This is a genomic window from Pseudomonas sp. ZL2, from assembly GCF_054788455.1.
This window is the reverse complement of sequence record NZ_JBGOGX010000017.1, coordinates 1-113,677: the sequence shown is the minus strand read 5'-3', so window position 1 is coordinate 113,677 and position 113,677 is coordinate 1. Positions and strand designations below refer to the sequence as shown.

Sequence of the window (113,677 nt, the reverse complement as noted above, 5' to 3'; positions counted from 1 at the left end):
CATCGCCGTGGTGGTCAGCGAACTGAAGTTTCGCCGCCGTAGTGAAGAGCAGACGTCGCTGGAGGTTGACGCCGAAGAACGTGAAGCGGGCCTCTGATCGGCAAATGCCGTCTATTCTTTGAAAAAAACTGTTATAAAAAAAAGGATTTATACAGCGCTCTTGTAGGATTCTGCGACAGCTTGCGGGTTGGTGATCGACCAGTCGCCACGTATGATCCCTTACAAACTCCTGCAGATTAGAAATCTATGTCCTTGATAGTGCTACTGCTTCTGCCGTTTGTCGGCAGCTGCCTGGCGGCTGTCTTGCCGCACAACGCACGCAACAGCGAATCGCTGCTGGCCGGACTGGTCGCCCTGGTGGGCACCGTTCAGGTCGCTTTGATGTACCCGCAGATCGCCCATGGCGGCGTGATCCGTGAAGAATTCCTGTGGCTGCCGAGCCTGGGCCTGAACCTGGTCCTGCGCATGGACGGCTTCGCCTGGCTGTTCTCTTTATTGGTGCTGGGCATCGGCACCCTGGTGTCGCTGTATGCGCGCTACTACATGTCCCCGCAAGACCCGGTGCCGCGCTTCTTTGCCTTCTTCCTGGCGTTCATGGGCGCCATGCTCGGCCTGGTGATCTCCGGCAACCTGATCCAGATAGTGTTCTTCTGGGAACTGACCAGCCTGTTCTCGTTCCTGCTGATCGGCTACTGGCACCACCGCGCCGATGCCCGACGCGGTGCCTACATGGCCCTGATGGTTACCGGAGCGGGTGGGCTATGCCTGCTGGCGGGGGTATTGCTGCTCGGCCATGTGGTCGGCAGCTACGACCTGGACAAGGTCCTCGCTGCCGGTGAGCAGATTCGCAACCATGCCCTGTATCCCGTCCTGTTACCCCTGATCCTGCTTGGCGCGTTGAGCAAAAGCGCGCAGTTCCCTTTCCACTTCTGGCTGCCCCATGCAATGGCGGCGCCTACTCCGGTTTCGGCTTACCTGCACTCGGCGACCATGGTCAAGGCCGGGGTGTTCCTGCTGGCGCGACTATGGCCATCGCTCTCCGGCACCGAAGAATGGTTCTGGATCGTCAGCGGCGCCGGCGCCGCCACCCTGGTGCTCGGTGCCTTCGCGGCGATGTTCCAGAACGACCTCAAGGGCCTGCTGGCCTACTCGACCATCAGCCACCTGGGCCTGATTACCCTGCTGCTGGGCCTGAACAGCCCGCTGGCAGCGGTCGCGGCGGTCTTTCACATCCTCAACCACGCCACCTTCAAGGCCTCGCTGTTCATGGCCGCGGGGATCATCGACCACGAAAGCGGCACCCGTGACATTCGCCGTCTCAGCGGTCTGTTCCGGCTCATACCCTTCACCGCAACCCTGGCCATGGTGGCCAGCGCCTCGATGGCCGGGGTACCGTTGATGAACGGCTTCCTGTCCAAAGAGATGTTCTTCGCCGAAACCGTGTTCATCAGCTCCACCGCCTGGGTCGAAGCGGCCTTGCCGGTCATTGCCACCCTTGCCGGTACCTTCAGCGTCGCCTATGCGTTGCGCTTTACCGTCGATGTGTTCTTCGGCCCGCCGGCCACCGACCTGCCGCATACGCCTCACGAACCGCCGCGCTGGATGCGCGCACCGGTCGAGTTGCTGGTAATGACCTGCCTGGTGGTCGGCATCTTCCCGGCGCAATCGGTCGGCCCGCTGCTGGCCGCCGCCGCATTGCCGGTGGTGGGCGGCACCCTGCCCGAGTACAGCCTGGCGATCTGGCACGGCTGGAACGCCCCGCTGATCATGAGCCTGATCGCCATGAGCGGTGGCATCGTGCTCTATCTGCTGTTGCGCAATCAGCTCAAGCTCGGGCGTTTCCCGTCGCCGCCGCTGATCGAGCGATTCAATGGCAAGCGCCTGTTCGAGCACGGCCAGGTGCTGATCATGCGCACCGCCCGGCGCGTCGAGCGGATATTCACCACCCGCCGCCTGCAGAAGCAGTTGTTCATGCTGGTGCTGATCGCCCTGCTGGCCGGCCTGCTGCCGATGCTGCACAGTGGCCTGACCTGGGGTGACCGGCCGAAGATTCCCGGTTCCGGGGTGTTCGTCATGCTCTGGCTGATCGCCATTGCCTGCGCCCTGGGCGCTGCCTGGCAGGCCAAGTATCACCGGCTGGCGGCCCTGACCATGGTCAGTGTTTGCGGCCTGATGACCTGCATCACCTTCGTCTGGTTCTCGGCGCCGGACCTGGCCCTGACCCAACTGGTGGTCGAGGTGGTCACTACGGTACTGATTTTGCTCGGTCTGCGTTGGCTGCCACGGCGGATCGAGGGCGTCTCGCCGCTGCCGGGCACCCAGGAACGCGCCCGCCTGCGCCGCCTGCGCGACCTGCTGCTGGCGGTCGGCGTGGGTGGCGGCATGGCGCTGCTGTCCTATGCCATGCTGACCCGCCCGACCCCCAACGACATCTCCTCGTTCTACCTGAGCCGGGCCTTGCCTGAAGGTGGCGGCAGCAACGTGGTCAACGTCATGCTGGTGGACTTCCGCGGCTTCGATACCCTGGGCGAGATCACCGTGCTGGTGGCCGTGGCCCTGGCGGTGTTTGCCCTGCTGCGGCGCTTCCGTCCGCCCAAGGAGAGCATGCAGCTGCCGGCCCAGCAGCGCCTGCTGGCACCTGACGTAGTCACCGACCTGGTCAACCCGCGCCACGCGGCTGATACCGCGCTGGGCTTCATGATGGTGCCGGCGGCACTGGTGCGCCTGCTGCTGCCGATCGCCCTGGTGGTGTCGATGTACCTGTTCATGCGCGGCCACAACCAGCCAGGCGGCGGCTTCGTTGCCGGGCTGGTGATGTCGGTGGCGTTCATCCTTCAGTACATGGTGGCCGGCACCCAGTGGGTCGAGGCACAGATGAGCCTGCGGCCTCTGCGCTGGATGGGCACCGGCCTGCTCTGCGCCACCCTGACCGGGGTCGGGGCGATGCTGCTGGGCTACCCGTTCCTGACCACCCATACCGCGCACCTGCACTTGCCGTTGCTGGGTGACACCCACCTGGCCAGTGCGCTGTTCTTCGATATCGGCGTGTTCACCGTGGTGGTCGGCTCGACCCTGCTGATCCTCACCGCGCTGGCCCACCAGTCGGTGCGCGGTCATCGCCCGGGCAGCCAACAGAAACCCACTCAAGCAGGAGCCGCCTGATGGAAGAAGTCATTGCAATCGCCATTGGTGTGCTCGCCGCCTCCGGGGTCTGGCTGATCCTGCGGCCACGGACCTTCCAGGTGGTGATGGGCCTGTGCCTGCTGTCGTACGGGGTCAACCTGTTCATCTTCAGCATGGGCAGCCTGTTCATCGGCAAGGAGCCGATCATCAAGGACGGTGTGCCCCAGGACCTGCTCAACTACACCGATCCGCTGCCTCAGGCCCTGGTTCTCACCGCGATCGTCATCAGCTTCGCCATGACCGCGCTGTTCCTGGTGGTGCTGCTGGCCTCCCGCGGCCTGACCGGAACCGACCATGTCGATGGCCGGGAGCCTAACGAATGAGTTCGATGAACCAACTGATCGTCGCACCCATCCTGCTGCCGCTGCTGACCGCAGCGCTGATGCTGCTGCTCGGGGAAAAACGCCGGCCGCTCAAGGCGCGTATCAACCTGATCTCCAGCCTGCTCGGGCTGGGCATCGCCATCACCCTGCTGCTATGGGTGCAGTGCCAAGGGCAAGCCAGCTCGATTGGCGTGTACCTGCCCGGCAACTGGCCGGCGCCATTCGGTATCGTGCTGGTGGTCGACCGCCTTTCAGCCTTGATGCTGGTGCTGACCGGCATCGTCGGGGTCAGCGCCCTGGTGTTCGCCATGGCCCGTTGGGACCGCGCCGGCGCCAGCTTCCACGCCCTGTTCCAGATCCAGTTGATGGGCCTGTATGGCGCGTTTCTCACCGCCGACCTGTTCAACCTGTTCGTGTTCTTTGAAGTGCTGCTGGCTGCCTCCTACGGCCTGATCCTGCATGGCTCGGGGCGCGCACGGGTCAAGGCCGGCTTGCACTACATCGCCATCAACCTGCTGGCCTCGTCATTGTTCCTGATTGGCGCGGCGATGCTCTACGGCGTGACCGGCACCCTGAACATGGCTGACCTGGCCCTGAAAATCCCGTTGGTACCGGAGGCCGATCGCGGCCTGCTGCACGCCGGCGCGGCGATCCTGGCCACGGCATTCCTGGCCAAGGCCGGGATCTGGCCATTGAACTTCTGGCTGGTGCCGGCCTACTCCTCGGCCAGCGCACCGGTGGCCGCGCTGTTCGCGATCATGACCAAGGTCGGCTTCTACACCGTGCTGCGCCTGTGGACGTTGCTGTTCTCCGGCCAGGCCGGTGCTTCGGCGTTCTTTGGAGGCGATTGGTTGATCTATGGCGGCCTGGCCACCCTGGGTTGCGCAGCGGTGTCGATACTGGCGGCGCAGCGCCTGGAGCGCATGGCCAGCCTGAGCATCCTGGTCTCGGCCGGCACCCTGCTGGCGGCGATCGGCTTCGGCCAGGCAGCCCTGACCGCCGCGGCGCTGTTCTACCTGGTCAGCTCGACCCTGGCACTGTGTGCGCTGTTCCTGCTGGCCGAACTGATCGAACGTTCGCGCTCGGCCAACGAGATCCCCCTGGACGATGACGGCGACGGCCTGCCTTCGCCGGTAGAAACGCTGCACCCCCCCAAAGGCATCAACCTCGATGACGAGCAAAAGGCAGTGATCGGCCAGGTGATCCCCTGGACCATGGCCTTCCTGGGCTTGAGCTTCATCGCCTGCGCCCTGCTGATCATCGGCATGCCGCCGCTGTCGGGCTTTATCGGTAAACTCAGCCTGATCAGTGCGCTGTTCAACCCACAAGGCCTGGGCGTAACGCCGGAGCAGCCGCTGAGCGTCGAGGGCTGGATATTGGTGGCGTTGCTGGTGTTGTCCGGCATGGCCTCGCTGATTGCCCTGACCCGCGTTGGCATCCAGCGCTTCTGGACACCACAGGAACGCCCATCGCCGCTGCTGCGCCGTTATGAATGCATACCCATCGTGGCACTGTTGGGCTTGTGCGTCGTGCTCAGCCTGCGTGCCGAGCCATTGCTGCGTTACACCCAGGACACCGCTGCCAGCCTGCAGGACCCTGAGCAATACGTCAGCGCCGTGCTCGGCACCCGCCCCATCCCTGGACCAACCACCCTGGCTGCGAGTACCGAGGTGCAGCCATGAAGCGCTTGTTCCCCGCCCCACTACTGTCTCTGTCGCTGTGGTTGCTGTGGCTGGTGCTGAACCTGTCGGTCAGCCCCGGCAATCTGCTGCTGGGCGCCCTGCTGGGCTTCGTTGCGCCGCTGCTGATGGCGCCGCTGCGCCCCCTTCCGATCCGCATCCGCCGCCCGGGCACCATCGCGCGCCTGATCCTGCGGGTCGGCGCCGACGTGCTGGTGTCCAACCTGCAAGTTGCCCGCGGCGTATGGTCGGCCAAGCGCCGTCCGCCGCGCTCGCAGTTCGTGCATATCCCCCTGGAACTGCGCGATGCCCACGGCCTGGCCGCACTGTCGATGATCACCACGGTGATCCCTGGCACCATCTGGTCGGAATTGGCCCTGGACCGCAGCATCCTCTTGCTGCACGTGTTCGATCTGGACGATGAGACCCGGTTCATCGAGCACTTCAAGCACACCTATGAACGCCCGCTGATGGAGATCTTCGAATGACTGGCCTGCTTGCCAATGCCATTCTCGCCAGCCTGTTCATCTTCGCCCTGGCCATGGCCCTGACCCTGGTACGTCTGTTCCGTGGCCCTTCGGCCCAGGACCGGGTATTGGCGCTGGACTACCTGTATATCCTGGCCATGCTGATGATGCTGGTACTGGGCATCCGCTATGCCAGTGACACCTACTTCGAGGGGGCGCTACTGATCGCGCTGTTCGGCTTTGTCGGCTCCTTCGCCCTGGCCAAATTCCTCCTGCGTGGCGAGGTAATCGAATGATCAATGCCAATGAACTGCCGTTCTGGGTAGAGGTGCTGGTCGCCGTGTTGCTGCTGCTGAGCAGCCTGTTCGCCCTGAGCGGCGCCGTCGGCCTGATTCGCCTGAAGGACTTTTTTCAGCGCATGCATCCGCCAGCACTGGCCTCGACCCTGGGCGCCTGGTGCGTGGCACTGGCCTCGATCCTGTACTTCTCGATACTCAAGGAGTCACCGGTACTGCACGCCTGGCTGATTCCGATCCTGCTGTCGATCACCGTACCGGTCACCACCCTGCTGCTGGCCCGCGCGGCGCTGTTTCGCAAGCGCATGGCCGGTGATGAAGTACCTGAAGAAGTCAGCAGCGGGCGCGATCGCGGCAACTGAGATCAACCCGTGAGTTGTTGCAGCTCACGGCGGACCATGGCCGCATACTCGGGCGGGCTCAATTGATAAAGCTGGGTTGCGACCCAGTCGAACCAGGCGGCCTGCATCTGTGGGCGTTGCAATAGCCACTGCTCGGCCAGGGCCCGTGCTTGCGCCTGGTGCCGAACATGAAAGTCGGCACGACTGGAGCGTTCGACGGGCTCACTCACTCGCTGGCCTTGAAGGTGGTCAGCTCACCCTTCTGCCACTTGGCAACCTTGCGAGTCACGGCTTTGAGAGTCTTGCTCAGGCCTTCCTGCAGCTGCTCTTTCGCGGCAAACACCAGCACCACGCTCTGCCCTTCTTTAAAGACGATACCTTCGCCTTCAGGAACAGAAACAAAGGCATAGTCACCCAGGCCATACACGGTCAGCTTGATCTCACGAAAGCGGATTTCCAGCTTGCCACCTTCACGGCTGGGCAATACGGCGGCACGAAAATGATCGCCGACCTTGAGCTCCAGTCGCTGTTTGTCATCCACCACCAATGCGGTTTCAGTATCGATCTCGGCCATGTACAGGCCTTCCGCGCTCTGTTCAGTGACATAAACAAAACGCGTTTGAAACTGTTTGACCAGTTTCGCCCTGAGGTCGCCCAGCACAAACAGGGCATGTGTATCCAGATTGCTGACTGCCAATGAAGAATTCCTCAAATACCGATTACACGCCGCTCCCCCGGCAGGCAACAAGGCGCCCGCAAGGCAACGGTACTTCAATTCGAAGTCTGAAAGACTAGTGGATTGGTGCTTGAAAAGTCTGTGCAGACTGGCAAAGCAACGCGCAGGAATGGTTACCCATTACTGCAGGCTTAAGCCAGTTTGCCAATTTTCAGCTAATTTCCTTAAACGGAGACGCTTTTTCTGACAGCACTATCGCAACAAAAGTGCGATAGATGAGATCAAGCCCTTCAGCAGGACGGGCTCCTGGAAATCATCCACAACACACAGGGAAGCGAATATGCACGAAAACACCGAATTCCGTCGAGAGCCTAAGGGCGTTTCCTACATAGAATATGCTGCTCAATCGTTCAACAGGCCACCGCGCTTTGTCGTAATACCGGCCGGTATCGGGTTCTTTCATATCACCGAACAGGCCACCGGGCGGGTCAGGGGCTTTCGCCGTGAGCATACCGAAGCCTGTGCCCTGGCCCGTCACCTGGAAAACTGACTCAGGCCCAGGTTCAACCGGCCTGACGCGCAGCGCCGGGCCGGTCGGTGTCCCGCAACTGCTCCAGCCAGGCTGCACGACACTCCTGGGCCTCAGTGCGGCTGGCAAAAGCAGTGCCACGTCGCTCGCCATTAACCAGCACTACCCAGCACACGCGCTTGCCCAATGCCTGAAGCGACGCAGGCACGCCGCTGCCGATCATCACCGCAACATCGACTTGGCTATTCATCATTCCCTCCGGAATTTATTAGCAACCTAACGATGTGAGCATGATAGAACCTGCGTGCCTGCAGAAAAAGCTATCCCCGGCATAGCTGTTTTACATCGGCGGTAACAAAGCCCCGTTAATCCGCTTGCGGCCGATAGCCCAGGCGCAAACCACCCCAATGCCGTCCCTGCACCTGGATCGGCACCGACAAGTCGTGCATCAGCTCGCCGGTGTCGCGGGTATAGGTTTGCAACAAGACCGCCTGTTGATGACTACCGCAACGAATGCCGGTGCGATCATCAAACTTGCGCTTGCTGCGGTTGTGCGCGGTGTCCACCACCGGGTCCCCGGTCAACGGCTGATTGAAGGCATTGTTGTGAGTAGGCACATAGCCTTGCTGGGTGCAGGCAATGGCGAACACCAGGCCTTCATGAGGCTTGAGCAGCGGCTCCTGGATCGCTGGCAGGACCTGGTCGGTGTACTGGTCGAAGCGCGTGCGGAAACGTACCGGTGAAGTGCCTGGCAGTTGCTGGTAATGGCGGTCGAACAAGTCTTCAAGGCTGATACGGCCTTGGGCGATATCGTGCTCGAACTGTTCGGCGATCTGCTGTGCGCCTTGGCGGGCCAGGTCATAAACGCGCTGGTGATAGTCATCCAGGCCGACCTCGGCCAGGCGCTCGCTGATGCTTTCGGCCTGCCCTTCCAGCTGCACGGCTGCCTGGGCCAGGCGCTGGGTTTGCTGGTCGCTGACCTGCAGGTCGCTGCGCATCCGGGCCACCGCCTCGAACAGGCTGTCCAGTTGCACCCGATTGGTTTCGGTGCCCTCGGCAATCTCGCCAATCTGCTGCTCGACCCCGGCGGCCAGCCCGGCAATGCTGTCCAGTTGTTCCCCGGTATGCTCGACCTGATCCACGCCGCTGTGCAGGTCATCCGACAGCTCGCGGATCTGCTCGACCACCTGCGCCGTACGGTGCTGGATGTCGGCAACCATCTGGCCGACCTCCTCAGTGGCGCTGGCGGTGCGCCCGGCAAGGCCACGCACCTCATCGGCAACCACGGCAAAACCTCGACCGTGATCACCGGCCCTGGCTGCCTCGATCGCAGCGTTGAGGGCCAGCAGGTTGGTCTGGCTGGCGATGGTCTGGATTACCAGAGTGACCCGGGCAATATCCTCGCTGCGCTGGTGCAGAGCCTCGATCAATTCGCGACTGGCCGTAGCCCGCGAACTCAGGTGGTGCATGCGCTGGATCGACTCCGCCAGCACCGTACGGCCGGCGGCGCTGCTTTCATGGGCGCTGCGGGCAGCCACCAGGGCTTGCTGGCTCAACTGCGAGGTAGCCTTCTCGGTGCCGATCATTACTTCGGCGCTGCTGACGATCTGTGCTGCCGCGCTCAGTTGCGATTGCAGCTTGTCTGCCAGTTGCTGCACCGAAAACGCCACGCCGGCTGCCGACAAGGCGTTGTGGCTGGTGGTTCGTGACAGGTCGCGAGTCAGCTCGGCCAGCGGATCACTGGTCACCTGCGGGGCAACCGTGGCCTTGCGCAGGCGTGGTAACCACAGCGCCAGCAAGGCCAGAGGCAGGCCGATGTAAAACGAAAGCCCGGCAAAAGCCATGGCCGCCAGCAACCCCGCCAGTACCAGGCTCTGCAACACCGTGTCTGACCAGGGCGCGACGCTGGACGACGCAGTTTGCCCTTCAATCACGGCGCCAGGCAGAGATCCTTCTCGCATCATGTTTTGGCTCCATCGCAGCACGTCTTGTTGTGCAGCCATTAAACGCCACTATCTTGCCATTAGCCATGCTTCCTTGGATGTAAGACCGCCGCCCTTGATACAGGGCAAGAAAAACAAAACCCCCGGAGATCGCTCCCCGGGGGTTTTGTCTGAGACCTGCGCAGGTCAGGCCTGGCGCTGGTGCTTGTCGATCTGCTCTTGACGCTCTTGCGCCTCGATGCAGTACTTGGTGGTCGGGCTGATCAGCAGGCGCTTGAGGCCGATCGGCTCGCCGCTGTCGTCACACCAGCCGAAGCTCTCGTCGGCGATCCGGCCCAGGGCCATTTCCAGTTGCGGCAGCAGGCGCTGGTCACGGTCGATGGTGTTGACCAGCCACTGGCGCTCTTCTTCGACCGAGGCGGCGTCGGCAGGATCGGCAGGCGTGTCCAGGCTTTCGATGGTTACACGACTTTGTTCGATGCGCTCATGGATCTCGACCTTCATCGTCTGCAACAGCTCGGTGAAGAAAGCCAATTGCTCAGCGTTCATGTAGTCATCGGCCGGCATGGCCAGCAACTTTTCCTTTGTCATTGATTTCTCTATAAAAAATACGTGCATTAAGGCGAATCGGGTGCTCCTGGCGAATAGCTCGCCAGGAGCGGAATTCTTCAAGCACCATCCGGCACTCAATTTACAGGGGGCGGCAGTCTAAGGCCGAGATTCACACTGGGCAACAGAAATGACAGTGGTTTTGACCGAAAAGGTGCTAAAGGCTCTCCCCCGGCGCTGGTTTATAACAAAAAAACCGCAGCGCAGGCGCTTTCCCAGGGACAAACGGTCATTCTCCGACAAAAACCTTGTAACAAAGATCCCCTTAACCGAGCAATTGACTCAGCACCGCACGCAACTTGCCCGGTTTCACTGGCTTGTTCAGCAATGGTGTACCCAGGCGTTGCATGGCCCGGCGGCTTTGCTCACTGCGATCGGCGGTAATCATCACGGCATGGATGGGCTGGCCGAAATGTTTGCGCAAGTCACGCACCACCTCGCACCCGGTCACCCCGTGATCCAGGTGGAAGTCGGCCAGGATCAGTTCCGGTGCCCGCCCCTTGAGCACCGCCAGGGCCTCGGCGTAATCACTGGCCGTGCGCACTTCGCACCCCCACTGCTCAAGCAAGGCTGCCATGCTGTGCTGAATGCTGAGTTCATTGTCCAACACCAGCAACCGCCGCCCAGGCAGCGGATCCCCCACACTGGGCTGCGAAAGCGTCGACGCTGGCAGCTCATTCGGCAGTTCTCCCGACAGCGGCACATCGATGCTGAACACCGAGCCGCGCCCCGGCCATGAGCGCACCTTGACCGGGTAATCGAGTATGCGCGCGATCCGCTCGACAATTGCCAGCCCCAGCCCTACCCCTTTGCGCTCGGCAGCACGGCCGACATCCAGTTGGTTGAACTCGAGAAAGATCGAGTCCAGACGGTCGGCGGCGATGCCACGCCCACTGTCCCAGACTTCCAGGCGCAGGTAATCGCCACGCCGCCGCGCGCCGAGCAGGATGCGCCCATGCTCGGTGTAGCGGCAGGCATTGCTGAGAAAGTTGCGCAGGATTCGCGTGACCAGGCGCAAGTCGGTACGCACGGCGAGCCGACCACCGCGCACACGCAAACTGAGCCCGGCCGCTTCAGCCACCGGTTGAAACTCGGAAGCCAGTGGCGCCAGCACCTCGTCCAGGCGGTACAGGTCCAGGTCCGGCTTGATCGCCGCCTGGTCGAGCCGGGAGATATCCAGCAGGTCGGTGAGCAGGTCCTCGGCGCCCTCCAGGGCCTGGTGTGCACGCTCCACCAGTTGCTGTTCACCCGCGGGCATCTGGCGCTCGCGCAGGGTGGAGATCAATAGCCGCGCCGCGTTGAGCGGCTGCAGCAGGTCGTGGCTGGCCGCTGCCAGGTACTTGTCCTTGCTACGATTGGCGGCCTGGGCGGCGTCACGGGCTTCGATCAGTTCGTTGGTGCGCTCGGCGACCCGCTGCTCAAGCTGGTCATTGAGTTGCTGCAGGCGCTCCTGGGCCAGCTTGCGCTCGGTGATATCGGCGACAAAACCTTCGACCACGCCGTCTTCGTCCGGACGCAGCAACAGGTTCATCAGCACGTCGATATGGCTGCCGTCACGCCGGCGCAGCCGGGTTTCATAGCCGATCAGTGCCTGCTCGCGCTGCAGCACCTGGGCGATGGCCAGCAATTCATCCTGGCCGCCAGCGAACAAGTGGCTGGCCAGGTCGTTGCGCGACAACACCAGTGCCTGTGCATCGGCATAACCCAGCATGCGCGCCAGCGCCGGATTGGCCGCACGCATGCCATCTTCAAGACTGGCCTGGAAGATGCCGTGCACCGCATGCTCGAACAGCCACTTGTAGCGATTGCGCTCGGCCTCCAGCTCTTCAAGGCGCACCGCCAGTTCCGGGTAGTGGCTCTTGCGTACGGTGTGGTTGCTCAGCCCCAGCAGCCCGGCCAGAGCATCGCCCGCCGGTTCAGAGGGCCTCGCCATACACCACCTCGACATCACGCTGGCTGGAGCTGCGCGGGTTGGTCAGGATGCACGGATCATCCATGGCGTGCTGGGACAAAAACGGGATGTCGGTCATACCGACGCCATGCAGGCCAAGGGTTTCGTGAAAGCCCACGGCATGCTTGAGCGCAATCAGGTGCTCGACCAGGCGCTGGCTGACCTGCTTGTGACTCAGGCCTCGGCAATCGATACCGAGGGTTTGCGCGATGACCTTGAAGCGCTCCGGTGCGGCGCTGTAGTTGAACGCCACCACATGCTCGACCAGCACCGCATTACACAGCCCGTGAGGCAAATCGAGAAAGCCGCCCAGGCTATGGGACATGGCATGCACCGCACCAAGAATCGCGTTGGAGAACGCCAGCCCGGCCTGCATGCTGCCGAGCATGATCTTCTCGCGCAGGGCGATGTCGGCGGGGTTGGCGATCATCTGCACCAGGTTGCCGTTGATCAGGCGCATGGCTTCCAGCGCGTGGGGGTCGGTCAGCGGCCCGTGGCCGGTCGAGACGAACGCCTCGATGGCATGCACCAGCGCGTCGATGCCGGTACAGGCGGAGAGGAACGGGTCCATGCTCAGGGTAGTTTCCGGGTCGATCAGCGACACATCCGGCACCACCGCCTTGCTGACGATGGAAAACTTCATGCGTTCCTGTTGGTTGGAGATGATCACGAACTGGGAAACGTCGGCGGAGGTACCAGCAGTGGTCGGGATCAGGATCAACGGCGGGCTCGGCACGCGGATGGTGTCGACCCCTTCGAACTCGAGAATGTGCCGACCATGGGCAACCACGATGCCGATACCCTTGGCGCAATCCATGGGGCTGCCGCCACCGACCGCGACGATCACATCGCACTGTTCGCTACGGTATCGCTCGGCGCCGGCCATGACCTCTTCAACCCGAGGGTTGGGCGAAACCTCGGTGTACAGGCAGTAATCAATGGCCTGTTCTTGCAGGCTGGCTTCGATATCAGCCACCCAGCCGGCGGCGATCACCCCTGGGTCGCTGACCAGCAGGACCTTGCGCGCGCCAAAGGTCTTGGCGTAATTGGCGACATGGTGACGACAACCGGCGCCGAAGATGATTTCCGGGGAGACGAACTTGCGCAACTGGCTCAGTTTCGGGCTCATGGGACGCTTCTATTCTTGTTGTAGTAATAGCGCCAGCCTAAAGCATCCCCCTTCGATTGCAATCAGACCATCGGCGGGCAGAAACAGAAGCGCCGACCGCTGCAAGCAGCGACCGGCGCAAGAGGGATCAGCGATTGGCGAAGTACATGGTCACTTCAAAACCGATACGCAGATCAGTGAACGCAGGCTTTTTCCACATAGGTCCATCCTCTTCTGGCACCACAGGATTGCGGTGCTTCTATTAATACACCGTTGCCGGTGCCGGTCGAATGCTACTTTGGAACCGTTTCTTTCAGGTTATCCGGGCCTTCAGAAGAACCCCAGCGGATTGACGTCGTAACTCACCAGCAGGTTCTTGGTCTGCTGGTAGTGGTCGAGCATCATCTTGTGGGTCTCGCGGCCGACCCCGGATTTTTTGTAGCCACCGAACGCGGCGTGGGCCGGGTATAGGTGGTAGCAGTTGGTCCACACCCGCCCGGCCTGAATGCCGCGGCCCATGCGGTAGGCGCGGTTGATGTCGCGGGTCCAGACCCCGGCGCCAAGCCCGAACTCGGTATCGTTGGCAATCGCCAGGGCTTCGGCTTCGTCCTTGAACGTGGTCACGCCGACCACCGGGCCGAAGATTTCTTCCTGGAACACGCGCATCTGGTTGTGGCCCTTGAGCAGGGTCGGCTGGATGTAATAGCCACCGGCAAGATCACCGCTCAAGCGTTCGCAATCGCCGCCAGTGAGTACCTGGGCGCCCTCTTCGCGGGCGATCTGCAGGTAGGAAAGGATCTTGTCGTATTGCTGCTCGGAGGCCTGGGCACCGACCATGGTTTCGGTGTCCAGCGGGTTACCGCGTTTAATCTGCTGGATCTTCTTCATGACCTGGGCCATGAACGGCTCGTAGATCGACTCCTGGATCAATGCCCGCGATGGGCAGGTGCACACTTCGCCCTGATTGAAGAACGCCAGCACCAGGCCTTCGGCGGCTTTTTCGATGAATGCGGGCTCGGCCTGCATGATGTCTTCGAAGAAGATGTTCGGCGACTTGCCGCCCAGTTCCACCGTCGAGGGGATGATGTTCTCGGCAGCGCATTTCATGATGTGCGAGCCCACCGGGGTAGAGCCGGTAAAGGCAATCTTGGCGATACGCTTGCTGGTGGCCAGGGCTTCACCGGCTTCGCGGCCAAAGCCGTGGACGATGTTGAGCACGCCAGCGGGCAACAGATCACCGATCAGTTCAGCAAACACGGTAATCGACAGCGGCGTCTGCTCGGCCGGCTTGAGCACCACGCAGTTGCCCGCGGCCAGGGCCGGGGCGAGTTTCCAGGCGGCCATCAGCAACGGGAAGTTCCAGGGGATGATCTGCCCGACCACGCCGAGCGGCTCATGGAAGTGATAAGCGGCGGTGTGCTCGTTGATCTCGGCGGCACTGCCTTCCTGGGCGCGGATGCAGCCGGCGAAGTAACGAAAGTGATCGGCAGCCAGTGGCACGTCGGCATTCAGGGTTTCGCGGATGGCCTTGCCGTTGTCCCAGGTTTCACTCAGGGCCAGCACTTCAAGGTGCTGTTCGATGCGATCGGCGATCTTCAACAGGATTCGCGAGCGCTCCTGCACGGACGTGCGCCCCCAGGCATCGGCTACGCCATGGGCGGCATCCAGCGCCAGGTCGATGTCGGCCGCGCCGGAGCGCGGGAACTCGGCAATCGCCTGGCCATTGACCGGCGAGCTGTTGCTGAAGTACTGGCCTGTCAGCGGGGCCACGAATTCGCCGCCGATGTAGTTGCCGTAAACGGCCTTGAAGCTGATCAGGGCATCAGCTGTGCCAGGGGGTGCGTAGATCATGGGGGCCTCATGTGCGCTGCGGGCCTGTCGGCATGACAGGCAGCTGGCTCGATGGTAAGCAGCCGCACGGCAGGCGCGAATCGGCCCTTGGCAGGTGCCGTCTCGTCAATTGGTAGTACGCCTGGGTGGTAACCGGCTACCGCCTGCTCAGGCGCGTGCGGGCGTCATATGGCGCTTCCCCCTGTTTTGGAAGCCTCGCCAGATGACCGCCCCTTCGCCCCATCAGTCCATTGCCGAACAGGCGACCTTGAGCTGCGCGGTCGCCAAGCGCTTCGTCAAGCGTCCCGCCCTGCTCGAAATCGCCGGCCAGATCCTGCTTGAGCACTGGGGCCAACGACGACTGCCACTGCAACACAATCCGCTGACGCTCTATCTGATCAGCCACACCGAAGCTCAAGTTCATATCCGCCAGTTGCCTCAAGTCCTGATCGAGCGATACTGCCTGGGCAGCACCTTGAACCTGAATGACGGCGAGGACTATCTCAGCCGCTACCCGCAACAGGGCCAGGATGTACAACTCAATGTCGACCTGCATACCCTTGAACTGCTGATCAACGATTGTGGCCCCTTGATCGTTGAAGCCTTCCTGCAGGCGCTGGTTGATTTCTGGAGCTTGAGTGACGAGCGCGGTGAAACGCCCTGGAGCTGGTACGCCAGCTACCTGCAAAGGCTGATGAAGAATGCGATCGATGTCAGTGTCAACGCCGGCAAGCTAACCCTGGCTCAAGCGGCCACCGCCGGCATCGTTGCGGCCTTTCCGACACCGTGGCAACGCAGCCGGTTCGCCAATCTGCAAGGCTTGAGCGTCCGGCAGGTGACGGTTGACCTGACGCCAGCACAGGTTATCGATGCCGACCTGTCCAGTGCCTTGCTGATCGAAGATTTTCCCGATCCACCAAAAGCCCAAGTGGCCATCCTGTTTACCCTGGTGGGTGCGCTGGCACCCTTCGAGTCAACCCAGGGTTTTCTCGACATGCTAGCTATGAACTGGCCCAGGTCGTTGCTATCCACGGCTCCACAAGCTCAGTTCAGCCAACCGGCAACATCGGCCTTCGAAGCCCAGGCCGCCGGCTTTCTCAAACAACATTTGCGCTTGATCGAAGTCATCGCCTTGGCATCGAGAACGCCTGAGCAGGCGGCAGCGCTCAACGCCATCATTGATCGCTCGACCTCGATGCTGGACCTGTGTACCGCCCAGGAGCTTGAGCGACAGAACCAGATCGCCTTCCTGCTGCCGGCATGGCTACTCGACAGCGAGCTGGCCATCCGCTACAGCACCTTGTTGATCAATCAGGCGCAATCACATCGAGAGGCCGCCGGCAAAACCTGGCGTGATGACATCGACACCGCCGAGGTCTTCGCCTGCAAGGCCCTGGACGCGAGGATCGAGCACGATCACCCCGGTGCGGGATTCAATGCCAGCGACGTAATGATCAGCAATCATCAAGTCATCGCCAGCGCCATCCCCGGGCAAGGCAGCCTGATCACCGATGGCGTCGTCAAGGTCGTCAATTTTTCCCTCGCACAGCTGGCCATCGACAACCTCGGTGTGCTGGCCGCAGGCACTGTGAGCCTGCAGTTACTCAGCGGTGCCCACCTGCCCGACTGGATGAATGAAGCCTATGTGCGCACCCTGGTGAGTGAACTGGACATCGGCGGACAGTATCCACAGACCTTGCAACGGCAATTGCTCGACGACCCCGACCAGGTGCAGGCGCGGCGGACACTGTTCGGTACGCAGCTGAAGACGCAGTTGCCGCTGCTGGCGCTGGAGCTGCATCTGCGCGACAAGCGCATCAGCCTGCCGGCCTGCCAGGCGGTGGACGCGCTGTTCGCCCACGCCTTGCCCGGGGCCTTCGTACTCAGGCCCCTGACCCTGCTGCGCGCAAGCGGCGCTGCTGCCGATACGCTACTCAATGCCTGGCTGATCGAACCTGGCGATGTCAGGCAAGGCCCTTGCGTGCTGTATCGCCCATTGCATACTGACCCGCTGTTGGAGTTTCACGACCGGATCGCCCTGTTCGACGCGTTCGCCAGCACCGGTCCGTTGCAGGATGACTTGCTCGACCGTCTGCCTGAACATACGCGTCCGATTTATGCCAAGGGCGGCCTGCGTGAGCCGCACATTCACCGCTTCGTCCCTGGCGCCGAGTTCGAACCGCTGCAGACGCCTGCGCCTGCCCGCCTGGGTGTGGCCCTGGCCAAAGGTGCCGTGCACGACCTGATCTACCAGGCCAGCGCCCAGGAGCTGGTCGACCGGGCCAAGCGCCACTCGACCAGCACCACACAATCGCGCTGGGACGCCTGGAAGCAACTGGGTTGGCTGATGTTCAACACCTTGCTGCCCTTGTTCGAGGGCAGTGTGGCCAAGGTCGCCTGGATGATTCAGGTCCTCGACAGCGCCAAGCGCCTGCTGGTGAGCGATGTACAAAACAGTCCCGGTGAACATCGCCAGGCGTTCGCCGACCTGCTGATCAACATCGCCATGGTCCTGTTCGTGCACGCCACCCGCCGGCTGGGCATCAGGCCAGCGGTGCGCAGGCGGCCCAGCCACGCACTTGTGCCGGCAAAACCGCCAGTCACCCCGGCGCTAGCCGAACCGCAGGCCGAGCTGACCTTCAGTTGGGCGCGCCCGGACCACCGCCTCACAGCCCAGCAAAGCACCCACCTGGAAAGCCTGGCCAGCCCGCTGTCACCCTCCATGCTCGGCTCCCCCATCCAGGACGGGGCGCTGCAGGGCTTGTACCTGCACAACGAACAACTCTATTTCGCCCAGGGCGCCCGCGCCTACCCAGTGCAATTCGATGCCGCCATCGACCAACCGCGCATTATCGCCGGGCCCTGGCTGAGAAGAGATGAGGCCCTGCGCTGGACACTCGATCTGCGCTTGCGCCTGCGCGGCGGGCAGCCTCTGCGCAATCGCCTCAAGCCTGCTGACCTGGAGCAGTCGATCGACAACCTGGATCAGACATTACGCACGCAGCAAGCCGAGGCACTGGCCAGCCAACAACGTCTGCAGGCATTTGCCCGGCAGCTCACCGACGACACCGACCCGCGCATTCTGCAAGGCTATCTGGCCAAGATGGAAACGTTGTCCCAGGACTTCGAGCGACACCGAGAGACGCTGCGTGAACGCAATGAAAAACGCCCCCTCAACCAGTACAAGACACTGCAGGCAAAAGCCCTGTTTGAACGAGCACGTTGCCAGCTGTCCATGCTTTCGACCCTGGGCAAACTGTACAAACCGTTGCGCCAGCGCTTTGTCCAGTCGGTCAGGGAAACCGACGGAGTCTTGCCTGAGCCAGGCTCAAGCGAACATTCAATGCAGGTCGATCTGCTCGACCAGATCGAGCTTTTGCTCGGCAAACTGATCAGCCATAGCGAAACCCTGAGCGCTACCCGCGAGCAACTGCACAAGCTGTCCAGCATCCGTCAACCCACTATCCAGATGATGGAACTGAGCCTCAACGAACCTGCCACCCGCCCCGCATCGCGGTTGTACTGGTACACCCTGCGCAGCGAGGTGATGAGCAACCGCTTGAGGCTGGTGGAGGCAAGCGAGGATGCCAGCGAAAGCGATTACTGGCTGGAACACAGCTGGCGCAACCTCGAGCAGGGCATGCTGCAGCGCATGAACCTGCAGGCCTTGAGCCGTGAGCAGGCAGAGGTTCATGCCCGCGTACTGGACAACATCCAGCGCCATTTCAGCACGGCGCTGCGCCAACTGGGCAATCTGAAAAACCTGCTGCCCGGTCAGCAGGCCGCCGACAGCCTGGTGTCCAGGCTCGAAACCGACCTGGCGTTGATGCTCAAGGAGACCCGCGCCGACCTTGACGAGTACCCGCAACCGCTGCTTGAGCGCAGCAGCCTGCGTCAGTTGCACCGGCAAGTGCCAGGGCTGATCGAAACCCGCGATGAGGGCGTGCTGCTAGGACAGCAGCGACGCGACAGTGAAGGTATCGTCGACATCCACAACCCACAGGACGACAGTATCCGTGCGTCCTACCGTGAAGATCCGCTTACCGGTACCTGGGAGCCCCTATCCCTCGAGCAAGCGCTACCTCCACAGGTCGCAGACGCCGAGCTGGGTGCCCTGCTGCGTGAAGGCATGCGTCTTACCGCTCTGGCCAGGCAAGATATCCAGCGCCTGAAAAACCAGGGCAGAAGCACCTACCTGCCAATCGAAATCGAGGAAATAGCCGATCGCCGACGGCTTGCACTGACCGCGCAGCGCCAGGCCATCGAACGGGCGCTGACGCGGAACAACCAGACCGATCAGGCGGCGGGCAATACGGACGCAGCCCTGCAGATCAAGCGGCTGGATGAAGTCGCTGACGAACTGTTGCATACCGGCGAGCAACTGAGGATAGAGGCTGCCCTGGCGCAAGCACCGAGCATGCGCGAGCTGGAGTACTTGCTGGGCAAGGGCCAGGTGAAACTCAAACGCCTGGTCAAGCGCAAGCCGCTGGCCAGTACCCGGGATTGGGCGCAGGAGGACCTGGATGAGTACGTGGTGCTGCACGCCAACAAACCCTTGTGGTATGCGCACTTTCACTACGCGGCCGAGAACACCCCGGTCGACGACTTCAAGGCCGCACACCTGAAGCTTGCCAGTCAGCGCTATGACCGCGGGCAGTTCGTCGAAGGCAACAAGGTGGTGCACCGCGGGCCGATAAGCCTGGCGGCGGCTCGGCAATGGTTTTTCAAGGAGTGACGGGAGAAAATCGGGCGCTGGCAGCAGCGCCCGATCCATTTCAACGATCCTTGAACTGCGCCTCACGCTTGGCGATAAAGGCGGCCATTCCTTCCTTCTGGTCTTCGGTGGCGAAGGCCGCATGGAACACCCGGCGCTCGAAGCGTACGCCCTCGGCCAGGTTGACCTCAAACGCGCGGTTGACGCTTTCCTTGACCATCATGGTCATCGGGATCGACTTGCTGGCGATGGTCGCCGCCACCTTCAGCGCCTCTTCCAGCAGCTCGGCTTGCGGTACCACGCGCGCCACCAGGCCAGCGCGCTCGGCTTCCTCGGCGCCCATCAGGCGGCCGCTCAGGCACAGTTCCATGGCCTTGGCCTTGCCCACCGCACGGGTCAGGCGCTGGGTGCCGCCCATGCCCGGCAGCACACCGAGGTTGATTTCCGGCTGGCCAAACTTGGCGTTATCGGCAGCAAGGATGAAGTCGCACATCATCGCCAGCTCACAACCGCCGCCCAGGGCAAAGCCGGACACCGCAGCGATGATCGGCTTGCGCCGGTTGGCGATGCGATCAGCGTCGCTGAACAGGTCATCGACGTAGATCTGCGGGTAGCGCAGGTCGGCCATTTCCTTGATGTCGGCGCCAGCCGCGAACGCCTTGGCGGAGCCGGTCAGCACCACGCAACCGATGTTCGGGTCGGCTTCGAGCTGGTCCAGGGCCTGGTTGATCTCGCCGACAATCTGCGCGTTCAGGGCATTGAGCGCCTGGGGGCGGTTGAGGGTGACCAGGCCGACCTTGCCGTGGATGTCCAACAGAATGGTTTCAAATGACATGCAAGCTGCTCCCTTCAAAGATTGCGCGCAATGACCATGCGCTGAATATCGCTGGTGCCTTCATAGATCTGGCAGACCCGCACATCGCGGTAGATGCGCTCCAGCGGAAAGTCGCTCAGATAGCCATAACCGCCGAGGGTCTGCAAGGCGTCCGAACAGACCTTTTCGGCCATTTCCGAGGCGAACAGCTTGGCCATTGACGCTTCGACCAGGGCCGGACGCCCGGCATCGCGCAGCGCCGCAGCATGCAGGACCATCTGCCGGGCCACGGCAACACGGGTAGCCATGTCGGCCAGGCGGAAGGCCACGGCCTGATGTTCGATCAACGGCTTGCCGAAGCTTTCGCGCTCGCGGGCATAGTCACGGGCCACCTCGAAGGCGGCGCGGGCCATGCCCACCGATTGCGAGGCAATACCGATCCGGCCGCCTTCGAGGTTGGCCAGGGCAATCTTGTAGCCTTCGCCCTCCTCGCCCAGGCGGTTGGCTACCGGCACGCGCACGTCGTCAAAGACGATCTGGCAGGTATCGGAGGCGTGCTGGCCGAGTTTGTCTTCAACCCGCGCCACCTGGTAACCCGCTGAATCGGTGGGCACGATGAAGGCGCTGATGCCGCGCTTGCCGGCCTCGGGGTCGGTGACTGCAAACACGATGACCACGCCAGCGTTCTGCCCGGAGGTGATGAACTGCTTGCAGCCGTTCAGCACGTAATGATCGCCGTCACGCCGGGCGCGGGTCTTCAGGCTGCTGGCATCGGAACCGGCTTGCGGCTCGGTCAGGGCAAAAGCGCCGAGCATGGCGCCGCTGGCCAGCGGTGTGAGGAACTGCTGCTTCTGCTGGTCGTTGCCAAACTTGAGGATGGGCACGCAGCCCACCGAGTTGTGCACGCTCATGATGGTCGAGCAGGCACCATCGCCGGCGGCGATTTCTTCCAGAGCCATGGCGTAGGCCACGTAACCGGTGTCGCTACCGCCCCACTGCTCCGGCACCAGCATGCCGAACAGGCCCAGCCCGGCCATCTCCTCGATTGCCTCTTTAGGGAAGCGATGTTCGCGGTCCCATTGTTCGGCAAAGGGCCGTAGGCGCTCCTGGGCGAACTGGCGGACGGCGTCGCTGATTTGCTGTTGTTCGTCATTGATTAGCATGGTGCACCTCAGTACAGACACTCGACGGCCATGGCCGTGGCTTCACCGCCGCCGATGCAGATCGCTGCAATGCCACGATGCAGGCCTTTCTGGCGCAGGGCCGCCAGCAGGGTGACGAGGATGCGCGCGCCCGACGCGCCGATCGGATGGCCCAGGGCGCAAGCGCCACCATGGACGTTGACCTTGTCGTGCGGCAGGTCCAGGTGCTTCATCGCCGCCAGGGTGACCACGGCAAAGGCTTCGTTGATTTCGAACAGATCGACCTCGGCCAGGCTCCAGCCAGTGCGCTTGATCAGCTTGTCGATGGCGCCGATCGGTGCGGTGGGGAACAGCGCCGGGGCATCGGCGAACGCCGCGTGCCCATGGATCACCGCCAACGGCTTCAAACCTTGCTGCTCGGCCTGGGAACGGCGCATCAGCACCAGCGCTGCAGCACCATCGGAGATCGAGCTGGAGTTGGCCGCGGTCACCGTGCCGCCGTCGCGGAAGGCCGGCTTGAGCTGAGGGATCTTGTCCAGGCGAGCCTTGGGCGGCTGCTCGTCGTCGCTGACCAGGCGCTGGGTCTTGCCCTCGGTCACTTCGACCGGGACGATCTCGCTGGCAAAACTGCCATCCTTGATCGCCTGCTGCGCGCGGGTCAGCGAGGCAATGGCGAAGTCATCCTGCTGCTCACGGGTAAAACCATTGTTCTCGGCGCAGTCCTCGGCAAAGGTGCCCATCAGGCGGCCCTTGTCGTAGGCGTCTTCGAGGCCGTCGAAGAACATGTGGTCGATGATCCTGCCGTGGCCCATGCGGTAGCCGCTACGGGCCTTGTCCAGCAGGTACGGGGCGTTGGACATGCTTTCCATGCCGCCAGCCACAACCACATCAGCGCTGCCGGCCAGCAGCAGGTCGTGGGCCATGATCGCCGCCTGCATGCCCGAGCCGCACATCTTGTTCAGGGTGGTGCAGGTGGTGCCCTTGTTCAAACCGGCGCCCAGGGCCGCCTGGCGCGCTGGCGCCTGGCCCAGGCCTGCCGGCAGTACGCAGCCGAACAGCACCTGTTCGACGCTGTCAGGCGCTACCCCGGCACGCTCGACAGCGGCGCGGATGGCCGCAGCACCCAGTTGCGGCGCGGTCAGGCTTTTCAGGTCGCCCTGCAGGCCGCCCATGGGCGTGCGCACGGCGCTGACGATTACGATCGGATCATTGGCGAGTGTCATGATTGTCTACTCCGAAAATTACTTGGCAGCCATGCGCAAGGCGCCGTCAAGACGGATCACCTCACCGTTGAGCATGCTGTTTTCAATGATGTGGCGGGCCAGCGCAGCGTATTCCTGCGGGCGGCCCAGGCGTGGCGGGAACGGTACTCCGGCCGCCAGCGAATCGCGCACTTCCTGGGTCATGCCGGCCATCATCGGGGTTTCGAAAATGCCCGGTGCGATGGTCATCACACGGATGCCGAAGCGCGCCAGTTCACGGGCCGCAGGCAAGGTCAGGCTGGCGATCGCGCCCTTGGAGGCGGCGTAGGCGGCCTGACCGATCTGGCCGTCGTAGGCGGCAATCGAGGCGGTGTTGATGATCACCCCACGCTCACCCTCAGTGCCCGCTTCGCCTTCGGCCATGGCTGCAGCGGCCAGGCGCAGCAGGTTGAAGCTGCCGATCAGGTTGACGTTGATCACCCGGCTGAAGCTGTCCAGGCCATGGGGGCCATTCTTGCCCAGGACCTTTTCGGCGCCGACTATACCGGCGCAGTTGATCAGGCCATGGAGACTGCCGAAGGCGGCAACGGCGGCATCGACCGCGGCCTTGGCGGCGCTCTCCTGACTGATATCGGCAACCGCAAAGTGCGCCTTGCTACCCAGCGCCTGGGCCTTGGCAGCGACCGCCTCGGCATTGAGGTCGACCAGCATCACCTGGGCTCCAGCCTCGATGAGCATCTGTGCGGTAGCGGCGCCCAGCCCGGAAGCTGCGCCGCTGACGATGAAGTTCTTGTTGGCAATCTGCATGATGGTCGTTCCTCAGGCGCTGGCAGTCGAAGCCAGCGCGGCTTGTTGTTTGGCTATTTCCTGGTTGCGCAGGATGAAACGCTGCAGCTTGCCGCTCGGGGTCTTGGGCAGCTCGCTGACGAATTCGATTTCCCGTGGATAGGCGTGGGCATACAGGCGCTGGCGGACGTGCTGCTTTAGTGCCTCGGCCAGTTCTTCGCTGGGTTGCTGAGCGCTTGCCAGCACCACGAACGCCTTGATCAGTTCGGTACGCTCCGGGTCCGGTTTGCCAACCACGGCGGCCTCGATCACCGCCGGGTGTTCGATCAGCGCGCTCTCGACATCGAACGGCCCGACCCGGTAGCCGGAGGTGGTGATCACATCATCACTGCGGCCAACGAAGCTGATACTGCCATCGGGGTTGAGCTCCACGGTGTCACCGCTCAGGTAGTACCTGCCGACGAAGGCTTTGGTCGGCAAACCGTGGTAGCCAGCAAACCAGCACAGCGGCGACTGCTCGCGGTCCACGGCGAGAATGCCCGGCTGCCCGGCTGGCAGTTCATTGTGCTGCTCATCCAGCACCACGATACGGTGGCCGGGAATGGCAAAGCCGGCCGCCCCCAGGTGCACCGGGTGCTCCAGGCCGTGGTGGTTGCACAGCACCATGCCCAGTTCGGTCTGCCCGTAATGGTCGTGGATGGTCACTCCCAGCTCGTCGGCAAACCAGCGGATCACTTCCGGGTTGAGCGGCTCGCCGGCACTGCTGACCACCCGCAGGCGGCCCTTGATCGGCGCGCTGAATTCGCTGCCGGCAGCGATCAACAGGCGATAGGCGGTGGGCGAGCCCGCCAGGTTGCTGATCGCGTACTTGTTGATGACCCGACAGGTACTTTCGACGCTGAACGGTCCATCGAAAAAGGTAGTGGCATGGCCCAGGGCCAGCGGCCCGGTCACGGCGTAGTAAAGCCCGTAGGCCCAGCCAGGATCAGCAAGGTTCCAGAAGTTGTCTTCAGGGCGCAGGTCGATGGCATCGCGCATGTAGCCCTGAAAGGCGACGATGGCCCGCAGCGGCACTTCCAGCGGCTTGGCCGGGCCGGTAGTGCCGGAAGTGAACATCAGCAGGAACGGTGCATCGCCCCCCAGCAGCACCGGCTCGCAATGATCATCGGCTGCTGCCAGCGCCATGTGAAAGTCGATATCGCTGGCGTCGTTGGCGGCACCAACACAGATGATTGTCGGGCAGTCATGGACCTCGTCGAGCTTGCTGCGATTGAGCGGCTCGGTGACCACCACCTTGGCCCCGGACTGTTCCAGCCGGTGTTCGATAGCCTTGGGGCCAAAAGCGGTGAACAGCGGCTGGTAGACTGCGCCCAGGCGCCAGGTGGCCAACACGGTGATCAGCAACTCGACCGTACGCGGCATCAAGCCGGCAACCCGGTCGCCGGCGCCTACACCCTGAGCCCTGAGCACATTGGCCAGGCGCGCGGCAGATTGCTGCAGTTGCTCGAAGCTGTACTGGGCGCTGCTACCCTCACGGCCTTCGCAGTTCAGTGCAATACGATTGCCGCCGACATGCCGGTCGCAGCACTCGACGCAGGCGTTGAGCGCTTCAAGGCTGCCTTGCAGGGCAGCCGCAGCGGTATGCGGGTAGTTGAATCCTTGCGCCGCGGCACGGTAATCACGCATCGCCAGACTCCTCGTTTTTTATTGTTGGAATAAAACGATTGATCTGAAGATAGTCGCGCCAGAGCCGTTACGGGACAATGGTCAAAGCTGTCAATCTGGATGACTGGTTTGGCCAGTCAGACGTCGTGGGGCAGGATCAGGCTGCGGTAATGACCAGGGTTGGAGCCGGTCCACTTTCGAAAGGCTTTGTAGAACGAGCTGGTGTCGGCGAAACCCAAGCGCGCGGCAATCTCGGCGAAACCGACCTCGGCTTCTGCCAGCCAGGTGATCGCCAGCTCTTTGCGCACGCTGTCCTTGAGGGCTTGGTAGGTCGTGCCCTCTTCGGCCAGGCGCCGGCGCAGGGTCGAGGCCGATATGCATAGTTGCTGGGCCAGCGCTTCGGTTTCCGGCCACTCCCCGGCTGGCAACCGACGCAGCGTTGCCTTGATACGTCGGGCCAGGCTGTCCGGGTCGCGGTACTTGACCAGAATGTTGGCCGGCGCCTCGGCCAGAAAGCGTTGCAGCTCTTCCGGCGTGCGCTTGAGTGGCAGGTCCAGGCAATCGGCGGCGAAGATCATCCGCGTGCGTGGACGGCCGAACTGCAGGTTTTCCGAGAACATCACCCGGTAGTCGTCGCAGAACGGCGGCTCGGCACAGCGCAGCTCGATGGCCAGGATCGGAATGCGCCGCCCGGCCAGCCAGCAGGCCACGCCATGCACGATCATCCAGAAGGTGAAGTAGGTAAAGGGCCTGCGCGGCGCATCCTGCGGCTCGCCGATGACAATTTCCGCGAGGCTCTGCTGGCGCACCAGCACCGGCTGCAGATGCTCGAGCATCAGCCCGAGAAAAGTCAGGGCGGTCTCGAGCCCTGCACCCAGGGTCGGCTGAGCCATAGATGAGCGACAGAGAAAGGCCAGGCTGCCCGTGCGCAGGCCGCGTGGGTCCATGCAAAAAAATTCATCGTGGCAACGCCGGGCCAGCAAACGCCAAAGCTGCGCATAGGCGCTGGCCGGTACCCGCGCCTGGGCCTGGTCCAACTGCGCCGGGTCGATACCGACGCGATTGAGCAAGGCCTGGCTCGGCGCACCCGGCGCGCAACTTTCCAGCAGCGCTTCACGCACCAGTTGCATGGAGATGGTGTCTTTCTCCGCCATCAGCAGTCTTTCGCCTTGCCCGTCTTGTTTGACCGCCATCTTAGAGGCCCGCCCGGAAAATGCCAGCACCTCCTCATACCACCGGCGCCAGGCTGAGAAACGCCTGGATCAGACGCAGTTCGCGACGCCGTTCCAGGCAGCCGATCATGTGCTGGTTGACCAGCCCCGCTCCGGCAATGGGCCGCGCCACCACCCGCGGGTCATGGCTGATTTCCATCGAAGATACGATGCCAATGCCAAGCTCGGCCGCCACTGCTTCGGTCACTGCTTCACGGCTGTCGAGCTCCAGCAGGACCCGCGGCTGAACACCGGCCTCACTGCAGGCCTGATCGAACGTGCGGCGGGTGATCGAGCTGGGTTCGCGCAGCACCATGATCTGTGCGTCCAGCGCCCTCAACTGCAGCTCACCTGTACTGCCCGCCCAAACGTGCCCGGCCGGTAGCAAAGCGCAGATCCGTGAATCACCGAGGCTTTGCAGGTACAGGCCCTTGCGCGGTTCGACTTCGGTCAGGACCGCCACATCGGCATGCTCGCAGAGCAGCGCCGCCAGGGTTTCCTGGGCGTTGCCCAGGCGCAGGTTGACGGTGATGCCCGGGTAAGCCGCACGCAGTTGCGCCAGCATCGGCATGACCCGGTGCGGGCCGTCAGCGGCCACTTCCAGACGCCCGGTGAGCAACTGCCGGTTGGCCTCAAGCATCACCTGCGCTTCTTCGACCAGACCGAACATGGCGCGGGTGATGGCCGCCAGGCGTATGCCCTCCTCGGTCAGTTCTACCCGCCGGGCGGTGCGGCGCAGCAGGGTGATCTGGTAATGCTCCTCCAACGCCTTGATATGCCCGGTCACCGCCGGCTGGCTGATGAACAGGCGGTTGGCGGCGCGGGTAAAGCTGCCCTCACGGGCCACCGCATCGAAGGCGCGGAGCTGGAACAGGTTCATATCTATCGGCCTGACTTATGGCTGGCATAACAACAAACAATTTGATTGATAGCGCACGGAATTGCAACTTAAGCCCCGTAGATTCAGCCCACCGCTTGTGAGGATTACCGGAATGAGTAACGCCCCTATCCTGCTGACCCCCGGCCCCCTGACCACCTCGGCCCGTACCCGCCAAGCGATGATGGTCGACTGGGGCTCCTGGGACCGCGATTTCAACCAGCTGACCGCAAGCCTCTGCGAGCAACTGCTGGCCATCGTCAACGGTGCCGACAGCCACCACTGCGTGCCCCTGCAAGGCAGCGGCACCTTTGCCGTTGAAGCCGCCATCGGCACCCTGGTGCCTCGCGACGGCAAGGTCCTGGTGCTGATCAATGGCGCCTATGGCCAGCGCCTGGCGAAGATCTGCAAGGTGCTGGGGCGCGCCTACAGCACTTTCGAAACCGCCGAAGACGAGCCCACTACCGCTGCTGACGTCGATCGCCTGCTGGCCGCCGATAGCAGCATCACCCACGTGGCGTTGATTCATTGCGAAACCAGTACCGGCATTCTCAACCCGCTGCCTGAGATCGCCCGGGTTATCGCCGGCCACGGCAAGCGCCTGATCATCGATGCCATGAGTTCGTTCGGCGCCTTGCCGATCGATGCCCGCCAAGTGCCGTTCGATGCCCTGATCGCCGCCTCCGGCAAATGCCTGGAAGGCGTACCCGGCATGGGCTTCGTGTTTGCCAACAAACAGTCGCTGGCCACCGCCGCAGGCAACTCACCGTCGCTGGCCATGGACCTGCAGGACCAACATGCCTACATGGCCAAAACCGGCCAATGGCGCTTCACCCCGCCGACCCACGTGGTGGCGGCGCTGCACGAAGCCTTGCTGCAATACAACGAAGAAGGCGGCCTGCCCGCGCGTCATCGGCGTTACGCCAGCAACTGCAAGACCCTGCTCGACGGCATGGCCGCCATCGGTTTGCGCAGCTTCCTGCCAGCCGAGATCCAGGCGCCGATCATCGTCACCTTTCATGCCCCGAACGATCCGCGCTACCAGTTCAAGGACTTTTACGAGCGGGTCAAGGCCAAGGGCTTCATCCTCTACCCGGGCAAGTTGACCCAGGTCGAAACCTTCCGCGTCGGCTGCATCGGTTGCGTTGGCCCGGACGGCATGCAGGCTGCGGTCAACGCCATCGCCGAGGTCCTGCGGGAAATGGAAGTGCTGGACATCTGACACCTCGAATTCTTTCTACCTGATCAGCGAAACCACCCGCTCAAGGAACCCTGAACATGAACTACAGCAACCCGACGCACCTGCAAGCCGCGATCCTCGACTGGGCCGGCACCGTGGTCGACTTTGGCTCCTTCGCCCCGACCCAGATCTTCGTCGAGGCCTTCGCCGAATTCGATGTCGAGGTGTCCATCGAAGAAGCCCGCGGCCCGATGGGCATGGGCAAGTGGGACCACATCCGCACCCTGTGCGACCAGCCACAGATCGCCGAGCGCTACCGCAAGGTGTTCGGCCGCACGCCGACCGATGCTGACGTCACCGCCCTCTACGAACGCTTCATGCCCCTGCAGATCGAGAAGATTGCCGTGCACTCGGCGCTGATCCCAGGCGCCCTCGAGACCCTGACCGGGCTGCGCAAAGATGGCCTGAAGATCGGCTCGTGCTCGGGCTACCCGAAAGTGGTGATGGACAAGGTAGTGGAGCTGGCCGCGCAGAACGGCTACGTGGCCGATCATGTGGTGGCTACCGACGAAACTCCGAACGGCCGCCCATGGCCGGCCCAGGCCCTGGCCAATGTGATTGCCCTGGGGATCGATGATGTCGCCGCCTGCGTCAAGGTCGATGACACTGTGCCGGGCATCCTCGAAGGCCGTCGTGCCGGCATGTGGACGGTGGCGCTGGTGTGTTCGGGCAACGCCCTGGGCCTGACCTACGAAGGTTACCGCGCCCTGGCCTTGGAGACGCTCGACAGCGAGCGCAAGCGCATTCATGCGCTGTTCGAAGGCTCGCGCCCGCACTACCTGATCGACACCATCAACGAGTTGCCGCAAGTGATTGCCGACATCAACAAGCGCCTGGCGCGAGGCGAGATGCCGCAGGCGGTGTAACCCCACCATCGCGGGGCAAGCCCGCTCCTACAGGTAGGAGCGGGCTTGCCCCGCGATTAGCTGCCTCACTTCTGGTGACGCTCGACCCACACGGCAAACTTGTCGATAAAGGTCTGCAGGAATGGCCGGGTCTTCTCCGACAGCTTGCCGTGCTCATCGAACAGCGTCCCTGCCCCGCTGATGTACGCTTCCGGCTGCTGCATGCACGGCACATCGAGGAACACCAGCGACTGGCGCAGGTGATGGTTGGCGCCAAAGCCGCCCACCGCCCCCGGCGACACGCTGATCACCGCCCCCGGCTTGCCACTCCAGGCGCTCTGGCCATAAGGCCGCGAGCCCACATCAATCGCATTTTTCAATACCCCCGGCACCGAGCGGTTGTACTCCGGGGTCACGAACAGCACCGCATCACTGCTGCGAATCTGCTCGCGGAAGGTCTTGTAGGCCTGTGGCGGATTGGCGTCGATATCTTCGTTGTACAAGGCCAGCTCGCCGATTTCGACGTTGTGCAGCTTGAGGTTGGACGGCGCGAGCTCCGCCAGCGCACGGGCGACCTTGCGGTTGAGGGATTCCTTGCGCAAGCTGCCGACGACGACGGCGACTGAGTACACCTGGCTCATGGCAATTTCCTGACGTGGAGAACAAAGGGAGTTGTAGGTATAGATGATCCCGTGCGGCCCTGAAGTTTTTTTCCAGGCGGGCAAAACTTACCAGGCAAAACAGTGGTCTATGCCTGACAGATCCTTATTTCTTCAGAGGTTGCACGGTAAATGACAGCAGTACTGGTCGGACAGTTTCATGCACGGGACGCAGAGGGCCGCATCTATCCCGTTCATGAGTTCCAGGAAGCCACCCTGCAGGCCGACGGTAGTGGCGCACCCCTGCCGATTACTACCTATAGGCTGGCAATCGGCGACCGGGTCAACCACCTGGGTGAAGATCGCTTCGAGCTGGTACAGAGTGGCGTGGAAATCATCCGTATTCCCTGACCCTGCTCACACCTTGATGCAATCGACGGTATAGACCCGCCCCTGCGCTGTGGTTTCATGCTGCAGCCCATGCACATCCGCGACAAACCCGGGAAAACCGCTGTCAAAGGCGGCGGCAAAAGCCAGGTAGTCGATGATAGAACGCGTCGCCTCGGTAAAGCGCTCCCCCGGCATGATCAACGGAATTCCCGGCGGATAGGGCACCAGCATCACGGCAGCGATTCGCCCGAGCAACTGCTCGATCGGTACCGCTTCGACCTCCCCGCGCACCATCCGGTCATAGGCATCGGCGGGTTTCATCACCACTTCAGGCAAGCGCGTGAACAGCCGTTTGAGCTGCTTGGCAGTGGCATTACTGCGGTAACAGGCATGCAGTTGGTCACACAAATCCCGCAGCCCCAACCCTTGGTAGCGCACAGGATCGAGACCGGCGACACAGGACAGGCTTTCGAGTAAATCGGTATTGGCATCGTAGTTACGCTTGAACTCGAGCAGCTCGGTCAGCAGCGTGCTCCATTTGCCCTTGGTGATGCCCATCGAGAACAGCACCAGGAAGGTGTAAAGCCCGGTCTTCTCCACCACCAGGCCGTGCTCCCAGAGAAACTTGCTGACCACCGCGGCCGGAATCCCGTGCTCGCTCAAGGCACCGCCGGCGCTGAGGCCCGGCATCACCAGGGTGACCTTGATCGGGTCGAGCAGCACGTAGTCGTCACTGACATCGCCAAAACCATGCCAGTCGGCCTGGGGCTGCAGCAGCCAGTCTTCGGTCTTGACCTGCCTTGCACCCTCACCCAGCGGTGGCTGCCAGATGCTGAACCACCAGTCATCCGCAGCCATGTGCTCACGCAGGTTGGCCATGGCCCGGCGAAAGCTCAGCGCCTCATCGAACATTTCCTGCAGCAAGGAGCGCCCGGCCGGGCCTTCCATCATCGCCGACGACACATCCAGCGAGGCGAGGATGCTGTACTGCGGCGACGTGGAAATGTGCATCATGAAGGCTTCGTTGAAGCGATCGCGGTCCAGCTGCCGGGCACCGCCGTCCTGCACATGGATCATCGAAGCCTGGCTGAAGGCCGCCAGCAGCTTGTGGGTCGAATGCGTGCTGAACACCAGCGGGCTGTCGGCGCTGCGCGAAGTGCCCATGGCGTAGCGCCCGCGGAAGAACTCGTGAAACGCCGCATAGGCATACCAGGCCTCATCGAAGTGCAACACCTCGACACTGTTGCCCAGTTCCTGCTTGATCAGCTCGGCGTTGTAGCACAGCCCGTCGTAGGTGGAATTGGTTACCACCGCCAGCTTGACCTTGGGCGGGCGACCCCGGGCCAAAGGATTGGCCTGGATCTTGGCCTGGATCGATACCGGGCTGAACTCACTCAGCGGGATCGGCCCGATGATGCCCAGCTCGTTGCGTTCGGGGCACAGGTACAAGGGGATGGCCCCGGTCATGATGATCGCGTGGACCACCGACTTGTGGCAGTTGCGGTCCACCAGCACCAGGTCATCACGGCCGACCATCGAGTGCCAGACGATCTTGTTGGCGGTCGAAGTGCCGTTGATCACGAAGAAAGTATGGTCGGCGCCGAAGTTCTTTGCCGCCCGCGCCTCGGCAGCTGCCAGGGGCCCGGTGTGGTCGAGCAGCGAGCCCAACTCAGGGACCGACACCGACAGGTCCGAGCGCAGGGTGTTCTCCCCGAAGAACTGGTGAAAGGCCTGGCCGACCGGGCTTTTGCGATAGGCCACGCCACCGCCATGGCCGGGAGTGTGCCATGAGTAGTTCGATTGCGCGGTGTGCTGCACCAGCGCTTTGAAAAACGGCGGCAGCAGGCCATCCAGATAACTGTGCGCAGCCCGCGCCACCTGGCGGGCGAGAAACGGCACGGTGTCTTCAAACAGGTAGAGGATGCCGCGCAGCTGGTTAAGCTCACTGATGACATCGGCGGGAGCATTCTCCAGGGTCACCTGCTCGCCCAGGGCGAAGATCGGCAGGTGCGGTGCGCGCACCCTGGCCAGGCGAATCAGCTCGACCATGTTCTGTAAAAGGTGGGTATTTTCGCCAGCACCTTCGGCAGCAATCAGCATGCACGCCAGGCCATGATGGGTCGCGGCGACCAGGCGGCCTTCGGCGTAATCGACGGCCGGCAGGATGGTGAAGCCGTCCTGGGCCAGCTCCTGGGCAATACCGCGAACACGCTCGCCTGCGACCGTATCGGCCTTGATATCGCGATGCACGATCAGGACGGGGAACTTGAGGTCCTTGTACATGGGCGGGCGCTTCCTCCGGGTAACAGCTTTGTCACCTCAGGGTAGAAGGTCGCCAGCGCCCCTGCGCGGCAAATTGCCTCAGTTTGCTTCGGACAGCTGCTGCCACAGCGCCGGGCCACCGGCTGACTTGGCAATGGCCTCCAGACGCGCCATGTGCAGTTCAAGCTCCTGCTCGGTGGCGCGAATGATCCGCCCTGGCTGGCGGCTGGCGGGCAGGCGGCGGATCTCGCTGCCGCGGTTGTCGTCACCCTCTTCCTCACCATCGGCACCATGCCCGGCAAGCGACAGGCTGGTCTGGCCACCGGTCATGCTCAGGTAGACGTCGGCCAACAGTTCGGAGTCGAGCAGTGCGCCGTGCAGCTCACGGCCGGAGTTGTCGACGCCATAACGTTTGCACAGCGCGTCGAGGCTGTTGCGCTGTCCCGGATGGCGCGAGCGGGCCATCATCAGGGTGTCGAGGATGGTGCAGTGCTGGGAGATGTCGGCGCGGTCGTGCTGGCCGAGCAAGGCGAATTCGTTGTTGATGAAGCCAACGTCGAACGCCGCGTTGTGGATGATCAGCTGGGCGCCCTGGATGAACTCGAAGAACTCATCGGCGACTTCGGCGAATCGCGGCTTGTCGAGCAGGAAGGAGTCGGTGATACCGTGGACGCCGATGGCCCCCTCGTCACTTTCGCGGTCCGGCTGCAAATAGACGTGGAAGTGCCGTCCGGTCAGGCGCCGCCCCATCAGCTCGACACACCCGATCTCGATGACCCGGTGTCCGTCAGTCACCGGCATACCGGTGGTTTCGGTGTCGAGGACGACCGACCTGTTGTTCTGAATCTCCACGCCGATGGTCTCCTGCCGCGTACAGTCTGGTGAAAAGCCGGCCATTCTACCTCAGCTCAAGGAGGAGTGGCGGCCGGTGTGCTCAGCGCAGGCCACGGACCTCGTCAACACCACGGTTGGCCAACTGGTCGGCGCGCTCGTTGCCATGGTGGCCAATGTGCCCGCGTACCCATTTCCAGGTCACCTTGTGACGGCCAACCTGCTCATCGAGCAACTGCCAGAGGTCGGCATTCTTTACCGGTTCCTTGGCGGCTGTTTTCCAGCCGCGCTTCTTCCAGTTGACCATCCATTCGTTGATGCCTTTCATCACGTACTGGGAGTCGGTGACCAGCAGCACTTCGCACTCGCGCTTGAGTGCTTCCAGGCCCTTGATCGCCGCCATCAGTTCCATGCGGTTGTTGGTGGTCTCGCGTTCGCCGCCCCACAGTTCCTTTTCGACGCCCTTGCATACCATCAGCACGCCCCAGCCGCCCGGGCCAGGGTTACCCTTGCAGGCACCATCGGTGAAGATCTCGACGCTATCGCTCATTTACAGCCTTTTCATCAATGATTTGACCCCGTGCCCTTGGGGCCCGGAGCTCAGGGTTCGGAATGGCGCCGGTTGACCTTGGCCATCGGCAGCGGCAGCAGCTTGCCCATCGGCTCACGGCGCTCCAGGCGCAGGGGCCGCAAGCCGACCACCATCTTGCGCGCCACCAGCAGGTAGACACCGCCACCGGCACTCTGCCAGCCACCGGCGATCCGCTCCCAACCGGCCAGGCGCTGTTGCCAGGCGGGGGATGCGAGCGGCGGACGATAGCACCCGAAGCGGCGTTTCTCCAGCGCGAAGCCCAGCAGGTTGAGCCAGTCGCCAACCCGCGACGGGGAAATGCAGCGCGCCTTGCGCAGGGCATCATGGGCAAACACCCGGCGCACGCCCCAACTGCTCCAGGGGTTGATACCGACGATCAGCAGATGGCCGCCCGGGCGCACGCTGCTCGCGGCTTCACGCAGCAGGCCATGGGGCGACAGGCTGAAGTCCAGGCCATGCTGCAGTACCACGACATCGGCGGCATGCTCGCTCAGTGGCCAGGCCTGTTCTTCGCAGACAATCTCGACCCCGGGCAGCGGCGCGCCCAAGCGCACGTTGCGCTGCACCTGCGGGGCCTTGGGCGGCGCTTCGGCGCAGGGGCCGTAGTGCACCAGGTAACCACCGAAGTAACGCCCCAGTTCTTCCTCGAGCAGGCGTTGTTCCTCCTTGAGCATAAGTTGCCCGAGGGGGCCGGCGAACCAGTCGCGGGCCAGGCTGATCAGCTCCAGCCACTGCGGATCGGCCTGGGCGAAGGCTTGATCGGTCATTGCAGTCTCCCTTGAAGGTTCTCGACAGCGCGCATAGCTACTAAGATGCACCCATGTCCACCGTTTGGCGAATCGCACCATGATACAGATCGATGCCCTGCCCGCTTTCAACGATAACTACATCTGGTTGTTACAAGATTCTGCCAACCAGCGTTGCGCGGTGGTCGATCCGGGCGATGCAGCACCGGTACTGGCCTGGCTTGAACGCCATCCCGGCTGGCAACTGAGCGACATCCTCGTTACCCATCACCATCACGACCATGTCGGTGGCGTCGAGCAGCTCAAGGCGCAAACCGGCGCCACCGTGTACGGCCCTGCCCACGAGCGCATCCCCGGCCGCGACCAGGCCCTCGACGACAACGCCAGCGTGCGCGTTCTGGGTCTGGATTTCCAGATCATCGCCGTGCCTGGACACACCCTGGGACACATTGCCTATTATTGCCAGCAGACGGCCACGCCCGTGCTGTTCTGTGGCGATACCCTGTTCGCCGCCGGTTGCGGGCGCCTCTTCGAAGGCACGCCGGAGCAGATGCACCACTCCCTGCAACGCCTGGCCGCCCTGCCTGGCGAGACCCTGGTGTATTGCACTCACGAGTACACCCTCAGCAACCTGCGCTTTGCCCAGGCCGTGGAGCCTGGCAACCCGCACATTGCCCAACGCTTTGCCGACGTTACCCAGTTAAGGGCGCAGGATCGCATCACGTTGCCGTCAACCCTGGACCTGGAAAAGCTGACAAACCCTTTCCTGCGGACCACCGAAACATCCGTTAAAGAAAAACTAGACGAACGGAATGGCCCGATAAACCCCACGCCAAGTGCTGTTTTTGCTGGGTTACGTGCTTGGAAAGATAGGTTCTAAACAGCCCCTGCTGGTGACGGAAAGTTCTGAAAGGTTGACCGTTGGGGGGCCGCTTTCTAGAATCGCCCGACATTTTTGCCCGGAACTTCGTCCCAGCCAATGTCGTCCAATAGCCGCAGAACCTTCAATTCCGTCGCCCTGACGCGCCTGGCCCAAGCCAGTGCGCTAGCCCTGGCCGCCACTCTCGTGGGCTGCCAGAGCACCCGTCAAGTCGACGAATCCGACAGCGTTCGCGCGCACAACTACCAGGCACGGGCCAAGCAGAAACCGCTGATCGTACCGGTCAAGCCGGTCGAGCAGGCGCCTCAGGACGTCTGGGAACGCATGCGCCAGGGCTTTGTGCTGCAGGACGGCGTTGCGGTCAACCCGCGTATCGAACAGCAGCGCCTGTGGTTCGCCAGCAACCCCTCGTTCCTCGAGAACGCCGGCGACCGTGGCAGCCTGTACATCCACTACATCGTCGAACGCCTCGAAGAGCGCAACATGCCGCTGGAGCTGGCCCTGCTGCCGGCGATCGAGAGCGCCTACAACCCCATGGCCTATTCGCGGGCCCATGCGGTAGGCCTGTGGCAGTTCATCCCCTCCACCGGGCGTTACTTCAACCTGCGCCAGACCCGCTTCTACGATGGCCGTCGCGACATCACCGCCTCGACCAACGCCGCGCTGGACTACCTGAACCGTCTGCACGACATGTTCAACGGTGACTGGCTGCTGGCCCTGGCGGCCTACAACGCCGGTGAAGGCACGGTCAGCCGCGCCATCGAGCGCAATGAGAAGCTCGGCCTGCCAACCGACTACTGGAACCTGCCGCTGCCGAAGGAAACCCGCGACTACGTACCCAAGCTGCTGGCCCTGTCGCAGGTGGTGATGACACCGCAGGCCTATGGCGTCAACCTCAACCCGATTGCCAACGAACCCTACTTCGAGGCCGTGGCGATCAAGGATCGCCTCGACCTGTCGCGAGTCGCCGCCCTGGCCGAGATCGACGAAGACGAACTGTTCCAGCTCAACCCGGCGTTCAAGAAGCGCATGACCGTCGACGGCCCGCAGCAGCTGCTGGTGCCGACCGCCAAGGCGCAACTGCTGACCGCCTCGCTGTCGAACATGAAGCCTGAAGAGCTGCTCAGCCTGCAGCCGAAAAAAGCCGTATTCGAAGCCGCCCTGGCCGAGGCTGCGCCGCGCACCACCACGATCCGCAACAGCCGTTACCGGGTCAAGCGTGGCGACAACCTGGCCAGCATCGCCAAGGCCAACAAGGTCAGCGTCAAGGACCTGCAACGCTGGAACAAGCTCTCCGGCAAAAACCTCAAGGCCGGCCAGACCCTGGTGATGCAGAGCACCCAGCCGGTTGGCGCGAAGAACCAGAAGAAATCCACCCAGTACAAGGTGCGCAAAGGCGACTCGCTGTACCTGGTGGCCAAGCGCTTCAACGTCGAGATGCAGCACCTCAAGCGCTGGAATCCACGCAGCGGCCACGCCCTCAAGCCGGGCCAGACCCTGACCGTCTACCTCAACCATTGAGGTCCGCGCTCCGGTCAGTGACCGGAGCCGCCTGGCCCGCCCCACGCGGCACTCTTTTTCCAGTCGATACAAGCTGTTACTGTATCTGGAATAAAGCCCAAGCCGCCTGGATCGGATCTCGACTTGATACGTCCCCTCCTGTTGCTGTCACTCAGCCTGGCCTTGAGCTTTCCCGCGGGCGCGACAATCAGCGAAAGCCACGGTTACGCCCAGTTCGGCACGCTCAAGTATCCAGCCAAATTCACCCACTTCGACTGGGTCAATCCGCAAGCGCCCAAGGGCGGCACCTTGCGGGCCATGGCATTTGGCACCTTCGACACCCTCAACCCCTATACCTTCAAGGGCTCAAGCCCGGTCACCACGCCGAACTTCCTGCAGTACGGGGTGAGCGAGCTGAACGAAACCCTGATGGTCGGCACCGGCCAGTACGACCCGTCCGGCGATGAGGCCACGTCCAGCTATGGCCTGATCGCAGGCTCCGTCGAATACAGCGACGACCGTAGCTGGGTGGTGTTCAACCTGCGCCCCGAGGCGCATTTTCACGATGGCAAGCCGATCACCGCCGCCGACGTGGCGTTCTCCTATCGCACCCTGCTCAAGGAAGGTCACCCGATCTACCGGACCAACCTGCAGGAAGTACAGCGCGTCGACATCCTCAACCCGAGACGCATCCGCTTCGTCTTCAAGCGCGCCGGCAATCCGCTGCTGATCCTGCGCCTGGGCGAGATGCCGGTGCTGCCGGCGCATTACTGGAAAGGCCGCGACTTCAAGGCCACCACCTTCGAGCCGCCGCTGGGCAGCGGCCCGTACCGCATCACCCAGGTGCAGCCGGGGCGGCGCCTGGTGTTCGAGCGGGTAAAGAACTACTGGGGCAAGGACCTGGCGGTCAACCGCGGCAAGTACAACGTCGACCGCGTCGAGTACGAGTTCTATCGCGACAGCGCGGTGGCCTTCGAAGCCTTCAAGGCCGGCGAGTTCGACATTTACATCGAGCACCAGGCGAAGAACTGGGCCAACGGCTACAACTTCCCGGCGGTACGTCGCGGCGATGTGATCAAGGCGCAGATCCCGCACAAGATCCCGACCCAGACCCAGGGCCTGTTCATGAACAGCCGCCGGGCGACCTTCAGCGATGCGCGGGTGCGTCAGGCACTGGGGTTGATGCTCGACTTCGAATGGACCAACCGCGCCCTGTTCAGCAGCGCCTACCAACGCGCCAGCAGCTACTACCCCAACAGCGAGTTCGCTGCCAGCGGCCTGCCGGTGGGCAAGGAGTGGCTGCTGCTGGCCCCTTACCGCAAGCAACTGCCCACGGCGCTGTTCACCGAGCCGTACAAGGTCAGCCACACCGACGGGCGTGGCATCAACCGCCAGACCCTGCGCCAGGCCCTCGACTTGCTCGGCCAGGCCGGCTGGAAGCTCACAGGGCCGCGCCTGCTCAACAGTGCCGGGCAACCCTTGAAGCTGGAGCTGTTGCTGGTCAATCCGAACCTTGAACGGATCCTGCAACCTTATGTCGAAAATCTCGCCAGTATCGGCATCGAAGCGCGCTTGCGCACCGTAGACCGGGCCCAGTACAAACAACGCCTGGACCAGTTCGATTTCGACATGATTCTGATGACCCTGAACCAGACCCTGAGCCCAGGCCTTGAACAATGGCTGTACTTTCACTCAAGCCAGGCCTCGACCAAGGGCAGCAAGAACTATGCTGGCGTGAAAGACCCGGTGGTCGATCACCTGCTCGACACCCTGCTGGCCGCCCAGAGCCGCGAAGACCAAGTGGCTGCGGCGCGCGCCCTGGACCGGGTGCTGCTGTGGCAGTACTACATGATTCCCAACTGGTATCTCGACAACCACCGCCTGGCCTACCGCAATCGCTTTGCCTTTGTGGCCACGCCGCCCTACACCCTGGGGCTCAACAGCTGGTGGATCAAGCCTTCGGAGAAAGCCCAATGATGCCAATGTCCCGCCTGCGCCTGAAGGCCTGCGCACTGCTGCTGGCCTGCCTTGGCGGCCAGGCACTGGCTGCACCGCAACACGCCTTGACCCTCTACGACGAAGCGCCGAAATACCCGGCCAGCTTCAAGCACTTCGACTACGTCAACCCCGACGCGCCCAAGGGCGGCACCTTTCGCCAGGCCGGCTTCGGCGGTTTCGACAGCCTCAACCCGTTCATCAACAAGGGCGTAGCCGCCGACGACATCGGCCTGATCTACGACACCCTGATGACCCAGAGCCTGGATGAACCTTTCACCGAGTACGGCCTGGTCGCCGGCAAGATCGAAAAAGCCCCGGACAACAGCTGGGTGCGCTTCTACCTGCGCCCCGAAGCGCGTTTTCATGACGGCCACCCGATGCACGCCGAAGACGTGGTGTTCACCTTCAACACCCTGATCAAGCACGGCGCACCGCTGTACCGCGGCTACTACGCCGATGTCGCCGAAGTGATCGCCGAAGACCCGCAGCGGGTGTTGTTCAAGTTCAAGCACAGCAACAACCGCGAACTGCCGCTGATCCTCGGCCAGTTGCCGGTATTGCCCAAGCACTTCTGGGAAAGCCGCGAGTTCACCAAGGGCAACCTGGAAATCCCCCTGGGCAGCGGCCCGTACAAGGTCGCCGAGGTCAAGCCGGGGCGCTCGATCCGCTACGAGCGGGTCAAGGACTACTGGGGCAAGGACCTGGCGGTCAACCGTGGTTTCTACAACTTCGACGAGATGACCACCGACTACTACCGCGACAGCGCAGTCACCCTCGAAGCGCTCAAGGCCGGCCAGTTCGACTACCGCCTGGAAACCGCAGCGAAGAGCTGGGCCACCGCCTATGACGTGCCGGCAGTGCGGCAGAAGCGCCTGATCCTCGAAGAGTTGCCCAACGGCAACCCGACCGGCATGCAGGGCTTTATCTACAACATTCGCCGCCCGCTGTTCCAGGATGTGCGGGTACGTGAAGCACTGAGCCTGCTGCTGGACTTCGAATGGACCAACAAGCAGCTGTTCAACGGTGCCTACACCCGCACCCGCAGCTACTTCGAGAACTCCGACATGGCCGCCCGCGACCTGCCCGACGCCGCCGAGCTGAAGATTCTCGAACCGCTGCGCGGCAAGATCCCCGACCTGGTGTTCACCCAGGCCTTTGCCAACCCGGTTACCGATGGCAGCGGCATGATCCGCGAACAGCAGCGCAAGGCCTACAAGCTGCTGCAGGAGGCTGGCTGGCGCATTGTCGACGACAAGATGGTCGACGCCCAGGGCAAGCCGGTGTCCATTGAATTTCTCCTGGCGCAGACCGAATTCGAGCGCATCCTGCTGCCGTTCAAGCGCAACCTGGCGGACCTGGGTATCGACCTGGTGATTCGCCGGGTCGATGTCTCGCAATACATCAACCGCCTGCGCTCGCGGGATTTCGACATGATCGTCGGCGGCTACCCGCAGTCCAACTCCCCGGGTAACGAGCAACGCGAGTTCTGGCAGAGCGCCGCCGCCGACAATCCCGGCAGCCGCAACTTCATCGGCCTGAAAGACCCGGCCATCGACACCCTGGTGGAGCAACTGATCAACGCCGATTCGCGACAGAGCCTGATCGAGCACTCGCGCGCCCTGGACCGGGTGCTGCAATGGGGCTACTACGTGATCCCCAACTGGCACATCAAGACCTGGCGCGTGGCCTACTGGAACCACATCGGCCACCCCAAGGTTTCGCCCAAGTACGACATCGGTATCAACACCTGGTGGATCAAGCCCGATGTCGAGCCGGTAGTGCCGCTGAACCCGGCGCCCGAAGCGCAAGCGGCCGAAGGGGCGAAATAGCATGCTGGCCTATATCTTTCGCCGTTTGCTGCTGATCATCCCGACCCTGCTGGGCATCCTGATCATCAACTTCATCATCATCCAGGCCGCCCCCGGCGGCCCGGTGGAACAGATGATCGCCAAGCTCGAAGGCTTCGAGGGCGCCACCAGTCGTATCGCCGGTGGCGGCGCCGAAGTCTCCGTGGCCGGCTCCAACTACCGCGGCGCCCAGGGCCTGGACCCGGCACTGATCAAGGAAATCGAGCAGATGTACGGCTTCGACAAGTCGGCGCCGGAACGCTTGTGGATCATGATCAAGAACTACGCCCGGCTGGATTTTGGCGACAGCTTCTTTCGCGATGCCAAGGTCATCGACCTGATCATCGAAAAGATGCCGGTGTCGATCTCCCTGGGGCTATGGAGCACGCTGATCATGTACCTGGTGTCGATCCCCCTGGGAATCGCCAAGGCCACCCGTCACGGCAGCCACTTCGATGTCTGGACCAGCTCGGCGATCATCATCGGCTACGCCATCCCCGCTTTCCTGTTCGCCATCCTGCTGATCGTGCTGTTCGCCGGCGGCAGCTACCTGGACTGGTTCCCGTTGCGCGGCCTGACCTCGAACAACTTCGACGAGCTGAGCACCACCGGCAAGTTGCTCGACTACTTCTGGCACCTGGTGCTGCCGGTAACCGCGCTGGTGATCGGCAACTTCGCAACCATGACCCTGCTGACCAAGAACAGCTTCCTCGACGAAATCAACAAGCAGTACGTAGTCACCGCCAAGGCCAAGGGCCTGAGCCCCAACCGCGTGCTCTACGGTCATGTCTTCCGCAATGCCATGCTGCTGGTGATCGCCGGCTTTCCCTCGGCGTTCATCGGCATCTTCTTCACCGGCTCCTTGCTGATCGAGGTGATCTTCTCCCTCGACGGCCTGGGCCTGATGAGTTTCGAGGCGGCGATCAACCGCGACTACCCGGTGGTCTTCGGCACCCTGTTCATCTTCACCCTGCTCGGGCTGGTGGTGAAGCTGATCGGCGACCTGACCTACACCCTGGTCGACCCACGCATCGACTTCGACAGCCGGGAGCACTGAGATGAACCTGTCACCTCTGAATCGCCGGCGCTTCGAGCGCTTCAAGGCCAACCGCCGCGGTTGGTGGTCGCTGTGGCTGTTCCTGATCCTGTTCGGCCTGAGCCTGGGCGCCGAACTGATCGCCAACGACAAGCCCCTGGCCGTGCGCTACGACGGCGAATGGTATTTCCCGGCGCTCAAGCGCTACCCGGAAACCACGTTCGGCGGCGAGTTCCCGCTGGAAGCCAACTACAAGAGCCCGTACATCCGCGAGCTGCTCGCCGCCAAGGACAGCTTCGTGCTGTGGGCGCCGATCCCGTTCGGCTACCAGAGCATCAACTACGACCTCAAGGTCCCGGCCCCTGCCCCGCCGTCGGCGCAGAACTGGCTGGGCACCGACGACCAGGGCCGCGACGTGCTGGCACGGGTCATCTATGGTTTCCGTATCTCGGTGCTGTTTGCCCTGACCCTGACCATCCTCAGCTCGATCATCGGCGTGATCGCCGGCGCCCTGCAGGGCTTTTACGGCGGCTGGGTGGACCTGGTCGGGCAGCGCTTCCTGGAAATCTGGTCGGGACTGCCGGTGCTGTACCTGTTGATCATCCTCGCCAGTTTCGTGCAACCGAACTTCTGGTGGCTGCTGGGGATCATGTTGCTGTTCTCGTGGATGAGCCTGGTGGATGTGGTACGCGCCGAGTTCCTGCGCGGACGCAACCTTGAATACGTGCGTGCGGCGCGGGCACTGGGCATGCAGAACGGCGCGATCATGTACCGGCATATCCTGCCCAACGCGATGATCTCGACCATGACCTTCATGCCGTTCATTCTCACTGGCGCCATCGGCACCCTGACCGCCCTGGACTTCCTCGGCTTCGGCCTGCCGCCCGGTGCGCCATCGCTGGGTGAGCTGGTAGCCCAGGGCAAGTCCAACCTGCAAGCGCCCTGGCTAGGCATGAGCGCATTTGCCGTGCTGGCGCTGATGCTCAGCCTGCTGGTGTTCATCGGCGAGTCCGCCCGCGATGCCTTCGACCCGAGGAAATGAGATGAGCAAGGAAACCTTGATCGAAGTCCGCGACCTGGCCGTCGAGTTCGTCACCGGCGATCAATGCCAGCGGGTGGTCGAAGGCGTCAGCTTCGACATCCGCCGCGGCGAAACCCTGGCCCTGGTCGGCGAAAGCGGTTCGGGCAAGTCGGTGACAGCGCACTCGATCCTGCGCCTGCTGCCCTACCCCCTGGCCCGGCACCCGAGCGGCAGCATCCTGTTCGAGGGTAACGACCTGCTGACCCTCGACGAGAAAAAGATGCGGCGCATTCGCGGCAACCGCGTGGCGATGATCTTCCAGGAGCCGATGACTTCGCTCAACCCGCTGCACAACATCGAAAAGCAGATCAACGAGATCCTCCTGCTGCACAAGGGCCTGCGCGGCAAGGCGGCCACTGAGCGCACCCTGGAGCTGCTGGCGATGGTCGGCATACCCGAGCCCCACAAACGTCTCAAAGCGCTGCCACACGAGCTCTCAGGCGGTCAGAGACAGCGTGTGATGATCGCCATGGCCCTGGCCAACGAGCCCGACCTGCTGATCGCCGACGAACCGACCACGGCGCTGGACGTCACCGTGCAGTTGAAGATCCTCGAACTGCTCAAATCGCTGCAGGCCCGCCTGGGCATGGCCCTGCTACTGATCAGCCACGACCTCAACCTGGTCAAGCGCATCGCCCACCGGGTCTGCGTGATGCAAAAGGGCCAGATCGTCGAACAGGCCGATTGCGAAGAACTGTTCCGCAACCCCAAACACCCCTACACGCAGATGCTTCTCGGAGCCGAGCCCAGCGGCGGCCCGGCCGGCAACCCGCCTGGCGCACCGATGCTGCAGGTCGAGGACCTGCGCGTCTGGTTCCCGATCAAGAAGGGCCTGCTGCGGCGCACCGTCGATTACGTCAAGGCGGTCGACGGCATCAACTTCGATCTGCCCCAGGGCCAGACCCTGGGCATCGTTGGCGAGAGCGGCTCGGGCAAGTCGACCCTGGGCCTGGCGATCCTGCGCCTGCTCGGCAGCCAGGGCAGCATCCGCTTCCAGGGTACGGCCCTGGAAAACCTGACCCAGCAACAGATACGCCCCCTGCGCCGGCAGATGCAGGTGGTTTTCCAGGACCCGTTCGGCAGCCTCAGCCCGCGCATGTGCGTCAGCGATATTGTCGGCGAAGGCCTGCGCATCCACCGCATGGGCAGCGCCGCCGAGCAGGAACAGGCGATCATTGCCGCCTTGCAGGAAGTAGGGCTCGACCCGCAGGCGCGGCATCGTTATCCGCACGAGTTCTCCGGCGGTCAACGTCAGCGGATTGCCATCGCCCGGGCATTGGTGCTCAAGCCTGCGCTGATCCTGCTTGATGAGCCCACCTCGGCATTGGACCGTACCGTGCAGCGCCAGGTGGTGGAACTGCTGCGCTCATTGCAGAGCAAATACAACCTCACCTACCTGTTCATCAGCCACGACCTCGCGGTGGTCAAGGCGCTCAGTCATCAGCTGATGGTGGTCAAGCAAGGTCAGGTGGTGGAGCAAGGGGTGGCGGCGGATATCTTTGCCGATCCGCAGCATGCGTATACACGGCAGTTGCTGGAGGCAGCGTTTCTGGCGCCAACACCGGCCTAGTCGCGTCGCCTGGATTGCGCCCGCTTCGCGCTCGATCGCTGGCAAGCCAGCTCCCACAGGGGCCAGTACATTCCTAGACCCTGAAAACAAAAAAGGCCGCATCAGCGGCCTTTTCTGTTTCAAGCATCAAGCACTCAGTAGCGAGTGATATCCGCCTTGGCTTCCAACTGCTTGCGGTACGCCGCGAAGTCCTGCTGGCCAGCACGCGAAGCGAGGAAGCGGCGGTAGGTCGCCTTCTCTTCTTCAGTGGCCGCAGCGCCTTCGTTGACGCCGTTCAGGCGCAGTACCACCAGGCTACCGTCCGCCAGGGTGACGCTGGTGTACACCGGCTTGTCCTTGGCTTCTGGCTTGCTCATGCGGAACACCGCCTGCAGCTCGACCGGGTCGATACCTTCCTGGCTGCGCGACACCGCTTCCTGGACCTTCCAGGCTTGACCCTCCTGGCTGGCCGCCAGGGCAATCTTGCCATCGCGCAGACCGGCGATCAGGGCATCGGCCTTGGTCTTCAGAGCGGCAGTCGCCTGCTCTTTGGCCAGGTGCTTGCGGATGCTCTCGGAGACGACTTCAAGGCCCAGTTGCTCAGGCTTGCGGTGTTCCTTGACGCGCAGCACCACGATGGTTTCCGGATCCAGCTCGATCGCCGTGCTGTTGGAACCCTCTTCCAGCACTTCGGTGCTGAACGCGGCCTGGATCACGGCACGGTTGGCAGTGATGCCTTCGCCGCCTTCGCGACCGAACGCTGGCGAGGTGTGCACGTTGAGGCCCAGTTCCTGAGCCGGCTGGGCCAGGTCGGAGGCTTCGAATGCCGAGTCTTCCAGTTGCTTGGTCACTTCGACGAAGCGCTGTTCGACCTGCTGGGTCTTGAGCTCACGGGTCAGCTTGTCTTTCAGGCTGTCGAAGCTTGGCACTTCAGGCGCCTGCACATCGAGCAGCTTGATCAGGTGGAAACCGTATTCGGTACGCACCGGCCCCGAGACCTGGTCCTTGTTCAGCGCATACAGCGCATCTTCGAAGGCCGGATCATAGACGCCCTGCCCGGCATAGCCGAGGTCACCGCCGTTGCTGGCCGAGCCCGGGTCCTGGGAGAATTCCTTGGCCAGGGTGGCAAAGCTTTCGCCCTTGGCCAGACGCGCCTGGATCTCTTCGATCTTGGCCTTGGCCTGGCCCTCGTTCACCTTGTCGTTGATTTCGACAAGGATATGCGCGGCATGACGCTGCTCGGCGAGGTTGGCGATTTCTTTCTCATACAGTGCCTTGAGCTCGTCCTGGTTGACTTCAACCTGGTCGAAGAACGCGGATTTCTTCAGCTCGATGTAGTCGATGACGACCTGATCGGGGCTCATGAATTCCTTGGCGTGCTCGTCGTAGTGAGCCTTGATCTGCTCGTCGGTGACCTTGACCGCGGCCGGGTCGGCCTTGAACGTCAGCGAGGCGAAATCACGGGTCTGCTTTTCCAGGCGGGCAAAGGCGTCGACCTGGTCATCGGTGACAAAACCGCTGCCGGCAAGGCCGGTGCGCAGTTGGCCGATGAGCATTTCCTGGGCCAGCATTTCGCGGAATTGCAGACGGCCGTAGCCCATCTGGCGAATGACCTGGTCGAAACGCTCGGCGCTGAACTTGCCATCTTCCTGGAACTCAGGCGTTTGCAGGATCAGTTGGTCGAGGGCCGCCTCGGAGAAAGCGAACTTGGCGTCTTCGGCGCCCTGGAGCAGCAACTTGCGATCGATCAGCCCCTTGAGCGCGGCTTCACGCAGCATTTGCTCGTTGAGCATGGCCGGATCGAAATCCTTGCCCAGCTGTTGCATCAGCTGCCGACGTTGCATGTCGACGGCCTGGCTCAGCTCGTTCTGGCTGATCGTGTCGCCATTGACCTTGGCAGCGTCCTGGCTGTTGGTGGTGGCCTGGAAGATGGCATCGAAGCCGGTCAGTGCCATCAAGGCTACGATGACACCGATGATGGTCTTGGCAATCCAACCTTGTGAATTGTCCCTGATATTCTGCAGCATGCGTCCCCCAGAAACGGTTGTACTGAATGAACCAACCGTGGAGCGTGGGTAGAGTCCTGATAGAAGAAAGGCGCATCCGAGGATGCGCCTTCTCGTAACTGGCCGAGCGCCGGGAACCTGATATCAGGCCTCCCGGCGCTCGGCAGCCGGCCCAGGCGTGAGCCTGGCTCGGTTAGGCGTGAGCCTGAAGGAAGCGACTTAGTTGACGGCTTCTTTCAGTGCCTTGCCAGCCTTGAAGCCAGGCTTCTTGGCGGCAGGGATTTCCAGGGTCTTGCCGGTTTGCGGGTTGCGGCCGGTGCGAGCTGGACGGTCGGTGACGGAGAAGGTACCGAAACCTACCAGTACCACGGAGTCACCTGCCTTCAGGGCGCCGGTGACGGAATCAATTACTGCGTCCAGCGCTTTGCCAGCGGCAGCTTTCGAAATATCAGCAGATGCGGCGATAGCGTCAATCAGTTCCGACTTGTTCACTCTAAGTCCCCTTATATCTCTATTGAGTTTGTTTCTAAGTATGTAATGAAAAGCTAAACGAGCGCTGGGTGGCCTGTTGACACTTAAGTGCCGCTTTATAACAAGGGCCTGAAAATACTGTCAAGAAAGCCCCCCAGCCAAATACGTACTAATGTGTGCTGATTCTTTCCTTGGAATCGCTGTCGCGCTTTTCATCCTTGGCGACAATCTCCGGAGCCACATCGGGCAAGGGCTCCGGGGCGTATTGCAGCGCAATTTGGAGGACTTCGTCAATCCATTTGACCGGTTTAATCTGCAGATCCTGCTTAATATTCTCAGGAATTTCCTTCAGATCACGCACATTCTCTTCCGGAATGATCACCGTCTTGATTCCACCACGGTGCGCGGCCAGCAGTTTTTCCTTCAAACCGCCAATCGCCAGCACTTGACCACGCAGGGTAATCTCGCCAGTCATCGCCACATCGGCACGCACCGGGATCTGGGTCAGGGCCGAGACCAGAGCGGTGCACATGCCGATACCGGCACTTGGACCATCCTTGGGCGTGGCACCTTCGGGCATGTGGATGTGGGTGTCGCGCTTCTCGTGGAAGTCAGCAGGAATCCCCAGGCTCCTGGCCCGGCTGCGCACCACGGTTTGCGCGGCAGTGATGGACTCGACCATCACATCACCGAGCGAACCGGTCTTGATCAGCTGGCCCTTGCCCGGAATGACCGCGGCCTCGATGGTCAACAGCTCACCGCCCACCTGGGTCCAGGCAAGGCCAGTGACCTGACCGACCTGATCCTGCTGCTCGGCCAGACCGTAGCGGTATTTGCGCACGCCAAGGTAGTGCTCGAGCTGCTCGCCCGTGACCTTCACCGCCACTTGCTTGAGCCCGGAGTGCTCCTTGACCACCTTGCGGCAGATCTTCGCAATCTGGCGCTCCAGGCCCCGCACACCGGCTTCGCGGGTGTAATAGCGGATGATGTCGCGGATTGCCGAGACGTCTACCTCCAGCTCGCCCTTCTTCAGGCCGTTGGCCTTGATCTGCTTGGGCGACAGGTACTTGACCGCGATGTTGATCTTCTCGTCCTCGGTGTAACCCGGCAGACGGATGACCTCCATCCGGTCCAGCAACGCTGGCGGGATGTTCATCGAGTTGGAGGTGCAGAGGAACATCACGTCCGAGAGGTCGTAGTCGACTTCCAGGTAGTGATCGTTGAAGTTGTGGTTCTGCTCGGGGTCGAGTACCTCCAGCAGCGCCGAGGCAGGATCGCCACGCATGTCGCTGCCCATCTTGTCGATTTCGTCGAGCAGGAACAGCGGGTTGCGCACGCCAACCTTGGTCATTTTCTGAATCAGACGACCGGGCATCGAACCGATGTAGGTACGGCGGTGGCCGCGAATCTCGGCTTCATCACGCACGCCACCGAGGGCCATGCGCACGAACTTGCGGTTGGTGGCACTGGCGATCGACTCGGCCAGCGAGGTTTTACCCACGCCAGGCGGCCCTACCAGGCACAGTACCGGGCCACGGATCTTTTTCACCCGCTTCTGCACGGCGAGGTACTCAAGGATGCGCTCCTTGACCTCTTCCAGCCCGTAGTGGTCGGCGTCGAGGATTTCCTCGGCCTTGGCCAGGTCCAGGCGCACCTTGCTCTGAGCCTTCCACGGCACCTGCACCAGCCAGTCGAGGTAGGAACGCACCACGGTGGCTTCGGCCGACATCGGCGACATCTGCTTGAGCTTGTTCAGCTCGGCCTGGGCCTTGGCATAGGCATCCTTTGGCAGGCCAGCGGCGTCGAGGCGCTTTTTCAGCTCTTCGACTTCGTTGTGACCTTCTTCGCTGTCGCCGAGCTCTTTCTGAATGGCCTTCATCTGCTCATTCAGGTAGTACTCGCGCTGGCTGCGCTCCATCTGTTTCTTGACCCGGCCACGGATACGCTTCTCGACCTGCAGCAGGTCGATTTCGGCATCCAGCAGCGCCAGCACGTGTTCGACACGGGCAGACAGGTCGAGGATTTCGAGGATTTCCTGCTTCTGTTCGATCTTCAGCGCCATGTGCGCTGCCATGGTGTCGACCAGACGACCGGGTTCGTCGATGCTGTTGAGCGACGAAAGGACTTCAGCCGGGACTTTCTTGCCCAGCTGAACATATTGTTCAAATTGTGACAGCAAGCTACGGACGAAGACTTCAGACTCGCGCTCGGCAGCCTGGGACTCGTCGATCAGCGAGACTTCGGCACGAATGTGCCCGTCAACTTCGTTGAAACGCTCGACCGCACCGCGCTGTTCGCCTTCGACCAGCACCTTGACGGTGCCATCGGGCAGTTTCAGCAGTTGCAGGACGGTGGCGATGGTACCGACGCGGTACAGGGCATCTTCGCCTGGATCGTCGTCAGCGGGGTTCTTCTGGGCCAGCAGAAGGATCTGCTTCTCGCCCGTCATCGCGGCCTCAAGGGCCTCGATGGACTTCTCGCGCCCCACGAACAGTGGGATGACCATGTGCGGATAGACGACGACATCGCGCAATGGCAGGAGAGGCAAGTCGAGGGTGGTCTTCATGATTTCGCCTCTACAGCGGCCTTATGGCCGGAAACCGATGGAATTTGAGCGTGGAGTTAATGTGGGGGCAGGCCCGCAAAAAAACAAGCTCTGCGACAGGAAAAGCAAAGGGGCCCGAAGGCCCCTTGCTTGAATCGAGCCGCATGGCGACTCAGACGTCGGGTGCAGCCTTGGCTTGCGGCTCGCTGTTCTCGTAGATCAACAGCGGCTGCGAAGAGCCATCAATGACGCTCTCGTCGATCACCACCTTGCTGACATCCTTCTGCGAAGGAATCTCGTACATGGTGTCGAGCAGAATGCCTTCGAGGATCGAACGCAGGCCACGGGCCCCGGTCTTGCGCTCCAGGGCCTTGCGGGCCACTGATTTGAGCGCATCGCTGCGGAACTCCAGGTCCACGCCTTCCATTTCGAACAGCTTGGCGTACTGCTTGGTCAGGGCGTTCTTCGGCTCGGTCAGAATCTGCATCAATGCCGCTTCGTCCAGCTCGTCGAGTGTAGCCAGAACCGGCAGACGACCGACAAACTCCGGAATCAGACCGAACTTGACCAGATCGTCAGGCTCGACTTCACGCAGCGACTCGCCAACCTTCTTGCCTTCCTGCTTGCTGCGCACTTCGGCACCAAAGCCGATGCCGCCGCGGGTGGAGCGTGCCTGGATGACCTTTTCGAGGCCTGAGAACGCACCGCCACAGATAAACAGGATGTTACGCGTATCGACCTGCAGGAATTCCTGCTGCGGGTGCTTGCGGCCACCTTGCGGCGGAACCGAAGCGACCGTGCCTTCGATCAGCTTGAGCAGCGCCTGCTGCACGCCCTCGCCCGAAACGTCACGGGTGATCGAGGGGTTGTCCGACTTGCGCGAGATCTTGTCGATCTCGTCGATGTAGACAATGCCCATCTGGGCCTTTTCCACGTCGTAGTCGCACTTCTGCAGCAGTTTCTGAATGATGTTCTCGACGTCTTCACCCACGTAACCGGCTTCGGTCAGGGTGGTGGCGTCGGCGATGGTGAACGGTACATTCAACAGACGCGCGAGGGTTTCGGCGAGCAGGGTCTTACCCGAGCCCGTCGGACCGATCAGCAGGATGTTACTCTTGCCGAGCTCGACATCGTCGTTCTTCTTGTCGCGTTGATTCAGGCGCTTGTAGTGGTTGTATACCGCTACCGCCAGTACCTTTTTCGCACGCTCCTGACCAATGACGTACTGGTCCAGGATGGTGCTGATTTCTTTCGGCGAAGGCAGTTTATGCGCGCTGCTTTCGGCCTGGGCTTCCTGCACCTCCTCACGGATGATGTCATTGCACAGGTCGACGCACTCGTCGCAGATAAATACCGAGGGGCCGGCAATCAACTTGCGCACTTCGTGCTGGCTTTTGCCGCAGAAGGAGCAATAGAGCAATTTGCCGTTGTCCTCGCCGTTACGGGTGTCAGTCATTCGATCGATCCAATCCGGTAGGCTTGCAACACAAGATGAAGGCAATTGCGGGCTTTTTCAAGTCCGCAGGTAGGCGCAATGCGCGCCCGCCTGCTCTGGCACCCGGATTCAGGAGGCCAGTTGCCGCTTGTCGTAGACCGAGTCGATCAAGCCGTATTCGGCTGCGCGCTCGGCGCTCATGAAATTGTCGCGCTCGGTGTCACGCTTGATGGTCTCCAGGTCTTGACCTGTGTGGTAGGCCAGCAATTCGTTCAGACGCGACTTGATGGAAAGGATTTCCTTGGCGTGGATCTCGATATCCGTCGCCTGACCCTGGAAACCGCCCAGTGGCTGGTGAATCATCACCCGCGAGTTCGGCAGGCAATGACGCTTGCCTTTGGCACCCGCAGCCAGCAGGAAGGCGCCCATGCTGCAGGCCTGGCCGATGCAGATGGTCGAGACGTCCGGCTTGATGAACTGCATGGTGTCGTAGATCGACATACCGGCAGTCACCGAACCGCCCGGCGAGTTGATGTAGAGATGGATATCCTTGTCCGGGTTTTCCGCTTCAAGGAACAGCATCTGCGCCGCAACCAGGTTGGCCATGTAGTCCTCTACCGGGCCGACCAGGAAGATCACCCGCTCCTTAAGAAGGCGCGAGTAGATGTCATAGGCGCGTTCGCCACGAGCGGATTGCTCGATAACCATCGGGACCAGGCCGCCTGCGGCCTGGATGTCAGAGCTCTGCTGATAATAAGAATTGCGGGACATGTCCTGCACTCACTCCCAAATAGTCATGTCTTGAATACGCACAAGCCAGCTCGAAGGCTGGCTTGTGGTGTTTTCCTACGAAGCTGGCGTATTACTCAGCGGCGGCAGGGGCCTGGGCTGGTTTTACGGCGTCTTCGTACGAGACCGATTTGTCGGTCACAGTCGCTTTCTGCAGAACAGTATCCACAACTTGTTCTTCCAGCACAACCGAACGGACTTCGTTCAGTTGCTGGTCGTTCTTGTAGTACCAAGCCACGACCTGCTCAGGCTCCTGGTAGGCCGAGGCCATTTCCTGGATCATCTCGCGAACGCGGGCGTCGTCTGGCTTGAGGTCGAATTGCTTGACCACTTCGGCGACGATCAGGCCCAGCACGACGCGGCGCTTGGCTTGCTCTTCGAACAGTTCAGCCGGCAGTTGCTCAGGCTTGATGTTGCCACCGAACTGCTGAACGGCTTGAACGCGCAGGCGGTTCACTTCGTTTTCCAGCAGGGCTTTTGGCACTTCGATCGGGTTGGCAGCCAGCAGGCCGTCCATTACCTGGTTCTTGACCTTGGTCTTGATCGCCTGACGCAGTTCACGCTCCATGTTCTTGCGAACTTCGGTGCGGAAACCTTCCAGGGTTGCTTCCTTGATGCCGAACTGGGCGAAGAACTCTTCGGTCAGCTCAGGCAGCTTTGGCTCGGCAACGCTATTGACGGTCACGGTGAACTCGGCGGTCTTGCCAGCCAGGTCGAGGTTCTGATAATCCTCTGGGAAGGTCAGGTTCAGAACGCGCTCTTCACCGGCCTTGGCGCCAACCAGGCCTTCTTCGAAGCCCGGGATCATGCGGCCGGAACCCAGCACCAGCTGGGTGCCCTTGGCCGAACCACCGGCGAACACTTCACCGTCGACCTTGCCGACGAAATCGATGTTCAGCTGGTCTTCGTTCTGGGCAGCGCGGTCGGCGGCTTCGAAACGAACGTTCTGCTTGCGCAGCACTTCCAGCATGTTGTCCAGATCGGCGTCAGCCACTTCGGCGCTCAGGCGCTCGACGGCGATCGACTCGAAACCGGCAACGGTGAACTCAGGGAACACTTCGAAAATGGCGACGTATTCCAGGTCCTTGCCTTTTTCGAACGATTTTGGCTCGACGGCAGGGGCGCCAGCCGGGTTCAGCTTCTGCTCGACCACGGCTTCGTAGAAGGAAGCCTGTACCAGGTCGCCGAAGGCTTCCTGACGGGCGGCGTCTTCGTAGCGCTGACGGATCACGCTCATCGGCACTTTGCCAGGACGGAAGCCTGGGACCTTGGCACGACGGGCAGTCTGTTGCAGACGCTTGTTGACTTCGGTCTCGACGCGCTCGGCCGGAACGGCGATGGTCATGCGGCGCTCGAGAGCAGAAGTATTTTCAACAGAAACTTGCATGGATATTCCTCGTTGCACAGACGTTAGCCGGCGATACCCGACTCCAGAATCAAGGGCAAGCATTCTAGTGGCTCAAAGGCCAGAAGTCACCCCGTTCAGGACGACGGAAAAGCACGCCGGTCCATTTCATTTACAGGCCTCGGCAAAAACCCTGCCTGAAGCCCCTCAACACAAGCAGGCCAAGGCCTGGACAGCACACTTGCAGTCGTGACCGCCCCGCCTGCGGGCCCGCTGATAATTCTTGTCAAAACACTACAAAACCGAGCGACGGCGTTATGGCTTCAGCTCGATTTCGTTGATCACGCAATACCCTTCCCAGTCCATCCCCAAGGCTTCGGCAGCTTCGCGGTGCACCTCAAGGCGCATGACCTCAAGCTCCTCAGGGGATTCGGCGATCAGTTGCAGGGTCAACTCCCAAGGTTCAACCCCCTGCTCCTGCGCGGCATCCTCGAAGGCCCAAAGGACCTGCTGAGCCTGCTCGTGCTCGCTAAGCCCGGCGATTTCCTCACGCATCTGCGGATTGGCATCGAGATAGCGCTGCAGGGCGATGGCCTGGCGTTCAAGTGAAATCATCTTGCTCTTCCTTCCTGCGACCGGACGCCCGATCACTGTTTCAACCGGCTGAAATCTATCAGCTTTTGGTCGATTGTCACCAGAGCGTAAAAAGATGTCAGAATAATCCATTCCGGCTGTCGGAAATACCCGAGGCCGACGCCTCGACCAATTGTCCAGGCCCCGACAGCCCGATAAGCTAGCAATACGCCATATCGGTAATACTTTTCATTCCTACCTACCAACTCAATGGAATGACCAGCACCACTGCAAGGATGACCCCCGTGCCGAACAAACTGCTCGCCGCCAGCTGCCTGGCACTCACCTGCCTAACTGCCAACGCCACTTTGCTGGAGGCGTCATTCGACCCTGATGCACGCTATTCGATCGTGAGCATGACCGGGGATGCGGCCGAGCGCACAGTCATCACCCAGCGCGTCGGCTTGAGCGGCACCAGCTACAGCGCTCGCCAGATCGATTGCACAAACCGCACCGTACGCTTCCTGGGCTCGGGTACTTCGCTGGAGGACCTGAAAAGCGCAGTCGCCGACAAGGAATCCACCCCTATCTTCAAGGGATCGCTGGCCAGGGCCATCAGCGAGGAAGCCTGCGGTGAAACGAGCGGGCCAGACACTGTCGTGAGCAGCACCGTGACCTCTGGCACTGAACCTGCTGTCGAAGCCCAATAACGCAGCACCCACCCCAGGTTGCGATCAACACCCGCCCGAACCGTATGGCGCCCGTCGCCCCTGGCAGCACTCAATGACCTTCGTTAATTGCACCGAGGCATGAACCCCAGAAACGAAAAAAGCCGCACAAGGCGGCTTTTTCGAGGCGTTCACGCACTTCAACGAAGAGCGGTGAAAGCTTGGATGGTGCGGACGAAGAGACTCGAACTCTTACAGCTTGCGCCGCTGGAACCTAAATCCAGTGTGTCTACCAATTTCACCACGTCCGCATGAAACGCTTAAAACAAAGGCGCCGGATTTTCATCGGGCGCCTTTGGGAATATGGGGTGGACGATGGGAATCGAACCCACGACCACAGGAATCACAATCCTGCGCTCTACCAACTGAGCTACGTCCACCATATTGCATTGGCCGCTTTGCTTGTGTCAAAGCCGCCTGTTGGTACATTCACGCACTTCAGCGAAGGGCGGTGAAGTTTGGATGGTGCGGACGAAGAGACTCGAACTCTTACAGCTTGCGCCGCTGGAACCTAAATCCAGTGTGTCTACCAATTTCACCACGTCCGCATGAAACGCTTAAAACAAAGGCGCCGGATTTTCATCGGGCGCCTTTGGGAATATGGGGTGGACGATGGGAATCGAACCCACGACCACAGGAATCACAATCCTGCGCTCTACCAACTGAGCTACGTCCACCATATTGCAGTTACCGCTTTACTTGTGCCAAAGCTGCCGATTGGCGCACCCGGCAGGACTCGAACCTGCGACCATCCGCTTAGAAGGCGGATGCTCTATCCAGCTGAGCTACGGGCGCATATTTAATCTGCTTTCTGTTACGATTACAAATTAACTTTTAGCCGTACCGAACAAGCTAAAAATCCGCTCATTCTGCCTGACCTTGCTAACCAGTGCTAGGCTCTGCCCGACAAGTGCGACGAATGTTATAGACGAGTGGCAAAGTCGTCAACTATTTTTTGAAAAAAATTCATTTTATTGAAGGGCTTAGGGCAATTGCCGGACCAAGCGCCTTTGCCCTCGGGCCCCTTCATGCGAGAATGCGCGCTCTTTTTATTCCCTCTCGATGGTTAATCACGCGTCATGACTGCACACCTTATCGACGGCAAGGCGATCGCCGCCAGCCTGCGCCAGCAGATCGCCCAACGTGTCGTGGAGCGTCGCCAGCAAGGCCTGCGTACGCCTGGCCTGGCGGTGATCCTGGTCGGCACCGACCCCGCTTCTCAAGTCTATGTCTCGCACAAGCGCAAGGATTGCGAAGAGGTCGGCTTTATCTCCCAGGCCTTCGACCTGCCCAGCGATACCACGCAGCAAGCCCTGACCGAGCTGATCGATCGCCTTAACGATGACCCGAACATCGACGGCATCCTCCTGCAGCTGCCGCTGCCGGCGCACCTGGACGCCTCGCTGCTGCTCGAGCGCATTCGCCCGGACAAGGACGTCGACGGTTTCCATCCTTATAACGTCGGCCGCCTGGCCCAGCGAATCCCGCTGCTGCGCCCGTGCACGCCAAAAGGCATCATGACCCTGCTGGAAAGCACCGGTCAGGACCTGTACGGCATGAACGCGGTTGTCGTCGGCGCCTCCAACATCGTTGGCCGGCCGATGGCCATGGAACTGCTGCTGGCCGGTTGCACCGTGACCGTCACCCACCGCTTCACCAAGGACCTGGCCGGCCACGTTGGCCGTGCCGACCTGGTGGTAGTCGCCGCCGGCAAGCCGGGCCTGGTCAAGGGCGAGTGGATCAAGGAAGGCGCGATCGTCATCGACGTCGGCATCAACCGTCAGGAAGATGGCAAGCTGGTTGGCGATGTGGTCTACGAGACTGCCCTGCCCCGCGCTGGCTGGATCACTCCGGTGCCGGGTGGCGTCGGGCCGATGACCCGCGCGTGCCTGCTGGAGAACACTTTGTATGCGGCCGAAGCACTGCATAAGTAAGTGCTGATGGCGGGATAAGAAACGGCACCGGTGAAGGTGCCGTTTTTTTTGTGCCTGGCGTCAGGGGCTCATCGCGGCTCAAGCCCGCTCCTACACCCAACCTGCGTGGTTACTTGCGTGCAGCCTCCCAGGATTTGAGCAGTTCGCTGTAGCTCACGGTTTCGCCCTTGGGCTTCTCGTTGGCCAGTTTCGGCTTCGGTGCCCCCGGCTGGTCGAACCAGTACTGGGCATCACGCTCCTTGTTCAGCTTGGGTGCGCAAGTCGCCTGAGCCTTGGAGCGCTCCAGACGCTCGAGGATGCGGTCCTGATCCTTGGCCAGGCCATCCAGCGCCTCCTGCGGGGTCTTCTCGCCACTCGCCGCCTCGGCGATATGGCTCCACCACAGCTGCGCCAGCCGCGGGTAGTCCGGCACGTTGGTGCCGGTCGGAGTCCATTGCACCCGCGCCGGGCTGCGGTAGAACTCCACCAGCCCACCGAGCTTGGGCGCAAGATCGGTCATGGCCTGGGAGTTGATGTCCGACTCGCGGATCGGCGTCAGCCCGACAATGGTCTTTTTCAGCGAGACGGTCTTGGAGGTGACGAACTGGGCGTATAGCCAGGCGGCCAGGCGCTGCTTCTCTGGCGTCGACTTGAGGAAGGTCCAGGAGCCAGCATCCTGATAGCCAAGCTTCATGCCCTCCTCCCAGTACGGCCCCTTGGGCGACGGTGCCATGCGCCACTTCGGTGTGCCGTCGGCATTCATCACCGGCAGGCCTGGCTTGGTCATGTCGGCGGTAAAGGCGGTGTACCAGAAAATCTGCTGGGCGATGTTGCCCTGGGACGGCACCGGCCCGGATTCGGAGAAAGTCATGCCCTGGGCCTCTGGCGGCGCATAGGCGCGCATCCAGTCGACATATTTTTGCGTGGCGTAGACCGCAGCCGGGCCATTGGTGTCGCCGCCACGGGTAACGCTGGAGCCGACCGGATGGCAGTCTTCGACGCGAATGCCCCATTCATCCACCGGCAAGCCGTTGGGCAGGCCCTTGTCGCCACCACCGGCCATGGAGAACCAGGCATCGGTGAAGCGCCAGCCCAGCGAAGGGTCTTTCTTGCCGTAGTCCATGTGCCCGTAAACGCGTTTGCCGTCGATTTCCTTGACGTCCTCGCTGAAGAACTTGGCGATGTCTTCATAGGCCGACCAGTTCACCGGCACGCCCAGCTCGTAGCCGTACTTTTCCTTGAACTTGGCCTTGAGGTCGGGGCGGTCGAACCAGTCGGCGCGGAACCAGTAGAGGTTGGCGAACTGCTGGTCAGGCAGTTGATAGATCTTGCCGTCCGGCGCGGTGGTGAAGGAGATGCCGATAAAGTCCTTAAGGTCCAGGGTCGGCGAAGTGTAGTCCTTGCCTTCGTTGGCCATCAGGTCGGTGATGGATTCGGTCTTACCATAGCGAAGGTGCGTACCGATCAGGTCGGAATCATTGACCCAACCGTCGTAGATATTCTTGTCCGACTGCATCTGCGTCTGCAGTTTTTCCACCACGTCGCCTTCCTGCAGCAAGTCGTGGGTCAGCTTGATCCCGGTAATCTCGCTGAAAGCCTTGGCCAGCACCTTGGCCTCGTACTCATGGGTGGCGATGGTTTCCGACACCACGTTGATCTTCATCCCGCGAAACGGCTCGGACGCCTTGATGAACCACTTCAACTCTTCAAGCTGCTGCTCGGGAGTCAGGGTCGAAGGCTTGAACTCGCTGCCGATCCACTTCTTGGCGGCATCTTCATAGGCATCGGCCCAGGCACTGGCGTGAAAGCTGCCAAGCACCAGCAGGGCTGCCAGGGTCAAATGTCGCCGGTTCTTGTTGTTGTCGAACATTGTGATCTCCCGATTGAGTATTTTCCCGGAGCCCTGCCGATTGCCCTCGGCTAACCCCAGCGCATCACCACCAACAGCCAGGCCAGGGACAGCAGCGAGGCTACCCACAGGTTCCAGTCGCTGAGCCCGATTACCAGCAGGTGCAGGTAAGCGCTGACCAGCAAACCAATGAACAACCGGTCGCCACGGCTGGTGGCGATCGGCAGAAAACCACGACGCTCGACGCACGGCCGGCGCAGCTCATACAGCGTCATGCCCAGCAGCAACAGGCCGATCGAGGCGAAGAAGATCGTTGTTGGCAAAGTCCAGGCCATCCAGTCCATAGCGCGCTCCTCAGACCCGGCCCAGGGCAAAGCCCTTGGCGACATGGTTACGGACAAACCAGATCACCAGCATGCCCGGCAGAATGGTCAGTACCCCGGCAGCGGCCAGCACGCCCCAGTCGATTCCCGAGGCCGACACCGTTCGGGTCATCACCGCGGCAATCGGCTTGGCGTTCACCGAGGTCAGGGTGCGTGCCAGCAGCAGTTCGACCCAGGAAAACATGAAGCAGAAAAACGCCGTGACGCCGATGCCGGAGCCAATCAGCGGCACGAAGATCTTCACGAAGAACCGCGGGAAGCTGTAGCCGTCGATGTAGGCGGTTTCGTCAATTTCCTTCGGTACTCCGGACATGAAGCCTTCGAGAATCCACACCGCCAGCGGAACGTTGAACAGGCAGTGGGCCAGGGCCACGGCAATGTGCGTATCGAACAGGCCGATGGACGAATACAGCTGGAAGAACGGCAGGAGAAACACTGCCGGTGGCGCCATGCGGTTGGTCAGCAGCCAGAAGAACAGGTGCTTGTCGCCAAGAAAGCGGTAGCGCGAGAAGGCATAGGCTGCCGGCAAGGCCACGCTCAGGGAGATCACCGTGTTCAGGCACACGTAGTACAGCGAGTTGATGTAGCCGCTGTACCAACTGGGGTCGGTGAAGATCACCCGGTAGTTGTCGAAGGTGAAGTTCTGCGGCCACAGGGTCAGGCCGCCGAGGATCTCGGTGTTGCTCTTGAATGACATGTTCAGCAGCCAGTAGATCGGCACCAGCAGGAACAGGATATACAGCAGCAGCGGCAGCGTCTTGCGCAGGTTCATGGGCGGCCCCTACTGTTTGTCGGCATGGGTCATGGCGGTATAGAACAGCCATGACACCAGCAGAATGATCAGGAAGTACACCAGCGAGAACGCCGCCGCAGGTCCCAGGTCGAACTGCCCGACCGCCATCTGCGTCAGGGTCTGGCTGAGGAAAGTAGTGGCATTGCCCGGCCCGCCACCGGTGAGCACGAACGGCTCGGTGTAGATCATGAAGCTGTCCATGAAGCGCAGCATCACCGCGATCAACAGCACGTTCTTCATCTTCGGCAACTGGATATGCCGGAACACCGCCCAGGCCGAAGCGCGGTCGATGCGCGCCGCCTGGTAATACACGTCGGGAATTGCGCGCAGGCCGGAGTAACACAGCAGCGCCACCAGCGAGGTCCAGTGCCAGACGTCCATCACCAGCACTGTGACCCAGGCGTCCATGGTGTTGGCGGCATAGTTGTAGTTGATGCCCAGCTGGTTGAGTGAAGCACCCAGCAGGCCGATATCGGCACGGCCGAAAATCTGCCAGATGGTGCCGACCACGTTCCACGGGATCAGCAGCGGAATGGCCATGACGATCAGGCACAGGGACGACCAGCGGCCCTTGGTCGGCATGGTCAGGGCGACGGCGATCCCCAGGGGGATTTCGATCAGCAGCACGCAGGCCGAGTAGATGAACTGGCGCAGCAGGGAGTCGTGCAGGCGCGGGTCCTGCAGCACCTGGCGGTACCAGTCGGCGCCAACGAAGTAGCGGCTGGACTGGTCGAAAATGTCCTGCACCGAGTAGTTGACCACGGTCATCATCGGTACCACGGCGCTGAAGGCCACCAGCAAAAACACCGGCAGCACCAGCCACCAGGCCTTGTTGTTGGGCACCTTGTTCATGGCCGGGCCTCCAGCAGCACGTCATCGGCATAGAGCATCAGCCACTGCGCCGGAAAACTGATCCAGGCCTGGCCCACCGGCAAGGTGCGGTCCTCGCCCAGGCGCACTTTGAGCGGCACGCCTTGCAGGTCGAGGCTGAGAATCTTGTAGGTCCCCAGGTCTTCGACATCCACCACCCGGGCGCTGAAGCCTTCGTCGAACGGCGCGTCCCAGACCTGGACGAATTCCGGGCGGATGCCCACCTGCAGGTGCGTGGTGTTGCTCGCCGCCAGGCGCTCCTGCAGATCCCCAGGCCATGGCAGGTGGATGCCGGCAAAGCCGACCCCGCCGGGCTGCACCTGCACCGGGATCAGGTTCATCCCCGGGCTGCCGATGAAGTAACCGACAAAGGTGTGGCGCGGCCGTTCGAACAACTCGCGCGGGGTGCCGAACTGGACGATCTGCCCGCCATACATCACCGCGATCTTGTCAGCGAAGGTCGAGGCTTCGAGCTGATCGTGGGTGACGTAGATCATGGTGATGTTGAACTGCTCATGGATCTGCTTGAGCTTGCGCCGCAGCTTCCATTTAAGGTGCGGGTCGATCACCGTCAGCGGCTCGTCGAAGAGGATCGCCGAGACGTCGTCGCGCACCAGGCCGCGGCCCATGGAGACCTTCTGCTTCTCATCGGCGCTGAGGTTGCGGGCTTTCTTCTTCAACAGGTTACCCAGGTCGAGCACCTCGGCGATCTCTGCCACCTTCTTGCCGATGCGCACTTCATCCAGGCCCTGGTTGCGCAGCGGAAAGGCCAGGTTGTCGAACACTGTCATGGTGTCGTAGACCACCGGGAACTGGAACACCTGGGCGATGTTGCGGGCCTGCGGCGACAGCGCGTTGACCACCTTGCCATCAAACAATACCTGGCCCTGGGACGGGCTGAGCAGCCCGGAAATGATATTGAGCAACGTGGATTTGCCGCACCCCGAAGGCCCGAGCAAGGCATAGGCACCGCCCTGCTCCCAGACATGTTCGAGCTCGCGCAAGGCATAGTCGTCAGCGCCCTGCGGGTCACGGCTGTAGCTGTGCGCCAGCTGTTGCAGGCGAATCTCGGCCATCAGGCGACCCTCGCTTCACGCAGGCCCGGCGCCTGCACCAGTTGCCCGGCGGTGTCGAAGACAAACAGCTTGTGGGTGGGGATGAACACCCGGATCGGCGCATCGACGTGGTACTCGTGCACGCCGGGCAGGTGCAGGACCAGGCGAAAGTGCTCGTTGCGCACATGCAGGAAGGTTTCCGAGCCGCTGATTTCCGCCAGTTCCACCAGCACTGCCAGCTCCAGGTCATCGTCGTTGGACGGCACCAGGCTGATATGGCTCGGGCGCACGCCGAAGCGGTAATCGCCATCGCCAATGCGGCGCAGATCGGCGTTCATGGCGAAATGCACGGCACCGGCAAAACTCACCTCATTGCCGCTGATACGCCCGGGCATCAGATTGATCGGCGGCTCGGAAAACAGCTCGGCGGCCAGCACCGTGCGCGGCTGGTGATAGACCTGGGCAGTGGGCCCGCTCTGCACGATGCGCCCTTCATGGAGGATGGTGGTGGTGCCACCCAGGGCCAGGGCTTCGTTGGGTTCGGTGGTGGCGTACACGGCAATGCAATGGCGGGCGGCGAACAGCTCGCGCATCTCCTGGCGCAACTCTTCACGCAGCTTGTAGTCGAGGTTCACCAGCGGCTCATCGAACAGGATCAGTTCGGCGTCCTTGACCAGTGCCCGAGCCATGGCCGTGCGTTGCTGCTGACCGCCCGACAGCTCCAGCGGCAAGCGTTGCAGAAACGGCTCGATACGCAGCATCTGCGCGGTCTGCTGGACTTTCTCGCGGATCAGCGCTTCGGCCATGCGCGCCTGGCGCAAGGGTGAGGCAATGTTCTCGAACACGCTCAGGGTCGGGTAGTTGATGAACTGCTGATAGACCATCGACACATTGCGCTGGCGCACCGGGCGGCCGGTGACATCTTCGCCATTCATCAGCACCCGGCCATGGTCCGGCCGATCAAGCCCGGCCATCAGGCGCATGAGGCTGGTCTTGCCGGCCAGGGTGCGGCCGAGCAGCACATTGAACGAGCCGGGCTCGAAGCTCAGGCAGGCATCGTCGATGCACACCTGGTTATCCACGGTACGGCTGACATGTTCGAGCGTGAGCGACATGGCGCGGCCTTCTTGTTGTTATCGAGCAGGCGCACAAGGCAGAGCCAGATTCGTGCCAGCAGTTGCCAAGCCTTTGCCGGCAAAAGCATTTCAACGAATTTACCAATGGCCGGGGTTCACACCTGAACAGAAATGAACAGCCTTCGCTGCACAGTTGAACAGCCGCGGCATTGACAATGAACAGGACTGAACAACACTGGATCAGACAAAAACAACAACACTGCCGCCGGCAGAGGACGGGCCCATGGCCGCATCCACCAGCGCCCATGCGCAACTGATCCAGGCCTCCTGGCAGCGCTGCCGCGCCTACGGCCTGGATCACCAGTCACAACCGCAGTTCGGCGAAGCATCCGCCGCCCAGGTCAGCGAACTGCTCGAACGCGAGCATTCACTGCTGGGCACCACCCGCGACGAGGTGCTGCCGCAATACGCGCACCTGCTCGGCAACTCCAGTTACCTGATCATGCTCAGCGACCATCAGGGCCAGTTGCTCGATGCCTGGGGCACCCGCCGCTTTATCGACCCGCGCCAGCGCCACGGCTTTGTCGCCGGCGCCTGCTGGCGGGAACAAGGGGTGGGCACCAATGCCATCGGCACCGCCCTGGCTACCGGCGAGGCGGTGCATGTCAGCCAGGATGAGCACTTCCTCAAGCTCAACCGCTTCATGGCCAGCGCCGCCGCCCCCTTGTTCGACGCCGAGCGCCAGTTGATCGGCGTACTCGATGTGTCCAGCGACAGCTACCTGCCGACGGCGCAAACCCAGGGCCTGGTGCGGATGATGAGCCAGAGCCTGGAGAACCGCCTGATCCTGGCGCGCTTTGCCGGGGATTACCGGCAACTGAGCTTCAATACCGGCGCCAACAACCTCGACAGCCAATGGGCCGGGCTGCTGGTGTTCGATGACCAGGGCCGGGTGCTGGCGGCCAATCGCCGGGCCGACAGTTTGCTCGGCCAGAATCCGTTGCAACTGAACCTGGAGCAGTTGTTCAGGACGCCCCTGGTGCAACTGCTCGGCCACAGCGCAGAGCAACCGTTCGCCGTGCAGGTGACCGGGCGCAACCGTTTTCATTGCCTGTTGCATGCCCCCACCCAAGCCCCGCGGGCCACACCGGTCAGCCATGCGCAAACCACCTGCGACCCGCGTATCGACAAGGCCCTGCACCAGGCCGGGTTGTTGCTGGAAAAGGACATTCCGCTATTGATCGAGGGCGAAACCGGAGCTGGCAAGGAAGTCTTCGTCAATGCCCTGCACCGCGCCAGCAGCCGCGCCGGCCAGCCGTTGATTGCGGTGAACTGCGCAGCGATTCCGGCCGAGCTGGTCGAGTCGGAGCTGTTCGGCTACGAGAAAGGCGCATTCACCGGCGCCCATCACAAGGGCAACATCGGCCTGATCCGCAAGGCCGACCGGGGCATCCTGTTTCTCGATGAAATCGGTGACATGCCGCTGCCGACCCAGGCACGCCTGCTGCGTTTTCTGCAGACCCGCAACATCCAGCCATTGGGCAGTGGTGAACCGATCCCGGTGGATATCCGCGTGGTCTCGGCGACCAACCAGAACCTCGCCGACCAAGTACGACTGGGCCACTTTCGCCAGGACCTGTACTACCGCATCGCCGGTCTCAGCCTGATGCTGCCGCCCTTGCGCGAACGCAGCGACCGCCTGGCCCTGATCGAACAGCTCCACCAGCAGCACCGCGAGCCCGGGGCGCCGACGCAACTGCCCGGCAAGGTGCTGGAACTGCTGCTCCAGCACCCCTGGCCGGGCAACCTGCGCCAGCTGGCCAGCGTGCTCCAGGTCGCACTGGCGCTGGCGGGCGGGCGGCCGATTGCTGTGGAGCACCTGCCGGACAGTTTCTTTGCCGATCTGCCCGCCTCCAGGCCGCAGCCCCCCGTGTTGCCGCCACCAGCTAGCGCCGACGACCTCGGCCAGCGCCTGCAAGGCCTCAACGGCAATATCTCGGCCCTGGCCCGGGCCCTGGGCATCAGCCGCACCACCCTGTACAAGCGCCTGCACGCCCAGGGCCAGGCCGGTACAGTTGACGAACGCCTGGGCTGATGGTCAGATGCCTGCCAGTTTCAGGTGCCTGCCGCCGCCGTGCGTCAGGTGAAACGGGAAGCCGGTGCGTCGTTATCGACCAGTCCGGCGCTGCCCCCGCAACGGTAAGCGAGTGAAGCATTCAACCCGCCACTGTGCCCACAGGCATGGGAAGGCGAATGGCTTCAAGCCTCGCAAGCCCGGAGACCGGCCTGAAGCCCCACGACTGCACGCAGTCATTTAGGCAAACCTGCGGAGGGCGGGCACGAGCCGGCTGCCTGGCGCGTGTTGGCTGGGGCCCTCCTGTGCGCTTCGCGAATGTTTTTCGAGAAGTCCATGACAGCAACAACCCCCAAGCGTCGCCGCGGCCGCGTCGCCGAAGATGAAATCCAGAGCAAGCCCGAGTGGTCGCAGATCCCCGAGCATACCCGCCACGTGATGCTCTGCACCGGCCCTCGCTGCGTGCAACGCGGTGCCCTGCCGCTGTGGAAAGTCCTGCGCCGCGAGCTGCTGGTGGCCAACCGTATCGAAACCACTGACGGCGTGCTGCTGACCCGCAGCCATTGCCAGTTCCCCTGCAACCTCGGCCCAGTGCTGACGGTGTATCCGGACCGTTGCTGGTACCGGGTAGCCAACGCCGAAGACGCGCAACGGCTGGTGCGCGAACACCTGATCGAGGGCCAGCCGGTGCCCGATCTGCTGCTCAATGGCCAGGTGTCATGAGGTGGTTCGGCGCCAGCTTGCTGGCCGTGTTGAGCAGCAGCGCCCTGGCCCTGGACTATCAAAACTGCGGGCAGACCTGGCAACTGCCACATGACCGTCCACAACGCATCCTGGCCCTCAACCAGCACGCCGCCGACCTGCTGCTGGCCCTTGAAGCCGGCCCAACCCTGGCCGCGGTCAGCTATATCGATGACGACCCGCAAGCCCTGGCCAGCGGACGCTATCGCGGCGTCCCCCTGCTGTCACGCCGCTACCCGGCAACCGAGGTCGTCTATGCCCAGGGTTACGACCTGCTGGTCGGCGGTTTTGCCAGTGCCTTTCGCGACAGCGACGGCGTAGCCCTGCGCACGACCTTGAAAGCCAACGGCATCGGCACTTACCTGCTGGAGAACGCCTGCGCGCCAGCGACCGAAAACGGCTTTGCCGCCGTTGAACAAGACCTGCGTGTCCTCGGCCGCCTGTTGCAGCGCGACGCCCAGGCCAGCCACCTGATCGCCCGCCAGCGCCAGGATCTGGCCGCTGCTAAAGCCATCGCCGGGCACGGGCAGCCGCTGTCGGTGTTCTACCTCGACAGCGAGGTCAACGGCCTGCACAGCGAAGGCAAGCGCGGCTTCATCACCCAACTGATCGACGCGGCGGGCGGCCGCAACCTTTACGCCGAGGTCGAGCTGAACCGGGTCACGGTCGATGCCGAAAGCCTGCTGCGCGCCGACCCCGACGTAATCATCCTTGCCGATGCAGTGTGGTCGCCCGCCGCCGGCAAGCGCGCTTACCTGCGCAAGCACCCGGCGCTCTCGCACTTGCAAGCCGTGCGCAACAATCGCCTGATCGACCTGCCCTTCACCCACATCCTTGCCGGCGAACACAGCGCCAGCACCGCGCTGAGCCTGGCGCGGCAGCTGCGCGCCTTCAAGCAAGACCCACCTTGAGTCATCACAGCAGATTCCGCTGTCAAACCCACTATTTCAGCTTTACCGGCTGAGCGCCCAACGCGCTTCAGCCGGGATTTATCATTGATCACGTCGACAATAAGCACACAGCCAACCCCGGATGCGTGCCTCGATGCAAACAACAAATACAGTCTTGATGATCCGCCCGGCGCGGTTCGCCTTCAACCCGGATACCGCCCTCAACAACCGTTTCCAGCAAGCCCTGCTCGAGCCGGAGCAGGCACAGCAGAAAGCGCTGGAAGAGTTCGATGGTTACGTCGACACCCTGCGCCAGCACGGCGTCGAAGTGCTGGTGGTGCAGGACACCCCGGCGCCGCACACCCCTGACTCGATTTTCCCCAACAACTGGTGGAGCAGCCACGCCGACGGCAGCCTGGTGCTCTATCCGATGGAAGGCCAGAACCGCCGCCTGGAGCGCAGCAAGGGCGTGCTCAAGGTGCTCGAAGAGCGTTTTGCCGTCCGTCAGACCATCGATCTGAGCCCCCTGGAACAGCAGAGTATGTATCTGGAAGGGACCGGCAGCATGGTCCTGGATCGCGAGCACCGGATCAGCTATGCCTGCCATTCCGGGCGCACCCACACCCAGGCCCTGCGCCTGTTCGCCGAACAGCTCGACTATCGCCTGTGCCTGTTCCACGCCGTCGACCGCCACCAGGCGCCGATCTATCACTGCAACGTGATGATGAGCGTTGGCCGCGGGCTCTCGGTGGTCTGCCTGCAGGCCCTGCCCGAGGCCGCCGAGCGCCGCGCCCTGGAGCACTCGCTGCGCGACACCGGCAAGGACATCCTGGCCCTGGATTTCGACCAGCTCGAAGGCTTCGCCGGCAACATGCTTGAAGTCCACGACAAGCAAGGCCAGCCGCTGCTGGTGATGTCGCGCAGCGCCTGGCGCTCGCTCAGCCCCGAACAGCGCCGGCAGGTCGAACAGCACAGCCACCCGGTGGTGGTGAACATCGACCATATCGAGCGCATTGGCGGCGGCAGCGCGCGCTGCATGCTCGCCGAAGTGCACCTGCCCGTCCGTCACTGATTACAACAAAGGAGTTCATCATGACCCGCTATATCGACGTTACCGACCTCAGCCGCCTGGTGGTACGCAAAGGCCTGAGCACCTGCATCAGCGAAATGGCCGAGTACATCCGTGAGGACTACCTGCGCTGGCAGGACTTCGAAAAATGCGCACGCCTGGCCAACCACTCGCCCGATGGCGTGATCGAGCTGATGCCGGTGTCCGACGCCAACCTGTACGCCTTCAAGTACGTCAACGGCCACCCGAAAAATACCCATCGCGGCATGCTCACGGTAATGGCCTTCGGCGCCCTGGGCGACGTCGATACCGGCGCGCCGGTGCTGCTCAGCGAAATGACCCTGACCACCGCTATCCGTACCGCCGCGACCTCGGCCCTGGCCGCCCGCTACCTGGCGCGCAAGGACAGCCGCAGCATGGCGCTGATCGGCAACGGCTCGCAAAGCGAGTTCCAGGCCCTGGCCTTCCACGCCCTGCTGGGCATCGAAGACATTCGCCTGTATGACCTGGACCCGGCCGCCAGCGCCAAACTGGTCGCCAACCTCAGCGCCTTCCCTGCAATCAAGGTAACCGTCGCCGGTTCCGTCGCCGAAGCGGTGCGCGGCGCCGACATCGTCACCACGGTGACCGCCGACAAGGCCTACGCCACCATCCTCACGCCGGAGATGATCGAGCCGGGCATGCACCTCAATGCCGTCGGCGGTGACTGCCCGGGCAAGACCGAACTGCACCGCGAGATCGTCGAGCGCGCGCGGGTGATCGTCGAGTACGAACCGCAAAGCCGCATCGAAGGCGAAATCCAGCAAATGCCCGCCGACTCGCCGACCACCGAATTCTGGCAAGTGATCAACGGCCAGGTGGCCGGTCGCGAAAACGCCGCGCAAGTGACGCTGTTCGACTCGGTCGGCTTCGCCCTCGAAGATTACTCGGCGCTGCGTTATGTGCTGGACGTGGCCAAGGCCCTGGACATCGGCAGCGAGATCGCCCTGGTGCCGGAACTCAAGGACCCGAAAGACCTGTTCGCGCTGCTGCGTGCACCGGTTGAAAACCTGCAGAAAAAACGCGCCTGAACCCGACCGATTCTGCCGTGCCAGCGCGCGGCAGATCGGAAACTGCTGCAAGGGAAGCTTAAACAGGAGGTGTCTCAGCCGATTCGGCTGCCATACACGCGTTAACAGCAAAATCCGGCAGCCGACGCCGGCGCAAACGACACAAAAAAAACGTCGTCATCGCGCATTCTGAGCCCGACCAGAGAGTCACTAAAAGACCAGAAGCGCACCACTGCCCTACATCAACTATAAAACTCAGGGATACTCATATGACTTCGCTGCGAAAGCTCCTCAGCGTGCTGCTCCTGCCACTGTGCGCAAGTGCGGTGCAGGCCAAGGAATGGACCGAGATCCGTTTCGGCGTCTACCCCGAATACCCCCCTTTTGAATCCGTTGCCGCCGATGGCAGCCTGCAAGGCTTCGACATCGAACTGGGCAACGCCATCTGCGCCAAGCTGCAAGTCAAATGCACCTGGGTGCACAACGAATTCGACGGCATGATCCCGGCCCTGCGGGCACGCAAGTTCGACGCAATCATGTCGTCGATGGCGGTGACCCCGGCGCGGCAGAAACAGATCGACTTCAGCGCCCGGCTGTTCCTCAGCCCGACTTCGGTGATCGTGCGCAAGAACGCCGACTTCGGCGACACCCCCGAATCGCTCAAGGGCAAGCAGGTCGGCGTATTGCAGGGCTCGCTGCAGGAAGCGTATGCCCGTGCCAAGCTGGCGCCGCTGGGGGCCCAGGTCAAGGCCTACCAGGCCCAGGACCAGAACTACGCCGACCTGATCAACGGCCGCCTCGACGCCACCCTGACCGACAAGCTCGAAGCCCAGCTGAACTTCCTCACCAAGCCCGAAGGCGCCGACTTCAAGAGCGGCCCGGCGATCAAGGACCCCACCCTGCCCCTGGACATCGCCATGGGCCTGCGCAAGAACGACAGCGAGCTCAAGGCCCTGCTCGACAAAGGCATTGCTGCGGTGCATGCCGATGGCACCTTCGCCGCCATCCAGAAGAAGTACGTCGGCGACCTGGATATCTACAACGAGTAAGCCGTGTCGTCGTGATCGGTTCGCCCTGAGCTGATCACGGCCGCATTTGCCCTGCGTCCTACCGAGATTTTTCCCGTGAACGACTTCCTTCACTCCCATGGCTGGCAGGCCCTGAGCTTGCAGGGCTTCGGCCCGCTGTTGCTGCAAGGGACCTGGATGACCCTGAAACTGGCGCTGCTGTCGCTTGGCCTGAGCCTGGCCCTGGGCCTGTTCGGCGCCAGCGCCAAGCTCTCGCGGCTGAAACTGCTGCGCGTGCCGGCAACCCTGTACACCACGCTGATTCGCAGCGTGCCGGACCTGGTGCTGATCCTGCTGATCTTCTACACCCTGCAACTGTGGCTCAACGACCTGACCGAAATGCTCGGCTGGGACTACTTCGAAATCGACCCGTTTACTGCCGGGGTCATCACCCTGGGCTTCATCTACGGCGCCTACTTCACCGAGAACTTTCGCGGCGCGATCCTCAGCGTCCCGGCCGGGCAGCTGGAGGCAGCCACAGCCTATGGGCTGAGCAAGGCGCAACGCTTTCGCCTGGTGCTGTTCCCGCAACTGATGCGCTTCGCCCTGCCGGGCCTGGGCAACAACTGGCTGGTGCTGCTCAAGTCCACCGCGCTGGTGTCGATCATCGGCCTCGCCGACCTGGTCAAGGCCGCGCAGAACGCCGGCAAGTCCACCAACAACACCCTGTACTTCCTGATCATCGCCGGGCTTGTGTACCTGCTGATCACCACCCTCTCCAACCGCCTGTTCAAGCACCTGGAGCGGCGTTACAACACCGGCATCAAGGGGCTGGCACGATGATCGAACTCTTTGAACAGTACGGCCAGGCCTACCTCTACAGCGATGGCGCCGGGCTTTCCGGGCTGGCCATGACCCTGTGGCTGTTCGTCATCACCATGGTCCTGGGCTTTTTCCTGTCGCTGCCGCTGGCCCTGGCGCGGGTGTCGCGCAACCTGTGGCTGCGCTGGCCGGTGGAGTTCTACACCTTCGTGTTTCGCGGCACGCCGCTCTACATCCAGTTGCTGATCTGCTACACCGGCCTGTACGGGCTGGAGGTGGTACGCGATCACGCCCTGCTCGACCAGTTCTTTCGCAATGCGCTGAACTGCACCCTGCTGGCCTTCGTGCTCAATACCTGTGCCTACACCGTGGAGATCTTCGCCGGGGCGATTCGCAACATTCCCCATGGCGAGATCGAAGCGGCCCAGGCCTATGGCCTGCACGGCTGGAAGCTGAACCTGTTCGTGGTCTTGCCCGCAGCCCTGCGCCGTTCGCTGCCGGCCTACAGCAACGAACTGATCCTGATGCTGCACGCCACGTCGCTGGCCTTCACCGCCACCATCGCCGACATCCTCAAGGTCGCCCGCGATGCCAACGCCGCCACCTTCCTGACCTTTCAGGCCTTCGGAACGGCGGCGCTTCTGTACATGTTGCTGTCCTTCGCGCTGGTCGGGCTGTTTCGCCTGGCCGAGCGGCGCTGGATGGGTTTTCTTGTTCCTGCCCGAGGCTAATTCATGACCACTACCGCACACGCCCTGGCGACCGCCGAGCCCACTCCCCGCAGCCGCCCAAGCCCGCGCATCGCCAGCGTTGCCGCCGATGCCACGGTCAAGCTGAGCGTCGCCGACCTGCACAAGCGCTATGGCGAGCATGAAGTGCTCAAGGGCGTCTCGCTGCAGGCGCGCAAAGGCGACGTGATCAGCCTGATCGGCGCCAGCGGCTCGGGCAAGAGCACCATGCTGCGCTGCATCAACTTTCTCGAGCAGCCCGATGCCGGGGTCATTACCCTCGACAACCAAACGATCGAAATGCGCCAGGGCCGGGCCGGTGCCCGGGCGCCGCACCCGGCGCAGCTGCAGAACCTGCGCACGCGCCTGGCCATGGTCTTCCAGCATTTCAACCTGTGGAGCCACATGACCGTGCTGGAGAACATCTGCATGGCGCCGCGGCGGGTGCTCGGGGTCAGCAGCCAGGAAGCCGAAGCCCGGGCGCGCAAGTACCTGGACAAGGTCGGTCTGCCGGCCCGCGCCGCCGACCAGTACCCGGCGTTTCTTTCCGGCGGCCAGCAACAGCGGGTGGCGATTGCCCGGGCGCTGGCCATGGAGCCGGAAATCATCCTCTTCGATGAACCGACCTCGGCCCTGGACCCGGAGCTGGTCGGCGAAGTGCTGAAAGTCATACAGACGCTGGCCGAGGAAGGTCGTACCATGCTCATGGTCACCCACGAGATGGGCTTTGCCCGTCAGGTGTCGAGCCAGGTGCTGTTCCTGCATCAGGGCCGGGTCGAGGAACAGGGAAGCGCCGAGATACTTGACCAGCCGCAGAGCGAGCGCCTGCAGCAATTTCTTTCCAACCGTTTGAAGTGAAGCCGAACCTGCATGGATACCAAGGTCAACAGCCCACAGACCACGCCGCCCCTGGACCGGATCGACGAAGCGATCATCGACGTGCTGCGCCATAACGGGCGCATCACCTATGAAAAGCTCTCATCGCTGGTGCACCTCACCCCACGCCCGTGCCTGGAGCGGGTGCGCAAGCTGGAACGGCGCGGGGTGATTCGCGGCTATGGCGCGATCATCGATGTGCAGATGGTTTCGCCCGGTTTGTCGCTGCTGGTGCTGGTGGCCCTCTCCAACCAGAGCGGGCGCGCGGCGCAAAAGGCGTTTGAAGCCTGCGTGCGCGCCTGCCCGCAGGTGTTCGACTGCCAGCTGATCAGTGGTCACTTCGACTACAGCCTGCGCATGCGTTGCCGTGACATGGAGCACTATCGGGTGCTGACCGAGACCTGGATGAACAACGACGAGCTGCACATCGACAAGCTGGTCGCCCACCCGGAGCTGGCGGTGGTGAAGAACACCGCCCCCCAGCTCTAACCCCGCAATCAGGTACGCGGCGGCGCCACCGGCCCGCTGCGCGACCAGTCCAGCAACAGGCTGTAGGCCACCGCCAGCAAGGTCGGGCCGATGAACAGGCCGATAAAGCCGAAGGCCAGCAGGCCGCCAAATACCCCAAGCAGGACAATCACCAGCGGCAGGTTGCCGCCACGGCTGATCAGGTAGGGTTTGAGCACGTTGTCGACGCCGCTGATGATGAAGGTACCCCAGAGGCCGAGGAACACCGCCATGCCGTATTCGCCCTGCCAGGCCAGCCAGGCGGTGGCCGGGACCCAGGCCAGTGGCGGGCCCATGGGGATCAGGCTGAGCATGAAGGTGACGATCCCCAGCACCAGCGCCCCCGGTACACCGGCGATCAAAAAGCCGATCAGCGCCAGTACGGCTTGCGCCGCTGCCGTGCCGATCACGCCGTTGACCACCCGTTGCACGGTACCGGCCACCAGGTCCAGGTAGTACTCGGCACGCTCGCCGATCAGCCGGTCCAGCAGGCGCAGCACGAAAGCCGCCAGCCGTGGCCCGTCACGGTAGAAGAAGAAGACGAAGACCAGGCTCAGGGTCAGCTCGAGAATGCCGCTGCCGATCTGCGCGCTGCGCGCCAGCAGCCAATTGCCGACCTGGCCCAGGTAAGGCTTGATGGTGGTCAGCAAGGCCGCGCCCTGCTGGTCGATGGTGTCCCACATGCCCACCAGACGTTCGCCCACCAACGGCACGCCGCCTAGCCAGCTCGGTGCATCGGGCAGGCCGTCGACCTGCACGTCGCGTACGAAGGCGGTGGCATCACGAATATGGTCGGCCAGGTTGAAGCCCAGCCACACCAGCGGCAGTGCCACCAGCAAGATCCACAAGGTGGTCAGCAAGCCTGCGGCCAGGGTTTCGCGACCGCCGAGCAGGCGGGTCAACAGGCGCATCAGCGGCCAGCTGGCATAGGCCAGGATGGCGCCCCAAAGTAGCGCCGAAATAAACGGCGCCATCACCCACAGGCCGGCGCCAAGCAGCGCCAGCAGGATGATCTGCACCAGCAGGCGGTCATTATTTGGCATCATGCTTCTCGATCAACGAATCAGTTCGACGTGGAAACCATCGGTCTCTGCGCTACCCACTTCCAGTCGCGCCGAAAGTACTCCGGCCTTTACCAACTGCTCGCGCCAGGCTTCGGCCTTGGCCCCGCTCAGGCTCACGCGCAAGGTGGTGTTGTTGTTCAGGCTGCGCCCGATCAGGTTGACCCAAGCCTGCGCTGGCTCGCCGTTCAAGTCAGGGTAGTCGAGCTTGCCGGTGTCGAGCAGTTCGCGCATCAAGGTCGCTGCAGTTGGCAGCAACTCGCCCAGGGGCGCCTCGGCGACAAACTCTTCGACATGCAGGTAGGCGCGCTTGTTGCCACGGGTGACGCTGTACAGCGCGATCAGGGTGTTGCTCTGCTCGGCGGAGCGGCGCAGCAGGATGAACGCCTGTTGCTCGTCGGCGCCCGACAGCGTGCGGTTCTTGAACACCTCGTTGGCCCACAGGCTGTTCTCGCCACAATCGCGGGCCTGGCACCAGAACAACGGATAACCGCCATCCTTCTGCAAGGCTTCGCGGGCTGCGGTGAAGGCTTCGTTGGCGCTGCGCTCGCGAGGCAGCTCGTAGGTGGTCGAGCTGACCTGGCCACGGCTCTCGATCTTGCCGTCGACCCGCAGCTGGTTGCTGATCTTGCGCAGGCCGCCCAGCGGGTAGATGCGCTCCTGCAACACTGGAGGGCGCTGATCGACCACTTTGGCGTCCAGCGGCACCGGCAACCCCTCGGCCAGCAACGGCGCGCTAGCGAGAACGCCGAGCCCGGCCATCACCGCCTGGATAAAAGGTTTGAGCCTCATAGGCACGCCACCGAGCGCGGGGCGTCAAGGTGGTCAACGGATGTGGCGTTGTCTTGCTCGTTCATGGTTGTCTCCCTGTTCAACCCGCCAAGCCTCGACAGTTGCCCGCCACAAGTCAAGGAATGCCAAAGAAGCGATTGAAACAGTCTGCAACAAGGGTTGCGCCGGCCTCGTCATTCAGGTGCAGGTGATGGCCGCCCGGCAGTTGTTCTCGCTCAAAGGGTAGCTGCTCAAGCAACGTGCCGTGGCGCGCCAGCATGCCCTCGGCTGCCACCACCAGTTTCGCCGGGCAGGCGATGCGCTGCACAAAGCTCATGGCCTGGGCTTCGTTGAGCCGGGTGGGCGATGGCAGGGTCAGGCGGCTGTCACTGCGCCAGCTGAAACCACCGGGTACCGGCATCAGCCCACGCTGGGCGAGCAGCTCGGCGGCTTCGCGGCTGACCGCCACCAGGCCCTTCATGCGCGCCTCGATTGCCTGGTCGAGGGTCGGGTGCACCGCCTTGCGTTTGCTGTCCAGGCGCAGTTGCGCCTGCAGGGCCATGCCCATGCGTTCGGCGGCATCCTGAGGGCCGCTGGTGGGCGGGATCACCCCGTCGATCAAGGCCAGGCGAGTGACCCGTTCGGGCAGCGAACCGGCCAGCAGCACCGAAATGATCGCCCCAAGCGAATGCCCGAGCAGGGCAAAATGCGCCCACCCCATCTGCTCGGCGACGCGCAGCACATCGTGGGCGTAATCGGCCAGGGCATAGCCGGCGCCAGCCGGGCGATGGTCGGAATGGCCATGGCCCGCCAGGTCCAGGGCCAGGATGCGCAGGCCCTTGAGCCGGGGCGCCAGGCGGGAAAAGCTGTTGGCGTTGTCGAGCCAGCCGTGCAAGGCGATTACCGGCAGGCCATCGGCGGGCCCGAACAAGTGCGCGGCCAGCTCGATATGACCCAGGTTCAGGCGAACTTCTTCCATTTCGCTACTCATGCCGAGGTGTCCTGCCAGCGGTCGAACAGGTCCTTGATCAGGCTCGCGGTATCGGTGGGGTGCTCCAGCGGAAACATATGGCCGCCGGGCAGACTGTGGTATTCGCCTTTCGGCATGCCACGCACGGCCAGGGCGTGATGACGCTTGACCACTCGGCTATGACTGCCACGGACCATGGCCAGGGGCAGCTGCAACTGTTTGGCCGGGCTTGGGCTGGTGTGCGGCAGGCTGCGGTAGATGCTGATCTCCGTGGCCGGATCAAAGCGCAGGCGCAAGCCGTCTTCGTCAGGCTGCAGTCCATGCTCCAGGTAGGCGTCCAGGCATTCCGGGTCGAAATGCCGGAACAACGTCTTGCCAGCAAAGTAGGCCCGCGCGCTGTCACGATCGGCAAAGGCTTCGCGGCGGCCCATCGTGCGCCCGGCCGGGGTGATGCGATCGATGAAACCCATGCGCTTGGCTGCCTGGATCAGCCACTGATCGACCCGGGTCAATACCGGCGAATCGAGCATCACCACACCACGGTAGTACTGCGGGCAGCGCATGGCCGCATGCAGGTGCAACACGCCACCCAAGGAATGACCGACGCCCCAGACCGGGCCGGGTTGTTGCTCCAGGTGATGGATCAGTTCGTCGACCAGGTTCTGCCAGTTGTCATTGACCGGAAAACGCGGATCGTGGGCGTGCTGGGCCAGGTGGGTCACCTGATAGTCGGGGGCCAGCGCAGCAAAGAGCTTGCCGTAAGTGGCCGAGGGGAAGCCATTGGCATGGGCGAAGAAGATCTGCTGCGACATGGCCGCCAATCCAGAGGGAAGTGATGGCTCATTGTCGGCAACCGCACCCGCTGCGGCAATGTCCGGAAAGGCCATCGGCGACGGCAATCAGGTCAATACTCGCCGAAACTGGCCATGGAGCGGCGCAGGCAGGCCTGCATATAGGCCAGTTGCTGCTCCAGGGCTTCGCGGGCACGGCGTTTGTCTTCGGCATCGAGCTCGAGCCGACGCAAGGCCAGGCAACTGGTCTGCAGCAGGTGTGACATACGGATGCTGGCCTGGCGCAGCTGCTCCAGCTCGTACTGGCCTTCGAACTTGCGCAGCAGGTAGTCGAGCTTGGCGTCGGCGCTGTCCTGCAGCATGCGGTACTCGGCAAAATCCAGCGCCTGGTGCTTGCGCACCTTGTCGAGCGTCGGCTGCACATCGGCCGAGTACACCAGATCCAGATGTCTACTGCTCATAGTCGAATTCCCTGGGACACCCTGCCCCGCAACTTCAACGCACGCTAACAAGCTGCACGGAGCACGACAACTGGTAAAAATGTCAGGTCGATCAGCGGCTCGGTGCGTCCTGGCCCAGGGGAATCACGGCAATAGTCAGACGCGAAATGCAGCTGGCCTTGCCCTCGTCGCTGCTCAAGCGAATATCCCAGACGTGGGTGCTGCGGCCGATGTGCACCGGCTTGGCCGTCGCCGTCACCCGCCCGCTGCGGATCCCGCGCAGGTGGTTGGCGTTGATTTCCAGGCCCACGCAGTAGAACTTCTGCGGGTCGATGCACAGGTAGCTGGCCATCGAGCCGACGGTTTCGGCCAGCACCACCGAGGCGCCGCCGTGCAGCAGGCCGTAAGGCTGGTGGGTGCGGTGATCGACGACAATGCTGGCGCTGAGTGAGTCCTCGCTGAAGGCCTCAAAGCGGATGTCCAGCACTTCGCCGATGGTGTTTTTCAGCAACGCGTTGAGGTGATCGATATCAGGCTGGGTGTGCCACAGGCTCATGGGATCAATCCTTCTTGTCATTGTTGTAGCGGGTGATTCATGGGTGATGCAGGTTACTCAGGGTCATCAGCCCGGCCAGCGGCCATTCGCCTTCAAGCTGCGCCAGGCTGGCGGTGCTCATTGGCGCCGGGTGCCGGTAGTTACCATGTTCCAGCAAGCCGACCAGGTTGCCCACCAGCGGTTGGTGACTGACCAGCAGCACCTCCTCCACGCCCAGTTTGTCCAGCTCGGCGATGACCGCTTGCGGGTCACTGTCGGGGGTCAGCCAGGACACGGTCTGCACCGGTTTGGCAAACCCGAGCGCTTCATGGACCAGGGCAGCGGTCTGCTGGGCACGTACATAGGGGCTGGCGAGGATCACCTGCGGTGGTTGGCCAAGCAACACAGCAGCGCTGCGCAGCACCTGCTCGCGGCCATGGGCGGTGAGCCGGCGCTCGGCATCGGTGTTGGCCCGCTGCTCGGCCTCGCCGTGACGCAGAACCCAGAGCTTCACAGCTTCGGCTCTTCGTCGCGTACCGGATGCGGCGCAGGCGGTACGCTGTGCGCGGCTTCGCCTTCCGGCGCGCGCGGGGTTGGCCAGTCGGCGAATGGCCAGGGCTTCTGGTCGCTGTGGAAGCTGCCGAAGCGGCCGATCTGGGCCAGGAACTGGCTGAGGCTGTCGCCGAAATTCATCAGGCTGGCGCTCGGTGCACCGTAAATCAGCCGGTAGATCAGTTGCACCAGCACCAGGCCACCGAGCAGCAGTTCGGCCAGTTGCCAGACCACCAGGAATACCAGCATCCACAGTACGCGCAAGATGATCGATTCGCGCTGGGTCTGGTTCGAAGATTCGTTCATGTCCTGCTCCTGCTTAGTTGAAACCACTGGTGGAGATAAAGTCGACATCGGTTTTCGGCTCGCCGCGCATCAGCAGCTCGATCACCTGGGTCAGGGTCCGGCCTTCGAACAGGATCGCGTGCAGCCCGGCCACCAGGGGCATGTACACCTGGACCTCCTGGGCTTTGACCTTGAGCACCTTGAGGGTGTTCACCCCTTCTGCCACTTCACCCAGGCGGCTGACCGCCTCGTCCAGGCTCAGGCCCTGGCCCAGGGCGTGACCGACCTGGTAGTTGCGGCTCTTGGGCGAGGAGCAGGTGACGATCAGGTCACCGACCCCGGCCAGGCCCAGGAAGGTCATCGGGTTGGCACCCTGGCTGACGGCAAAGCGGGTCATCTCGGCCAGGGCGCGGGTGATTAGCATGCTCTTGGTGTTCTCGCCCATCCCCAAGGCCACGGCCATGCCGGCGATGATCGCGTAGACGTTCTTCAACGCCCCGCCCAGCTCGACACCGAAACGGTCGCCGCTGGCATAAACACGAAAGGTGCGCCCGTGCAGTACGGCCTGAACCTGCTGGCAGAGGGCTTCGTCTTCACTGGCGACCACGGTGGCCGTCAACGCGTGTTCGGCCACTTCGCGGGCCAGGTTGGGCCCCGACAGCACGCCGATGCGCGCCTGAGGGGCAATTTCTTCGAGGATCTGGCTCATCAGCTTGAAGCTTTGCGCCTCGATGCCCTTGGTCAGACTGACCAGCATCTTGCCGCCCAGTAGCTGAGCGTGCGGCGCCAGCACGCTGCGCAGGGCGCTGGAGGGCAAGGCGACGAAGATCAGCTCGCAGGCCTCGAGGGTCGCCAGCAAATCGTTGACCGGCTCGACCCCGGCATGCAATTTGATGCCCTTGAGGTAGCGCGGGTTCTCGCGGTTGGTACGCATGGCTTCGGCCTGCTCGGGGTCGCGCATCCATTGCCGCACCCGAACGCCGTTTTCCGCCAGCAGATTCGCCACGGCGGTGCCGAAACTCCCGCCTCCCAGAACTGCAACAGGCTGCTGTTCAGTCATATCCAATCCGTTAAAACCAATTAAAGTGGCGACCTGCGCATTATACGGAGCGCCAGTGCCAGAGCCAGTGGCAGATGACCGAATAGGCCTTGGGAACAGTCGCGCCATGACTGGAAAATGCCCGCCACTCGGTTAACATGCCCGACTTGAACCAGTTACCAAGGCCGCACTGTGTCTTTTGGCCCGACCTCCAATCGCCCTTTATTATTGCTGACAGCCCTGCTCAGCAGCCCCGGCATGGCTGACGACCTGTTCGTCGACAGCCAGGCCCTGCCGCAGGTGCTCACCGCCACCCGCCTCAAGCAATCGCCAGCGGCGGTGCCGGGCAGCATGACCGTGCTCGACAGCGAGCTGATTCGTGCCAGCGGCGCCCGCGACATACCCGAACTGCTGCGCCTGGTGCCGGGGATGATGATCGGCTACGGCGCCGGCAACCAGCCGACGGTCAACTACCATGGCAGCAACGTCAACGATGCCCGGCGCATGCAGGTGCTGATCGACGGTCGCTCGGTGTACCGCGCCGGCCTGGCTACCGTGGACTGGAGCGACATTCCGCTGGCCATGGAAGATATCGAGCGCATCGAGGTGTTCCGCGGCCCCAACACCGTCAGCTATGGCGCCAATGCGCTGATGGCAGTGGTCAATATCCTCACCCGCAGCCCGGCCGACAGCCACGGCACGCGCCTGAAGGTTACCCGCGGCCAACGCGGTATCAATGACTGGTACGCAAGCCAGGGCCTGGGCTGGGACGGTGGCGACCTGCGCCTGTCGTTGTCGGGCATGCAGGACGATGGTTTCGACGAAAACCGCTGGGGCCAGGACTACCGCGACAGTCGCCGCCTCAACCGCCTGGCCCTGAGTGCCAGCCACACCCTGGCCAGCAATCAGAGCCTGGAATGGCAATTCTCGGCCAAGGAAGGCAGCGATCAGCGGCCCTACACCTATAAACCGGTGTTCCCCTACATTACTGCCGCAGGCAACAACGCCGACCTCAACGCCAAGGACTACGCCGGTTCGCTGCGCTGGAACATCGACTTCAACCCCGACCACAGCCTCTATGTACAGGGCTCGGCCCAGCACTGGGATCGTGAGCAGGTATGGCGCGCCTGCGATGCGGCGCTGTCGTTCAGCCCGCAACTGACCCAGCTCTGGCGCCTGAACCCGAACTACGCCGAGCAGGTGGCGCGCAACATTACTTCGCCCTTGCCCGCCGGCAGCAGCGAGGAACGCGCCCTGGCCGAGCAGGTACAGCAACAGTGGAGCAATGGCGGTTCGCAGCAGGTCTGCGGTGATATCGACCAGAGCACCCGGGAAACCCGCTACGACCTTGAAGTGCAGGACACCCTGAGCCTGTCCGACAGCCTGCGCCTGGTCAGCGGCGCCAACTATCGCTACGACCGCGCCGACTCGCAGACCTATTTCAATGGCAGCCTGGACGACAGCACCTGGCGCCTGTTCGGTCACCTGGAATGGCGCGCCGACGAGCACTGGATCCTTCAGGGCGGGGCCATGTACGAAGATGCCCGCCTGTCCGGTAGCTCCTTGACCCCGCGGGTGGCGGTCAACTACCTGATTACCCCGCGCCATGGATTGCGCGCGGTATACTCCGAAGCGGTGCGCTCGCCGGACATGTTCGAGAACAACGTCAACTGGAGCTACCGGGTCAATAACCTGGTGCCCGGCGCTTTCGGCCGGCGCAACGCCGAATATTTCGTCAAGACCCGCGGCCCCGGCGATCTTGAACAGGAGCGCATGCGCTCGCGGGAACTGGGCTACAACGGTTACTTCGCCGATGCCGACCTGAGCGTCGACCTCAAGCTGTTCTACGACGAAATCACCGGCATGATCAGCGAGCCGCTGCGCAACAACCAGTACATCGCCAGCAACAGCAACGAGGCCCGTTTCAGCGGCAGCGAAGCGCAGTTGGACTGGCGCCTGAGCCCCGCCGACCGCCTGCGCCTGACCTACGCCTACGTCGACGCCTGGGCCAGCAACCCCGCCGACCGACGCCTGAGCGCCCACAACAGCGGCTCGGCCGGCTGGCTGCGCGACTGGGGCGCGGGCTGGTCCAGCGCCCTCTTCTATTACGGCGACGACGCCCTCAACCAGTACCGCTTCGAACGCCTCGACCTGCGCGTGGCCAAGCGCCTGCGCTGGAACCGCACCAGCCTGGAGCTGGCCGGCATGCTCCAGCAGCGTCTGGACGATGAGCCCACGACCATCGCCGACAATCGCTACGACAGCCGTCATGTGCTGTCTTTCAGTGCGGAGCTGGAATTCTGATGCGCCGCCTGCGGCGCTGGCTGCTGCTGGCCTGCCTGTGGCCCCTGTGCGGCCTGTCGGCTAACGAGATCCTGCTGACCGGCAGCCAGGACAACGCCGGTGTGCGCAGCTTCGTTGAAGCGTTGCGCGAGCGCCGTCCGGCTGATCAGGTGCGTTTCGTGCCAGTCGCCAAGCTACCCCGCCCCAGCCAGATCAAAGCCGCCACCCGGCTGATCCTGCTCGACAGTGCCAGCCTCGAATGGCGCCTGAGCGAAACCGCCGGGCCACCGGCGCTGGCCTTGCGCGTCAGCCGGGTCCAGGCCCAGCAACGGCTGGGCAGCCTGCGCCCGGCTTACCTCAGCCTGCTGTGGAGCGACCCACCCCTGGCCCGGCAGTTGCGCCTGGCCCGCTACCTGTTGCCGCAGGCCAAGCGGGTCGGCGTGCTGTATGCCGAACACAGTCAGTTCCTCCTCGATGAATTGCGCAAGGCGGCGCGTCCGCTGGGCCTGGAAATCGTCGCCGAAGCCTGGCCAGACCTGCGCGACAGCCGGCCTTTGCAAAGTCTTCTGCAAAACAGCGATGTACTGCTGGGCATCGACGATCCACAGTTGTACAACTCGAAGACGGCCAAGAACGTTTTGCTCAGCAGCTATGGCCGGCAGATGGCGCTGATCGGGCCCAATGCCGGGTTCGTCAAGGCCGGCGCCCTGGCCAGCACCCTGAGCGACCAGGACGACTGGCTGGCGGTGCTCGAACGGCTGCTCGACCAGGCGCCCAACCGCTGGCCCCGCACGCTCTACCCGGATCACTTCAGCGTGCTCGGCAACCAGCAGGTTGCCCGCGCCCTGGGCATCGAAGCGATTGACCCGTCCGCCGCCGCCCTGGCCCTGGCCGAAGGAGAAAGCACACCATGAGTCGGCGCCTGAGCTGGGACATTCACACCCGCACGCAGATCATCAGTCTCGGCCCGGCCCTGTTGCTGACCCTGCTGCTGATCAGCTTCTTTACCTTCGTGCGCATTCAGGACTTGCGCCAGGAGCTCAACCACACCGGCCAGTTGATCGCTAATCAGTTGGCCCCAGCTTCCGAGTACGGCGTGATCGCCGGCAACAACGAAGTGCTCGAAAGCCTCATGCGCGCCACCTTGAGCATCCCCCACGTGCGCTTTCTCGAGGTGCAGGACAGCAGCAACCACATCCTCGTGTACGTCGAGCAGCCTGACGAAAGCCACAACCGCGCGCAGCAGGTGGAAGTGTTCCAGGCACCGATCCGCCTGCAACAGATCCGCCTGGACAACGACTTCCTGCACAGCAACGCACCGACCAAGAGCATCGGCGATGACTACCTGGGCCGGGTGATCGTCGGCATGTCGGATGACGCCTTCAACGAACGGCAACAGGAAATCGTGGTCAAGGCCGGGATTCTTGCCCTGTTCGCCCTGCTCTTTACCTTCATCCTGGCCCGGCGCCTGGCCCTGAGCCTGGCCAAGCCGATCAGCGACATGGGCCATGCGGTCAAGGCCATCCAGCAAGGTGAGTTCAATGCGCCGCTGCCGGTGGTCGATGACAGTGAACTGGGCCACCTGGCCCGGCACATCAACAACCTCGCCAGTGCGCTGGGCAAGGCCAGTCACGAACAGCAGCAGGCCATGTCGCAATTGATCCAGGCCCGTGAAGAGGCCGAGCAGGCGAACAAGGCCAAGTCTGATTTCCTGGCGATGATGAGCCATGAACTGCGCACGCCGATGAACGGTGTTCTGGGCATGCTGCAATTGCTGGAAACCACCACCCTCAGCGAAGAACAGGCCGAGTACACGGCCGTGGCCAGTGAGTCGACCGGGCACCTGCTCAAAGTCATCAACGATATCCTCGACTTCTCGCGCATCGAGCGCACCACCCTGGAGCTGGAGCACATCGATTTCAACCTCGGCGAGCTGATCGGCAGCAGCGTGCAGTCGTTCCAGCACCTGGCCCAGCAGCGCCAGCTGGACCTGCAACTGCGTCTGCCACCGGGCATGGAGCAACTGCAGGTGGTGGGCGATCCGACGCGCATCCGCCAGGTGTTGCTCAACCTGATCGGCAACGCGCTGAAGTTCACCGAGCACGGCAGCGTACAGATCGAACCGCGCTGGCAGGTGCTCGACCGCCAGCTGATCTGGTTCACCTGCGCGGTACGCGACACCGGTATCGGCATCGACAGCACGCGCCTGGAAATGATGTTCATCGCCTTCCAGCAAGCCGACAGCTCGATCTCCCGCCGTTATGGCGGTACCGGCCTGGGCCTGTCGATCGCCCGCACGCTGACCGAACGGATGGGCGGCACCCTGCGCGGCGAAAGCCGTGAAGGACTCGGCTCGACCTTCACCCTGGAAATGCCCCTGGCCTTGTCGACGGCGCAAACGCCGCGCCTGCCCAGCGGCCTGACCCGCCCCGAAGACGACGGCCAGGGCCGGCGCATCCTGCTGGTCGAGGACAATCCGGTGAACCAGACGGTGATCGAAGCCATGCTGCGCAGCCTGGGTTTTGAGGTGTGCATCGCTGTCGATGGCGCCCAGGCCGTGGCCCAGGCCGGGCGCCAGCGCTTTGCCGCAGCGCTGATGGATTGCCGCCTGCCGATTATCGACGGCTACGAGGCCACCCGGCGCATTCGCCTGCTGCCGCAGGCGGCCGCCATGCCGATCATCGCCCTGACCGCCAATGCCTTGCAGGGCGATCGCGAGCGTTGCCTGAACGCGGGCATGAACGACTACCTGGCCAAGCCGTTCAAACGCACTGATCTGCAACAAATTCTGCAACGCTGGTTGCCCGGTCAGGCAGCTGCGACTGGCGATAAATGCTAAATTGCGGCAGTCTTAGAGACTGGACAAGCGCTGCGAAGGGCTTGAAAATAAAATTTCAGTGCACAAGTGTACTTCTTTGCCCCGTGCGCTGTGACTTTCACTACAACGCAATAGTCTATGTGTAGGCTGCCGGCTCAAACGTACGCGTTTTGGGACGGCCGGGAAGATTTGCCCCCTGCCGCACGGGGACTATTGAGGAGCTCGCATGACCAAACAAAACGCCTTTACTCGGGAAGACCTGCTGCGCTGCAGTCGCGGTGAGCTGTTCGGCCCAGGTAACGCGCAACTGCCCGCCCCGAACATGCTGATGGTTGATCGCATCACCCATATCAGCCAGGAGGGTGGCAAGTACGGCAAAGGTGAATTGGTCGCCGAGCTGGATATCACCCCGGACCTGTGGTTCTTCGCCTGCCACTTCGAAGGTGATCCGGTGATGCCGGGCTGCCTGGGCCTGGACGCCATGTGGCAATTGGTCGGCTTCTTCCTTGGCTGGCAAGGCCTGCCGGGCCGTGGCCGGGCACTGGGTTCGGGTGAAGTGAAATTCTTCGGCCAGGTTCTGCCGACCGCCCAGAAAGTCACCTATAACATTCATATCAAGCGCGTCCTCAAAGGCAAGCTGAACATGGCCATCGCCGATGGTTCGGTCAGCGTCGACGGTCGCGAGATCTACACCGCCGAAGGCCTCCGTGTCGGCGTATTCACCTCCACTGACAACTTCTAAGGGTTATCCGCATGCGCCGCGTCGTTATCACTGGTCTGGGCATTGTTTCGTGCCTGGGCAATGACAAAGAGACCGTCTCCGCCAACCTGCGTGCAAGCCGCCCTGGCATCCGATTCAACCCGGAATATGCCGAAATGGGTCTGCGTAGCCAGGTTTCCGGCTCCATTGACCTCAACCTCGAAGAACTGATCGACCGTAAAATCTTCCGTTTCGTTGGTCACGCCGCTGCCTATGCCTATCTGGCAATGGCCGACGCGATCAAGGACTCGGGCCTGACCGAAGAGCAAGTCTCCAACCCGCGTACCGGCCTGATCGCAGGCAGCGGCGGCGCTTCGACCCTGAACCAGATGGAAGCGTTGGACATCCTGCGCGAAAAAGGCGTCAAGCGCGTTGGCCCGTACCGCGTCACCCGGACCATGAGCAGCACCGTTTCGGCGTGCCTGGCCACCCCGTTCAAGATCAAGGGCCTGAACTACTCCATCGCCTCGGCCTGCGCCACCAGTGCTCACTGCATCGGTACTGCGATGGAACAGATCCAGATGGGCAAGCAGGACATCGTCTTCGCCGGTGGCGGTGAAGAGGAGCACTGGAGCCAGTCGTTCCTGTTCGACGCCATGGGCGCGCTGTCCAGCAAGCGCAATGACACCCCGGAAAAAGCCTCCCGTGCCTACGACGCTGACCGTGACGGCTTCGTCATCGCAGGCGGTGGCGGCATGGTCGTGGTTGAAGAGCTGGAACACGCTCTGGCCCGTGGTGCCAAGATCTACGCGGAAATCGTCGGCTACGGCGCCACTTCCGATGGCTACGACATGGTCGCGCCAAGCGGCGAAGGCGCCATCCGCTGCATGCAGATGGCCATGTCCACCGTCGACACCCCGATCGACTACCTGAACACCCACGGCACCTCGACGCCGGTTGGCGACGTTGCCGAAATGAAGGGCGTTCGCGAAGTGTTCGGCGACAAGGCTCCGGCCATCAGCTCCACCAAGAGCCTGTCCGGTCACTCCCTGGGCGCCGCCGGCGTTCACGAAGCGATCTACTGCATGCTGATGATGGAAGGCAACTTCATTGCCGGTTCCGCCAACATCGACGAACTGGACCCGGAAGTGGCCGACCTGCCGGTGCTGACCAAGACCCGGGAAAACGCCAAGATCGATACCGTGATGAGCAACAGCTTCGGTTTCGGCGGCACCAACGCCACCCTGGTGCTCAAGCGCTGGGAAGGCAAGTAAGGGCCAGCCCCTTATGCTCGAACGCCCCGACTCGTCGGGGCGTTTTTGTTTGTGCCATCGCGGGTCCTGCTCCGACCTTGTGGGAGCGGCGGTGCGACGACTCGACTTGACCCGCGATGCTTTACACCGAAAACCGTCCCACCAACCCATTCAGCTCAATCGCCAACTGCGACAACGCCTGGCTCGCCGCGTTGGTCTGATTCGCCCCCGCCGAGGTCTGCATGGCCAGGTCGCGGATATTGGTCAGGTTGCGGTCCACCTCCCGCGCCACCTGCGCCTGCTGCTCGGAGGCGCTGGCAATCACCAGGTTGCGCTCGTTGATCAGGCTGATGGCCGCAGCAATCTCTTCCAGCGCCGCCCCTGCGGCATGGGCGCCTTCCAAGGTGCCACGCGCCCGCTCGTTGGTGTGCTGCATACCCTCGACCGCACGATTGGTGCCTTGCTGGATGCCATCGATCATCTGCTCGATTTCACGGGTCGACTGCTGAGTGCGATGGGCCAGTGCCCGCACCTCGTCCGCCACCACGGCAAAGCCGCGCCCGGCATCACCGGCGCGGGCCGCTTCAATCGCGGCGTTGAGCGCCAGCAGGTTGGTCTGCTCGGCAATCGCACCGATCACATCCAGCACCTTGGTAATGCCATGGACCTGTTGCGCCAGCTGCCCGACCTCTTCGGCATTGGCGGTGACGCCGGCCGCCAGGTCTTCGATCGAGGTCACGGTCAGGCGCACCTGCTCACGTCCCTGGCGGGCAATACGATCCGATTCGCGCGATGCTTCGGAAGTGGCCACGGCATTGCTCGCCACCTCCTCCACCGCGGTGGTCATCTGATTGACCGCAGTCGCCGCCTGTTCGATTTCCTGGCTCTGCTGCAGCAGCCCGCGGGTGGCATCTTCGGTCACCGCGCTGAGCTCTTCGGAGGCTGAAGCCAACTGGCTGGACGAATCGGAGATGCGCCCGATGGTATCGCGCAGGCTCTGCTGCATCTGCTTCAACGCCGTGAGCAAGCGCGCCGGTTCGTCCTTGCCCTGCACCGAGATCTGCGGGGTCAGATCACCGGTGGCCACTACCTCGGCAACCTTCAGTGACTGCGCCAGCGGCCGGACGATACTGCGGGTCAGGGTCAGGGCCAGCACCACAGTGAGCACCACGGCGGCGATCAACAAGCCGATCACCCAGACCCGCGCCTCCTGGTAGACAACCTCGGCAAGGTCGGTCGCGGTGTTGGCATGATGGTTATTGAGCGCGATCAGCTCGTTGAGACTGGCGGTCATCTGGTCGGCCAACTGGTTCATCTCGCCGTTGACCATGGCTACCGCCTCTTCAAGCCGATGCTCGGTGGACAAGGCCACCACCTGGTTCTGCAGCTTGAGATAGCGCTGCTCCAGGCCCAGGTAACGATCGAAAAGGGTTTGTTCTTCGGGCAACACGATCAGCGCCTGGTACTTCTGCTGGGCTTTGTCCAGGCCGGACTTGATCTCTTCGATGCGCGACTTGTTCTGTTCCAGCGCCACAGCATCGCGATTGACCAACAGGCGCAGGGTCAGGGCGCGGATGCGCAGCATATCCTGGGTCATCTGCCCGACCGAAATCACGCTGGGCAACCAATTGCTGTCGACCTGCGCGGACTGCTGGCGCATGCTGGTCATCTGCATCAGGGCAAAAGCGCCCAAGGCAAACACCAGCGCCGCCACCAGACCAAAACCCAGGCCGGCCCTGGGCGCGATATTCATGCTTCTCAAGCTCATCTTCTGGCTCCCTCCAAAAGCGCTGCAAAACAGTGCAGCAGTCCTTGCTTCTAGACGGTATCGGCCTGGGGAAAATTTGCGTAAGACGAAAACGTGATATCAAAAGGCCTTATGATCGCGACACCACGGTCACCCTTGATCAGCGCACGGTAAAGCGCTGCTCGGCAAGCAGACGATCACCCTGGAAGACCATGAAATGCCATTGTCCCGGCACCACTTCGTGGTTCTCGGTGAACTCGTAGGCCATGACGTCCTGGGCCGCCCCCGGCACCAGCTTCTGCACCACTTCGAACTTGTCGTGACGCTTGCCGTCCGGGGTGCGTACACCGGGGGTGAGGTACAGCAGGGTCAGCGGCGTGTCTTCGGCGACCTTGCCCTCCAGCCGGTAACGCATACCGAACTTGCTGCCCAGGCGCGCCGGGATCTCATCGGTTGGCTGGATGGTCTGGTTGCTCTGGGTCAGCACCCGCTCACCCGGCTGGAAATTCTGGTGGCGGGTTTCGAACAGGCCGTACTCGACCGGGCCATCAACGCGAACCTCGGCAGCGGCCAGGCCACTAACCAGCATGAGCCCGCACAGGGCGCTGAAACGACGTGGGAACATAGTGCACTCCATCAGGTTGATGGCGGCAGGCTATGACACGGGCATGACAGGCTGATGACAGGGCTGTCACTTGCGTGCCTTGGGCAGTACGGCAAGGAAGTTGTCGCGGGCGACCTTTTGCGCAATCTCGGCAGGCAAGGCATCAAGGAACGGATCGAAGCCATGCAACTGCTCGCCCAGGCTGTTGAAACGCCCGACCACGTCGGAACCAAGCATGAAGCGCTCAGGGAAGCGCTTGACCAGCGCCAGCCACTCAACCCTGGGGTTGCCCTTCTCATCCAGCAGATAAGGCTGCAGCACGCTCCAGGAGAGGTCTATGTACAGGTTCGGGTAATCCTCGAGCATCCGCGTCAGGGTCGGCAGCAAAAAATCCAGCTGAGCCTGGTGGCGATGAATCTCCAGGCTGGTGCCGGCATGAGCCCAGATGAAGCGGGTGTGCGGGTGATTGCGCAGTGGCTCTTCGATTTCCGCCAGGTACAGCGGGTTGCGCTCACGCTTGGAGGTGATGTTGGAGTGGATCAGCACCGGCAGGTCCTGCTCGGCAGCCAGGTGATAGATGCGGGTCATGGCCTCGTTATTGGCCCTGGGCGTGTCGCCGCTGGTGAGCGCAGTGAGGTCATCATGGCGGGTGAACACCTCGCCAATGCCCTGCCACAGGCCCGGGTGCAGCTCGAGCATGCGCTCGATGTGGGCCACGGCATTCTTGTCCACCGGGTTGAAGCCGGTGAGAAACGGATGAAAGCGCTGGCGTTGTTCGGGGCTGAGTTTCTCCAGTGCTGCCGCTACATAGATATCGGTGGCGCTGTACCAGTAGGCATCGGCATCGTCGCCAGCGTAATAACGCGGGCGCTTGGGCTCATCCTCGTGCCACTTCTTGGCCACCGGGATACCCGAGATCATCGACTGGTCGATTCGGGCCTCATCCATGGCCTTGAGCAAAGCATCCATGCCGGCGGTCTCCTGGAAGAAGTCGACGTAATGCAGGTGCGCATCACTGTAGTGATACTCGCGCGCCTGCGCCGCCTGCAGCGATACCCCCAGCAACAGCACCCAGCCCAGACACCTGGCAATCATCACGCTTTCCTTGTTGGCCGATTCAGACAGGGTAGACCGAGCCGACCACGCGCCAGTTCAGCAGGTTATGCTACAAGAACTTTCCCCCTTGGCCTGGAGCACACCGTGAGCCTTCCCCTGGTCATCCGCCCTCGCGCCGAATCGGTCGAAGGGCAACCTATCCTGCGCCCCCTGCCCTCGGCCCAGTGCCGCAGTGTCGGGCCGTTCGTGTTCTTCGACCACATGCTCGAAACCGAGTACCCGGCCGGGCGCGGCATGAACATCCGCCAGCATCCGCATATCGGCCTGTCGACTCTCACCTACCTGTTCGAGGGCGAGATCCAGCACAAGGACAGCCTGGGCTCGGATCAACGGGTCAAGGCCGGTGAAGTCAGCTGGATGACCGCTGGCAGCGCCATTGCCCATGTCGAGCGCACGCCTGCCGAGCTACTGCCCGGCAACTCGCGATTGCACGGTTTGCAAGTATGGCTGGCGTCACCCAAGGAGCATGAGCAAGGCCCTGGGCACTACAGCCATCATCCGGCGGCGAGCTTGCCGGTCAGTGACACCCTGGGGGTCAGCATTCGCATGATTGCCGGCAGCGGTTTTTGCCTGCAATCGCCGGTGCCGGTGCTGTCACCGACCCTGTATGCGCTGGTGCAGATGCAGGCGGCGACCACCCTGACGGTGCCCATCGAGCATGTCGAGCGTGCACTGTATGTGCTGGATGGCGAAGTCAGCCTGAACGACGAGGCGGTCGAGCCGTGCAGCCTGGTGATCTTGCCGCCCGGCGAGGAGATGAGCCTGTATGCCGACAGCCAGAGCCAGCTGGTGCTGTTTGGCGGGGCGCCACTGGACGGGCCGCGGCGAATGAACTGGAATTTCGTTGCCAGTGATCCGGCGCTGATCGAACAGGCGCGGGCACGCTGGGCGGCCGGAGACTGGCCGACGGTACCAGGGGAAAGTGAACGGATCGAGTTGCCTTGAGATTGATCGCCGGCAAGGCCGGCTCCCACAGGGTGGATGCATGCAGGTCCAGTGCGGGAGCCAGCCTTGCTGGCGATGGGCTGCACAGCAGCCCCGCCCCACTCAGCGCTGGAACACTTCATCGAGCAAATTGAACATCGCGCGGAACGCGCGCTTGGACGTGCGTGCGTCGTACTTCATCTTGCCGGGGATATTCGCTGCGGTATCGGTGAACGAGTGCACCGCGCCGCCATAGCTGATCAGCTGCCAATCAACCTTGGCCGCGTCCATCTCGGCTTCGAAAGCCGGTAGCTGCTCCTTGGGCACGAACGGGTCGGCGGCGCCATGCAACACCAGCATCGAGGCCCGGACCTTGCCCTCCTCGGCCGGCAGCGGCGTATCCAGGGTGCCGTGGAACGATACAGCGGCCAGCAGGCGCGCATCTTCACGCGCCAGCTCCAGCGCACAGCAGCCGCCGAAGCAGAAGCCGAAGGTGGCCAGCTTGCCAGGCTCCAGTACCGCCCTGGATTGGCCCAGCAACTGGTCCAGCGCTGCCTTCAAGCGCTTGCGCAGCTCGACGCGGTCATTCTTCAGCGGCGTCATCGCCGCACCGGCTTCATCCATGTCCGACGGACGCAGGGTCTGGCCGTAGATGTCGGCCAGCAACACCACATAACCCTGGGCGGCAACCTCGCGGGCGATACGTTCGGCGCCCTCGCCCACCCCCATCCAGTTTGGCGCCATCAAAAGCCCAGGCTGCTCGCGGGCGCCCTGGGTATAGAACAAGCGGCTCTCATAGGCTTTGCCGGCAACATGATAGACCAGCGATTCGACGGTAACCTTGCTCATGCACTCCTCCTTGCACCATGAAAAAAGCCCGCCGAAGCGGGCTTTCCTGCAACTACTTAAGCCGACAATTCGACCAGTAGCTTGTTCAGGCGACGAACGTACGCCGCCGGGTCCTTGAGGCTATCGCCCGCCGCCAGCGCGGCCTGATCGAAGAGGATGTGCGAGAAGTCGGCGAAACGGTCTTCGCTCTGCTCGTTGTCCAGCTTCTCGATCAGCGGGTGGCCCGGGTTGAATTCGAAGATCGGCTTGGAGTCCGGCACCTTCTGCCCACTGGCCTCGAGGATCTGGCGCATCTGCAGGCCCAGGTCCTGCTCACCGATGGCCAGGATCGCCGGCGAGTCGGTCAGACGGTGCGAGACGCGCACTTCGCTGACGCTTTCGCCCAGGGCCGCTTTCAGGCGCTCGACCAGGCCTTCTTTCTCCTTGGCGACTTCTTCCTGGGCTTTCTTGTCCTCTTCGGAGTCCAGCTTGCCCAGGTCCAGGTCGCCCCGGGCGACGTCGACGAAGCTCTTGCCGTCGAATTCGCTCAGGTAGCTCATCAGCCACTCGTCGATACGGTCGGTCAGCAGCAGGACTTCGATGCCTTTCTTGCGGAAGACTTCCAGGTGCGGGCTGTTCTTCACCTGCGCGTAGGACTCGCCGGTGAGGAAGTAGATCTTGTCCTGACCTTCCTTGGCGCGGGCCAGGTAGTCGGCCAGGGCAACGCTCTGCTCGCCGCTTTCGTCGTGTGTGGAAGCGAAGCGCAGCAGACCGGCGATCTTCTCCTTGTTGGCGAAGTCTTCGGCCGGGCCTTCTTTCATCACCTGGCCGAAGTTCTTCCAGAAGCCCTTGTACTGCTCAGGCTCGTTCTTGGCCAGCTTCTCGAGCATGTCCAGCACGCGCTTGGTCAGCGCCGATTTCATCGAATCGATGATCGGGTCTTTCTGCAGGATCTCACGCGAGACGTTCAGCGAGAGGTCGTTGGAGTCGACCACGCCCTTGATGAAGCGCAGGTACAGCGGCAGGAAGGATTCTGCCTGGTCCATGATGAACACACGCTGCACGTACAGCTTCAGGCCGCGCGGCGCTTCACGCTGGTACAGGTCGAACGGGGCACGGGCCGGCACGTAGAGCAGCGAGTTGTACTCGAGCTTGCCTTCGACCTTGTTGTGGCTCCAGGCCAGCGGGTTCTCGAAATCGTGACCGATGTGCTTGTAGAACTCCTGGTACTCCTCGTCCTTGATCTCGGTACGCGGACGGGTCCACAGGGCGCTGGCGCGGTTGACGGTTTCCCATTCTTCGGCCGGCTTGTCTTCGCCCTCGGCGGCTTCGACCTGTTTTGGCAGCTCGATCGGCAAGGCGATGTGATCGGAGTATTTCTTGACGATGTTGCGCAGGCGCCAGCCGTCGGCGAACTCTTCTTCACCCTTTTTCAGGTGCAGGACGATGCGGGTACCGCGCTCGGCCTTGTCGATGGTGGCGACTTCGAAGTCGCCCTCGCCCTTGGACGACCAGTGCACGCCCTCGGCGGCCGGCAGGCCGGCGCGGCGGCTGAACACATCGACCTTGTCGGCGACGATGAAGGCCGAGTAGAAGCCCACGCCGAACTGACCGATCAGGTGCGAGTCCTTCTTCTGGTCACCGGTGAGGTTCTTCATGAAGTCGGCGGTGCCGGACTTGGCGATGGTGCCCAGGTGCGCGATCACGTCCTCGCGACTCATGCCGATGCCGTTGTCTTCGAGGGTGACGGTGTTGGCGTCCTTGTCGAAGCTCAGGCGGATCTTCAGCTCGGCGCCGCCTTCGAGCAGCTCTGGCTTGGCCAGGGCTTCGAAGCGCAGTTTATCGACGGCGTCGGAGGCGTTGGAAATCAGTTCGCGAAGGAAGATTTCCTTGTTCGAATACAGGGAATGGATCATGAGGTGCAGCAGTTGCTTCACCTCGGTCTGGAAGCCCAGGGTTTCTTTTTGAGTTTCCACACTCATGGTCTTCAACACTCCGATCTGATGACAGTTGTCGTTGGGCAGGCCAGCGGCCTGCTTTCACGGCGGGATGCACAACAGATGGGGGTGGCTGGGGCTATTTCAAGGGCGAGGTCATTTCTTCGATCTTGAAATGTGCTCGTGCCGTGGCAATCGGCTCATCCGGGTTGCCTTGCCAGGCCGTGATCGCCACATTGGTCACCCGCCGGCCCTGGCGCCACAGCTGGCACTGGGCGTAGGTGTCGCGATAATGGCCGGCACGCAGGTAGTCGATGGAAAAGTCGATGATTTTCGGAATTGCCGCACTTTCACTGAAAATCAGCAAGTACAGCGCAGCCGACAACTCCATGAAGCCGGCAATCACCCCGCCGTGGATCGCTGGCAGCAACGGATTGCCGATATTGTCCTGGCTGGCCGGCAGGCAGAACAGCAGGTCATCGCCCTGACGGCTGCACTGGATACCAATCAATCCGGCATAAGGGATCAACTGCAGCAGCGGTTCGTAATTGCCTTCGGCATGCGCCTGGCGCAGTTGCTGGTGCACTTCTGGCGGGATCATTGGCCACTCCCCTTGAGCTTGTTGGCGAAATTGAGGCCGCCCTTGATGCCCTTGCCCAGACGCATGAAAGTGCCAACCACCTGCGCGATTGGCTGCTCGGGGTCATCCTGGTAAGCCACCCCGCGGGTGAAAATCACATCGCGGGAAACGCGGTAACAGTACGCGTGACCGAAAATATCCTTACCGGCCTCGGCCGGGTGCATGTAGTCGATGCGCAAGTCCAGGGTCGGGCAGACCTCGAACTCAGGCAGCGCGCAGAGGGTGGCCATGCCGCAGGTGGTGTCCATCAGGGTGGTGATCGCCCCGCCGTGCACCGCGCCGGTCTGAGGGTTGCCGACGATCCTCGCGGAGTATGGCAGCACCAGGGTCATGCCCTGGGCGTCAGCGTGATGCACGCGCATCTGGAGTACCTGACAATGGCGTAACGCCGAGAGAAAGCGCTCGGCCATTGCCAGCAAGGAAGTGTCGGTCATTTGAAAAAACTCTCAGGCCATTGAGAACATGCACACAGTCTGGCAAATGTCCATATAGATCCATTTGTTATATATCTGTATGGTGCGCGGAACTTCTACCGGTTACTTGAACTCGAAGGAACAAGTAACTTATTCCACAAGGAGAAACACCCCATGCGTAAACCTTTTGCTTTTGCCGTTATGCTCGCCGCTGCCCTGGGTCTTGCCGCTTGCGATAAAGCCAGCGAAGACAAAGCCCAAGACGCTGCGCAACATTCCGAGAACGCTCAAGAGAAAATGAACGAAGCTCAGGATAAAGTGAACGAGGCAGCGAAAGAAAACGTCGAAGCCGCCAAAGATCAGGCCGAAGCGCAACAAAAAGCCGCTGAAGAAGCTGCGAAAGAAGCCGCTCCTGCTGCCCCAGTTACTCCTGCTGAGCCTGCTAAACAGTAAGCAAGCCTGCCGGAATAAAAAAAACCCGACACTGTCGGGTTTTTTTATGGCTGCCAAAACTGGATTAAACGATTCAGTCGTCACTCTTCAGGCAAGGTTCTCTTTAGCCGGCTCCGGCGCAGGTGCCTCGGTAGGGGTGTAAACCATCACATCGAGCACATCCGAATGGAATTCGCGACGATACAGCACCAGTACCACCCCGGTACTCATCAACATGAACAACCACGGGCTGATAAACCAGCAGAGCATGGCCATACCAAAGTAATAGGAGCGCAGGCCAAAGTTGAACTGGTTGGCGGCCAGTGAAATAACCCTGGCGGCTCTAAGGGCAAACGCCTTGCGTTCAAGTTCGCTGACATGACGCTCACCGATCATCGGCGCCGAGCCCACCAGTACCGCGGCGAAGTTGTATTGGCGCATGCACCAGCTGAAGGTGAAGAAGGCGTAAACAAACACCATTGCCAGGCACAACAACTTGATTTCCGACATCCCCTGGGACGCTTGCTGCACCAGCGGCAGGTCGGCCAGTAGCGATACTGCGCGGTCCGAAGCACCGAGCACGGTGAGAATGCCGGCGAGAATGATCAGGGTGCTGGAGGCGAAGAACGACGCATTGCGCTCAAGGTTGCCGATCACGCTGGCATCGGCGATGCGATTGTCACGCAGCAACATGCGGCGCATCCAGTCTTCCCGGTACAGGTGCAGCACGCTGGCCAGGCAGGCGGTATCGCGGCCCTTCCAGGTGGCGTAGCGGGTATAACCGCCCCAGCACACGGCAAACCAGCAGGCGGCCAGCAGGTGGATCAGATTGCTTTGAATGAAGCTCATGCAAGGTCCTGATTAAGTTTCGAGCACAGTAAATCCCATTGACCGGCTTTCGACGCTTTGCCGCAGAAAAAGACACGTCTGCCGTGCAGAAACGAAAAAGCCCCGCATCCTTTCGGACACGGGGCTCGGAATCTGCCGTGACGGTCACCCTGCTGGCTTGTGGCCGGTGCCCGTCAGATGGCCAATTCTCAGGCCAGCACTTCGCGTGGCTTGCCCAGCATGCGGTCGCACAGCACCGCAACACCCAGGGTAATCACCGAAGGCACCAGCCAGGCCAGGCCCTGCTCGCTCAGCGGCAGGTGAGCGAGGATTTCTGGCAGTTCACTGGCCAGCGCGGTGCCCTTGATGGCATCGATCATGCCGAACAGCAGCGACACCAGCATCACCGGCGCCAGAATGCGTACCTGGGAGTTCCACAGCTCTTTGCAGAAGCTCAGGCCCACGACCACGATGCACGGTGGGTAGATTGCCGTCAGCACCGGGATCGAGAACATGATCAGCTTGGTCAGGCCAAGGTTGGAGATCAGCAGCGAGAAGCCGGCGAGGATCACCACCAGGGTGCGGTACGACAGCGGCAGCACCTGGCTGAAGTACTCGGCGCAAGCGCAGGTCAGGCCGACTGCGGTCACCAGGCAGGCCAGGGCAATCAGCACGGCAAGGAAGCCGCTGCCCAGCGAGCCGAAGGTGTGCTGCACATAGGCATGCAACACCGCCGCGCCGTTGCTGGCACCGGCGGCGATTTCATGGCTGCTGGCACCCAGACGGAACAGGCTGATATACACCAGGGCCAGGCCGACACCGGCGATCAGGCCGGCGATGATCGCGTAGCGGGTGATCAGCCGCGGCGACTCGACGCCGCGCGAACGGATGGCGTTGACGATGACGATACCGAACACCAGCGCACCGAGGGTATCCATGGTCAGGTAACCATTGATGAAGCCCTGGGAGAACGGCGCGGCGACGTAGGCAGGCTGCGCTTCACCGATACCACCGGCTGGCAGCATGAACGCGGCGATGCCGAGCGCGGCCAGGGCGATGATCTTCAGCGGTGCGAGGAAGCGGCCGACGGTGTCGAGCAGCTTGCCCGGGTACATGGACACCGCCAATACCACCAGGAAGTACACCAGGCTGTAGATGAACAGGGCCAGCGGGCTTTCACCGGTCAGCGGTGCAACACCTACTTCGAAGGATACGGTGGCGGTACGCGGGGTGGCGAACAGCGGGCCTACCGAGAGGTAGCACACCGCCGCCAGCAGGCCGCCGGCGACCTTGCCGATCGGGCTGCTCAGGGCATCCATGCCGCCGCCGACCTTGGCCAGGGCAATGACAGTGATGACCGGCAGGCCCACAGCAGTGATCAGGAAACCCAGCGCCGCCATCCACACGTGTGGACCGGATTGCAGACCGACGATAGGTGGGAAAATGATATTGCCCGCGCCGACGAACAAAGCGAACGTCATAAAACCAAGTGCCAGGATGTCCTGGCCTTTCAAAACTTTCATTAAGGAAATACCACACTGCTGAAATCGGGATTTAGAGAGGGATTTCCCCTTGGGTGAGGGAAATGCTGCCTGGCTGGATGAGCCAGACCCGTTTAGCGTGTCGTTCCCTTTTGGGGAGCGGGCACAAAATGAGTGCATAGGTTAACGAATTTGACACAGAAACGCACTGCTGCAGGGCTGCTTGTCCGATGTGTGAATATGCGTGTCGCTTGCGCGACAGCTCCAAGCCGCAAGTTACAAGCCGCAAGCTTGCCGCAACACCCTCTTGCAGCTTGAAGCTTGTCGCTTGAAGCTGCTGCCCAGTAAACAAAAAAGGCCACCCGAAGGTGGCCTTTCTTGTTTACTGGGCAGTGATTACTTCTTCACTTCCCAGCCAGTCAGCTCGGCCAGGGCCTTGCCGATGTCTGCCAGCGAACGCACGGTTTTCACACCAGCGTCCTGCAGCGCAGCGAATTTCTCGTCTGCAGTGCCTTTGCCGCCGGAGATGATGGCGCCAGCGTGGCCCATACGCTTGCCCGCAGGAGCGGTAACACCAGCGATGTAGGAAACTACAGGCTTGGTCACGTGAGCCTTGATGTAGGCAGCCGCTTCTTCTTCAGCCGAACCGCCGATCTCGCCGATCATGACGATCGCTTCGGTCTTCGGGTCTTCCTGGAACAGCTTCAGGATGTCGATGAAGTTGGAGCCCGGAATCGGGTCGCCACCGATACCGACGCAGGTGGACTGACCGAAACCGGCGTCAGTGGTCTGCTTGACCGCTTCGTAGGTCAGGGTGCCGGAACGCGAAACGATACCGACCTTGCCTGGCAAGTGAATGTGACCTGGCATGATGCCGATCTTGCACTCGCCCGGAGTGATGACGCCTGGGCAGTTAGGGCCGATCAGGGTAACACCCAGCTCGTCGCACTTGACCTTGGCATCGAGCATGTCCAGGGTAGGAATGCCTTCGGTGATGCAGACGATCAGCTTGATGCCGCCGAAGGCAGCTTCCAGGATCGAGTCCTTGCAGAAAGGAGCCGGAACGTAGATGACCGACGCGTCAGCGCCGGTAGCTTCTACGGCTTCTTTCACAGTGTTGAACACTGGCAGGCCCAGGTGGGTGGTACCACCCTTGCCTGGGGTCACGCCGCCGACCATCTTGGTGCCGTAGGCGATGGCTTGCTCGGAGTGGAAAGTACCTTGCGAGCCGGTGAAGCCCTGGCAGATGACTTTGGTGTCTTTATTGATCAGGACGCTCATTACTTGCCCTCCGCAGCTTTGACAACTTGTTGAGCAGCGTCGGTCAGGCTGGTTGCCGCAATGATGTTCAAACCGCTTTCTGCCAGTACTTTAGCACCCAGTTCAGCGTTGTTACCTTCCAGGCGAACAACAACCGGTACTTTAACGCCGACTTCTTTCACAGCGCCGATGATGCCTTCGGCAATCATGTCGCAGCGAACGATGCCGCCGAAGATGTTGACCAGAACGGCCGCGACATTGCTGTCGGACAGAATGATCTTGAAGGCTTCGGTAACGCGCTCTTTGGTAGCACCACCACCTACGTCGAGGAAGTTGGCTGGCTTGCCGCCGTGCAGGTTGACGATGTCCATGGTACCCATGGCCAGGCCGGCACCGTTGACCATGCAGCCGATGTTGCCTTCCAGGGCCACGTAGTTCAGCTCGAAGCTGGCAGCGTGGGCTTCACGAGGGTCGTCTTGCGACGGGTCGTGGAAGGTTTTCAGCTTAGGCTGACGGTACATGGCGTTAGCGTCGATGTTGATCTTGGCATCGAGGCAGTGCAGGTCGCCGTCGGCCTTGATGACCAGCGGGTTTACTTCCAGCAGGGCCAGGTCGTGTTCTTTGAACAGCTTGGCCAGGCCTACGAAAATCTTGGCGAACTGAGCAACTTGCTTGCCTTCCAGACCCAGCTGGAATGCCAGTTCACGACCCTGGAATGGCTGAGCGCCAACCAGTGGATCGATAGTAGCCTTGATGATCTTCTCAGGAGTCTCGTGAGCGACTTTCTCGATGTCCACGCCACCTTCGGTGGAGGCCATGAACACGATACGGCGGCTCGAACGGTCGACTACAGCGCCCAGGTACAGCTCTTTGGCGATGTCAGTGCAGGATTCGACCAGGATCTTGGTCACTGGCTGACCGTTGGCGTCGGTCTGGTAGGTCACCAGACGCTTGCCCAACCATTGCGCAGCGAACGCCTTGGCGTCTTCCTTGCTGCGAACCAGCTTGACGCCGCCCGCTTTACCGCGACCACCGGCGTGGACCTGGGCTTTGACAACCCACTCGGTGCCACCGATCTTGTCGCAGGCTTCTGCGGCAGCTTCAGGGGTGTCGACTGCGAAACCCTTGGAAACTGGCAGGCCGTATTCAGCGAACAGCTGCTTACCCTGATACTCGTGAAGATTCATGCTTTTTACCGTCTTCGTTAGGTACTGCGCTTCGGCGCTGCGCTCCGTGGGAGTGCCGCGCCACCTGTGACCACTTGCCCCCGGTATGCTCCGGGAGTTCGAGTCCGGCGGACTTTCCGCGGTGAGTCATGCACGCAAGACTCACGACGGGCCACCCGCCGTGGTTTCTTATTGTTTAACGCTTCTTACGGTTGGCGACGTGAATGGCACCGCCATTCACAGCCAGCGCGGCTTCATGCAGCGCTTCGGACAGGGTCGGATGGGAGAAAACCATCATGCCCAGGTCTTCGGCGCTGGTGCCGAATTCCATTGCGATTGCACCCTGCTGCACCAGTTCGGCAGCCGATGGGCCAATCACGTGTACACCCAGAACGCGGTCGGTCTTGGCATCGGCGATGACCTTGACGAAACCACCGGTGTCGTTGGCAGCCATCGCACGGCCACTGGCCGCGAACGGGAAGGTGCCCACGTTAACCTCAACGCCTTCGGCCTTCAAGGTCTGTTCGGTTTTACCGACCCATGCGATTTCCGGGTGGGTGTAGATAACCGACGGGATCAGGTCGTAGTTCATCTGGGCTTTGTGGCCCTTGATGCGCTCGACAACCATGATGCCCTCTTCCGAGGCCTTGTGCGCCAGCATCATGCCACGAACCACGTCACCAATGGCGTAGACGCCCGGTACGCTGGTCGCACAGTGATCGTCGACGAAGATGAACCCACGCTCGTCGATGGTCACGCCGCTGTCGGCAGCCAGCAGATCGGTGGTCACCGGGCGACGGCCGACCGCAACGATCAGCTTGTCGAAAGTGATTTTCTGCTCGCCATTGGCGTCGGTGTAGGTCACTTCGACCTCAGCGCCGTTGACCTTGGAGCCGGTCACGCGAGCGCCCAGCTTGATGTCCAGACCTTGCTTGGTCAGGGTTTTCAGCGCTTCCTTGGAGACAGCGGCGTCAGCGGCCATCAGGAAGGTGTCCAGGGCTTCCAGGACGGTGACTTCAGCACCCAGGCGAGCCCAGACCGAACCCAGTTCCAGACCGATTACGCCGGCACCGATAACGCCCAGGCGCTTCGGTACGGCCTGGAATTCCAGGGCGCCGGTGGAGTCGACGATGACGTTCTGGTCGACCGGAGCCGGTGGAATGTCGATCGGACGCGAACCGGAGGCCAGGATGACGTTCTCGGCTTCGATGATTTCGGTGGTGCCGTCAGCCTTGGTGACTTCGACTTTCTTGCCAGCCAGCAGCTTGCCGTGGCCCTGGATCGAAGTTACGCCGTTGGCCTTGAACAGGGTGGCAACACCGCCGGTCAGGTTCTTGACGATGCCGGCCTTGCGGCCAACCATCGCGGCGACGTCCATCTTCACTTCACCGGTGGAGATACCGTGGACGTTGAAGCTCTCTTTGGCTTCCTTGTACTTCCAGGAGCTGTCCAGCAGCGCCTTGGAAGGAATGCAACCCACGTTCAGGCAGGTACCGCCGAGGGCCAGCTTGCCTTCGCCGTCAGTGTACTTCTCGATACAGGCAGTGCTCAGACCGAGTTGCGCGGCCTTGATGGCAGCTACGTAGCCGCCAGGACCTGCGCCAATCACTACCACATCAAATTTTTGCGACATTCAGAAAATCCTCTTTAAAGCTGCAAGCGATAAGCTGCAAGCCACAAGTTCAAGCGCAAACCGTTCAGGCTTGCCGCTTGAAGCTTGCAGCTTGCAGCTGCTCAATCAGATATCCAGCAGCAGACGAGCCGGGTCTTCCAGCAGGTTCTTGATGGTCACCAGGAAGGTCACGGCTTCTTTACCGTCGATCAGACGGTGGTCGTAGGACAGTGCCAGGTACATCATCGGACGGATCACGACCTGACCGTTGACGGCCATAGGACGCTGGATGATGTTGTGCATGCCCAGGATCGCGGCCTGTGGCGGGTTGACGATCGGGGTCGACATCATCGAACCAAAGGTACCACCGTTGGTGATGGTGAAGGTACCACCGGTCATTTCGTCGATCGACAGTTTGCCATCACGGGCTTTCTTGCCGAAGGTGGCGATGCCGTTCTCGATTTCAGCCAGGCTCATCTGCTCGGCGTTGCGCAGTACCGGTACCACCAGGCCGCGGTCGCTGGAAACGGCAACGCCGATGTCCGCATAACCGTGGTAGACGATGTCGGAACCGTCGATCGAGGCGTTGACCGCCGGGAAGCGTTTCAGCGCTTCGGTGGCAGCCTTGACGAAGAACGACATGAAGCCCAGGCGGACGCCGTTGTGGGTCTTCTCGAACAGGTCCTTGTACTTCGAACGCAGGGCCATGACTTCGGTCATGTCGACTTCGTTGAAGGTGGTCAGCATGGCCATGTTCGACTGTGCTTCTACCAGGCGCTTGGCAACGGTGGCACGTACGCGAGTCATCGGTACACGCTTCTCGGTGCGATCGCCAGTGGCGACGACCGGGGCAGCGGCAGCAGCGGCTGGCTTGGCGGCAGGTGCGGCAGCCGGAGCGGATTTCTTCGCTTCGATGGCAGCAACCACGTCTTCCTTGGTGATGCGACCGTCTTTGCCGGTGCCTTTAATGCTGTTCAGGGCGATGCCGTTCTCTTCGGCCAGCTTGCGAGCAGCTGGCGCGCCGACGGCGTCTTCGTCAGCAGCGGCGGCAGGAGCAGCGGCGGCAGCAGGAGCTGCTGCAGCGGCAGGCGCGGCAGCTGCAACGCCACCTTCCTGGATCGAACCCAGGACTTCGTCGGACAGGACGGTCTCGCCCTCGCCCTTGACGATTGCACCCAGTACGCCGTCAGCGGTAGCCAGTACTTCCAGGACGACCTTGTCGGTTTCGATGTCGACGATCAGCTCGTCACGCTTGACGGCTTCGCCCGGCTGCTTGTGCCAGGTGGCAACGGTGCCATCGGCAACCGATTCCGGGAAAGTAGGGGCTTTGATCTCGATAGCCATTATCAGTGGTTCCTTAAATTCGGTTTCTAGTGCGCGATGGCATTAAACGGTGAAGGCATCTTGCAGCAGTTTTTCCTGCTGCTCGGCGTGCATCGAAGCGTAACCACAAGCGGGTGCTGCCGAAGCATCACGACCGGCGTACTCGAGGACCAGGTCCTTGTTGTGACGGGTCAGGATACGACGCATGTGGTGTTGGCTGCTGTACCAGGCGCCCTGGTTCATCGGCTCTTCCTGGCACCACACCACATCCTTGAGATTGGTGTACGGCGCGAGGATTTCGACCAGGTCGTCTTCAGGGAACGGATACAGCTGCTCGATACGCACGATGGCGATATCTTCGCGGCCTTCGGCACGGCGTTTTTCCAGCAGATCGTAGTAGACCTTGCCGCTGCACAGGACCAGACGAGTGACGTTTTTCGGATCGAGGGTATCGATTTCCGGGATCACGGTCTGGAACGAGCCTTCGGCCAGTTCTTCCAGGGTCGAGATGGCCAGCTTGTGGCGCAGCAGCGACTTTGGCGTCAGCACGATCAGCGGCTTGCGCAGCGGACGGATGACCTGACGACGCAGCAGGTGGTAGATCTGAGCCGGAGTAGTCGGTACGCAAACCTGGACGTTGTGCTCGGCGCACAGCTGCAGGTAACGCTCCAGACGTGCCGAGGAGTGCTCAGGCCCCTGCCCTTCATAACCGTGTGGCAGCAGCATGGTCAGACCGCAAAGACGACCCCACTTGTGCTCGCCGCTGGTGATGAACTGGTCGACAACTACCTGGGCCCCGTTGGCGAAGTCGCCGAACTGCGCTTCCCAGATTACCAGTGCGTTTGGCTGGGTGGTCGAGTAGCCGTACTCGAATGCCAGGACCGCTTCTTCGGACAGGAACGAATCGTACAGGTCGAAACGTGGCTGGCCTTTGTAGAGGTTCTGCAGCGGGATATAGGTGCTGGCGTCCTTCTGGTTGTGCAACACCGCGTGGCGGTGAGAGAAGGTGCCGCGGCCGATATCCTGACCGGTCATGCGGATCGGGTGACCTTCGAATGCCAGGGTGGCGTAGGCCATGGTTTCAGCGTAGCCCCAGTTGATCGGCAAGCCACCGGCCTGCATCTTCTGGCGGTCTTCGTAGATCTTCGAAACCTGGCGCTGAACCACGAAGCCTTCCGGCAGTTCCAGCAGCTTGGCCGACAGTTCCTGCAGGGTCTTGAGGTCGAAGCGGGTGTCGTGACGCGCGGTCCAGGCGTGGCCCAGATACGGACGCCAGTCAACGAACAGCTCTTTGTTCGGCTCTTTGACCAGGCTTTTTACCACATGCAGGCCGTTGTCCAGCGCGTTGCGGTACTCGTCGACCTTGGCCTGGACGCGCTCGGCGTCAAGACGACCCGATTGGGTCAGGGCGTCGGCGTACAGCTCGCGGGTGGTGCGCTGCTTGGCGATCTGCTGGTACATCAGCGGCTGGGTGCCGTTCGGCTCGTCGGCCTCGTTGTGGCCGCGACGACGGTAGCAGACCAGGTCGATGACCACGTCACGCTTGAACTGCATGCGGTAATCGACGGCCAGCTGGGTCACGAACAGCACCGCTTCCGGATCATCACCGTTGACGTGCAGGATCGGCGCCTGAATCATCTTGGCGACGTCGGTGGCGTACTCGGTGGAACGCGAGTCCAGCGGGTTGCTGATGGTGAAACCAACCTGGTTGTTGATCACGATGTGCACGGTACCGCCGGTCTTGAAACCGCGGGTCTGCGACATCTGGAAGGTTTCCATGACCACGCCTTGACCGGCGAATGCCGCGTCACCGTGGATGGAAATCGGCAGTACCTTGTCGCCAACGGTGTCGTTGCGACGGTCCTGACGGGCACGTACCGAACCTTCAACCACTGGCGAGACGATTTCCAGGTGCGAAGGGTTGAACGCCATGGCCAGGTGAACTTCGCCACCGGCGGTCATCACGTTGGACGAGAAGCCCTGGTGGTATTTCACGTCACCGGAGCCCAGCTCGACCTTCTTCTTGCCTTCGAACTCGTCGAACAGATCGCGCGGGTTCTTGCCGAAAGTGTTGACCAGCACGTTGAGACGGCCGCGGTGGGCCATGCCGATGACAACTTCCTTGGTACCGTAGGAACCGGAGCGCTGGATCAGCTCGTCCAGCATCGGAATCAGGCTCTCGCCGCCTTCCAGGCCGAAACGCTTGGTGCCCGGGTATTTGGTACCCAGGTATTTTTCCAGACCCTCAGCGGCGGTGACGCGCTCGAGCAGGTGGCTCTGAATATCCGCGGAGAAGACTGGACGCCCACGCACGCTCTCCAGACGCTGCTGGAACCAGCTGCGCTGCTCGGAGTCGACGATGTGGGTGAATTCGGCGCCAATGGTGCGGCAATATGTCTGCTGCAAAGCGTCGAAGATTTCGCGTAGGCTCGCTTCCTCTTTGCCGATGAACAGGTCGCCGGCACGGAAGGTCGTATCAAGATCGGCATTGGTCAAGCCGTAATGATTGATCGACAGGTCTACTGGCGCAGGGCGCTGCCACAACCCCAGGGGGTCGAGCTTCGCGGCTTGGTGGCCGCGCATACGGTAGGCCTGGATCAGTCGCAGAACTTCAACCTGCTTCTTCTCGTGTTCACTGCTCACGCTCCCGGCGGAAACCGGTTGGGCGCGGCGCTGGTTCTTTGCCAGCAGTACGAAATGGTCGCGGATTGTAGAGTGCGATACATCGGTAGCGGTGCTGCCTTCGGCGGGCAACTTCTGGAAGTAAGTGCGCCACTCTTCTGGCACAGCGTTAGGGTCGTGCAGGTAAAGCTCGTAGAGCTCTTCCACATATGCAGCGTTACCACCTGAAAGGTGGGCGCTATCCCACATGCGCTGCATCACGCTTTCTTGCATGCTTGGTCACCCTCGGTTAGGGGACGGATCGGCAAGAGCCACAGCACGCCTGGAAAAGTCCTAATGCAGCGACCCAACCAAGCCACCAAGGATCCTACAGATTTTCCGGGTACCAGCCCGGAAGCCCCTGCTGGTCTCATATCTTCATAGGTAAAAGCTTGGGCTTTGTGGGCCCGAGCTCGGGTTTCACCTTGGTGCGGGCAAGGGCCCGCACCTTGGCGTACTACGGGTACAACACTTTTAAAATCAGGTACCGCTTTGCAGCAGCATGTTACGTACGTGACCGATGGCCTTGGTCGGATTCAGACCTTTAGGGCAAACGTTTACGCAGTTCATGATGCCGCGGCAACGGAACACGCTGAACGGGTCATCCAGCGAAGCCAGACGCTCCTGGGTCTTGGTGTCACGACTGTCGGCCAGGAAACGATAGGCCTGCAGCAGTGCAGCTGGACCGAGGAACTTGTCCGGGTTCCACCAGAACGACGGGCAGGAAGTCGAGCAGCAAGCGCACAGAATGCACTCGTACAGACCGTCCAGCTTTTCACGCTCTTCCGGCGACTGCAGGCGCTCGATGGCCGGAGCCGGCGTGTCGTTCTGCAGGAATGGCTTCACCTTCTCGTACTGCTTGTAGAAGATGCTCATATCGACGACCAGGTCACGAATGACCGGCAATCCAGGCAAAGGGCGGACGATCAGCTTGTTGCGCTTGACCACGGCCGAAAGCGGCGTGATGCAGGCCAGACCGTTCTTGCCGTTGATGTTCATGCCATCGGAACCGCAAACACCTTCACGGCAGGAGCGACGATACGAGAAACCTTCGTCCTGCTCTTTGATCAGTGCCAATACATCGAGAACCATCAGGTCCTTGCCGCCGGTATCGACCTGGAACACCTGCATCTTGGGTGCCGAGTCGGTATCGGGGTTGTAACGATAAACTTCGACTTGCAACATTGTGGCCACCCTTAGTAAGTCCGGACTTTAGGCTCGAACGCCGGAACGGTTTTCGGCGCGAAGTTGACGGCGCGCTTGGCGACGCGCTTCTCACCCGGGAAGTACAGGGTGTGGCACAGCCAGTTTTCGTCGTCACGGTCTTCGAAGTCTTCACGGGCGTGCGCACCGCGGGACTCTTTACGGACTTCTGCAGCGATTGCAGTGGCTTCAGCGACTTCCAGCAGGTTCTGCAGCTCCAGCGCTTCGATACGCGCGGTGTTGAAGGCCTGGGACTTGTCGTTGATCTTGACGTTGGCGATACGCTCGCGCAGACCGGCCAATTGCTCGATACCCTTCTGCATGTATTCGCCAGTGCGGAATACACCGAAGTAGTTCTGCATGCAGCTCTGCAGCTCGCGACGCAGGGTAGCCACGTCTTCACCGGTGTTGCGCTCGTTGAGCTTGTTCAGGCGGCTCAGGGCAACATCGATGTCGGTGTCGCTGGCATCGAGGTATTCGATACCGTCGCTCAGCGCTTTTTCCAGGTGCAGGCCGGCAGCACGACCGAAGACCACCAGGTCGAGCAGCGAGTTGCCGCCCAGGCGGTTGGCACCGTGAACCGATACGCACGCCACTTCACCTACCGCGAACAGACCCGGGATGATGTGATCAACGCCATCGGCGTCCTGGGTCATCGCCTGGCCATGGATGTTGGTGGCAACGCCGCCCATCATGTAGTGGCAGGTTGGAACAACAGGAACCGGCGCGACCACAGGGTCGACGTGAGCGAAGGTCTTGGACAGTTCACAGATACCTGGCAGGCGGCTGTGCAGTACTTCTTCACCCAGGTGGTCAAGCTTGAGCATCACGTGGTCGCCGTTAGGGCCACAGCCGTTGCCGGCGATGATCTCTTTAACCATGGAACGGGCCACAACGTCACGACCAGCAAGGTCTTTGGCGTTAGGCGCGTAACGCTCCATGAAACGCTCGCCGTGCTTGTTGATCAGGTAACCGCCTTCACCACGGCAACCTTCAGTGACCAGTACACCAGCGCCGGCGATGCCGGTCGGGTGGAACTGCCACATCTCGATATCCTGGACCGGAACGCCTGCACGCAGGGCCATGCCGATACCGTCACCGGTATTGATCAGGGCGTTGGTGGTGGAGGAGTAGATACGGCCTGCACCGCCAGTGGCCAGAACGGTGGCCTTGGCCTTGATGTACAGGGTTTCGCCGGTTTCGATGCAGATTGCAATCACACCGACGAACGCGCCTTCCTGGTTCTTCACCAGGTCAACTGCGTAGTACTCGTTGAGGAAGGTGGTACCTGCCTTCAAGTTGCCCTGGTACAGGGTGTGCAGCAGCGCGTGACCGGTACGGTCGGAAGCGGCGCAGGTACGGGCGGCCTGGCCACCTTTACCGAAGTCCTTGGACTGACCGCCGAACGGGCGCTGATAGATACGGCCTTGTTCGGTACGCGAGAACGGCAGACCCATGTGGTCCAGCTCGAACACGGCAGCAGGGCCTTCCTGACACATGTATTCGATAGCGTCCTGGTCACCGATGTAGTCGGAACCCTTGACGGTATCGTACATGTGCCAGCGCCAGTCATCGTTCGGGTCGGCCGAAGCGATGGCGCAGGTGATGCCACCCTGGGCCGATACAGTGTGCGAACGGGTCGGGAAGACCTTGGTGATCACGGCAGTCTTGTGACCGCCCTGGGCCAGCTGCAGCGCAGCGCGCATGCCGGCACCGCCACCACCAATGATGATGGCGTCGAATGTAATCGTAGGAATGTTAGCCATGAATCAGATACCCCAGAGAATCTGCACACCCCAGACGAAGTACGCGAACATCGCGACACCACATACCGCCTGGAACAGGAAACGTACGGCAGTCGCCGACTTGCCCAGCGCCATCGGCGTCAGGTAGTCGGTGGCAATGGTCCACATGCCGACCCAGGCGTGAGCGCCCAGGGCTACAAGGGCCAGCAGACTGAAGATACGCATCGCGTTGTTGGAGAACAGAGCGTGCCACTGGGCAAACTCGATGCCCGGGTGCGCGACCAGGTATCCGATCAGGAAAATGAAATAAGCCGCGAGAACGACCGCAGAAACGCGCTGCGCCATCCAGTCATAGAGGCCCGAACGCGAGAGGTTCGTGACGTTGGTTACCATATCCAAACTCCTGCCAGCACGATCACCACCACGGAGACGGCGATGATAATTTTCGAGCCCAGTCGGCCGCCTTCCAGCGTTTCACCGATGCCCATGTCCATGATCAAGTGGCGCACACCGGCTACCAAGTGATACAGCAAGGCGGACAGGAGGCCCCATGCCACGAACTTGGCCAGCGGACTGGTCAAGCATGCCTTCACCTCGGCGAAACCTTCCTCCGAACCCAGGGATTTGCCCAATGCATAAAGCATGAAGCCAAGGCCCAGGAAGAGGATGATGCCGGAAACACGGTGAAGAAATGACGTAACGCCGGTAATGGGGAGTTTGATGGTCCTTAGGTCTAGGTTTACAGGTCGTTGGCTTTTCACGGCTTTTTTCACACTGAAGAGCCCCTAGCAAGCAGGGCAAAGTTGTTGGTAAGTGTACTGGTCAGGTACCCACCACCCAGGGAGTGACGACCCCAGCAACACGGGCTTGCAAGCCCCTGGCGGTCGGGGGCCGATTATAGACAGTTAGGCTACTAATGACAACGCAGACACCTAGCCCAAATAGCGCATTGCCTTTAGCCAACAAAAGGCGTAAACGGGCGGTAATTTCGAGGAAAAACAGCGCCCAAAGCCCTTTACAACCGTGCTTTAGGCAAATTGACATTCGAATTTATCTCACTATAGTGGTGCGGGCCCTGCGTGGGGGGTCTGTCTGATGATTTCAAGCATTAATAGGAGGCCACATGGCTGACAAAAAAGCGCAGTTGGTCATCGAGGGCGCAGCCCCCGTCGAGCTGCCCATTTTAACCGGCACCGTTGGTCCCGATGTTATCGACGTTAGAGGGTTGGGGGCCACGGGTCACTTCACTTTCGACCCTGGTTTCATGGCGACTGCATCCTGCGAGTCGAAGATCACTTATATCGACGGCGACAAGGGTATCCTGCTGCACCGCGGCTATCCGATCGAGCAACTGGCCGAAAAATCCGACTACCTCGAGACCTGCTACCTGCTGCTCAACGGCGAATTGCCGAATGCCGAGCAGAAGGCCCAGTTCGTCAGCACCGTGAAGAACCACACCATGGTTCACGAGCAGTTGAAGTCCTTCTTCAACGGCTTCCGCCGCGACGCCCACCCGATGGCCGTCATGTGCGGCGTGGTTGGCGCCCTGTCGGCGTTCTACCACGACTCTCTGGACATCAATAACCCGCAGCACCGCGAAATCTCCGCGGTTCGCCTGGTCGCCAAGATGCCGACCCTGGCGGCGATGGTGTACAAGTACTCCATGGGCCAGCCCATGATGTACCCGCGCAACGACCTGTCGTACGCGGAAAACTTCCTGCACATGATGTTCAACACCCCGTGCGAGATCAAACCGATCAGCCCGGTACTGGCCAAGGCAATGGACCGGATCTTCATCCTCCACGCCGACCACGAGCAGAACGCATCGACCTCCACCGTCCGTCTGGCCGGCTCGTCGGGCGCCAACCCGTTCGCCTGTATCGCTGCCGGTATCGCTGCACTGTGGGGCCCTGCCCACGGCGGCGCCAACGAAGCCGTGCTGACCATGCTCGATGAAATCGGCGATGTCTCGAACATCGACAAGTTCATCGCCAAGGCCAAGGACAAGAACGATCCGTTCAAGCTGATGGGCTTCGGTCACCGCGTTTACAAGAACCGCGACCCGCGCGCCACCGTGATGAAACAGACCTGCGACGAAGTCCTGCGCGAGCTGGGCATCAAGAACGATCCGCAGCTGGAACTGGCCATGCGCCTGGAAGAGATCGCCCTCACCGATCCTTACTTCATCGAGCGCTCGCTGTACCCGAACGTCGACTTCTACTCGGGGATCATCCTCAAGGCGATCGGCATTCCAACCAGCATGTTCACCGTGATCTTCGCCCTGGCGCGGACCGTCGGCTGGATTTCGCACTGGAAAGAAATGCTCTCCAGCCCTTACAAGATCGGCCGCCCTCGCCAGCTGTACACCGGCTACGAGTCGCGCGACATCGTCAAGCTGGAAGACCGCAAGTAAGCCCTTGGGCCGAAAACGAAAAAAGGCTGCCTTCGGGCAGCCTTTTTTATTGCGCGCTCATCGCGGTTAACGCCCCTGCAGGAACGGGCTTGCCCCGCGATTATCCAACAGTTAACCAATAGCCCCTGCTCGCCACAACTGTACTTACTATTTCTCAGCCTTCGCCTTCAACGCCTTCAAGGTATTGAACGGCGCATCCACCACAAACTTGTTGGCCACCATCGACGGCACGCTGCCGCCCGGCTCGGTATGCACCTGGTAAGTCACCTCGGTACCACCGTCTTTTGGCTGCAGCTTCCAGAAGCCATCAACCTTGGCCACCCGCACGAAGCCCTTCTCTTCCGGCAGGTATTTCGGCACACCTTCAAGCTTGCGGGTCAGGCTGCCATCGGCGGCCTCGGTAGTGGTGACATGCATGACCGAATCACGCGCAGTGACCGGCCACGGGGTATTGAACTGAGTGTAGGTCCAGCTCTGGTCACCCTCGGATTTCAGCAGCTTCTGCGACTTGCACTCATGGATCCAGGCGCAGGCACCGGCGACATCTTCCTGCAGGGCCCTGACCTTCGCCAGCGGCGCCTTGATAAAGGTTACCCCGCGATAGGCCTTGTAATCGGAACCGGCCACCTCACTGAGCTCGACCTTGATCCCGTCTTCGTTCTTGGCTTGCTTCCAGTCCTCGGCATGAGCCAGCGGCACCAGCACCGCACCAAGACCCAAAACCAGTGCCACTTGCTTAAACGATCCCATTCTCTTGTTCCTTATTGTCGAAGACCCGCGTTTCAAGCTGCCGTCATTTGCTCCAGCCATCCCAGGATCCTGATTGCCTCGTCGCGGTCGTTGCCGCAGGTGTCGGCCTCCGCCTTGAAACCACCGCACACCGCCGGACGCTCGGGCTTGCCGAACAAGCCACAGAGATTGGCAACCGACAGATGCAGGCAGCGCTCACCAGCAGGCTTGCCCTTGGGCATGCCCGGTATCGGCGAGCTGATGGAGGGCGCAATGCAGCAGGCGCCACAACCTTCACGGCAATTCATGACAACAGAATCCTCGGAGTAACAAATGATGAATGAACCCGGATAGTAACCGCTTAAACAGGTGTTTGAAATTGCTCGCAGGATGAAATATCAGCCTGAACGTGATGACCGAACAGTCAGTTCCACGCTACTGCTTGAACTCGAACTCGATTGCCGCACCCTCGACATCCTTGCGACTTTCGTTGCGCAGTTGCAGTTGCATTTCGTTGCTGATGAGCCGGCCATTGAGCTGGAACGGGCTATCGGACGGCGGCTTTTCACCGAACAGGTAGGGCAGCAAGGGCTTGGGCAGCGGCGCCTGCTCCTGGGTGTCGGGCTTGAGTTCCTTGACCATGCTGGAGGGCAGGCTCAGGTCGAGCTTGGCCTTGGGCAAGGGTGCCGGTGCCGCTTTGGCGTTTTTACGCGGGGTACGCTTGGTGGCCTTGGTGGTTGCCTTCTTGCGCACCGGTGGCGCTTTTGCCTGCTTTGGCTTGACCGCAGGCTTGGCGCTTTTCGTTGCAGGGGCTTTGCCGGCTGGCGCAGTTTCGGCCACAGCTGCCGAAGAGCAAGCCAAGCCACCGAGCAGGCACAGGGACAACCCGATACAACGCAACGCTTTCATAGGCACCGACGATTATCCCTGAAAATGCTTATGCTCCCCGTTCCTGACACGACTGGCAAGCCTAGAAAAAAGCGCCCGAGGCGGACTCCTGGCACAGTTGGCTGGCCAGCATGCCCAGGGTCATCACCGCCCGCTCCGCTTCACGGTTCCACGGGATACCACAGTTCAGGCGAATGCAGTGGTTGAACTGCTCGGTGTTACTGAAGATCAACCCCGGGGCGATACTGATGCCCTGCTGCAGCGCGCGCACATGCAACTCCTGGGTATTGACCCGCCCCGGCAGGCTGACCCAGAGAATGAAGCCGCCAGTTGGCCGGGTCATCTGCGTGCCTTCCGGGAAGTGCTGCTGTACCGCCAATTGGTAGGCACTGAGATTCTTCCGGTACTCCTGACGGATGTAGCGCAGGTGCCGGTCGTAACCGCCATTCTCCAGGTAGGACGCCACCCCCATCTGCGTCACGCTGCAGGCTGAATGGGTGGTGAAGGTCTGCAAACGCTGGATTTCCGCCTGATACTTGCCAGCGACCATCCAGCCGATCCGCACACCTGGCGACAGGGTCTTGGAAAAGCTGGAGCAATAGATCACCCGCCCCAACCGATCAAAGGCCTTGAGCGACTTGGTCTTGCCCTGCTCGAACATCAGTTCGCCATAAATGTCGTCTTCAACGATCTGAATGTCGAAATCCGAGGCCAGGCGCAACAACTGTTTCTGCCGGTCTTCCGGAATGGTGCCGCCCAGCGGATTGCTCAGGCGCGCGGTCAACACCAGCGCCTTGATCGACCACTGGTTGGCCGCCAGCTGCAGCGCCTCGAGGCTGATACCGGTGGACGGATCACTGGGGATTTCGATCACTTTCAGCCCGAGCAGGTCGGCCAGCTGCAGCAAGCCGTAGTAGGTCGGCGACTCGGCGGCGATCAGGTCGCCCGGCCGGGTCAGCACCCGCAGCGACATCTGCAGGGCATCGACGCAGCCATGGGTGACCACCACTTCACTGGGGTCGACCACCACGCCAGCATCGCGCATGCGTATGGCGATCTGCCGACGCAACGGCTCGAAGCCCGGGCTGAACATGTAGCTGAAGGCCCGCGGGCTATGAAAGCGGGTGACCTTGGCCAACTGCTGGTGCAGCGCCCGCACGGGCAAATAATCGACATGGGGTACCGCCGCGCCGAAGGGGAACACCCCGTCGCGCCGAGCTTCGGTCAGAACCTGCTGGATGATGCTGCTGCGCGTCACCAGGCCGGGGCGCTCGACCCGGGCGATGTCCGGCGTCTGCGCAGTCAGGGCGGGTGTCTGGTGTACGTAGTAGCCGGACTGCGGCCGCGCGCGAATCAGGCCCTGGTCTTCGAGGTTGGCATAGGCCTGCAGCACGGTGGCATGACTGACATTGAGCTGCGAGCTCATCTTGCGCACCGACGGCACACGCTCACCTGGCTGATACACACCGCGGCGAATATCTTCGGCCAGTTGCTGGGCGATGCGCTGGTAGAGCAACAGGTTGGTCATGATCAGTTCTCGACACGCAGGCAATGTAGTTGTTTTTGTACGGCTGTTTCGAGCAAGAATACCGGAACAGTTGCGAAGTGTACTGGGACAGATTGCAGAATAGTCGACAATACAGTTGCGTGACAGAGGCAGGGGTGTGCCATTTGTCACAACCAGTGGGGATGTTGAGGCTGCGAGCTTATCCATTCGATGTGGCGCCGCTGCTGGCCCCTTCCGCCCTTACGGCGGGTCCCTTTTGTTCTTGGCAAAAGGAACCAAAACCGCTCGCTCCCGCATACGGCCCTACGCTGCGCTCCGGGTTCCTTCGCTTCGGTGCCTTCCAGGGGCATCGCGGCCTACGACTTGCTTCGCCAAGTCTACGTCTC

General features: G+C 62.0%; 104 protein-coding genes, 5 tRNA genes, 1 pseudogene and 1 riboswitch (1 of these 111 cut by a window edge). Of the genes and pseudogenes, 39 read left to right on the top strand and 71 right to left on the bottom strand.

Going from position 1 to position 113,677, the window contains the following annotated elements:
• From ABM562_RS14560 to ABM562_RS14530, 7 genes are all read left to right on the top strand, one after another.
• Nucleotides 1–97 carry the final stretch of a DMT family transporter gene (locus tag ABM562_RS14560; RefSeq protein WP_460422424.1) on the top strand. It extends 851 nt beyond the left edge of the window, so only the last 97 of its 948 coding nucleotides appear in the window; its start codon lies off the left edge, out of view; the stop codon is at nt 95–97.
• Between the two features lie 149 nt (nt 98–246).
• Nucleotides 247–3,162, top strand: a complete 2,916-nt coding sequence (locus tag ABM562_RS14555; protein WP_115087867.1) for a monovalent cation/H+ antiporter subunit A — start codon at nt 247–249, stop codon at nt 3,160–3,162.
• A complete protein-coding gene (locus ABM562_RS14550; RefSeq protein WP_010224297.1) occupies nt 3,162–3,506 on the top strand; it encodes a Na+/H+ antiporter subunit C in 345 nt (114 codons plus the stop codon). Before ABM562_RS14555 ends, ABM562_RS14550 begins: the two co-directional genes overlap by 1 nt.
• Entirely contained in the window at nt 3,503–5,188 is a 1,686-nt protein-coding gene (locus ABM562_RS14545; RefSeq protein WP_460422422.1) for a monovalent cation/H+ antiporter subunit D, read from the top strand. Before ABM562_RS14550 ends, ABM562_RS14545 begins: the two co-directional genes overlap by 4 nt.
• Nucleotides 5,185–5,673 (top strand): Na+/H+ antiporter subunit E, encoded by a 489-nt coding sequence (locus tag ABM562_RS14540; protein WP_115087869.1) that lies wholly within the window; start codon nt 5,185–5,187, stop codon nt 5,671–5,673. The genes ABM562_RS14545 and ABM562_RS14540 overlap by 4 nt, the downstream gene beginning before the upstream one ends.
• A complete protein-coding gene (locus tag ABM562_RS14535; RefSeq protein ID WP_010224304.1) occupies nt 5,670–5,948 on the top strand; it encodes a K+/H+ antiporter subunit F in 279 nt (92 codons plus the stop codon). Before ABM562_RS14540 ends, ABM562_RS14535 begins: the two co-directional genes overlap by 4 nt.
• A complete protein-coding gene (locus ABM562_RS14530; protein ID WP_115087870.1) occupies nt 5,945–6,310 on the top strand; it encodes a Na+/H+ antiporter subunit G in 366 nt (121 codons plus the stop codon). The genes ABM562_RS14535 and ABM562_RS14530 overlap by 4 nt, the downstream gene beginning before the upstream one ends.
• A 2-nt stretch (nt 6,311–6,312) precedes the next feature.
• Here the strand turns inward: ABM562_RS14530 and ABM562_RS14525 are convergent, their stop codons facing one another.
• Nucleotides 6,313–6,519: a hypothetical protein gene (locus ABM562_RS14525; RefSeq protein WP_115087871.1), complete on the bottom strand. Its 207-nt coding sequence runs from the start codon at nt 6,517–6,519 to the stop codon at nt 6,313–6,315.
• Nucleotides 6,516–6,986, bottom strand: a complete 471-nt coding sequence (locus ABM562_RS14520; RefSeq protein WP_115087872.1) for a hypothetical protein — start codon at nt 6,984–6,986, stop codon at nt 6,516–6,518. Before ABM562_RS14520 ends, ABM562_RS14525 begins: the two co-directional genes overlap by 4 nt.
• A gap of 319 nt (nt 6,987–7,305) precedes the next feature.
• Here ABM562_RS14520 and ABM562_RS14515 point away from each other — a divergent pair, with 319 nt between their 5' ends.
• Entirely contained in the window at nt 7,306–7,515 is a 210-nt protein-coding gene (locus ABM562_RS14515) for a hypothetical protein (protein ID WP_115087873.1), read from the top strand.
• Between the two features lie 13 nt (nt 7,516–7,528).
• Here ABM562_RS14515 and ABM562_RS14510 read toward each other — a convergent pair whose 3' ends face one another.
• The 7 genes from ABM562_RS14510 to exaC all read right to left on the bottom strand — a co-directional run bounded on the left by ABM562_RS14510 (nt 7,529) and on the right by exaC (nt 14,956).
• On the bottom strand, nt 7,529–7,744 hold the full coding sequence (locus ABM562_RS14510; RefSeq protein ID WP_115087874.1) for a hypothetical protein: 216 nt from the start codon (nt 7,742–7,744) through the stop codon (nt 7,529–7,531).
• Nucleotides 7,745–7,859: 115 nt separating this feature from the next.
• Nucleotides 7,860–9,080: a methyl-accepting chemotaxis protein gene (locus ABM562_RS14505; protein WP_460422434.1), complete on the bottom strand. Its 1,221-nt coding sequence runs from the start codon at nt 9,078–9,080 to the stop codon at nt 7,860–7,862.
• A gap of 543 nt (nt 9,081–9,623) precedes the next feature.
• Entirely contained in the window at nt 9,624–10,028 is a 405-nt protein-coding gene (locus tag ABM562_RS14500; RefSeq protein ID WP_115087876.1) for a TraR/DksA family transcriptional regulator, read from the bottom strand.
• A 283-nt stretch (nt 10,029–10,311) separates the two neighbouring features.
• Nucleotides 10,312–11,979: a PAS domain-containing hybrid sensor histidine kinase/response regulator gene (locus tag ABM562_RS14495; RefSeq protein WP_115087877.1), complete on the bottom strand. Its 1,668-nt coding sequence runs from the start codon at nt 11,977–11,979 to the stop codon at nt 10,312–10,314.
• Complete coding sequence (ercA, locus tag ABM562_RS14490) at nt 11,963–13,126, bottom strand: alcohol dehydrogenase-like regulatory protein ErcA (RefSeq protein ID WP_115087878.1); 1,164 nt, start codon at nt 13,124–13,126, stop codon at nt 11,963–11,965. Before ercA ends, ABM562_RS14495 begins: the two co-directional genes overlap by 17 nt.
• A 127-nt stretch (nt 13,127–13,253) precedes the next feature.
• Nucleotides 13,254–13,325: a pyrroloquinoline quinone precursor peptide PqqA gene (pqqA, locus tag ABM562_RS14485; protein ID WP_009394664.1), complete on the bottom strand. Its 72-nt coding sequence runs from the start codon at nt 13,323–13,325 to the stop codon at nt 13,254–13,256.
• A 110-nt stretch (nt 13,326–13,435) separates the two neighbouring features.
• Nucleotides 13,436–14,956, bottom strand: a complete 1,521-nt coding sequence (exaC, locus tag ABM562_RS14480) for an acetaldehyde dehydrogenase ExaC (protein WP_115087879.1) — start codon at nt 14,954–14,956, stop codon at nt 13,436–13,438.
• Between the two features lie 202 nt (nt 14,957–15,158).
• Here exaC and ABM562_RS14475 point away from each other — a divergent pair, with 202 nt between their 5' ends.
• A complete protein-coding gene (locus ABM562_RS14475; RefSeq protein WP_460422417.1) occupies nt 15,159–19,670 on the top strand; it encodes a hypothetical protein in 4,512 nt (1,503 codons plus the stop codon).
• 40 nt (nt 19,671–19,710) lie between these two features.
• Here the strand turns inward: ABM562_RS14475 and ABM562_RS14470 are convergent, their stop codons facing one another.
• The 7 genes from ABM562_RS14470 to ABM562_RS14440 form a co-directional block, all read right to left on the bottom strand.
• Nucleotides 19,711–20,484 carry an enoyl-CoA hydratase gene (locus tag ABM562_RS14470; protein WP_115087881.1) on the bottom strand — a complete coding sequence of 258 codons (774 nt, stop codon included), beginning with the start codon at nt 20,482–20,484 and terminating at the stop codon, nt 19,711–19,713.
• A 14-nt stretch (nt 20,485–20,498) separates the two neighbouring features.
• Nucleotides 20,499–21,626: an acyl-CoA dehydrogenase gene (locus tag ABM562_RS14465; protein WP_115087882.1), complete on the bottom strand. Its 1,128-nt coding sequence runs from the start codon at nt 21,624–21,626 to the stop codon at nt 20,499–20,501.
• Between the two features lie 8 nt (nt 21,627–21,634).
• Nucleotides 21,635–22,828 (bottom strand): acetyl-CoA C-acyltransferase, encoded by a 1,194-nt coding sequence (locus tag ABM562_RS14460; RefSeq protein ID WP_115087883.1) that lies wholly within the window; start codon nt 22,826–22,828, stop codon nt 21,635–21,637.
• An 18-nt stretch (nt 22,829–22,846) separates the two neighbouring features.
• Entirely contained in the window at nt 22,847–23,614 is a 768-nt protein-coding gene (locus ABM562_RS14455) for an SDR family NAD(P)-dependent oxidoreductase (RefSeq protein WP_115087884.1), read from the bottom strand.
• A 12-nt stretch (nt 23,615–23,626) separates the two neighbouring features.
• The gene (locus tag ABM562_RS14450; RefSeq protein ID WP_115087885.1) at nt 23,627–25,279 is read right to left on the bottom strand and encodes an AMP-binding protein; all 1,653 of its coding nucleotides are present in this window, start codon (nt 25,277–25,279) and stop codon (nt 23,627–23,629) included.
• A gap of 116 nt (nt 25,280–25,395) precedes the next feature.
• A complete protein-coding gene (locus ABM562_RS14445) occupies nt 25,396–26,412 on the bottom strand; it encodes an AraC family transcriptional regulator (protein ID WP_115088494.1) in 1,017 nt (338 codons plus the stop codon).
• 73 nt (nt 26,413–26,485) lie between these two features.
• Nucleotides 26,486–27,349 carry a LysR substrate-binding domain-containing protein gene (locus ABM562_RS14440; RefSeq protein ID WP_346616610.1) on the bottom strand — a complete coding sequence of 288 codons (864 nt, stop codon included), beginning with the start codon at nt 27,347–27,349 and terminating at the stop codon, nt 26,486–26,488.
• Between the two features lie 112 nt (nt 27,350–27,461).
• Between ABM562_RS14440 and ABM562_RS14435 the strand changes: the two genes are divergently transcribed.
• Both ABM562_RS14435 and phnX read left to right on the top strand, forming a co-directional pair.
• Nucleotides 27,462–28,568, top strand: coding sequence for a 2-aminoethylphosphonate--pyruvate transaminase (locus tag ABM562_RS14435; protein ID WP_233674502.1), 1,107 nt, complete (start codon nt 27,462–27,464; stop codon nt 28,566–28,568).
• A 56-nt stretch (nt 28,569–28,624) separates the two neighbouring features.
• Complete coding sequence (gene phnX / locus ABM562_RS14430; protein WP_134063456.1) at nt 28,625–29,452, top strand: phosphonoacetaldehyde hydrolase; 828 nt, start codon at nt 28,625–28,627, stop codon at nt 29,450–29,452.
• A 65-nt stretch (nt 29,453–29,517) separates the two neighbouring features.
• Here phnX and ABM562_RS14425 read toward each other — a convergent pair whose 3' ends face one another.
• Nucleotides 29,518–30,072 (bottom strand): NADPH-dependent FMN reductase, encoded by a 555-nt coding sequence (locus tag ABM562_RS14425; RefSeq protein ID WP_115087889.1) that lies wholly within the window; start codon nt 30,070–30,072, stop codon nt 29,518–29,520.
• 150 nt (nt 30,073–30,222) lie between these two features.
• Here ABM562_RS14425 and ABM562_RS14420 point away from each other — a divergent pair, with 150 nt between their 5' ends.
• On the top strand, nt 30,223–30,441 hold the full coding sequence (locus ABM562_RS14420; protein ID WP_115087890.1) for a hypothetical protein: 219 nt from the start codon (nt 30,223–30,225) through the stop codon (nt 30,439–30,441).
• A 6-nt stretch (nt 30,442–30,447) separates the two neighbouring features.
• On the opposite strand, the gene ABM562_RS14415 is transcribed toward ABM562_RS14420, so the two are convergent.
• The 4 genes from ABM562_RS14415 to ABM562_RS14400 form a co-directional block, all read right to left on the bottom strand.
• Nucleotides 30,448–32,703, bottom strand: coding sequence for an Orn/Lys/Arg family decarboxylase (locus ABM562_RS14415; protein ID WP_460422412.1), 2,256 nt, complete (start codon nt 32,701–32,703; stop codon nt 30,448–30,450).
• A gap of 78 nt (nt 32,704–32,781) precedes the next feature.
• Entirely contained in the window at nt 32,782–33,579 is a 798-nt protein-coding gene (gene dnaQ, locus ABM562_RS14410; RefSeq protein WP_134063460.1) for a DNA polymerase III subunit epsilon, read from the bottom strand.
• A 37-nt stretch (nt 33,580–33,616) separates the two neighbouring features.
• Nucleotides 33,617–34,063, bottom strand: a complete 447-nt coding sequence (gene rnhA, locus ABM562_RS14405) for a ribonuclease HI (RefSeq protein WP_115087893.1) — start codon at nt 34,061–34,063, stop codon at nt 33,617–33,619.
• A 50-nt stretch (nt 34,064–34,113) separates the two neighbouring features.
• Nucleotides 34,114–34,872 carry a class I SAM-dependent methyltransferase gene (locus ABM562_RS14400; protein ID WP_115087894.1) on the bottom strand — a complete coding sequence of 253 codons (759 nt, stop codon included), beginning with the start codon at nt 34,870–34,872 and terminating at the stop codon, nt 34,114–34,116.
• A gap of 79 nt (nt 34,873–34,951) precedes the next feature.
• Between ABM562_RS14400 and gloB the strand changes: the two genes are divergently transcribed.
• The 7 genes from gloB (at nt 34,952) to ABM562_RS14365 (ending at nt 44,763) form a co-directional block, all read left to right on the top strand.
• Nucleotides 34,952–35,731 (top strand): hydroxyacylglutathione hydrolase, encoded by a 780-nt coding sequence (gene gloB, locus ABM562_RS14395; protein ID WP_233674505.1) that lies wholly within the window; start codon nt 34,952–34,954, stop codon nt 35,729–35,731.
• 99 nt (nt 35,732–35,830) lie between these two features.
• Nucleotides 35,831–37,252, top strand: coding sequence for a transglycosylase SLT domain-containing protein (locus ABM562_RS14390; RefSeq protein ID WP_258578976.1), 1,422 nt, complete (start codon nt 35,831–35,833; stop codon nt 37,250–37,252).
• Nucleotides 37,253–37,375: 123 nt separating this feature from the next.
• Nucleotides 37,376–39,208, top strand: a complete 1,833-nt coding sequence (locus ABM562_RS14385; RefSeq protein WP_205125915.1) for an extracellular solute-binding protein — start codon at nt 37,376–37,378, stop codon at nt 39,206–39,208.
• The gene (locus ABM562_RS14380) at nt 39,205–41,058 is read left to right on the top strand and encodes an extracellular solute-binding protein (protein ID WP_460422408.1); all 1,854 of its coding nucleotides are present in this window, start codon (nt 39,205–39,207) and stop codon (nt 41,056–41,058) included. The genes ABM562_RS14385 and ABM562_RS14380 overlap by 4 nt, the downstream gene beginning before the upstream one ends.
• A 1-nt stretch (nt 41,059) precedes the next feature.
• Complete coding sequence (locus ABM562_RS14375; protein ID WP_134063464.1) at nt 41,060–42,133, top strand: microcin C ABC transporter permease YejB; 1,074 nt, start codon at nt 41,060–41,062, stop codon at nt 42,131–42,133.
• Between the two features lies 1 nt (nt 42,134).
• The gene (locus ABM562_RS14370; RefSeq protein ID WP_115087899.1) at nt 42,135–43,154 is read left to right on the top strand and encodes an ABC transporter permease; all 1,020 of its coding nucleotides are present in this window, start codon (nt 42,135–42,137) and stop codon (nt 43,152–43,154) included.
• Between the two features lies 1 nt (nt 43,155).
• On the top strand, nt 43,156–44,763 hold the full coding sequence (locus tag ABM562_RS14365; protein WP_115087900.1) for an ABC transporter ATP-binding protein: 1,608 nt from the start codon (nt 43,156–43,158) through the stop codon (nt 44,761–44,763).
• Nucleotides 44,764–44,897: 134 nt separating this feature from the next.
• On the opposite strand, the gene ABM562_RS14360 is transcribed toward ABM562_RS14365, so the two are convergent.
• The 7 genes from ABM562_RS14360 to ABM562_RS14330 form a co-directional block, all read right to left on the bottom strand.
• Nucleotides 44,898–46,769: a SurA N-terminal domain-containing protein gene (locus ABM562_RS14360; RefSeq protein WP_460422405.1), complete on the bottom strand. Its 1,872-nt coding sequence runs from the start codon at nt 46,767–46,769 to the stop codon at nt 44,898–44,900.
• Nucleotides 46,770–46,967: 198 nt separating this feature from the next.
• A complete protein-coding gene (locus ABM562_RS14355; RefSeq protein WP_115087902.1) occupies nt 46,968–47,240 on the bottom strand; it encodes an HU family DNA-binding protein in 273 nt (90 codons plus the stop codon).
• 148 nt (nt 47,241–47,388) lie between these two features.
• Nucleotides 47,389–49,785, bottom strand: coding sequence for an endopeptidase La (gene lon / locus ABM562_RS14350; RefSeq protein WP_115087903.1), 2,397 nt, complete (start codon nt 49,783–49,785; stop codon nt 47,389–47,391).
• 151 nt (nt 49,786–49,936) lie between these two features.
• A complete protein-coding gene (gene clpX, locus ABM562_RS14345; protein WP_010224368.1) occupies nt 49,937–51,220 on the bottom strand; it encodes an ATP-dependent Clp protease ATP-binding subunit ClpX in 1,284 nt (427 codons plus the stop codon).
• Nucleotides 51,221–51,328: 108 nt separating this feature from the next.
• The gene (clpP, locus tag ABM562_RS14340) at nt 51,329–51,970 is read right to left on the bottom strand and encodes an ATP-dependent Clp endopeptidase proteolytic subunit ClpP (protein ID WP_010224369.1); all 642 of its coding nucleotides are present in this window, start codon (nt 51,968–51,970) and stop codon (nt 51,329–51,331) included.
• A gap of 91 nt (nt 51,971–52,061) precedes the next feature.
• Entirely contained in the window at nt 52,062–53,375 is a 1,314-nt protein-coding gene (gene tig, locus ABM562_RS14335) for a trigger factor (protein WP_134063468.1), read from the bottom strand.
• 273 nt (nt 53,376–53,648) lie between these two features.
• Nucleotides 53,649–53,948 (bottom strand): DUF6388 family protein, encoded by a 300-nt coding sequence (locus ABM562_RS14330; RefSeq protein WP_115087905.1) that lies wholly within the window; start codon nt 53,946–53,948, stop codon nt 53,649–53,651.
• A gap of 263 nt (nt 53,949–54,211) precedes the next feature.
• On the opposite strand from ABM562_RS14330, the gene ABM562_RS14325 reads away from it, so the two are divergent.
• Nucleotides 54,212–54,616 carry a hypothetical protein gene (locus ABM562_RS14325; protein ID WP_115087906.1) on the top strand — a complete coding sequence of 135 codons (405 nt, stop codon included), beginning with the start codon at nt 54,212–54,214 and terminating at the stop codon, nt 54,614–54,616.
• Nucleotides 54,617–54,800: 184 nt separating this feature from the next.
• Here ABM562_RS14325 and ABM562_RS14320 read toward each other — a convergent pair.
• From ABM562_RS14320 to ABM562_RS14300, 5 genes are all read right to left on the bottom strand, one after another.
• A tRNA-Leu gene (locus ABM562_RS14320) sits at nt 54,801–54,885 on the bottom strand.
• Nucleotides 54,886–54,938: 53 nt separating this feature from the next.
• A tRNA-His gene (locus tag ABM562_RS14315) sits at nt 54,939–55,014 on the bottom strand.
• 83 nt (nt 55,015–55,097) lie between these two features.
• A tRNA-Leu gene (locus ABM562_RS14310) sits at nt 55,098–55,182 on the bottom strand.
• Nucleotides 55,183–55,235: 53 nt separating this feature from the next.
• Nucleotides 55,236–55,311: transfer RNA gene (locus tag ABM562_RS14305), tRNA-His, on the bottom strand.
• A 41-nt stretch (nt 55,312–55,352) separates the two neighbouring features.
• Nucleotides 55,353–55,429, bottom strand: a tRNA-Arg gene (locus tag ABM562_RS14300).
• Nucleotides 55,430–55,713: 284 nt separating this feature from the next.
• On the opposite strand from ABM562_RS14300, the gene folD reads away from it, so the two are divergent.
• Complete coding sequence (gene folD / locus ABM562_RS14295) at nt 55,714–56,568, top strand: bifunctional methylenetetrahydrofolate dehydrogenase/methenyltetrahydrofolate cyclohydrolase FolD (RefSeq protein WP_115087907.1); 855 nt, start codon at nt 55,714–55,716, stop codon at nt 56,566–56,568.
• Nucleotides 56,569–56,677: 109 nt separating this feature from the next.
• Here folD and ABM562_RS14290 read toward each other — a convergent pair whose 3' ends face one another.
• Genes ABM562_RS14290 through ABM562_RS14265 form a run of 6 tightly spaced genes read right to left on the bottom strand, consistent with a single transcriptional unit; the run spans nt 56,678 to nt 62,612 of the window.
• Nucleotides 56,678–58,417, bottom strand: a complete 1,740-nt coding sequence (locus ABM562_RS14290; RefSeq protein WP_036994421.1) for an ABC transporter substrate-binding protein — start codon at nt 58,415–58,417, stop codon at nt 56,678–56,680.
• A 50-nt stretch (nt 58,418–58,467) separates the two neighbouring features.
• The gene (locus tag ABM562_RS14285; RefSeq protein ID WP_115087908.1) at nt 58,468–58,740 is read right to left on the bottom strand and encodes a DUF2160 domain-containing protein; all 273 of its coding nucleotides are present in this window, start codon (nt 58,738–58,740) and stop codon (nt 58,468–58,470) included.
• Nucleotides 58,741–58,750: 10 nt separating this feature from the next.
• On the bottom strand, nt 58,751–59,551 hold the full coding sequence (locus ABM562_RS14280; RefSeq protein WP_010224614.1) for a carbohydrate ABC transporter permease: 801 nt from the start codon (nt 59,549–59,551) through the stop codon (nt 58,751–58,753).
• A gap of 9 nt (nt 59,552–59,560) precedes the next feature.
• Nucleotides 59,561–60,424, bottom strand: a complete 864-nt coding sequence (locus ABM562_RS14275) for a carbohydrate ABC transporter permease (RefSeq protein ID WP_115087909.1) — start codon at nt 60,422–60,424, stop codon at nt 59,561–59,563.
• The gene (locus ABM562_RS14270; RefSeq protein WP_460422400.1) at nt 60,421–61,518 is read right to left on the bottom strand and encodes an ABC transporter ATP-binding protein; all 1,098 of its coding nucleotides are present in this window, start codon (nt 61,516–61,518) and stop codon (nt 60,421–60,423) included. The genes ABM562_RS14275 and ABM562_RS14270 overlap by 4 nt, the downstream gene beginning before the upstream one ends.
• Nucleotides 61,518–62,612: an ABC transporter ATP-binding protein gene (locus tag ABM562_RS14265; protein ID WP_346616615.1), complete on the bottom strand. Its 1,095-nt coding sequence runs from the start codon at nt 62,610–62,612 to the stop codon at nt 61,518–61,520. The genes ABM562_RS14270 and ABM562_RS14265 overlap by 1 nt, the downstream gene beginning before the upstream one ends.
• A gap of 244 nt (nt 62,613–62,856) precedes the next feature.
• Between ABM562_RS14265 and ABM562_RS14260 the strand changes: the two genes are divergently transcribed.
• The 10 genes from ABM562_RS14260 (at nt 62,857) to ABM562_RS14215 (ending at nt 72,318) form a co-directional block, all read left to right on the top strand.
• A complete protein-coding gene (locus ABM562_RS14260; protein ID WP_460422398.1) occupies nt 62,857–64,668 on the top strand; it encodes a sigma-54-dependent Fis family transcriptional regulator in 1,812 nt (603 codons plus the stop codon).
• 5 nt (nt 64,669–64,673) lie between these two features.
• A riboswitch (cobalamin riboswitch) is annotated at nt 64,674–64,877 on the top strand.
• A 106-nt stretch (nt 64,878–64,983) separates the two neighbouring features.
• Nucleotides 64,984–65,370: a (2Fe-2S) ferredoxin domain-containing protein gene (locus ABM562_RS14255; RefSeq protein ID WP_051636725.1), complete on the top strand. Its 387-nt coding sequence runs from the start codon at nt 64,984–64,986 to the stop codon at nt 65,368–65,370.
• Nucleotides 65,367–66,299 carry an ABC transporter substrate-binding protein gene (locus ABM562_RS14250; protein WP_115087912.1) on the top strand — a complete coding sequence of 311 codons (933 nt, stop codon included), beginning with the start codon at nt 65,367–65,369 and terminating at the stop codon, nt 66,297–66,299. Before ABM562_RS14255 ends, ABM562_RS14250 begins: the two co-directional genes overlap by 4 nt.
• Before the next feature lie 133 nt (nt 66,300–66,432).
• Nucleotides 66,433–67,350: a citrulline utilization hydrolase CtlX gene (gene ctlX / locus ABM562_RS14245; RefSeq protein WP_115088496.1), complete on the top strand. Its 918-nt coding sequence runs from the start codon at nt 66,433–66,435 to the stop codon at nt 67,348–67,350.
• 20 nt (nt 67,351–67,370) lie between these two features.
• Entirely contained in the window at nt 67,371–68,417 is a 1,047-nt protein-coding gene (locus ABM562_RS14240; RefSeq protein ID WP_460422395.1) for an ornithine cyclodeaminase, read from the top strand.
• A 248-nt stretch (nt 68,418–68,665) separates the two neighbouring features.
• Nucleotides 68,666–69,445: an ABC transporter substrate-binding protein gene (locus ABM562_RS14235; RefSeq protein WP_115087914.1), complete on the top strand. Its 780-nt coding sequence runs from the start codon at nt 68,666–68,668 to the stop codon at nt 69,443–69,445.
• Nucleotides 69,446–69,520: 75 nt separating this feature from the next.
• Nucleotides 69,521–70,246, top strand: a complete 726-nt coding sequence (locus ABM562_RS14230; RefSeq protein WP_460422393.1) for an ABC transporter permease — start codon at nt 69,521–69,523, stop codon at nt 70,244–70,246.
• Nucleotides 70,243–70,956, top strand: a complete 714-nt coding sequence (locus ABM562_RS14225) for an ABC transporter permease (protein WP_134063483.1) — start codon at nt 70,243–70,245, stop codon at nt 70,954–70,956. The genes ABM562_RS14230 and ABM562_RS14225 overlap by 4 nt, the downstream gene beginning before the upstream one ends.
• A 3-nt stretch (nt 70,957–70,959) precedes the next feature.
• Nucleotides 70,960–71,811: an ABC transporter ATP-binding protein gene (locus ABM562_RS14220; protein WP_460422390.1), complete on the top strand. Its 852-nt coding sequence runs from the start codon at nt 70,960–70,962 to the stop codon at nt 71,809–71,811.
• 12 nt (nt 71,812–71,823) lie between these two features.
• Nucleotides 71,824–72,318, top strand: a complete 495-nt coding sequence (locus ABM562_RS14215; RefSeq protein ID WP_010224632.1) for an Lrp/AsnC family transcriptional regulator — start codon at nt 71,824–71,826, stop codon at nt 72,316–72,318.
• A gap of 8 nt (nt 72,319–72,326) precedes the next feature.
• Here ABM562_RS14215 and ABM562_RS14210 read toward each other — a convergent pair whose 3' ends face one another.
• From ABM562_RS14210 to ABM562_RS14170, 9 genes are all read right to left on the bottom strand, one after another.
• Nucleotides 72,327–73,379 (bottom strand): AI-2E family transporter, encoded by a 1,053-nt coding sequence (locus ABM562_RS14210; RefSeq protein ID WP_115088498.1) that lies wholly within the window; start codon nt 73,377–73,379, stop codon nt 72,327–72,329.
• A gap of 12 nt (nt 73,380–73,391) precedes the next feature.
• The gene (locus ABM562_RS14205) at nt 73,392–74,159 is read right to left on the bottom strand and encodes a DUF4892 domain-containing protein (RefSeq protein WP_115087917.1); all 768 of its coding nucleotides are present in this window, start codon (nt 74,157–74,159) and stop codon (nt 73,392–73,394) included.
• A gap of 145 nt (nt 74,160–74,304) precedes the next feature.
• On the bottom strand, nt 74,305–75,159 hold the full coding sequence (locus ABM562_RS14200) for an alpha/beta hydrolase (RefSeq protein ID WP_115087918.1): 855 nt from the start codon (nt 75,157–75,159) through the stop codon (nt 74,305–74,307).
• On the bottom strand, nt 75,156–75,950 hold the full coding sequence (locus ABM562_RS14195; protein WP_346616621.1) for an alpha/beta hydrolase: 795 nt from the start codon (nt 75,948–75,950) through the stop codon (nt 75,156–75,158). The genes ABM562_RS14200 and ABM562_RS14195 overlap by 4 nt, the downstream gene beginning before the upstream one ends.
• A gap of 92 nt (nt 75,951–76,042) precedes the next feature.
• Entirely contained in the window at nt 76,043–76,390 is a 348-nt protein-coding gene (locus ABM562_RS14190; protein WP_115087920.1) for a hypothetical protein, read from the bottom strand.
• Between the two features lie 91 nt (nt 76,391–76,481).
• Nucleotides 76,482–76,925, bottom strand: coding sequence for a hotdog fold thioesterase (locus tag ABM562_RS14185; protein WP_115087921.1), 444 nt, complete (start codon nt 76,923–76,925; stop codon nt 76,482–76,484).
• 37 nt (nt 76,926–76,962) lie between these two features.
• Nucleotides 76,963–77,418, bottom strand: coding sequence for a phosphohistidine phosphatase SixA (sixA, locus tag ABM562_RS14180; protein ID WP_134063487.1), 456 nt, complete (start codon nt 77,416–77,418; stop codon nt 76,963–76,965).
• Nucleotides 77,415–77,762 carry a DUF4389 domain-containing protein gene (locus tag ABM562_RS14175; RefSeq protein WP_010224647.1) on the bottom strand — a complete coding sequence of 116 codons (348 nt, stop codon included), beginning with the start codon at nt 77,760–77,762 and terminating at the stop codon, nt 77,415–77,417. Before ABM562_RS14175 ends, sixA begins: the two co-directional genes overlap by 4 nt.
• Nucleotides 77,763–77,775: 13 nt before the next feature.
• Nucleotides 77,776–78,801, bottom strand: coding sequence for an NAD(P)H-dependent glycerol-3-phosphate dehydrogenase (locus ABM562_RS14170; RefSeq protein ID WP_115087923.1), 1,026 nt, complete (start codon nt 78,799–78,801; stop codon nt 77,776–77,778).
• Between the two features lie 237 nt (nt 78,802–79,038).
• On the opposite strand from ABM562_RS14170, the gene ABM562_RS14165 reads away from it, so the two are divergent.
• The 5 genes from ABM562_RS14165 (at nt 79,039) to fabB (ending at nt 85,855) form a co-directional block, all read left to right on the top strand.
• The gene (locus ABM562_RS14165; protein WP_233674515.1) at nt 79,039–81,084 is read left to right on the top strand and encodes a TonB-dependent receptor plug domain-containing protein; all 2,046 of its coding nucleotides are present in this window, start codon (nt 79,039–79,041) and stop codon (nt 81,082–81,084) included.
• Nucleotides 81,084–81,977 carry an ABC transporter substrate-binding protein gene (locus ABM562_RS14160; RefSeq protein WP_115087925.1) on the top strand — a complete coding sequence of 298 codons (894 nt, stop codon included), beginning with the start codon at nt 81,084–81,086 and terminating at the stop codon, nt 81,975–81,977. The genes ABM562_RS14165 and ABM562_RS14160 overlap by 1 nt, the downstream gene beginning before the upstream one ends.
• The gene (locus ABM562_RS14155; RefSeq protein ID WP_115087926.1) at nt 81,974–83,902 is read left to right on the top strand and encodes an ATP-binding protein; all 1,929 of its coding nucleotides are present in this window, start codon (nt 81,974–81,976) and stop codon (nt 83,900–83,902) included. Before ABM562_RS14160 ends, ABM562_RS14155 begins: the two co-directional genes overlap by 4 nt.
• Before the next feature lie 205 nt (nt 83,903–84,107).
• Nucleotides 84,108–84,623 (top strand): 3-hydroxyacyl-[acyl-carrier-protein] dehydratase FabA, encoded by a 516-nt coding sequence (gene fabA, locus ABM562_RS14150; protein ID WP_115087927.1) that lies wholly within the window; start codon nt 84,108–84,110, stop codon nt 84,621–84,623.
• 11 nt (nt 84,624–84,634) lie between these two features.
• A complete protein-coding gene (fabB, locus tag ABM562_RS14145; protein WP_115087928.1) occupies nt 84,635–85,855 on the top strand; it encodes a beta-ketoacyl-ACP synthase I in 1,221 nt (406 codons plus the stop codon).
• A gap of 121 nt (nt 85,856–85,976) precedes the next feature.
• On the opposite strand, the gene ABM562_RS14140 is transcribed toward fabB, so the two are convergent.
• The 4 genes and pseudogenes from ABM562_RS14140 to ABM562_RS14125 form a co-directional block, all read right to left on the bottom strand.
• On the bottom strand, nt 85,977–87,029 hold the full coding sequence (locus tag ABM562_RS14140; protein ID WP_460422432.1) for a methyl-accepting chemotaxis protein: 1,053 nt from the start codon (nt 87,027–87,029) through the stop codon (nt 85,977–85,979).
• Between the two features lie 87 nt (nt 87,030–87,116).
• Nucleotides 87,117–87,587, bottom strand: a pseudogene (locus tag ABM562_RS14135) (MCP four helix bundle domain-containing protein); the annotation flags it as partial.
• A 154-nt stretch (nt 87,588–87,741) separates the two neighbouring features.
• The gene (locus tag ABM562_RS14130) at nt 87,742–88,206 is read right to left on the bottom strand and encodes a DUF3859 domain-containing protein (RefSeq protein WP_115087930.1); all 465 of its coding nucleotides are present in this window, start codon (nt 88,204–88,206) and stop codon (nt 87,742–87,744) included.
• Between the two features lie 66 nt (nt 88,207–88,272).
• Entirely contained in the window at nt 88,273–89,280 is a 1,008-nt protein-coding gene (locus ABM562_RS14125) for an amidohydrolase family protein (protein ID WP_115087931.1), read from the bottom strand.
• A 105-nt stretch (nt 89,281–89,385) separates the two neighbouring features.
• Between ABM562_RS14125 and ABM562_RS14120 the strand changes: the two genes are divergently transcribed.
• Nucleotides 89,386–90,246 (top strand): pirin family protein, encoded by an 861-nt coding sequence (locus ABM562_RS14120; protein ID WP_115087932.1) that lies wholly within the window; start codon nt 89,386–89,388, stop codon nt 90,244–90,246.
• Nucleotides 90,247–90,348: 102 nt separating this feature from the next.
• Here the strand turns inward: ABM562_RS14120 and ABM562_RS14115 are convergent, their stop codons facing one another.
• The 4 genes from ABM562_RS14115 to ABM562_RS14100 form a co-directional block, all read right to left on the bottom strand.
• A complete protein-coding gene (locus tag ABM562_RS14115; RefSeq protein ID WP_115087933.1) occupies nt 90,349–91,074 on the bottom strand; it encodes a dienelactone hydrolase family protein in 726 nt (241 codons plus the stop codon).
• Nucleotides 91,075–91,130: 56 nt separating this feature from the next.
• Nucleotides 91,131–93,035, bottom strand: a complete 1,905-nt coding sequence (htpG, locus tag ABM562_RS14110; RefSeq protein WP_115087934.1) for a molecular chaperone HtpG — start codon at nt 93,033–93,035, stop codon at nt 91,131–91,133.
• Nucleotides 93,036–93,129: 94 nt separating this feature from the next.
• Nucleotides 93,130–93,591, bottom strand: a complete 462-nt coding sequence (locus tag ABM562_RS14105) for a PaaI family thioesterase (RefSeq protein ID WP_115087935.1) — start codon at nt 93,589–93,591, stop codon at nt 93,130–93,132.
• Nucleotides 93,588–94,064, bottom strand: a complete 477-nt coding sequence (locus tag ABM562_RS14100) for a PaaI family thioesterase (RefSeq protein WP_115087936.1) — start codon at nt 94,062–94,064, stop codon at nt 93,588–93,590. Before ABM562_RS14100 ends, ABM562_RS14105 begins: the two co-directional genes overlap by 4 nt.
• A gap of 153 nt (nt 94,065–94,217) precedes the next feature.
• Here ABM562_RS14100 and ABM562_RS14095 point away from each other — a divergent pair, with 153 nt between their 5' ends.
• Complete coding sequence (locus tag ABM562_RS14095) at nt 94,218–94,496, top strand: hypothetical protein (RefSeq protein ID WP_115087937.1); 279 nt, start codon at nt 94,218–94,220, stop codon at nt 94,494–94,496.
• 87 nt (nt 94,497–94,583) lie between these two features.
• Here the strand turns inward: ABM562_RS14095 and ABM562_RS14090 are convergent, their stop codons facing one another.
• The 11 genes from ABM562_RS14090 to sdhC form a co-directional block, all read right to left on the bottom strand.
• Nucleotides 94,584–95,324: a DUF599 domain-containing protein gene (locus ABM562_RS14090; RefSeq protein WP_115087938.1), complete on the bottom strand. Its 741-nt coding sequence runs from the start codon at nt 95,322–95,324 to the stop codon at nt 94,584–94,586.
• A 188-nt stretch (nt 95,325–95,512) separates the two neighbouring features.
• Nucleotides 95,513–96,826, bottom strand: coding sequence for a branched-chain amino acid transport system II carrier protein (gene brnQ / locus ABM562_RS14085; protein WP_115087939.1), 1,314 nt, complete (start codon nt 96,824–96,826; stop codon nt 95,513–95,515).
• 354 nt (nt 96,827–97,180) lie between these two features.
• Complete coding sequence (gene sucD / locus ABM562_RS14080) at nt 97,181–98,065, bottom strand: succinate--CoA ligase subunit alpha (RefSeq protein ID WP_115087940.1); 885 nt, start codon at nt 98,063–98,065, stop codon at nt 97,181–97,183.
• Nucleotides 98,065–99,231: an ADP-forming succinate--CoA ligase subunit beta gene (gene sucC / locus ABM562_RS14075; protein ID WP_010224674.1), complete on the bottom strand. Its 1,167-nt coding sequence runs from the start codon at nt 99,229–99,231 to the stop codon at nt 98,065–98,067. Before sucC ends, sucD begins: the two co-directional genes overlap by 1 nt.
• Before the next feature lie 175 nt (nt 99,232–99,406).
• On the bottom strand, nt 99,407–100,843 hold the full coding sequence (lpdA, locus tag ABM562_RS14070; protein ID WP_115087941.1) for a dihydrolipoyl dehydrogenase: 1,437 nt from the start codon (nt 100,841–100,843) through the stop codon (nt 99,407–99,409).
• 105 nt (nt 100,844–100,948) lie between these two features.
• Nucleotides 100,949–102,166: a 2-oxoglutarate dehydrogenase complex dihydrolipoyllysine-residue succinyltransferase gene (gene odhB / locus ABM562_RS14065; RefSeq protein ID WP_460422382.1), complete on the bottom strand. Its 1,218-nt coding sequence runs from the start codon at nt 102,164–102,166 to the stop codon at nt 100,949–100,951.
• A gap of 42 nt (nt 102,167–102,208) precedes the next feature.
• Nucleotides 102,209–105,040 carry a 2-oxoglutarate dehydrogenase E1 component gene (locus ABM562_RS14060; protein ID WP_115087943.1) on the bottom strand — a complete coding sequence of 944 codons (2,832 nt, stop codon included), beginning with the start codon at nt 105,038–105,040 and terminating at the stop codon, nt 102,209–102,211.
• Nucleotides 105,041–105,286: 246 nt separating this feature from the next.
• On the bottom strand, nt 105,287–105,991 hold the full coding sequence (locus tag ABM562_RS14055; RefSeq protein WP_010224678.1) for a succinate dehydrogenase iron-sulfur subunit: 705 nt from the start codon (nt 105,989–105,991) through the stop codon (nt 105,287–105,289).
• Between the two features lie 11 nt (nt 105,992–106,002).
• A complete protein-coding gene (gene sdhA, locus ABM562_RS14050; RefSeq protein ID WP_010224679.1) occupies nt 106,003–107,775 on the bottom strand; it encodes a succinate dehydrogenase flavoprotein subunit in 1,773 nt (590 codons plus the stop codon).
• Nucleotides 107,776–107,778: 3 nt separating this feature from the next.
• On the bottom strand, nt 107,779–108,147 hold the full coding sequence (gene sdhD / locus ABM562_RS14045; protein ID WP_028945358.1) for a succinate dehydrogenase, hydrophobic membrane anchor protein: 369 nt from the start codon (nt 108,145–108,147) through the stop codon (nt 107,779–107,781).
• Entirely contained in the window at nt 108,141–108,527 is a 387-nt protein-coding gene (gene sdhC / locus ABM562_RS14040) for a succinate dehydrogenase, cytochrome b556 subunit (protein WP_174242293.1), read from the bottom strand. The genes sdhD and sdhC overlap by 7 nt, the downstream gene beginning before the upstream one ends.
• 350 nt (nt 108,528–108,877) lie before the next feature.
• Here sdhC and gltA point away from each other — a divergent pair, with 350 nt between their 5' ends.
• Nucleotides 108,878–110,167: a citrate synthase gene (gene gltA / locus ABM562_RS14035; protein ID WP_010224685.1), complete on the top strand. Its 1,290-nt coding sequence runs from the start codon at nt 108,878–108,880 to the stop codon at nt 110,165–110,167.
• Nucleotides 110,168–110,314: 147 nt separating this feature from the next.
• On the opposite strand, the gene ABM562_RS14030 is transcribed toward gltA, so the two are convergent.
• From ABM562_RS14030 to ABM562_RS14015, 4 genes are all read right to left on the bottom strand, one after another.
• Entirely contained in the window at nt 110,315–110,917 is a 603-nt protein-coding gene (locus tag ABM562_RS14030; RefSeq protein ID WP_115087944.1) for an START domain-containing protein, read from the bottom strand.
• A 32-nt stretch (nt 110,918–110,949) separates the two neighbouring features.
• A complete protein-coding gene (locus ABM562_RS14025; protein WP_115087945.1) occupies nt 110,950–111,204 on the bottom strand; it encodes a YkgJ family cysteine cluster protein in 255 nt (84 codons plus the stop codon).
• A gap of 127 nt (nt 111,205–111,331) precedes the next feature.
• Nucleotides 111,332–111,649, bottom strand: a complete 318-nt coding sequence (locus ABM562_RS14020) for a translation initiation factor 2 (RefSeq protein ID WP_325175831.1) — start codon at nt 111,647–111,649, stop codon at nt 111,332–111,334.
• A 217-nt stretch (nt 111,650–111,866) separates the two neighbouring features.
• Nucleotides 111,867–113,312: an aminotransferase-like domain-containing protein gene (locus ABM562_RS14015; protein ID WP_010224694.1), complete on the bottom strand. Its 1,446-nt coding sequence runs from the start codon at nt 113,310–113,312 to the stop codon at nt 111,867–111,869.
• Between the last annotated feature and the right edge of the window lie 365 nt (nt 113,313–113,677).

What these genes read in the sequence shown, in the direction of transcription:
- lpdA (WP_115087941.1), bottom strand. Translation starts at nt 100,843, where the DNA reads ATGTCGCAAAAATTTGATGTGGTAGTGATTGGCGCAGGTCCTGGCGGC.
- fabA (WP_115087927.1), top strand. Translation starts at nt 84,108, where the DNA reads ATGACCAAACAAAACGCCTTTACTCGGGAAGACCTGCTGCGCTGCAGT.
- ABM562_RS14475 (WP_460422417.1), top strand. Translation starts at nt 15,159, where the DNA reads ATGACCGCCCCTTCGCCCCATCAGTCCATTGCCGAACAGGCGACCTTG.
- ABM562_RS14235 (WP_115087914.1), top strand. Translation starts at nt 68,666, where the DNA reads ATGACTTCGCTGCGAAAGCTCCTCAGCGTGCTGCTCCTGCCACTGTGC.
- ABM562_RS14100 (WP_115087936.1), bottom strand. Translation starts at nt 94,064, where the DNA reads ATGACCGACACTTCCTTGCTGGCAATGGCCGAGCGCTTTCTCTCGGCG.
- ABM562_RS14090 (WP_115087938.1), bottom strand. Translation starts at nt 95,324, where the DNA reads ATGAGCTTCATTCAAAGCAATCTGATCCACCTGCTGGCCGCCTGCTGG.
- ABM562_RS14540 (WP_115087869.1), top strand. Translation starts at nt 5,185, where the DNA reads ATGAAGCGCTTGTTCCCCGCCCCACTACTGTCTCTGTCGCTGTGGTTG.
- ABM562_RS14370 (WP_115087899.1), top strand. Translation starts at nt 42,135, where the DNA reads ATGAACCTGTCACCTCTGAATCGCCGGCGCTTCGAGCGCTTCAAGGCC.
- brnQ (WP_115087939.1), bottom strand. Translation starts at nt 96,826, where the DNA reads ATGAAAGTTTTGAAAGGCCAGGACATCCTGGCACTTGGTTTTATGACG.
- exaC (WP_115087879.1), bottom strand. Translation starts at nt 14,956, where the DNA reads ATGATCTACGCACCCCCTGGCACAGCTGATGCCCTGATCAGCTTCAAG.
- ABM562_RS14175 (WP_010224647.1), bottom strand. Translation starts at nt 77,762, where the DNA reads ATGAACGAATCTTCGAACCAGACCCAGCGCGAATCGATCATCTTGCGC.
- ABM562_RS14195 (WP_346616621.1), bottom strand. Translation starts at nt 75,950, where the DNA reads ATGTCGCAGCAGATCTTCTTCGCCCATGCCAATGGCTTCCCCTCGGCC.
- odhB (WP_460422382.1), bottom strand. Translation starts at nt 102,166, where the DNA reads ATGGCTATCGAGATCAAAGCCCCTACTTTCCCGGAATCGGTTGCCGAT.
- ABM562_RS14290 (WP_036994421.1), bottom strand. Translation starts at nt 58,417, where the DNA reads ATGTTCGACAACAACAAGAACCGGCGACATTTGACCCTGGCAGCCCTG.
- tig (WP_134063468.1), bottom strand. Translation starts at nt 53,375, where the DNA reads ATGCAAGTTTCTGTTGAAAATACTTCTGCTCTCGAGCGCCGCATGACC.
- ABM562_RS14390 (WP_258578976.1), top strand. Translation starts at nt 35,831, where the DNA reads ATGTCGTCCAATAGCCGCAGAACCTTCAATTCCGTCGCCCTGACGCGC.
- ABM562_RS14375 (WP_134063464.1), top strand. Translation starts at nt 41,060, where the DNA reads ATGCTGGCCTATATCTTTCGCCGTTTGCTGCTGATCATCCCGACCCTG.
- ABM562_RS14500 (WP_115087876.1), bottom strand. Translation starts at nt 10,028, where the DNA reads ATGACAAAGGAAAAGTTGCTGGCCATGCCGGCCGATGACTACATGAAC.
- dnaQ (WP_134063460.1), bottom strand. Translation starts at nt 33,579, where the DNA reads ATGGCCGGCTTTTCACCAGACTGTACGCGGCAGGAGACCATCGGCGTG.
- ABM562_RS14550 (WP_010224297.1), top strand. Translation starts at nt 3,162, where the DNA reads ATGGAAGAAGTCATTGCAATCGCCATTGGTGTGCTCGCCGCCTCCGGG.
- ABM562_RS14515 (WP_115087873.1), top strand. Translation starts at nt 7,306, where the DNA reads ATGCACGAAAACACCGAATTCCGTCGAGAGCCTAAGGGCGTTTCCTAC.
- gltA (WP_010224685.1), top strand. Translation starts at nt 108,878, where the DNA reads ATGGCTGACAAAAAAGCGCAGTTGGTCATCGAGGGCGCAGCCCCCGTC.
- folD (WP_115087907.1), top strand. Translation starts at nt 55,714, where the DNA reads ATGACTGCACACCTTATCGACGGCAAGGCGATCGCCGCCAGCCTGCGC.
- ABM562_RS14205 (WP_115087917.1), bottom strand. Translation starts at nt 74,159, where the DNA reads ATGGCCGGGCTCGGCGTTCTCGCTAGCGCGCCGTTGCTGGCCGAGGGG.
- ABM562_RS14440 (WP_346616610.1), bottom strand. Translation starts at nt 27,349, where the DNA reads ATGAACCTGTTCCAGCTCCGCGCCTTCGATGCGGTGGCCCGTGAGGGC.
- ABM562_RS14200 (WP_115087918.1), bottom strand. Translation starts at nt 75,159, where the DNA reads ATGAGTAGCGAAATGGAAGAAGTTCGCCTGAACCTGGGTCATATCGAG.
- ABM562_RS14420 (WP_115087890.1), top strand. Translation starts at nt 30,223, where the DNA reads ATGACAGCAGTACTGGTCGGACAGTTTCATGCACGGGACGCAGAGGGC.
- htpG (WP_115087934.1), bottom strand. Translation starts at nt 93,035, where the DNA reads ATGAGTGTGGAAACTCAAAAAGAAACCCTGGGCTTCCAGACCGAGGTG.
- ABM562_RS14130 (WP_115087930.1), bottom strand. Translation starts at nt 88,206, where the DNA reads ATGTTCCCACGTCGTTTCAGCGCCCTGTGCGGGCTCATGCTGGTTAGT.
- ABM562_RS14255 (WP_051636725.1), top strand. Translation starts at nt 64,984, where the DNA reads ATGACAGCAACAACCCCCAAGCGTCGCCGCGGCCGCGTCGCCGAAGAT.
- ABM562_RS14445 (WP_115088494.1), bottom strand. Translation starts at nt 26,412, where the DNA reads ATGGCGGAGAAAGACACCATCTCCATGCAACTGGTGCGTGAAGCGCTG.
- ABM562_RS14330 (WP_115087905.1), bottom strand. Translation starts at nt 53,948, where the DNA reads ATGATTTCACTTGAACGCCAGGCCATCGCCCTGCAGCGCTATCTCGAT.
- ABM562_RS14415 (WP_460422412.1), bottom strand. Translation starts at nt 32,703, where the DNA reads ATGTACAAGGACCTCAAGTTCCCCGTCCTGATCGTGCATCGCGATATC.
- ABM562_RS14400 (WP_115087894.1), bottom strand. Translation starts at nt 34,872, where the DNA reads ATGACCGATCAAGCCTTCGCCCAGGCCGATCCGCAGTGGCTGGAGCTG.
- ABM562_RS14465 (WP_115087882.1), bottom strand. Translation starts at nt 21,626, where the DNA reads ATGCTAATCAATGACGAACAACAGCAAATCAGCGACGCCGTCCGCCAG.
- lon (WP_115087903.1), bottom strand. Translation starts at nt 49,785, where the DNA reads ATGAAGACCACCCTCGACTTGCCTCTCCTGCCATTGCGCGATGTCGTC.
- ABM562_RS14270 (WP_460422400.1), bottom strand. Translation starts at nt 61,518, where the DNA reads ATGGCCGAGATTCGCCTGCAACAGCTGGCGCACAGCTACAGCCGTGAC.
- ABM562_RS14165 (WP_233674515.1), top strand. Translation starts at nt 79,039, where the DNA reads ATGGCTGACGACCTGTTCGTCGACAGCCAGGCCCTGCCGCAGGTGCTC.
- ABM562_RS14425 (WP_115087889.1), bottom strand. Translation starts at nt 30,072, where the DNA reads ATGAGCCAGGTGTACTCAGTCGCCGTCGTCGTCGGCAGCTTGCGCAAG.
- sdhA (WP_010224679.1), bottom strand. Translation starts at nt 107,775, where the DNA reads ATGGCTAACATTCCTACGATTACATTCGACGCCATCATCATTGGTGGT.
- ctlX (WP_115088496.1), top strand. Translation starts at nt 66,433, where the DNA reads ATGCAAACAACAAATACAGTCTTGATGATCCGCCCGGCGCGGTTCGCC.
- ABM562_RS14450 (WP_115087885.1), bottom strand. Translation starts at nt 25,279, where the DNA reads ATGCGTGATTACCGTGCCGCGGCGCAAGGATTCAACTACCCGCATACC.
- ABM562_RS14285 (WP_115087908.1), bottom strand. Translation starts at nt 58,740, where the DNA reads ATGGACTGGATGGCCTGGACTTTGCCAACAACGATCTTCTTCGCCTCG.
- gloB (WP_233674505.1), top strand. Translation starts at nt 34,952, where the DNA reads ATGATACAGATCGATGCCCTGCCCGCTTTCAACGATAACTACATCTGG.
- ABM562_RS14275 (WP_115087909.1), bottom strand. Translation starts at nt 60,424, where the DNA reads ATGAACAAGGTGCCCAACAACAAGGCCTGGTGGCTGGTGCTGCCGGTG.
- fabB (WP_115087928.1), top strand. Translation starts at nt 84,635, where the DNA reads ATGCGCCGCGTCGTTATCACTGGTCTGGGCATTGTTTCGTGCCTGGGC.
- ABM562_RS14495 (WP_115087877.1), bottom strand. Translation starts at nt 11,979, where the DNA reads ATGGCGAGGCCCTCTGAACCGGCGGGCGATGCTCTGGCCGGGCTGCTG.
- ABM562_RS14015 (WP_010224694.1), bottom strand. Translation starts at nt 113,312, where the DNA reads ATGACCAACCTGTTGCTCTACCAGCGCATCGCCCAGCAACTGGCCGAA.
- ABM562_RS14105 (WP_115087935.1), bottom strand. Translation starts at nt 93,591, where the DNA reads ATGATCCCGCCAGAAGTGCACCAGCAACTGCGCCAGGCGCATGCCGAA.
- ABM562_RS14160 (WP_115087925.1), top strand. Translation starts at nt 81,084, where the DNA reads ATGCGCCGCCTGCGGCGCTGGCTGCTGCTGGCCTGCCTGTGGCCCCTG.
- ABM562_RS14215 (WP_010224632.1), top strand. Translation starts at nt 71,824, where the DNA reads ATGGATACCAAGGTCAACAGCCCACAGACCACGCCGCCCCTGGACCGG.
- ABM562_RS14260 (WP_460422398.1), top strand. Translation starts at nt 62,857, where the DNA reads ATGGCCGCATCCACCAGCGCCCATGCGCAACTGATCCAGGCCTCCTGG.
- sucD (WP_115087940.1), bottom strand. Translation starts at nt 98,065, where the DNA reads ATGAGCGTCCTGATCAATAAAGACACCAAAGTCATCTGCCAGGGCTTC.
- ABM562_RS14060 (WP_115087943.1), bottom strand. Translation starts at nt 105,040, where the DNA reads ATGCAAGAAAGCGTGATGCAGCGCATGTGGGATAGCGCCCACCTTTCA.
- ABM562_RS14220 (WP_460422390.1), top strand. Translation starts at nt 70,960, where the DNA reads ATGACCACTACCGCACACGCCCTGGCGACCGCCGAGCCCACTCCCCGC.
- ABM562_RS14055 (WP_010224678.1), bottom strand. Translation starts at nt 105,991, where the DNA reads ATGTTGCAAGTCGAAGTTTATCGTTACAACCCCGATACCGACTCGGCA.
- ABM562_RS14280 (WP_010224614.1), bottom strand. Translation starts at nt 59,551, where the DNA reads ATGAACCTGCGCAAGACGCTGCCGCTGCTGCTGTATATCCTGTTCCTG.
- ABM562_RS14380 (WP_460422408.1), top strand. Translation starts at nt 39,205, where the DNA reads ATGATGCCAATGTCCCGCCTGCGCCTGAAGGCCTGCGCACTGCTGCTG.
- ABM562_RS14025 (WP_115087945.1), bottom strand. Translation starts at nt 111,204, where the DNA reads ATGAATTGCCGTGAAGGTTGTGGCGCCTGCTGCATTGCGCCCTCCATC.
- ABM562_RS14185 (WP_115087921.1), bottom strand. Translation starts at nt 76,925, where the DNA reads ATGAGCCTGTGGCACACCCAGCCTGATATCGATCACCTCAACGCGTTG.
- rnhA (WP_115087893.1), bottom strand. Translation starts at nt 34,063, where the DNA reads ATGAGCGATAGCGTCGAGATCTTCACCGATGGTGCCTGCAAGGGTAAC.
- ABM562_RS14155 (WP_115087926.1), top strand. Translation starts at nt 81,974, where the DNA reads ATGAGTCGGCGCCTGAGCTGGGACATTCACACCCGCACGCAGATCATC.
- ercA (WP_115087878.1), bottom strand. Translation starts at nt 13,126, where the DNA reads ATGAGCCCGAAACTGAGCCAGTTGCGCAAGTTCGTCTCCCCGGAAATC.
- ABM562_RS14265 (WP_346616615.1), bottom strand. Translation starts at nt 62,612, where the DNA reads ATGTCGCTCACGCTCGAACATGTCAGCCGTACCGTGGATAACCAGGTG.
- ABM562_RS14510 (WP_115087874.1), bottom strand. Translation starts at nt 7,744, where the DNA reads ATGAATAGCCAAGTCGATGTTGCGGTGATGATCGGCAGCGGCGTGCCT.
- ABM562_RS14095 (WP_115087937.1), top strand. Translation starts at nt 94,218, where the DNA reads ATGCGTAAACCTTTTGCTTTTGCCGTTATGCTCGCCGCTGCCCTGGGT.
- ABM562_RS14210 (WP_115088498.1), bottom strand. Translation starts at nt 73,379, where the DNA reads ATGCCAAATAATGACCGCCTGCTGGTGCAGATCATCCTGCTGGCGCTG.
- ABM562_RS14365 (WP_115087900.1), top strand. Translation starts at nt 43,156, where the DNA reads ATGAGCAAGGAAACCTTGATCGAAGTCCGCGACCTGGCCGTCGAGTTC.
- ABM562_RS14545 (WP_460422422.1), top strand. Translation starts at nt 3,503, where the DNA reads ATGAGTTCGATGAACCAACTGATCGTCGCACCCATCCTGCTGCCGCTG.
- clpX (WP_010224368.1), bottom strand. Translation starts at nt 51,220, where the DNA reads ATGACTGACACCCGTAACGGCGAGGACAACGGCAAATTGCTCTATTGC.
- ABM562_RS14360 (WP_460422405.1), bottom strand. Translation starts at nt 46,769, where the DNA reads ATGCTGCAGAATATCAGGGACAATTCACAAGGTTGGATTGCCAAGACC.
- ABM562_RS14470 (WP_115087881.1), bottom strand. Translation starts at nt 20,484, where the DNA reads ATGTCATTTGAAACCATTCTGTTGGACATCCACGGCAAGGTCGGCCTG.
- ABM562_RS14240 (WP_460422395.1), top strand. Translation starts at nt 67,371, where the DNA reads ATGACCCGCTATATCGACGTTACCGACCTCAGCCGCCTGGTGGTACGC.
- ABM562_RS14535 (WP_010224304.1), top strand. Translation starts at nt 5,670, where the DNA reads ATGACTGGCCTGCTTGCCAATGCCATTCTCGCCAGCCTGTTCATCTTC.
- ABM562_RS14505 (WP_460422434.1), bottom strand. Translation starts at nt 9,080, where the DNA reads ATGATCGGCACCGAGAAGGCTACCTCGCAGTTGAGCCAGCAAGCCCTG.
- ABM562_RS14555 (WP_115087867.1), top strand. Translation starts at nt 247, where the DNA reads ATGTCCTTGATAGTGCTACTGCTTCTGCCGTTTGTCGGCAGCTGCCTG.
- clpP (WP_010224369.1), bottom strand. Translation starts at nt 51,970, where the DNA reads ATGTCCCGCAATTCTTATTATCAGCAGAGCTCTGACATCCAGGCCGCA.
- ABM562_RS14115 (WP_115087933.1), bottom strand. Translation starts at nt 91,074, where the DNA reads ATGAGCAAGGTTACCGTCGAATCGCTGGTCTATCATGTTGCCGGCAAA.
- ABM562_RS14225 (WP_134063483.1), top strand. Translation starts at nt 70,243, where the DNA reads ATGATCGAACTCTTTGAACAGTACGGCCAGGCCTACCTCTACAGCGAT.
- ABM562_RS14170 (WP_115087923.1), bottom strand. Translation starts at nt 78,801, where the DNA reads ATGACTGAACAGCAGCCTGTTGCAGTTCTGGGAGGCGGGAGTTTCGGC.
- ABM562_RS14530 (WP_115087870.1), top strand. Translation starts at nt 5,945, where the DNA reads ATGATCAATGCCAATGAACTGCCGTTCTGGGTAGAGGTGCTGGTCGCC.
- ABM562_RS14455 (WP_115087884.1), bottom strand. Translation starts at nt 23,614, where the DNA reads ATGCAGATTGCCAACAAGAACTTCATCGTCAGCGGCGCAGCTTCCGGG.
- sucC (WP_010224674.1), bottom strand. Translation starts at nt 99,231, where the DNA reads ATGAATCTTCACGAGTATCAGGGTAAGCAGCTGTTCGCTGAATACGGC.
- ABM562_RS14435 (WP_233674502.1), top strand. Translation starts at nt 27,462, where the DNA reads ATGAGTAACGCCCCTATCCTGCTGACCCCCGGCCCCCTGACCACCTCG.
- ABM562_RS14125 (WP_115087931.1), bottom strand. Translation starts at nt 89,280, where the DNA reads ATGATTGCCAGGTGTCTGGGCTGGGTGCTGTTGCTGGGGGTATCGCTG.
- ABM562_RS14030 (WP_115087944.1), bottom strand. Translation starts at nt 110,917, where the DNA reads ATGGGATCGTTTAAGCAAGTGGCACTGGTTTTGGGTCTTGGTGCGGTG.
- sdhD (WP_028945358.1), bottom strand. Translation starts at nt 108,147, where the DNA reads ATGGTAACCAACGTCACGAACCTCTCGCGTTCGGGCCTCTATGACTGG.
- ABM562_RS14250 (WP_115087912.1), top strand. Translation starts at nt 65,367, where the DNA reads ATGAGGTGGTTCGGCGCCAGCTTGCTGGCCGTGTTGAGCAGCAGCGCC.
- ABM562_RS14190 (WP_115087920.1), bottom strand. Translation starts at nt 76,390, where the DNA reads ATGAGCAGTAGACATCTGGATCTGGTGTACTCGGCCGATGTGCAGCCG.
- ABM562_RS14460 (WP_115087883.1), bottom strand. Translation starts at nt 22,828, where the DNA reads ATGACACTCGCCAATGATCCGATCGTAATCGTCAGCGCCGTGCGCACG.
- phnX (WP_134063456.1), top strand. Translation starts at nt 28,625, where the DNA reads ATGAACTACAGCAACCCGACGCACCTGCAAGCCGCGATCCTCGACTGG.